Below are 109,013 nucleotides of genomic sequence, written 5' to 3'. Positions count from 1 at the left end.
CGCTGCCAGACGATCTGGCCCGTGCGCAGGTCGGCACCCGCCACAAAGCCCCAGGGCGGCGCCTGGCAGGGAATGCCCAGCGGCGAGACAAAGGGCTTGAGCCGCACCGCAAACGGTGCGCCGAAGTTTTCGTTGAGCGCGGGCAGGCCGTCCTTGGGCGGGCCGCCGTCCTGCACCAGCAGCGAGGTATCGTCCGCGCGCGGCACCAGGGTGGAGACGAAGGCCAGCCGCGTGGGCGTGGCAAACACCACCTGCCGGCGCGGGTCCACGGCCACGCCGCCCCAGTTGAAGACGCCGAAATTGCCCGGATAGATCAGCGAGCCCTGCTCCGAGGGCGGCGTGAAGCGCCCCTCGTAGCGCAGGCGGCGAAAGGCCAGCCGGCACCACAGTTGCTCGAAGGGGCTGGCGCCCCACATGTCGCGCTCGGTCAGGGCCGGGGGGTTGAAGCTCAGCTGCGAATGCGGCTGCGTGGGCGCCGTGCGGTCGCCGCGTGCCGCGCCCTGCGGCGCAGCCACCTCGGTGACGGGCAGCAGCGGCTGGCCCGTGCGCCGGTCCAGCACGAACAGCTCGCCCTGCTTGGTGGGCTGCACCAGGGCGGGAACGCTGTGGCCGCCGATCTCCAGGTCGATCAGGCTGGGCTGCGAGGGCACGTCGTAGTCCCAGAGATCGTGGTGCACGGTCTGGAACACCCAGCGCACGGCGCCCGTGGCAATGTCCAGCGCCACCACCGAGGACGAATACTGCTCGGCCTCGGCGCTGCGCCGCCCGCCCCACTGGTCGGGCGGTGCATTGCCCATGGGCACGAAGACGAGGCCCAGCGTCTCGTCCACGCTGGAGATGGACCAGCTGTTGGGCGAGCTGGGCACATAGGTCTGCCCCGGGGGCAGCGGCGTGCTGTTGCCCGGCCGCCCCGGGTCCCAGGCCCACAGCAGCGCACCCGAGCGGATGTCGAACGCACGGATCACGCCCGAAGGCTCGCGCGTGGAATGGTTGTCCAGCACCGTGCCGCCCACGATGATGCGGTCGCGCGCCACCACCACCGGCGAGGTCGAGTAGTACGAGCCCGGCTTGCGCTCGGGCATGCCCTGCCAGAGGTCGATCTGGCCCTGCCCGCCCGCCACATTGCTGCAGGTCTGGCCATCTGCGGGATTGAGCGCGACCACCTTGCCGTCGGCCGTGGCCATGAACAGCTTGGCGGTGCAGCGGCCGTCATCGCCAGGGGCTGCAGAAGCAGAAGCCGAAGCCGTGGATGCGGCGGTGGGTGCAGGCATGGCCTGCGCACCGGACTTCCTTGCAGCCGGCGCCACCGCCGAATGCGTCTGCCCTGCCGCCGCATCGAACTGCGCGGCCGCCTGCGCCGAATGGTAGGACAGGCCCCGGCAGGTCAGATGCTGCAGCGCCAGCCCCTTGGGCATGGGCAGGTCGCGCCGCCACAGCTGCTTGCCCGTGGTGGCATCGAGTGCAATCACCGACTGGTGGGGCGTGCACAGGAACAGGCGCTCGCCGATCTTCAGCGGCGTGACCTCGAACGTGGTTTCTTCGGGATCGCCGGGTTTGCCGCGCACATCGCCCGTGCGGAACTCCCAGGCCAATTGCAGCAGCCTCACGTTGTGCGGGCCGATCTGGCGCAGCGGCGAATAGCGCTGGCCCGCTCCGGTGCGGCCATAGGCGTGCCATTCGCCATCGGGCACGGCATCGGTGGCATCGCCCTGCAGCACCGGCGGGCTGCGCAGGCCACCCGCATCGGAGGCCACCATGGACATGTTCTGCACGGCCGTGACCTGGCCGTCGGCCGGCAGGTCCGACGCGGCGGCGGCCGCGCCCGCAAACTGGCCCTGGGTTTCATGGGCATCGCGCTGCCGCCCGAATGACAGGCCCGCAAGAATGGCCGTGCCCAGCACCACCAGAGCCAGCGCCGCATGGGCCGGTGCCAGGCCCCGGTTCTGGCCCATGTCGGGCTCATGGCGCAGCGCACGCACCGACCAGGGCAGCACCAGCAGCAGGCCCATCAACCAGGGAACGCCCAGGCGACCCGCCAGCGGCCACCAGTCCAGCCCTATCTCCCAGACCGCCCACAGCGCGGTGCCCAGCAGCCACAGCGCAAACAGCCACAGCGCCATGGCCGAACGGCGCGCCACGCCCAGCCCCACGGCCAACAGCAGCACACCTGCCACCACGTAGTAGCCGCTGCCCCCGGCCCACAGCAGCTGGGCGCCTCCCCAGGCCAGCCAGGCACCGGCGGCCCACAGCCACAGCACCGTCAACCATCGCCATGCCGTCATGCATGCTCCCTTCTCGCGGCGGCCCGGCACCTGTGGCTGCAGCGCACACCAGCAGCCAGGCCCTGAGGGCCCGGGAAAATCCGTGGCCGGGAATGTAGTGACAGCCTAGACCGCCGCAATGGCAGCGCTTGCAGGACGAATCCGATTCACGCGCACCGGGCCTGCGGCAGGCCGTTCGCGCCAGACAGTAAAGACAGGGGGCAAGGGCCGCTCAGCGGCCCGTGGTAGCCGCAGCGGCGGCGGCCGCGCTCCACAGCGCACGCAGCGGCACGAGCTCGGCATCGAAGCGCTGGTTGATGCGGCTTTTTTCCTGCTCCTGCTGCTGGATGAAGCGCTGCTGCTCTTCCTGGCTGCTGCGGTTTTCATCGAGCTGGCGGCGCAGGGAAGCGGGGGCCTTGGACGGGTCCTTGCGGTAGAACTCCATCTCGCCATCGATCTTGACGCGCTGGGCCTGCAGCTCCTGTATGCGCTGGCGCGCCAGGTTGGCGACCTGGTCGGTCTGCGACAGGGCCTCGGCGCGTTCGGCGTCGTGCGTGGCCTGGTTGGGATAGCGCGCAACCAGCGCGCGCTCGCGCGAGCGCTCCTCGCGCACACGGCGCTGTTCGGCCTGCTCGCGGCGGCGCTGGGCATCGAGCTCGGCGCGCTCGTTGTCGGTCAGCGTGGGGCCGACGCGGCGAAGCTCCACTCCGGAGCTGCCTAGCACACGCTGGTCGCGGTCCACGCATTCGGCAATCGGGCGGTCTGCCGTCAGGCGCCGGCCCTTGGCGTCGGTGCATGCATAGATGCCGGCCGGCACGCCGGCATCCAGGGCGCAGGCAGGGCCAGCCGTGGCAACAGCCAGGGCGCACCACAGGAACCGTGCATGCAACGCCTTGTTCATCAAGCCCTTATTCCTTGTCGTTGACTCCGTAACGCTGGCGGTAGGCCAGCACGCGCTCATGGTGGCCGCTGCCCGCGCTGCCACCTTGAATCTCAAGATAAAGCAATAAGTCTGCCAGCTTCGCAATGGTGCAGACCTGCATGCCGAGCTGATTGCGTACGTACTGCACGGCGCTGTGGGGCACGTCCTGTCCATTCTCGGTGGCCATTTCCTGGCGGTCCAGCGCGATCGCCACGGCATGCGGCGTGGCGCCTGCGGCGCGGATGATGGCGATGGACTCGCGCGCTGCCGTGCCGGCGCTCATCACGTCGTCCACGATCAGCACGCGGCCCTTGAGGGGCGCGCCCACCAGGGTGCCGCCCTCGCCGTGGTCCTTGGCTTCCTTGCGGTTGTACGCAAAGGGCTTGTTCAGGCCCATGCGGGCCAGCTCCACGGCCACGGTGGCGGCCAGCGGGATGCCCTTGTAGGCGGGGCCGAAGATCATGTCGAACTCGATGCCGCTGGCTGCGATGGCTTTTGCATAGAATTCGGCGAGACGGCCCATCTTGCCGCCGTCATCGAACAGGCCGGCATTGAAGAAGTACGGGCTCATGCGCCCGGCCTTGGTCTTGAACTCGCCGAAACGCAGCACCCCTGCGTCAACGGCGAATTGCACAAATTCCTGCGCCAGACGGCCTGTGTCATCGGCCTGCAGATTACTCACCACCATGGATTCATCCTTGTTCAAATTGACCAGCCTCAACCTCAACGGCATCCGCTCGGCCTCGACCAAGGGCGTCGAAGCCTGGATCGAGGCCACTGCGCCGGATTGTATTTGCGTGCAGGAAATCAAGGCCCAGGCCGCCGACATGACTGGACGCTTCGAGCTGCTGGCCGGCCTGCGCGGCCACTTCCACTACGCCGAGAAGAAGGGCTACTCGGGCGTGGGCGTCTACAGCCGCCACGAGCCCAGCGATGTCGTGGTCGGCTTCGGCTCGCACGAGTTCGACGCCGAGGGCCGCTACGTGGAGGCGCGCTTCGACACGCCCGCGCGCAAGCTGTCCATCATCAGCGCCTACTTTCCCAGCGGCAGCTCGGGCGAACTGCGCCAGACGGCCAAGTTCCGCTTCCTGGCCGAAATGCACGAGCACCTGATGCGCATGAAGGGCGAGCGCGAGTTCATCCTGTGCGGCGACATCAACATCGCCCACCAGCAGATCGACCTCAAGAACTGGCGCAGCAACCAGAAAAACAGCGGTTTCACGCCCGAAGAGCGCGAGTGGATGACAAAGTTGTTACACAAAACTGATCCCACGGGCGGTCTTGTGGACGTTTATCGCCTGCTCCAGCCCGACACCACGGATGCCTGCTACACATGGTGGAGCAACCGCGGCCAGGCCTATGCCAACAACGTGGGATGGCGCCTGGACTACCACCTGGCCACCCCGGCCACCGCCGCACTGGCGCGCACCGAGCACATCTACAAGGATGTGAAGTTCTCGGACCATGCGCCGGTCACCATCGGCTATGACATGAAGGTGTGAGACGTTCAAGCAGGGCCTTGGGTCGCGGCGGTTTGACTCGTCGCGCTCTCATACAGACACTGTGCGCATGATCTTTATCTGAGGGTTCCGAGATGAAATCCATTGCTGTCTCCAGCGCCAAGCGGCCAATCCATCTCACGATCAATGCAGATCTGGTGACGCAGGCCAAGGCCTATACCGACAATCTCTCGGCCACCATGGAATCCCTGCTGGCCGAATACGTTGCCAGGCAGGAGGGCGCACAGCGTGAGCGCCAACGGCTTGCCGACGCCTGCGCCAGCGACTGGAACGCGGTCAACATCGCGGTGGGTTCGTTCGCAGACGAGCACTCGACGCTCTAGTGGCGCAATTCGACGTTCATCGCAACAAGGGAGCCTTGCGCGACTCGATTCCCTACGTCGTCGTGGTCCAGTCCTCGCTGTTTGACCGCTACCGCCGTCGCGTCGTGGTTCCACTGGTTCGGCAGAATCTGCTGCCGCGCGGCACTCCAACCGTGGGTGCGAGGATGAATCCTGTGTTTGTCATTGAAGGCGTGCCGGTCGTCCTGCATGCCCTGGACATGGTTTCAGTCGCCCTGGATCAATTGGGTGAAGTGGTGGCCTCACTGGAGCATGAAGGCCAAGCCATCGCCGATGCGCTGGACGAATTGCTGACCCGGTCCGGGGGCTGACCCAAGATCGTTTTCAAGGAGGCCAGGGCTTGGGCCCTGCCCTCCTCGGACTTCAGCCCGGGCGCACGCCTCACTCCAGCGCCTTGCCCATGTCCTCCACCACCTTCTTGGCGTCGCCGAAGACCATCATGGTCTTGTCCATGTAGAACAGCTCGTTGTCCAGGCCCGCATAGCCGGCCGCCATGGAGCGCTTGTTGACGATCACCGTCTTGGCCTTGTAGGCCTCCAGGATGGGCATGCCGTAGATGGGGCTGCCCTTGACGTGTGCGGCGGGGTTCACCACGTCGTTGGCGCCCAGGATGATGGCCACGTCGGCCTGGCCGAACTCGCTGTTGATGTCCTCCATCTCGAAGACCTGGTCGTAGGGGACCTCGGCCTCGGCCAGCAGCACGTTCATGTGGCCGGGCATGCGGCCGGCCACCGGGTGGATGGCGTACTTCACGGTCACGCCCCGTTCGGTGAGCTTGTCGGCCAGCTCCTTGACCGCGTGCTGGGCACGCGCCACGGCCAGGCCGTAGCCGGGCACGATGACCACGGTCTCGGCATTGCCCAGGACGAAGGCCGCATCGTCGGCGCTGCCGCTTTTCACGTTGCGCTGCTGCTGGGAGCCTGCCGCCGCGCTGGTGGCCTCGCCGCCGAAGCCGCCCAGGATCACGCTGAAGAACGAGCGGTTCATGGCCTTGCACATGATGTAGCTCAGGATGGCGCCCGAGCTGCCCACCAGCGAACCCGCAATGATCAGCATGCTGTTGTTCAGCGAGAAGCCGATGCCCGCCGCCGCCCAGCCCGAGTAGCTGTTGAGCATGGACACGACCACCGGCATGTCCGCGCCACCGATCGGAATGATCAGCAGCACGCCCAGCAGCAGTCCCAGGGCGATGACCAGCACGATGTCCATCCAGCTTTGGCTGTGCCAGAAGCCGAAGACGAAGAAGGCCGCTGCCAGCCCCAGCACGGCGTTGAGCGCATGCTGGCCCTTGAACTGCACGGGCGCGCCCTGGAACAGGCGGAACTTGTACTTGCCGCTGAGCTTGCCGAAGGCGATCACCGAGCCCGTGAAGGTCACGGCGCCGATGAAGGCGCCCAGCGCCAGCTCCACGCGGTTGCCGCCCGGGATGGCGCCGCCCTTGGCCGTGATGGCAAAGGCCCAGGGCTCGGCCACGGCGGCCACGGCGATGAACACCGCCGCCAGGCCGATCATGCTGTGCATGAAGGCCACCAGCTCGGGCATCTTGGTCATCTCCACGCGCTGGGCCATGACGGCGCCGGCCGTGCCGCCGACCAGCAGGCCCAGCAGCACCCAGCCCAGGCCCAGGGCGTTGCCGCCGGCCAGCTGCACGATGAGCGCCGCCGTGGTCAGCACGGCGATCACCATGCCGGCCATGCCGAACAGGTTGCCGCGTATGGAGGTGGTGGGATGCGACAGCCCCTTGAGCGCCTGGATGAAGCAGACGCTGGCCACCAGGTAGAGCAATGTGACGAGGTTCATGCTCATGACCGGCCCTCCGCCTTGGCGTCCTTGCCGTCCTTGGCCGGAGCGCTCTTGCGCTCCTTCTTGCGGAACATCTCCAGCATGCGCCGCGTGACCAGGAAGCCGCCGAAGACGTTGACCGCGGCCAGCGCCACGGCCAGCACGCCCATGGTCTTGCCCAGGCCCGTTTCCGTGAGCGCCGCCGCCAGCATGGCGCCGACGATGACGATGGCCGAGATGGCATTGGTCACCGCCATCAGCGGCGTGTGCAGCGCGGGCGTGACGGTCCACACCACGTGGTAGCCCACGTAGATGGCCAGCACGAAGATGATGAGATGGATGATGGTGGGGGATACGGCTTCCATGTCATTTCCTCCGCAGCTGGCCTTCATGGGCCATCAGGCACGCGGCCACGATGTCGTCCTCCATGTCCACATGCAGGGCGCCATCCTTGTTGATGATGAGCTTGAGAAAATCGAGCACATTGCGTGCATACAGCGCCGAGGCATCGGCCGCCACCAGGGCGGCCAGGTTGGTCAGTCCCACGATGGTCACGCCATGCGTGACCACGGTCATGCCGGCCTGGGTCAGCGGGCAGTTGCCGCCGCGCTCTGCCGCCAGGTCCACGATGACGGCGCCGGGCTTCATGGCCTGCACCATCTCGGCCGTGACCAGCACGGGCGCGGGCCGGCCCGGGATCAGCGCCGTGGTGATGACCACGTCGGCCTGGGCCACGCGCTTGGCCACCTCGGCCTTCTGGCGGTCCAGCCAGCCTTGCGGCATGGGGCGGGCGTAGCCGCCCACGCCTTCGGCGGCCTCCTTTTCCTCGGCGGTCTCGTAGGGCACGTCGATGAACTTGCCGCCCAGGGATTCGACCTGCTCGCGCACGCTGGGCCGCACATCGCTGGCCTCGATCACGGCGCCCAGGCGCTTGGCCGTGGCAATGGCCTGCAGGCCGGCCACGCCCACGCCCAGCACCACGACGCGCGCGGCCTTCACCGTGCCCGCCGCCGTCATCAGCATGGGAAAGAAGCGCTGGTACTGGTTGGCCGCGATCATCACGGCCTTGTAGCCGGCGATATTGGCCTGGCTGGACAGCACGTCCATGCTCTGCGCACGCGTGGTGCGCGGAGCCGCCTCCAGCGCATAGGCCGTGATGCCCGCATCGGCCAGGCGCTGCAGGCCTGCGGGCTGGAACGGGTCCAGCATGCCGACCAGCGTTGCGCCCTTGCGGATGCCGGGCAGCTCGTCCTCCGAAGGAATGCGGACCTTGAGCACCAGGTCGGCGCCCAGGGCGCCTGCCGCATCGACGATCTCGGCGCCCGCTGCCTCGTACAAGGCATCGGGCACGCTGGCCGCCACTCCCGCCCCCGCCTGCACGCGCAGCACATGGCCTTGCGCACGCAGCTTCTTGACGGTCTCGGGGGTCGCAGCCACCCGGGTTTCTCCTGCCATGGTCTCGGCAGGCACGCCAATCAACATACCGGTTCTCCCTCGCGTGATGCCGGTACCCGCCCTGCATTGCGCAGGTGGCGGCCCGGCCCATCCTCGAAAAAATCCTTGCGTGCCTGCATCGGGGGCAGGCTGGCTTGGCGGCACGGCTAGCTTGTAACACGGCGGCGTTGCCGCAGCCACGGGGTCTGCCCGCGAGGCTGTCTCCTGTCCGTCACAGGACCCTGCATTGCCAGGAGATGACAGCCACATTAAATGATCGCCATCCACGGCTCGGCGCACCGCTGCCGTGTCCCAATGCACCTTTGGATGACTGCAGCGGCGCAGCCGCGCAGTGCGAAGGAACGCACCATGGGACTCTTGCAAAGACTGTTCGGAAATCATTCGCGCGGCGGCCACCACGGCGGCGGCGCATACCGTGCCGCAGCCGTGGCGGCGGTCTGCCCCGGCTGCCGTGCATCCATTGCCGCCAGCTCGCGCTTTTGCCCGCAGTGCGGGGGCGCAGTGCTGCCGCAGGCCTGCAGGCGCTGCAACGCCAGCCATCCGGCCGGCGCGCGGTTCTGCGGTCAATGCGGCCAGCCGACCACCTGAGGGCGCAAGCGGTGCGGCCCTGCGCAGCCGGCAGCGCAAGGACCGGGAATAATGGGCGCTTTCGCCAGAAGAACCCCACGCCGCCCATGCTCCAGTACCACACCATCCCCGTCACCGCCTTCCAGCAGAACTGCTCGCTGGTCTGGTGCGACCAGACCATGGAAGCCGCCGTCATCGACCCGGGCGGCGACCTGGAGCAGATCGGCTGGGAGATCGAGCGCCTGGGCCTGGCGCTCAAGGCCATCTGGCTCACGCACGCCCACATAGACCACGCGGGCGGCACGCGCGAGCTGGCCGATGCACAGCAGCTGCCCATCATCGGCCCCCATCCCGGCGACCAGTTCTGGATCGATGCGCTGCCCCAGCAGGGCGCCATGTTCGGCTTCCCGCATTCGGACCCCTTCACGCCCACGCGCTGGCTGCACGATGGCGACACGGTGAGCATCGGCAAGGAAACGCTGCAGGTGCGCCACTGCCCCGGCCATACGCCCGGCCACGTGGTGTTCCATGCGCCGCAGATCGACCGCGCCTTCGTGGGCGACGTGCTGTTCGCGGGCAGCATAGGCCGCACCGACTTTCCCCAGGGCAACCACCAGCAGCTGATCGACAGCATCGTCCAGCGCCTGTGGCCCATGGGCGACCAGACCGTGTTCATCCCGGGCCACGGCCCCGAAAGCAGCTTCGGCCGCGAGCGCAAGAGCAACCCCTACGTGGGCGGGACCTGAGCCTGCAGCTGTCTCAGCCCAGCACCTCGATCCACCGATAGCCCAGACGCACGCTGCCGCCCGCCTGCAGCTTGCGCAGCTCCTCGTTCACGCGCTGGCGCGAGGCGCCCACCACATGCGACAGATCGCCCTGCGATATGCGCAGCAGGGTGCGGCCGCCGGGCAGGGGCTGGCCGTTCTCTGCCGCCAGAACCTGCAATGTGGCCCAGACCCGGGCATGCAGCGTGTCCTCCGAACTGATGAAGATGGTGTCCAGCAGCCCGTTCACGCGCAGGCTCAGCAGGCGCGCCACAGCCAGGCATGCCGCGGCATCGCGCTCCAGGAAGTCCAGCAGCGGCTGGCGCGGCAGCACCAGCACCTCGACATCGCCCACCAGGTCCACGGGCACGGGCGCATTGCCCAGCACCGAGCTGATGCCGGTGATCTCCCCGGCCTCCAGCCAGCGCGTCATGCGCTCGGTGCCGCCCACGGTGAAGGCCACGACACGAAAGCGCCCTGACAGCAGCACCAGCGCATGGTCGGCCGCATCGCCGCGCTTTTGCACGAACTGTCCATCGCGGTAGCGGCGCCTGGAGCCTATGGCCCGCAGCCCGCGTGCCGATGCGGCAGGCAATTCGGCCAGCAGGTCCACGCGATAGCGCTCGCTGCGCGCCTGCGCCAAAGAGGTGTTGGGGGAACCGAGCTTGGTGTTCACCCGCCCATTGTCCCTTTCGCGGCAATTGGCGCATAGCACCGTCCTTGTAATCGGCCCCATACCCACACGTATGGAGCCCGCCCCATGATCCGCACCACGCTCGCCCTGGTATCCGCCTTCGTGATCGCCCTGCTCTCGACCCAGGCAGCCCTGGCACAGACGCCCACGCTGCGTATCCAGGACTACCCCGGCATCGGCAATTTCCTGGTGCGCGTGGCCAACGCGCGGGCACTGTGCGAGAAGCACGGCATACGCTGCGAACTGCGCCCCATCCCGCAGGCGCCGCTGGCGCTGCAGACCTTGCTGGCCGGTGACCTCGAAGTGGCGTTTACGCCCCCCGAGGTGCTGCTTCAGGCGGTCAACAAGGGCGCCGACCTCAAGGTGATCGGCAGCGGCGCCAGCGCGCCGACGTTCTTCCTCATGGCCTCGTCGGCCCTGCCCACGCCGCATGCCGGCCAGGGCTATCCCGCCGTGATGCAGGACTTCAAGGGCCGGCGCATCGGCGTGACGGCGCGCGGCAGCGCGGCCGAATTCCAGCTCGTGAGCCTGCTCCAGGGTGCAGGCATGAAGGCGGACGATGTGACCATCGTCGCCGTGGGCTCGCCCAACACAGCCTTTCCGGCGATTGCGCAAAAGCAGGTCGATGGCCTGATGCTGTTCTCGCCCATGGACGGCTTTTGCGAGGTCAGCCAGGCCTGCCGCATCGTCGTCGATCCGCGCAGGGGCCAGGGTCCCGCCGATGTGGTGGACACCAACGGCGCCGGCGTGCTGCAGGTGGTGCGCGCAGACTTCCTGCGCAAGAACGCCCAGGCCGTGGAAGGCCTGCGGCGCGCCCTGAACGAGGCGGCCGACTATGCCCGCGAACCGGCCCATTTCGATGCCTTGCTCAAGGTCGCGCAGGACAGCTTCAGGATCAACACGCCCGGCGGCGACCGGATCCTGGAGGTGGCGCTGCGCAATGCCATTCCTTCCATGCAGTTCGCAGTGGACCCCAAGGCCCTGCAGCATGCCGCGCGCTACCTGCAGCGCACGGGGCAGATCGGCCGGCTGATCGACACCGCGCCCCTGCTGGCGCAGTGAAGGGGGAGTGCACCATGACTCCCAATGGATCGCAGCTGCCGCCGCCGCAGGCCATTGCCGCCGACGGCCTGCACCTGAGCTTCGACGGCCGCACGCAGGTGCTGGACAACATTGCGCTGCAGGTGGCCGAGGGCGAATTCGTCTCGCTGGTCGGGCCCAGCGGCTGCGGCAAGACCAGCCTGCTCAACCTCTGCGCAGGCCTGGTGGCCCACACGGGCGCCGGCACGCTGCGCGTGCTGGGCGAGGCACCGCGCCTGGGCAGTTCCCGCGTGGGCTACATGCTGGCGCGCGACAGCCTGCTGCCCTGGTGCACGGCGCTGGAGAACGCCGCCTTCGGCGCGCGCGTGCGCGGCGTCGGCACGGCCGACAGCACGGAGCGCGCACTGCGCATGCTGCAGGAGGTGGGCCTGGCCGACCATGCGCAGGCCCTGCCCAAGGCCTTGTCCCACGGCATGCGCCAGCGCACGGCGCTTGCGCGCACCTTTGCGCTGGACGCGCAGCTGCTGCTGATGGACGAGCCCTTCGGCGCCCTGGACGCGCAGACCAAGCTGCAGCTGCAGGACCTGCTGCTGCGCCTGTGCCAGCAGCACCGCCACAGCGTGCTGTTCGTGACCCACGACCTGGCCGAGGCCGTGGCCGTCTCCGACCGCGTGGTGGTGATGTCCTCGCGCCCGGGCCGCATCATCGCCGACCTGCCCATAGACCTGCCGCGCCCGCGCTCCATCCGCGACCTGCAGAAGTCGCCGCGTTTCCATGAACTCTATGCGGCCCTGTGGTCGCAGCTCGAATCGGGATGGGTGCACCATGAAGGCTGATCGTCTGCAATGGCTGGCGCTGCATGCGCTGTTCATCTGTCTCGTGCTGGGACTGGCCGAATGGGCCGCCGCGCGCCGCTGGCTGGACCCCACCTTCTTCGGCCAGCCCAGCGGCGTGGCCGCCTATCTCTGGAACCATGCGGGCACGGCCCGGTTCTGGTCCGACCTGGGCTGGACGCTGGCGGCCGTGGCCTGCTCCTTCGTGCTGGGCAGCGTGGCCGCCTTCGCCACGGGGCTGGCCTTCGTGCGCTGGCCGGCCATCGAACGCTTTGCAGAGCCCTACTTCAACGCGCTGAACGTGATGCCGCGCATCGCGCTGGCGCCGCTGTTCATCCTGTGGTTCGGGCTGGGGCTGGGCAGCAAGATCGCCGTGGGCTGCTCGCTGACCTTCTTCATCGTGCTGTCGGCCACGGTGGCAGGCATGCGGGGCGTCAGCCAGGACCATGTGACGCTGTGCCGCACCCTGGGCGCCAGCGCCGCCACCACCTTCTTCGAGGTCACGCTGCCCGGCGCCGTCCCGGTGATCTTCTCGGGCCTGCGCCTGGGATTGATCTATGCCCTGCTGGGCGTGGTGGGCACCGAGATCATCGCCAGCGAAAAGGGCCTGGGCCAGACCCTGGCCTACCTGGGCTCCACCTTCGACATCAATGGCGTCATGGCGCTGCTGCTGGTGCTGGCCCTGCTGGGCGTGGGCATGGTGCGCTTCATGTCCTGGGCCGAGAGGAGGCTGCTGCACTGGCAGTGAGCCCGCCAGCCCTCTCTCCCCACCTTCCTCCCCTCCCATCCGTTCCTTCAAGGAGTACCCCATGGCCAATGCCGCCCCCATGCAGCTGATCGACATCGACGCCCGCTACCACCACATCCGCCCCGTGCCGCGCATGCCCAACTTCGCGGCCTGGATCGAGGGCGTGGACCTGACCCGGCCCCTGTCCCCCGAGGTGCAGGCAGAACTGCGACAGGCCCTGTACGACTTCGAGGTCATCTTCTTCCGGCCCCAGGCCATCACGGCCGAGCAGCATGTGGCGCTGGCGCAGGTGTTCGGCCCGCTGTCCAAGGGCTCGTACTTCGAGCGCAAGAGCGGCATGCCCGACGTGGAGATGATCATCTCCGACAAGGACCGCCCGCCCGCCATAGACAACTGGCACACCGACATCAGCTGGAAGCAGCAGCCGCCGCTGGGCACCGTGATCCAGATCGTGACCACGCCGCCGGCCGGCGGCAACACCTGCTGGACCAGCACCAGCAAGGCCTATGACTGGCTCTCGCCCGGCATGCAGCAGTACCTGGAAGGCCTGCAGGCGGTCCATACCTGGGAGGAATCGGGCTTCCGGGAGTACCTGGGCCGCAAGGGCGAGGAGGCGCTGTTCGAGGCGCTGCGCCAGTTCAAGCCGGTGACCCATCCCGTGGTGCGCACCAACCCCGATTCAGGCCGCAAGTGCATCTTCGTCAATGCCGATTTCACGCGCCACATCACGGGCGTGGACCGGCACGAGGCGCGCGGCGTGCTCGCCTTCCTGCTGGACTGGCTGAAGAAGCCGGAGTTCATGGTGCATCATCAATGGGACGCGGGCGGCATCGCCATCTGGGACAACCGCAGCACGCAGCACTATGCTGTGGCCGACTACTGGCCCCACTACCGCGTGAACCAGCGCGTCACCTTCGACACCCCTTCCACCCAATGACAACGAGACACGGAGACAGCTTCATGAGCACGCAAGAGCACCTGCAGTTCTATATCGACGGCCAATGGGTTCCCCCGGCCGTGCCGCGCACGCTGGATGTGATCAATCCGTCCACCGAGGAGGTGGCGGCCCGCATCAGCATGGGCTCGGCCGCCGATGTCGATGCAGCCGTGGCCGCCGCACGCCGCGCGTTCGACGGCTTCTCGCAGACCACGCGCGACGAGCGGCTGGCCCTGCTGGACAAGGTGCTGGCGGTCTACATGCGCCGCATCGACGAGGTGGCGCAGACCATCTCGCTGGAGATGGGCGCGCCGCTGTGGCTGTCGCGCGCGGCCCAGGCCACGGTAGGCGCGGGGCACCTGAAGCAGACCCTGCAGGTGCTCAGGGAATTCGAGTTCGAGAGCGTGCGCGGCACCACCGGCATCGTGCATGAGCCCGTGGGCGTGGTGGGCATGATCACGCCCTGGAACTGGCCCATCAACCAGATCATGTGCAAGGTGGCACCGGCCCTGGCGGCGGGCTGCACCATGGTGCTCAAGCCCTCGGAGATCGCGCCGCTCAACGCCATCCTGGTGGCCGAGATCCTGCACGAAGCGGGCGTGCCGGCCGGCGTGTTCAACCTGGTCAACGGCGACGGCCCCTCGGTGGGCGAGGCCATGTCCGTGCACCCCGGCATCGACATGATGACCTTCACGGGCTCCACGCGCGCGGGCATCGCCGTGGCCAAGGCCTCGGCCGATACCGTCAAGCGCGTGACGCAGGAGCTGGGCGGCAAGTCGGCCAACATCGTGCTGGACGATGCCGACATCGAAAAGGCCGTGGCTCAGGGCGTGAACGCCTGCTTCACCAACTCCGGCCAGAGCTGCAACGCACCCACGCGCATGTTCGTGCCGCGCGCCCTGCATGCGCGCGCCGTGGCCGCCGCCAAGGCCGCTGCCGAGGGCATGAAGGTGGGCGATGCACTGGCCGACACCGGCGCCATGCACATGGGCCCTGTGGTCAGCGAGGCGCAGTTCCGCAAGATCCAGGGCCTGATCGAGGCCGGCATCGCCGAGGGCGCCACCCTGGTGGCCGGCGGCACGGGCCGCCCCGAGGGCCTTGCGCGCGGCTACTTCGTGCGGCCCACGGTGTTCGCCGATGTGCGCAACGACATGACCATTGCGCGCGAGGAGATCTTCGGCCCCGTGCTGGCCATCCTGCCCTACGACACGGAGGAGGAGGCCATCGCCCAGGCCAATGACACGCCCTACGGCCTGTCCGGCTACGTGCAGTCCGGCAGCCTGGAGCGCGCACGCCGTGTGGCCTCGCGCCTGCGCACCGGCATGGTCCACCTCAACGGCGCGGGGCCGGACTTCGGCGCGCCGTTCGGCGGCTACAAGCAGTCGGGCACGGGCCGGGAATGGGGCGAGCACGGCTTCAAGGAGTACCTTGAAGTCAAGGCCGTCATGGGCTACCAACCCAAGCAAAAAATCACCACCCCCTGAGTCGCTACGCGCCTTCCCCCCCGTGGCACGTCGCCTCTCTACTCGCTACGCGAGGGAGGGGGACGACACCCTCGGTGCGGGGCGGCGCGGCCGGCTTAGGCCCTTCCTCGGTGTCCCTGATCTTTGGCCGCGCCAGTTTCAAACACTGCACCCAAAAAGCTGCCCGGGTCTTAGCTTGCTGGCACGCCTACCCGCGCCGTGCGGCCTCGTAGAGGCCTTCCACGCGCGGGATGTTGCGCTCCAGTTCGCGGATGCGCTCGGGCCCTGCGGGGTGGGTGGACAGGAATTCCAGGCCACCACGGTCGCCCGTGGCCTGGCCCATCTTGCGCCACAGCGAGACCGAGGCCTGGGGGTTGTAGCCGGCGCGCGCGGCCAGTTCCAGGCCCACCAGATCGGCCTCGCTTTCGTCGCCCCGGCTGAATTTCAGCGACAGCAACTGGCCACCCAGGCGGGCCGCCGCATTGCCCAGGTCGCCCAGGCCCAGCAATTGGGCGCCCAGCGAGATGCCGATGCTGGTGGCCTGGTTCTTGGCCAGCTGTTCACGCGAGTGCTCGCGCAGCGCATGGGCCATTTCGTGACCCATGATCATGGCGATCTCGTCGTCGGTGAGCTGCAGCTGGTCGATGATGCCGGTGTAGAAGGCGATCTTGCCGCCCGGCATGCAAAAGGCATTGATCTCCTTGCTGCCGATCAGGTTGACCTCCCAGCGCCAGGAATTGGCGCGGGGATTCCATTGCGCGGTGTACGGGATCAGCCTCCTGGCGATGGAGCGCAACCGCTGCAGCTGCGGGTTGCTGTCGCCGGCCAGTGCGCCCTGGGCGCGGGCCTTGGCCAGCAGTTGCTGGTACTGGTCGGTGGCGGCGCCTTCCAGCGTCTCGGCCGGCACCAGCTTGCGCAGGCCCGAGGCACCGCCCACCTGCACCTGTGCCGCCACCGGTGCCGTGGCCAGGCCCATGGCCGCCGCGCTGCCGGCCAGCAAGAAACCGCGACGCGCGCGCCAGGGCGCGCAGGCACAGCCCCAGGCGGACGGGGCACAGGGCTCGGAAGAGAGATGGGATGGCTGCTGCATGCCGCCAAGTCTAGCGGCCATGCATGCCTGAAACATGCGGAGAACAGCGCATCGTGAAGAGCGGCGCCGGCCTACAAAGAGTCACGCCATCTGCGCGGCCATCACGGCCCGCTGCGCCCGCATCTCGGCGCCGATCACCAGCATCAGCCCGGCCAGCACGGCCAGCAGCCCCAGCCACGATTGCAGCGGCTGCCGCTCGCCCACGACCCACACCGCCAGCACGAAGGCCGCCACGGGCTCGATCAGGCTCAGCGTCACGCCCGTGGGTCCCGAGATGCTGCGCAGCCCGATGGAAAACAGCATGTGCGCCAGGCCCGACACCACCACGCCCAGGTAGACCACCACCAGCACGGCCGCCAGGCTCCACTGCGGCAGGCCGCTTTGCACCAGCGCAATCGGCACCGCCATGCAGGCCGCCCCGGTGAAGACATAGAAATTCACCACGCGCGGCGACATGTGGGTGACCAGGCGCTTGTTGATCAGCGCATAGCCCGCGTACGACAGCCCCGCCAGCAGGCACAGGGCCAGGCCGCTCCAGGACAGCGTGGCGCCGCCCCGTGCCATCACCATGGCCGCGCCTCCCGCCACGCTCACCAGCGTGCCGGCCCACCACAGGGCCGACAGGGGCGCGCGCAGCACCAGCGCCTGCATCAGCCCGGCCCAGATGGGGCCGCTGCCAATGGCCACGGCCGTGCCCACGGCCACGCCCGTGAGCGTCACGCCCTCGTAGAAAAAGATGCTGTAGCCGCCGATTCCCATGGAAGCCAGCACGAACCAGGCCGGACGCAGTCCCAGGTGCACCGGGTTGGGCAGCAGCGGCTGGACGGGTGCCCCGCCCTGCCCGGCCCGCCCGCGCAGCCTCCAATGGGAGACCGCCAGCAGCACGCCCAGAAACAGGCTGGAAACCGCCAGTTGCGCGGCGCCCACCCAGAACGGCGACAGCCCGCCTGCGCCCAGGCTTTGCGCCGTGCCCGTCGTGCCCCAGAGCACGGCGGCCACCGAAACGAAGGCGATGCCGACGGCGGAGGAAGAAGCGGAAGAATTGCGAACCATGGCGCCATGTTGCGCCTGGCGCGGCCGGGCATTTGTCGAGAAACGCTCGTAGTCCGGAGGACTGTGAACGGGCTAGCCGCGCAGTTGCCGCGCCGTCACGCCCCGGTCGCGCCGCAGCGCATAGGCCAGGGCGCTGGCCGAGGCATAGCCGCAGCGCAGCGCCGTGGCCTCCAGGGGCAGGCCCCGCGCCAGCCCGCGCTCGGCCGCATCCAGGCGCAGGCCGCGCAGCCAGGCCTGGGGCGGCTGGCCCGCCAGCTCCACGAAGCGCGCGTGAAAGCGCTGGGCGCTCATATGGCACAGGGCGGCCAGCCGGGCCGTGGGCCAGTCCTCGTGCAATGCGGCCTGTACGCTCGTGGTCAGTTGCTGCAGGTCCAGCCCCCGGCGCGCCAGCAGGCCGGGCGCCTGCAGCACCTGGGCCAGTTGCTCTGTGGCCGGGCCTTCCGACTCCCGGCCGCGCAGGGCGGGCGGCACGGAAAAGCGCCGCATCCGGTCCAGCCCCGGGCCGCTGGGCGCATCGATGACGAACACGCGCGAGCGCGGCGCCGCCAGGTAGCCGTGGCCCACGCCGGCGGGGATGAGCATGCCGCTGACGGCGTCCACAAAGGCGCTGCGCCCGCCCACCTCCAGCTCCATGCGGCCCTGCAGCGCATAGAGGATCTGCGCATGGCCGTGGGCATGGGCCTGGTGCTCGCCGCTGTAGCTGCGCACCGAGCTGTGCGGCGCGAAGGCGGTATCGGTGGCATCGGCCGCGCCGTCTTGCGCGGCGGCATCGCTGTGGAGGGAAGAGAGGGTGTAGGCCATGGCGGCATCCTGTGCCCGCGATGGTAGCGCGCGCCAGTCCGCGCCACCATGGGCCCGATAATGGCCGCAGCCTGCCGCAGCCCAACATGACCGAGCCGTCCACCACCACCTCCTCCGCCCCCTCCACCGCCACCGAAGCGCCCCGCCGCAGCTGGGCCCAGACCCTGCGCGTCTATGCCGAGCCGGCCAGCCTGCGCATGCTGGCCCTGGGTTTTTCGGCAGGCCTGCCGCTGCTGCTGGTGCTGGGCACGCTGTCGTTCTGGCTGCGCGAGGCCGGCGTGGACCGCACCACCATCGGCTACCTGAGCTGGGTGGGCCTGGCCTATGCCTTCAAGTGGGTCTGGTCGCCGCTGGTGGACCGCATGCCGCTGCCGCTGCTCACGCGCTGGCTGGGGCGGCGGCGCGGCTGGCTGCTGTTCGCGCAGATGCTCATCGTCGCCGGGCTGTGCGGCATGGCGTTCAACGATCCGCGTGTCTCGCTCACGCCGCTGGTGTGGTGCGCGCTGGCCGTGGCCTTCGGCTCGGCCACGCAGGACATTGCGCTGGATGCCTACCGCATCGAATCGGCCGACACCGAGCGCCAGGCCGCGCTGGCCGCCACCTACCAGACGGGCTACCGGCTGGCCATGATCTGGGCCGGCGCCGGCGTGCTGTGGCTGGCCGCTCGCGCCGAAGTCGCTGGCACGGCGGGCTACCAGAGCGGCGCCTGGCAGGTGGCCTACCTGGCCATGGCCGCCTCCATGGCCGTGGGCATGCTGACCGTGCTGCTCTCGCCGGAACCGGTGCCGCGCCCGCTGGCGCCTGCCCGCAACGCGGCAGAGTGGCTGCACAGCGCGCTGGTCGAGCCCTTTGCCGACTTCCTGGGCCGCTACCGCTGGCAGGCCCTGCTGGTGCTGGGCCTGATCGCCATCTACCGCATCAGCGACGTGGTCATGGGCATCATGGCCAACCCCTTCTACGTGGACATGGGCTTCACCAAGGACGAGGTGGCCGCCGTGACCAAGGTCTACGGCGTGATCATGACGCTGGCGGGCGCCTTCCTGGGCGGGGCGCTGGCCATGCGCTGGGGCGTGATGCGCGTGCTGATGCTGGGCGCCGCGCTGTCGGCCGCCACCAACTTGCTGTTCGCCTGGCTGGCCACGCGCGGCCATGACGTGAATGCGCTGGTCTGGGTGGTGAGCGCGGACAACCTGGCCGGCGGCATCGCCTCGGCGGCCTTCATCGCCTACCTGTCGGGGCTGACCAATGTGCAGTACTCGGCCACGCAGTACGCGCTGTTCAGCTCCATGATGCTGCTGGCGCCCAAATGGCTGGCCGGCTTCTCGGGCGCCTTTGTCGATGCGCATGGCTACGTGAGCTTCTTCCAGGCCACGGCCCTGCTGGGCCTGCCCGTGCTGGTGCTGATCGCGCTGGCCTCGCGCGTGCATGCGGTACGGCCCGCGCAACGCGGCAGTTGAGTGGCGGGCCGCAGGCTGCGCTGTTTTACCGAACTTTACGCAAGCGACAAGCACGGCTGACGGGGCGCTGCGAGCATCGTCGCAATACGACGCCAGGCCCCAGCATGAATACACTGCCCTCCATGAGTACGCACCATCTTCTGATGATCGAAGACGACACCCGCCTCGCGCAGATGGTGGGTGACTACCTGGGCAACAACGGCCTGCAGGTCACGCATATGGGCGACGCCCGCAGCGGCCTGGAGCAGCTGCAGCCCGCCGACGGCGTGGCCGGCGCCGACCTGCCCGACCTCGTCATCCTCGACCTCATGCTGCCCGACATGGACGGCCTGGAGGTCTGCCGGCGCATCCGCGCCCTGCCGGGCCCGGCAGCCCAGGTGCCGGTGCTGATGCTCACGGCCAAGGGCGACCCCATGGACCGCATCATCGGCCTGGAGATCGGCGCCGACGACTACCTGCCCAAGCCCTTCGAGCCGCGCGAGCTGCTGGCGCGCATCCGCGCCATCCTGCGCCGGCGCGGCGGCGGCGAGGGCACGGCCGCCAGCCAGCCGGCCACGGCGCTGCGCTTCGGCAGCCTGGAGATCGACCGCGACGCGCGCAGCGTCACCGTGGCGGGCCAGCCCTGCGAGCTGACCTCCTACCAGTTCGACCTGCTGGTCACGCTGGCCGAGCGCGCAGGCCGCGTGCTCACGCGCGACCAGATCATGGAGGCCGTGCGCGGCCGCGAGCTGGAGGCCTTCGACCGCTCCATCGACGTGCACATGGGCCGCATCCGCGCCGCCATCGAGGCCGACCCCAAGGCGCCAAAGCGCATCCTCACCGTCCGCGGCGTAGGCTACGTGTTCGCAAAACAGCAAGACTGACCGCTGCATGAAGCTGCTGTCCCTCTTCTCCCAGCGCCTGTACCTGCGCATCTGGCTGGCCGTGGTGGGCGGCGTGGCCGTGCTCACGCTGACGGTGGCCTGGGCCTGGCAGATCGCGGCCGAGCAGAACGCGCAGAGCGTGCAAAGCGCCAGCTCGCCGCCCTCGCGCGACGTCGCCATGCGCGATGCGGACGGCAAGGTCATCGCCCAGGGCCGCGCCCGGCGCCTGCCCGGACCGCCCGAGGAGGGGCTGCGCTTCGAGATCGAAGGCACGGATGGCCAGACCTACATGCTGCATATGGCGCCGCGCCCGCCACGCGGCGACCGTCCCCCGCACGACGGCGCCGCCGCCTTCTGGCTGCGCCCACCCTTCGGCTTTCTGTGGCTGCTGGGCCTGGTGGGCGTGGCCGTGGCCGTGGGCGTGTTCCCCATCATCCGCCGCCTGCTCAAGCGGCTGGAGAACCTGCAGCGCGGCGTCAAGCGCTTTGGCGAGGGCGACCTGTCGGTGCGCGTGCCCGAGCACGGCAGCGACGAGGTGGCCGACCTGGCCCACCAGTTCAACGCCGCCGCCGCGCGCATCGAGACCCTGGTGACCTCGCACAAATCGCTGCTGGCCAATGCCTCGCACGAGCTGCGCTCGCCGCTGACGCGCATCCGCATGGGCCTGGAATTCATGGGCGACGACCCGGCCAGCGCCCGCGCGCGCGCCGAGATCCAGCGCAACATCAGCGAGCTGGACCAGCTGGTGGACGAGATCCTGCTGGCCAGCCGGCTGGAGACCTATGAAGGCGACGTGGGCACGGTCGAGCCCGTGGACCTGATCGGCCTGGCCGCCGAGGAATGCGCACGCGTGGATGCCGACCTGGACCTGCGGTCCACCGACGCACTGGAAGTGCCCGGCATCTCCAAGCTGCTGCGCCGCGCCGTGCGCAACCTGCTGGAGAACGCGCGTCGCTACAGCCAGGGCGCCATCACGCTGGAGCTTTCGCGCCAGGACGCCATGGCCGAGATCCGCGTCTGCGACCACGGCCCCGGCGTGGCGCCGGCCCACCGCGAGCGCATCTTCGAGAAGTTCTTTCGCCTGCCCGGCGCCAGCGAGCGCTCGGGCGGCGTGGGCCTGGGCCTGGCCCTGGTGCGCTCCATCGCCCAGCGCCACGGCGGCAGCGTGCACTGCGAGGGCCGCGCCGACGGCCAGCCGGGCGCCTGCTTCGTGCTGCGGCTGCCGCTGGCCTGAACTGCCGCCTGCGGCTCAGCCCCGCAGGTAGCGGTCGGCGATGCTGCCGGGCACGTAGAGGCCGCGCTCCAGGTAGAAGTCCAGCTTCTTGCGGTCGGGGGCGCGCAGCTTGATCAGCGGCACGGGCGCCTGTTCGGCGCGCGAGAACATCAGGCGGACCTTGAGCGGGGTGCGGCCCCAGCGGCCAAGTACGTGCAGGAAGAAGGGGCCGTCCTCGGCCTTGGCCAGCCGCAGCCGATAGCTGCCACCGGCGCGCAGCACGCGCTGCATGGCCAGGTGCATGCTCAGGTAGGCGGGCATGTCTATGCCCTGGCGCAGCTGCTCGTACTCGCCGGCCTGCTGGAGCTGGGCGATGTAGGCCTCGCCCGTCTGCGGCAGGACCTGCTCCACATATTCCTTGTGCAGGGCCGCGATGAAGGCGCTGCCCGGGGGCGCGGCCATGAGCCAGTTCTCGACCACGGGCACCTGCGGGTCGCGGGTGTAGCGCTCCAGGTAGTAGGCGACCAGGTCGGCGCCGCTGCGCTGCTGCTGCTCCAGCAGCCAGTCCAGCGGCTCGGTGAGGATGGTGCTGGCGTCCAGCCAGATGCCGCCATGGCGGTGCAGCAGTTCCAGGCGCAGCCAGTCCGAACGCTTGGCCACGGGCAGCTGCTGCAGGTTGCCGGGCAGTTGCGGCACGTATTGCGGCAGCTGCGCGTCGTTGAGGATGCGCAGGCTGTAGCCGGGGTTCAGGCGGGCCCAGTTGTCGAAGCAGCGCTGTATGAGCAGGGGCACCGAGTCGCCATTCCAGTAGGCCCAGATGATGCGGGGAATGGGCGTGGAGACCGGCACGGGCGCTGCAGGCCCGATGTCATGGCTGCGGAAGTCGGGCGCGGGGCCCTGCTCCAGGCGGCGTGCGAAGGTGGCGTAGAAGCGGCGCATGCCGGCCGCCAGCCACAGCTCGCCACGGGTCTTCAGTTTCAGGCCGCTCATGCGTGGGCTCCCGGTGTTCCCAGCTGCTGCGCACGGCGCTCCCAGCTGCGCAGCTTCCATGCGCGCAGCCACCAGCCACGCCGCAGATAGGCCTGGCGCAGGGCCGGCAGGGACAGCGGGGAGATGCGGCCGAAGTCCGCCAGGAACTGCTGCGCCAGCGCCTGCCGCTGAGCTGGCGGCATGCCCTGCTGCCTGTCCAGAAAGCGCAGGGCGCCGATGAGGTTGCGCGCGGCCTGGTGCGCGAAGGCGAAGTGCAGGCGCCCGTCGTTGCGCAGCGCGTCGTCCTGCAGGCCTTGCACGGCCTGCGCCAGGGGCCACAGGGCCGCCGACTGGTCCGCCGCCTTGGCCGGCGTCATGGACGAGAGGATGGAGTCGGCACGCTGCCGGTAGGCCACCCAGGGCTGGGGGCAGTAATAGAAGCTGGCACAGCGCAGCGCCATCTGCGGCATGGTCATCATGTCTTCGAAGTAGCGGCCTGCGGGAAAGCGCAGGCCCGCATCCCACAGGCCGCGCCGCGAGATCTTGGACCAGGCATGCAGCTGGCCCGTGCGCAGCAGGCCCGCCAGCAGGGCGCCCCGGTCCTGCGAGCGCTGCAGCGTGGGGCCCTGGAAGCTGTGCCGGTGCGCCTCGCCACGCAGGCGGTGCTTGAGGCGCGGGGCCTCGCGCCAGACGGAGAAGTCGCAGAGCACGGTATCGGGCGCATGTTGTTCCACGATGGCCGACAGCCCGGCAATGGCGCCGGGCAGCAGCTTGTCGTCGGAGTCCAGAAACCACAGGTAGTCGCCCGTGGCCGCATCGATCATGGTGTTGCGCGCCGCGCTCAGGCCGGCGTTGCGCTCATGCTGCATGAGCTGCAGGCGGCCGGGCCAGCGCTGGTCCAGCTGCTGCATCAGGGCCCAGGAGCCATCGGTGGAGCAGTCGTCCAGCACCAGCACCTGCACGCCGGCATCGGCCTGGTCCATGACGGACTGCAGGCATTCCTCCAGGTAGGGCAGCACGTTGTAGACGGGCACCAGGATGCTGAGCCAGGTCACGGATGCTCCCCCTGCAGCAGGCGGGCGAACAGGTCTTCGTACTGGCCGGTCATGCGCTGCAGGCTGTAGTGCGACAGGGCTTCCTGCCGCGCGGTGGCGGCCATGCGCACGGCGGCCTCGTCATCCTGCAGCGCCTGCTGCAGGGCGTCGGCCAGCGATTCAGGGTCGGCGTGCGCGGCCAGCAGGCCGTTGTCGCCGGGCCGCACCACTTCCTGCACGCCCACCACGCGGCTGCCCACCACCACGCAGCCCGCCGCCATGCCTTCCAGCAGGGACAGGGGCATGCCCTCGTAGTGGGTGGACAGCACGCAGACGCGGTGCGCGCGCAGCAGGCCGGGCACGTCGTTGCACATGCCGATGAATTGCACCTGGTCCTGCAGGCCCAGTTCGGCGCTGAGGCGCTGCGCCGCCTGCTGGGCGCGCGCCTTGCCGCCGCCGGCCAGGGTCAGCGTGGGCTTGAGGCCGCGCTGTCGCAGCACGGCCAGCGCGCGCAGCAAGGTGGCATGGTCCTTTTGCCGCGCAAAGCGCGCGGCCATGACGATGTCCGGCCGGCGCTGCAGCAAGGGGGGTGGCTCCTGCAGATAGGGCTCGGGCCGGATGCCGTTGCTGATGGCCATGAGCTTGGCCGTAGGAAAGCCGCGGTTCTGCAGGCTCTGGCGCACGCCTTCGGAGCAGCCGACGATGGCGGCCGTGCGCTCGGTCAGCCACAGGGCCTGCGCCAGCCGCCAGCGCGTGTAGCGCTCGCGCGAGTTGTGTTCCACATGCACCAGGCAGGGCACGCCGGCCCACAGCGCGGCAAAGCGGCCCCAGAGGTGGTCGCTGAAACCATGGGCGACGACGATGTCCGGCCGGAAGTCCAGGCAGATGCGGCGCAGCTGCCAGACCGTGGCGGCATGGGACCAGCCGGCCACCACATCGACATCGATGCCGCCGTCGCGCAGTTTTTGCACGCGTTCATCGGAGGTATTGCGCTTGCGCCGCAGCACCAGCCGGGCGTCGAAGCGACCCGACGTGCGGTGCGCGGACACCAGGTCCACCGCCACCTGGGTGGCACCCGAGAAGCCGCCCGTCACGAAGTGCAGCACCCGGGGCCGGGCCGTGGTGGCGCGCTCCGTCACCGCACGGCTCCGCTGGCCCTCTCCAGGCCGTGCAGCGATGACCACAGGGCCACCACGAGGAAGACGAAGAAGACGATGCCGCTGTTGTGCACGAAAAACTGCTGTGACATGCCGAACGCCAGGTACATGGCTGGCATCAGGCTGCCCAGGATACGCAGCAGCAGGGCCTCGCGCCAGGGGGTGCTGTCCGCAGGCCACAGCGCCATGCGCCGCCGCGAGGGCCAGAACAGCCACAGCAGCGAGATGAACAGCGCCGCCTGCAGCAGCACGCCCGGCACGCCGAGCTTGACCCAGATGTCCAGGAAGTCGTTGTGGATGAAGTTGTATTCGCGGATGGACTGTCCATAGTCACCGGCGTCCACGCGCCGGTGCATCTCGTTCACATAGCCCTGCATGCCCCAGCCCAGCAGGGGCTTTTCGCCGATCATCTGCACGGCCAGCCGGTACTGCTCCAGCCGGGTGCCCAGCGAGGTGTTGGAGTTGCCGGACTGGAAGTAGGTGCTCACGTCCAGATAAACCTCATCCACGCGCTCGCTGACGCGCGGGATGAAGGCCATCACGGTAGCCAGCGCAACCAGCAATGCGGCGCAGCCCAGCAACAGCCGCCCGAAGTACTGCGGACGGTACATGCGCACCAGCACCATCAGCATGAAGAACATCGGCAACAGCGCCAGCCACCCGCCGCGCGAGCCCGACAACAGCGAAGCCAGCGCCCCCAGCGCGGCGGCCGCCAGCACCAGCAAACGCCAGAACACGGATCGCTGGTGCCAGAAGGACATGGCATAGATGCAGGAGAAGCAGCCCAGCAGCAAGGCCATGTTGCCCCACTGGATGGCATTGGTGTAGCCTGTGGCCCGCTCCATGCCCAGCACGCAGACCTGCCACAGGGCCATGAAGCCCGCCCCCGCGCTGCCCAGCGGGATACCCCACAGGAAGATCCGCGCCGTGGGCGGATAGCACATGGCGAACAGCAGGCTGACCGCGCCCAGGATGAATTTCACGGGCCGGTCGAACTGCCCGGTGCCCCCGTCCAGCACGGACAGGAAGTACCACATCACCGCCATGCCCAGGAACAGCGCGACCAGCAGCCAGGTGCCGGCGGACTGCCGGTACCTGACCCAGCGGGGCAGAAAACACAGGGCGCCCAGGACCATGAGGCCGGCGCCATAGGAATAGCCCGAGCGCAGCCACAAGGCCAGCCCGGGCACCAAAATGGCAGCCAGGGTCGTGAGGAGCCCTGGCAGCTTCGACTTGTCAAATCTCATCAAGACCGCAACTTTCTGCCCCAAAATGCGGGCATTCCGCTTTCCATCCGCTCATGAAAAAAATTCCTGCGGTCTTATTCAGGCTGCTCCATCGCTGGGCGGCGCCTTCCAAAATCGGCGCAGATTACACCATGCCTGCGCCCTTGCAACTGCCGCCATCGCCCCCGGCAGCCGATGGTCTTGCAGCGGAAATCCCGAAGACGATCTGGACGTACTGGAATCACCCGGAGCCCGATGCCTTCGTGCTGTCCTGCATCCAGAGCTGGCGTGTGAACTGCCCCGGATATGCAGTCCATCTGGTACATCCGGGGAACCGGGGTCAGCACGTTCCAGAAGAGGCGCTGCCCGAAAATTTCGCGCGATTATCCCCCACCAAGCAAGCTGACTGGATCCGCTTGTATCTGGTTGCACGCCATGGAGGCTTCTGGCTGGACGCCAGCATTTTGCTGACCCGCTCGCTGGACTGGATGCTGCCTGCCCGAGGCCCGGCCGAGTTCGTTGGCTTTTATCTGGAAGGCTTCACCCAGGACCCTGAATACCCAGTGATTGAAAACTGGCTGTTTGGCGCGCCAGCAGGTTCGTCCTTCGTGACAGCCTGGCAGCAGGAGTTCCACCAAGCGCTGGTCATTGAGGGCACGCAGAAGTACCTGGAACGTGCCCAGGCAGACCCGAGTTGGGAAGCCACTCGACAGGGGATCCCCGACCCAGACTACTTGCTGTGCCATATCGCGGCCCAGCAGGTGCTGCGCCGTCAGACCCATGGCCAACTGGTGCTGTACAAGGCCGAAGACACGGCCTTCATCTACCACCGAGCCCTCCGCTGGAAATGGTATTTGCTCTACCCGCAACTGTGCCTGGTGCCAGCGGCTGCCAGCGTTGCCCCTCTGGTCAAGCTGCGTGGAGGCGAACGCCGCCACTTTGCCGAGATGCAGGCACTGCACGGCGGTGCCGTTCCGGGCAGTCTTTGGGACCAGGCTTTGCAATTGCGGCCGGCAGCATCCTGAAACAAAAAAGGCGGGCCGAGGCCCGCTTTGTTCAATGCCCGCCTGCGAAGACTTCGCCGGCTTTCAGGCGGTACAGCGTGCCGCAGTAGGGGCACTTGGCTTCGCCGGTGTGGGCCACGTCCAGGTAGACCTTGGGATGGCTATTCCACAGCTTCATGTCGGCCTTGGGGCTGGGGCAGAACACGCCGCCCTGGGCGTTGAGGTCCTTGGCCGCCAGTTCGACGGTGGCATTCGTTGTCATGCTTGCTTATCTCTTTCGTGGGTCTCTAGGGATGTTCAGACCCGAGTCAGCCAATGGGCGTACTTGGGGTTGCGGCCGTTGACGATGTCAAAGAAGGCCTGCTGGATCTTCTCGGTGAGGGGGCCGCGGCTGCCCGCGCCGATCTCGATGCGGTCCACCTCGCGGATGGGCGTGACTTCGGCGGCCGTGCCGGTGAAGAAGACTTCATCGGCGATGTACAGCTCGTCGCGCGTGATGCGCTTTTGCACCACTTCCAGGCCCAGGTCCTTGCAGATGTGCATCACGGTGTTGCGCGTGATGCCGTTGAGCGCGCCGGCCGACAGGTCGGGCGTGTAGACCACGCCGTCCTTGATGACGAAGATGTTCTCGCCCGAGCCTTCGGAGACGAAGCCCGAGGCGTCCAGCAGGATGGCCTCGTCATAGCCGTCGTCCAGCGCCTCGGTGTTGGCCAGGATGGAGTTGGTGTAGTTGCTCACCGCCTTGGCCTGGCTCATGGTGATGTTCACATGGTGGCGCGTGAAGCTGGAGATCTTCACGCGGATGCCGCGCTGCATGCCTTCCTCGCCCAGGTAGGCGCCCCAGGCCCAGGCCGCCACCATCAGGTGGATGGTGTTGCCCTTGGGGGAGACGCCCAGCTTGCGGTCGCCGATCCAGGTCAGCGGGCGCAGGTAGCAGGACTCCAGCTGGTTGGCGCGCACGACCTCGACCTGGGCCTGGTTCACCGCTTCCTGGGTGAACGGGATCTGCATGCGCAGGATCTTGGCGCTGTTGAACAGGCGCTTGGTGTGGTCTTCCAGGCGGAAGATGGCCGTGCCCTGTTCGGACTTGTAGGCCCGGACGCCCTCGAATGCGCCACAGCCGTAGTGCAGCGTGTGGGTCAGCACATGGATCTTGGCATCGCGCCAGTCCACCAGCTGGCCATCCATCCAGATCTTGCCGTCACGGTCGGCCATCGAGGGAACAACGGGGCTCATAGGAACATCCTTGGGGTATTGAACAGAACACCAACCCGGCATTTTAGGGCGCAGGCGCTGCCTCGGGGGCCGCAGGTGCCGGCTCGGGCTCAGGCGTGGGGCGCACCAGGCTCCACTTCACGAGCCGGCCATGCATGAACTCGCAGGTCACGTGGGATTGCGTGCCGTCGGTCCAGCGGTAGATCTCGGGGTGCTGGCCTTCTTCGGACAGGCGCTCGCCCAGGGAGCGCGTCATGGCCACCACGTGCATCAGCGAGACCTTGGGCTTGAGCTTGACGTTGAGCATGACGGCGCTGCCCACATAGCCCATGGGCCGGCTGGAGGCCTTTTTCATGATGGACATCAGCCGCGTGAAATGCAGCAGCAGCCACATCATGATGCCGCCGCCCACGGCGACCACACCCATCCAGCCATAGGATTGGTGCGCAGCCACCAGCAGTACGAGCAGGCCCAGGGGAATCAGGATATTGCGCAAATTCATGGCGCCGATTGTCTTATGGAGGCGCCGCAGGGCCGCTGCGGACAGTGCGTATGCCCCCGCAATGCGCTCGGCAAGAGCGTCAGCCCATCCCTCGGACGATATTCATGGCCTCGTCCACGCGTTCGACGGCATGAACGGTCAGACCCGGGATGGCCTTCTTGGGCGCATTGGCCTTGGGTACCACGGCCATGGTGAAGCCCAGCTTGGCGGCTTCCTTCAGGCGCTCCTGGCCGCGCGGCGCGGGGCGCACTTCGCCGGCCAGGCCCACTTCGCCAAAGGCGAGGAATCCCTTGGGCAGGGCGCGGCCACGCAGGCTGGAGGTGATGGACAGCATGACGGCCAGGTCGGCCGCAGGCTCGCTGATGCGCACGCCGCCCACGGCGTTGACGAACACATCCTGGTCCGCGCAGGCCACGCCCGCGTGGCGGCTGAGCACGGCCAGCAGCATGGCCAGCCGGTCGCGGTCCAGGCCCACGGACAGGCGACGCGGCGCGGGGCCGCCCTGGTCGACCAGGGCCTGTATCTCCACCAGCATGGGGCGCGTGCCCTCCAGCGTGACCAGCACGCAGGAGCCGGGCACGGGCTCGCTGTGCTGGGACAGGAAGATGGCGCTGGGGTTGGTCACGCCCTTGAGGCCCTTCTCCGTCATGGCGAAGACGCCGATCTCGTTGACGGCGCCAAAGCGGTTCTTGATGGCGCGCACCAGGCGGAAGTTGCTGTGCGTGTCGCCCTCGAAGTAGAGCACCGTGTCCACCATGTGCTCGAGCACGCGCGGGCCGGCCAGTGCACCCTCCTTGGTCACGTGGCCGACCAGGATCACGGTGATGCCCGTGGTCTTGGCCGCGCGCGTGAGGTGGGCCGCGCATTCGCGCACCTGGGCCACCGAGCCCGGCGCCGAGGACAGCTGGTCCGAGTACACGGTCTGTATGGAGTCGATGACGACCACGGCCGGCTGGGTGGCCTCCATGGTGGCGAGGATCTTCTCCAGCTGGATCTCGGCCAGCACGTTGACCTGGCTGGCCTCCAGCCCCAGGCGGCGCGAGCGCAGCGCGACCTGGGCGCCGCTTTCCTCGCCCGTGACATACAGCGTGGGCAGGCCGACGCGGTGCAGCGCGTCCATGGCCTGCAGCAGCAGGGTGGACTTGCCGATGCCGGGATCGCCACCAATCAGCACCACGCCGCCTTCGACAATGCCGCCGCCCAGCACGCGGTCCAGCTCCTCGATGCCGCTGGGCGTGCGCGCCACGTCCTGGGCCTCGATGGCCGACAGCGGCATCACGGCCTGGACATTGGCCAGGCCCGCATAGCCCTGGGGCTGGCTGAGCCGGTTCTTGCCCGCGCTCGCAGGCTCGGCAACGGCCTCGATCAGCGAGTTCCAGGCCCCGCAGGCCGGGCATTTGCCCAGCCAGCGCGGGCTGGTGCCTCCGCAGGCATTGCAGATGAACGTGGTTTTGTCTTTGGCCATGGGGTGAGCACTATACCGAGCGGTGGCTGCCGCCCTGGCACGCATGTTTCGCGCCTATCGCAGTTGCGTGACGGAAAGATATCGGTTATAGTTCACTTCTTCGCTGCAGAAAATGCAGTGAAAACGAAATTACTGCGGATTACCGCGCGATGGAGCAGTCTGGTAGCTCGTTGGGCTCATAACCCAAAGGTCGGAGGTTCAAATCCTTCTCGCGCAACCACCACGAAAAAAAGCCCACTTCGGTGGGCTTTTTTTCGTCTGTGCTATCCGTTCTTTTCTCAAGGCAGGTCAGCTGGGATCGTTCAGGTCTTCATGGTGGTCGGCCGTGCCCTGCTTCCAGTAGGAAGCCACGCGCATGCGCTTGGGCGATGCGCCCTTGGCCAGCAGCAGGCGACGCAGCTCGGCCATGGCGCTGTGCTCGCCCGCCGCCCAGATATAGCCGTCGTCCTGGGGCAGCTCCAGCGCCTGCACGGCATCGGCCAGCGATTCGACCCAGTCGCAGTCCAGCCGGGCCGTGCTGCTCCACTGGCGGCGGTCGGCCGGGTTGCGCAGCTGCACGCGCACCACGGCACGGCTGCCGGCGGGCAGCTCGGCCAGGCGCCGCTCGATGGCGGGCATGGCGGTCTCGTCGCCGAACAGCCAATGCCATGGCAGGTTGGCCGAGATCACCAGGCTGCCGCGCGGCCCGGCCAGGCCCACCCACTGGCCCAGCGGTGCGGTCAGCGCCCATTCGGTGGCGGGGCCGGCATCGTGCAGCGCGAAATCCATGATGAGGTTCTGGCGCGCGGCGTCGTAGCGCAGCGGCGTGTAGTCGCGCAAGGTGGGGCGCTCGTCCTCCACGAAGGTCGGGCGGCCATCGAGCAGCACGGGAAGCGCGGGCAGTTCGCGCCCGGCCTGCGGCAGGATGAGCTTGACATGGTCATCGAAGCCGGCGCTCACGAAGTCCTCCAGATCGGGGCCGCCCAGGGTCAGGCGGACAAAGCCGGGGCTGGGCTGCTCGCGCGAGAGCAATTGCACATGGCGGGCGCGGAAGGGATGGCGGACACGCTGGACGACGGGGGCAGGTGTCAAGGCAGAGGTGGCTGGATTGGGCAAGTTCATTGGCGAAACGGCCTGTGACGGCCTAGAATGTTGATTTAGTCCACCAATTCTCTGCAATCCGTTGACTTTGTCAACGTATTTCCACACGACCCCAGCCATGAATGCCTCCCTGCCCGCCGATATCTTCGAGGCCATGCACGAGCTGCTGCACCTGTTCCGCTCGCGCATGCGCGAGGACATGGAGTCCATGGAGCCCGGGCTGACGCCCAACGAGGTGCGCGTGCTGATGTACGTGGGCCGGCACCCGGGCCGCACGCAAAGGGATCTGGTCGACCACAGCCACATGGACAAGGCCCAGCTTGCGCGCATGCTGGCGCAGCTGCAGGAGCAGGGATGGCTGGACCGCGAACCGGACGCCCGCGACCGCCGCGTGCGCTGCCTGAGCCTCAGCCCCCAGGGTCAGGCCCTGTTCGACCGGCTGCGCCAATCGCGCCAGGCGCTGGCGGCGCGGTTGCTCAAGGATTGGGAGCCCGCCGCGCAACGGCAGTTGATGGCGCTGCTGGAGCGGGCCAGGGACAGCGTGGAAGCCGCGCCCTGATCAATCGACGGTCTTGTTCACGCGCGGCGCGACGGCGCACATGAGTTCATAGCCCAGCGTGCCTGCGGCCTCGGCCACCTCGTCGATGGGCAGCACGGCGCCGTTGCCGGCGCGGCCCCACAGCGTGACCTCGCTGCCCATGCCGGCATCGGGCACGGGTGTCAGGTCCACGGCCAGCATGTCCATGCTCACGCGGCCCAGGGTGCGGGTGCGCACGCCGTTCACCAGCACGGGCGTGCCCGTGCCGCAGTGGCGTGGATAGCCGTCGGCATAGCCGCAGGCCACGGTGCCCAGGCGCAGGGGGCCGTCGGCCGTGAAGCGCGATCCATAGCCCACGCTCTGCCCCTCGGCCAGCTGCTGCACGCCGATGATGCGCGAGCTCAGCGTCTGCGTGGGCTGCAGGCCCCAGTGGGCCGCCGTGTGCTGCGGATAGTCGGGCGAGCTGCCGTACAGCACGATGCCGGGCCGCACCCAGTCGCAGCGCACCTGGGCATCGACGCCCTGGCGCAGCGTGGCGGCACTGTTGCCCACGCTGCGTTCGCCGGGCAGGTCGCGCGTGGCGTCGTGAAACCGCTGCAGTTGCGCGGAGATTCCCGTCTGACCAGCGCCTGCGTCGGCATCGCTGAAATGGGTCATGAACGAGATTTCCTCCACCTGGGGCAAGGCGTTCAGCCGGGCCCAGGCCGCGCGAAAACGCTCGGGCGTGAAGCCCAGGCGGTTCATGCCGGAGTTCATCTTGAGGAAGACGCGGTGGCCGTTCTGCGTCTTGTGCGCGGCCAGCCAGTCGATCTGGGCGTCGCAATGCACGGCGTGCCAGATGGACAGGCGCGAGCACAGCTCCAGGTCGCGCGGCTCGAACACGCCCTCCAGCAGCAGGATGGGGCCGCGCCAGCCCAGCTGGCGCACGCGCTCGGCCTCGGCCAGGTCCAGCATGGCGAAGCCGTCGGCGCCGCGCAGGGCCTCGAACACGTTTCCGATACCGTGGCCATAGGCGTTGGCTTTGACCACGGCCCACAATTTGGCATCGGGGACCGCCTGCCGCACCCGCTCCAGGTTGTGGCGAAGCGCGGCGGAATGGATGGTGGCAAGAATGGGACGCGGCATGGTTTTCACTCAGTCAGAAGCTTGGGATTCTGGCACTGCCGGCCGAAGGCCGCGTGATATAACCGCCAGTCACTTGCCACGGGGTCCTTATTTAACCGGTCAGCAGCCCTGCAGCTGGCCCCATCTGCCTATCCATGAAGCGCGGTTTCTACACCATCATGTCAGCGCAGTTCTTCAGCTCGCTGGCAGACAACGCCCTGTTCGTGACCGCCGTGGAACTGCTGCGCACCAATGGCGCCCCCGAGTGGCAGCGCGCCGCCCTGGTGCCCATGTTTGCGCTGTTCTACGTGATCCTGGCCCCCTTCGTCGGCGCCTTTGCCGACGCCCTGCCCAAGGGGCGGGTGATGTTCATCAGCAATGCGATCAAGATCGTGGGCTGCCTGATGATGCTGTTCGGCAACCACCCGCTGCTGGCCTACGCCGTGGTGGGCCTGGGCGCTGCCGCGTACTCGCCGGCCAAGTACGGCATCCTCACCGAGTTGCTGCCCGCCTCCCAGCTGGTCAAGGCCAATGGCTGGATCGAGGGGCTGACCATCACCTCCATCATCCTGGGCGTGCTCGTGGGCGGGCAGTTGCTGAGCCCGGGCATCTCGGCCCATCTGCTGGACTTTGACCTGCCCCTGCTGGACACGGGCGTGGACACGGCCGCCGAAGCGGCGATCGCCGTGCTGGTCGGCGTCTATGCACTGGCCGCCTGGTTCAACCTGCGCATTCCGCTGACCGACACCGTCCTGCGCCCGCTGCGCCAGGACCCCAGCAAGAGCCTGCTGGCCAATACCCTGGCCCTGCTGCCCGACTTCTGGACCTGCAGCCAGCGGCTGTGGGGGGACAAGCTGGGCCAGATCTCGCTGTCCACGACCACGCTGTTCTGGGGCGTATCGGGCAACCTGCGCTACATCGTGCTGGCCTGGGGCGCAGCGGCCCTGGGCTACGGCACCTCCCAGGCATCGGCCCTGGTGGGCGTGGTGGCCATCGGCACGGCGGCGGGGGCCATCCTCGCGTCCATGCGCATGCGGCTGGACAACGCCACGCGCGTGATTCCGCTGGGCATCACCATGGGCCTGCTGGTGATCGCCATGATCTTCATCAAGAGCGTGTGGGTGGCCATTCCCTTCCTGATCCTGCTGGGCGGACTGGGCGGCTTCCTGGTCGTGCCCATGAATGCGCTGCTGCAGCACCGCGGCCACAACCTCATGGGCGCGGGCCGCTCGATTGCCGTGCAGAACTTCAACGAGCAGGCCTGTATCCTGGCGCTGGGCGCCTTCTATGCGCTGTCCACCAAGTTCGGGCTGTCGGCTTTCGGCGCCATCACGGTGTTCGGTCTGGTGGTGGCCGGCATCATGTGGCTGATCGGCCGCTGGCACGTCAGCAATGTGCGCAACCATCCCGAGGAAGTCGAGCGCCTGCTGGCGATTGCTCGCAAGGATTGTCATTGAGACTGCCCCCTGAGGCGTTTCGCGCCTTCCCCCAGGGGGGGCGACACCCTCGCGGCGGGGCGGCGCGGCCGGCTCGGGCCCTGGCTCGGTGTCTCTCGCTTTGGGCCGTGCCAGTTTCATAGGGCGCTATCGATTGATAGGCCTGGTCCAAATGGTCTTCTCGTATTGTGTTCGGTGCGGGCTTTGCCTGGCCGGGCGCTTTTTCGTGGTTTTATGCATAGCCCCCTGCCCGTTCTCGCCCTGCTGTTCAACACCCTGGTCTGGGGCCTGGCCTGGTGGCCGTTCCGCGCCATGCACGATGCCGGCCTGCATCCGCTGTGGGCCACGGCGCTGATGTATGCCCTGGTGCTGGCAGGGCTGGTGGCGCTGCGCCCGGCCAGCCTGCGCCAGGCGCTGCAGTACCCGGCGCTGATCCTGCTGGGCGCCTGCGCGGGCAGCAACAACATCGCCTTCAACTGGGCCGTGACCATCGGCGATGTAGTGCGCGTGGTGCTGCTGTTCTATCTGATGCCGGCGTGGTCCGTGCTGCTGGCCTGGAAGATCCTGGGCGAGCGGCCCACGCCGGCCGCGCTGACGCGGCTGCTGCTGGCCTTTGGCGGGGTGGCGCTGGTGCTGGTGCCCGAGGGCACATTCAGCGGCGGCTCGCCCGGGCTGCTGCACGGTCTGTCGCTGGCCGATGGCCTGGCACTGTTTGGCGGCTTCACCTTTGCACTGACCAATGTGCTGCTGCGCCGCCTGCAGGCCGTGCCGGCGCAGGCGCGCATGCTGGCCATGTTCAGCGGCTGCATGGCCATGGGGCTGGCCAGCGCCTTCGCGGGCAGCAGCGTGGGGCTGGTGCCACCCATGCCTGCGCCGCAGGCCGGCTGGATGCTGATTGCCGTCGGACTGGCCGTGCTGCTGATGCTGGGCAACTGGGCGCTGCAGTTCGGCGCCGCGCGCCTGCCCGCCGGCGTGACCGCCGTGGTCATGCTGGCCGAGGTGGTGTTCGCCAGCGTCTCCTCGGTGTTGATTGCAGGCGAGGTGCTGACGCCGCGCACGCTGCTGGGCGGCGCCTGCATCATCGCGGCAGCGCTGCTGTCTGCACTGGCGCATGCACGGCGGCGTGGGGCTTGACGCCCTTCCCGTACTCACGCTGCGCAATCAGCCCGTGAGCTGCCCCGCCAGCAGCAGATAGCCCGGCAGCCAGCCCGTGAGCACGCCCTGCACAATGCACAGCGCGCCCGTCACGCGGCCGATGTTGCGGCCCAGGGCCAGCAGCACGAAGAACATGGCCCACAGCACGGCCCAGGCCGCCCAGTTGGCCGCCATCCACCAGTCGATGGCGGTGCGCGCGCCCAGCAGGGTGTCGATGGCCACGGGCACGGCCGTGATGGCCACGAACAGGCTGAACCAGCCCAGGCCCCGGCCATCGGCGCCCGTGAAGCGGTTGATGGCCACCCACAGGTAGGTGAAGGCGAACAGCAGGGTCAGCGCGCCGGTCTTGACCGAAGCCGCATCGGGCTCGGGCCCGAAGGCGGAGGCCAGGCCGATGATCAGCGAGACCAGGCCCGCGAACACGTTGATGACCCAGATCTCCCGGTCGGCAATGCGACCCAGCATCCACAGGCCGTTCAGGCACAGCACGGCGCCCACGTAGAACAACGACAAACCCAGCCACATCGCAAGTCTCCTTTTGCTTTTTGCTTTGAAGTGCCTTGCGCGCCGTGTTCATTTCCCGGAACGAGCGCGCACGGCAAGGCGCCGCCGCCCCGTGGCCGGGTGCGGCGGCGTCCGTGAAACAGTTCATCCCCGGGCCCGCCCCTGGTGGGCATCTGCGTGCTGGCGGAAGGGTCCGCTGCAGAGATGCCGCCTGTGATCCAGGGCAGGTGCACCGGCGCGGCCCTTGCCGGGCACGCGGCGGTGGAGTGTGCCGGCAGGCGGTGCTGCCGGTCTTTGGTGCCTCAGGCCGCCTGCGTCTGCAGGCGGCGGCGGGCGCGTTCCAGCTGCTGCGCCACCTGGCGCGGGTTCATGCCGTACATGTCGGCAAAGCCGGCTTCGGTGGTCTGGCCGCTGGCCTCGAAGGCGCGCAGCAGCGCCTCGTCGCGTGCGGTGCGCGCATCGGCCTCGGCCAGTGCCTCGGCCACCAGGGTGTTGGTGGCCTCGTCACGGCCTTGCACGCGCGCCGCGTAGTCGTCGCGCGACAGGCCCGATGCCTCGTAGGCCGCGATGATGCGGTTGCGCAGCTTGGGCGCCAGGTCTTCGGGCGAGCGGTGCTGCCGGCGACGGAAGACTTCGATCAGCGCATGGTGCACATGCTCGGGCGCCATGGCCTCGACCGACTGGCCCTGCAGGTCATGCCGGGCCTGGCCGCTGGCCACCACGGTGAGGTAGCGGCTCGAGCGCGTGTGCTGGGACAGGGCCAGCTTGAGCTGGTCGCGGTCAATGGCTTCAGGATGGGCGGCCAGCAGGTCTTCGAAGATGCCGCGCTTGAGCGGCAGCGGCTGCTCGCCGAACAGGTTCGGATGCCATTCGGCCAGTTGCGCCAGCAGCGGGTGCTGGGTGCGCCCGGGCCTGGAAGCGTTTGCCTCTGCGCTGGCGGCCGTGCCGGATGCGGCGTCGGCGGCAGGCCCGGTGGCCTTGCCCTTGTTGCGGCCACGTCCGCCACGGCGCGAGCGCTTGCGGCCCTGGCCATCGGCGCTGGCTGCAGCCTGCGGCTCGGTGCCGGCAGCGGCGTCCGCCGGCAGCGCGGCGCTCTGTTCTTGCGGTTCAGACACGGATTCAGTCATGGCGGAGCACGTGGGCTTGGAGAAAACGAAACCCCGCATCATGCCAGCATTGCAAAGGCTTGCGCGGGCATAGGCCCCACGGCGTCGCGCTGGAGGCACAGATGCGCAGTTGGCATGCGGGCGGACTCAGGCCAGCAGGGCCTCGTCCAGCACCTCGATCCAGTGGCGCACGGGCAGGTCCGTGCCGTTTTGCAGGTGGACGATGCAGCCCATGTTGGCCGAGAGGATGGCTGCGGGCCGCCGGGCATCGAAGCCTTCGGTCAGCGCACCGATCTTGCGGTCGCGCAACTGGTGCGAGAGTTCGGGCTGCAGCACCGAGTAGGTTCCCGCCGAGCCGCAGCACAGGTGCGACTCGGTGCGCGCCACGCGCAGCTCGAAGCCCAGCCTGGCCAGATGGGTTTCCACGCCGCCGCGCAGCTTTTGCCCGTGCTGCAGCGTGCAGGGCGGGTGGTAGGCCATGGGTGCGGCCGGCGCGCGCACCCTGCCCTGCAGGCGCTCGGCCAGCTCGGGCAGAAGCTCAGGCAGCAGCTCGCTCAGGTCGCGCGTGAGGGCGCTGATGCGGGCAGCCTTGTCCGCGTACTGCGCATCGTCCTTGAGCAGATGGCCGTATTCCTTGACGGTGACGCCGCAGCCCGAGGCATTCATGACAATGGCCTCCACCGCGCCGCTGTCCACCTGCGGCCACCAGGCGTCGATATTGGCGCGCATCTGCGCCTTGCCGCCTTCCTGGTCGTTGAGGTGGAATTTCACGGCGCCACAGCAACCGGCCTTGGGCGCGACCACGGTCTGTATGCCGGCCGCATCCAGCACGCGCGCGGTGGCGAAGTTGATGCGCGGCATCATGGCCGGCTGCACGCAACCGGCCAGCAGCAGCACCTTGCGCGCATGCTCGCGCACGGGCCAGGCGCCCGCATCCTGGGGCTGGGGCACTTTCTCGGCCAGGACTTCGGGCAGCAGGCCGCGCACGGCCTGCCCCAGCTTCAGGGCCGGGGCGAACAGCGGCGAGTCCAGCCCCTCCTTGAGCGCCCAGCGCTTGGCGCGCTCGCCGAAGGGGCGCGGCACCTGTTCCTCGACGATCTTGCGGCCTATGTCCACCAGGTGGCCGTACTGCACGCCGCTGGGGCAGGTGCTTTCGCAGTTGCGGCAGGTCAGGCAGCGGTCCAGGTGCTGCTGGGTGGCGCGCGTGGGCGTCTCGCCCTCCAGCACCTGCTTGATCAGGTAGATGCGGCCACGCGGCCCGTCCAGTTCATCGCCCAGCAATTGGTAGGTCGGGCAGGTGGCCGTGCAAAAGCCGCAGTGCACGCACTTGCGCAGAATGGCTTCGGCCTCCTGGCCCTCGGGCGTGGCGCGGTACTGGGGTGCGAGTTGGGTCTGCATGGTGGGGCTCTTGTTGTATGGGTATCGAGAAACGGTCAGGCACGGCAGCCGGACACGGCGGTCATGCGCGAGGCGCGGCTCGCCGGCCCAGCAGCAGCGGCAGCCGCGCACGGTCGGCCCACAGCGGCGGCAAGGACAGCAGGCACAACACCACGGCCAGCGGCACGACGAACACAAAGCCCAGGTGCCGGAAACCCAGCGCACCCGCAATGCCGCCCAGCAGGAACATGGACAGCAGCCCTGCGAACAACCGCAGCCGCACATGGTTGGCGTGGACGCGATGCTCGGGCGGGCTGCCATGGCGGTTCCAGTAGAGGGCTCGGCCCAGCTCCATGCCCAGGTCGGTGATCACGCCCGTCATGTGCGTGGTGCGGATCTGCGAGGACGACATCTTGGTCACGGTGGCGTTCTGCAATCCCATGATGAAGGACAGCAGCAGCACGGCCAGCGGCACGGCAAACGGCGTGGGCCAGGCCAGCATGGCCGCGCCCAGCAGGCCGAAGAGCAGCATCAGCGCGGCTTCCAGCAGCAGCGGCAGCGCATAGCTGCTGCGCAGCCGGTGGTGGCGCGCCCAGTTGACCAGCAGCGATGTCGCGGCCGCGCCGCACAGAAAGGCCAGCAGCGCGCCGCAGGCACTGAGCACCAGCGCCGTATTGCCCAGCACGAGGTTGTCGGCCAGCAGCGAGACAAATCCCGTCATGTGCGAGGTATAGGAGTGCACCAGCAAAAAGCCGCCCGCATTCACCGCCCCCGCGTTGAAGGCCAGCAGCAGGCCCAGCGTGCGGTTGCTGGCCACCGTGCGGTGCCGGTCCGTGAGCAGGTGCAGGTGGTGGCGCATGCGCATGGGCGGAGCCAGGCGTTGGCCCGGCCTACCAGGCGGCGGCCAGCCGGCCGCGGTTGAAGATGCCCGCAGGATCGAAGGCCTGCTTGAGCCGCGCATGCAGCGCGGCCGTGGCATCGGCCGCCTGGGCCTCGAAATCGGGCTCGGCGCCGGGCTGGCCTGCGGCCTCGGAGCGGAACACGGTGGCTGATCCGCCCGCTGCTTTTGCCAGCGCGCGCAGCGCATGGCCCAGCGCACGCGGCGCCTGTACCCAGCGCAGTGCGCCGTGCCATTCGATCAGCGGCCCCGTGCAGCCGTCTGGCAGCGCCAGGGCCGGAGCCGTCTGCGGCACGGACAGGCGCCACAGCGCATGGCCCGGTGCGCGTGCGGTGAACCAGGGCAGCTGCTGCTCGCGGCAGGCCTGCCAGTCGGCAGCAGCATGCACATGGTCCATGCGCTGCACACGCTCGCCACCCAGGCGCTCGCAGGCCGCCTGCACGGCGGCACGCGCACCGCGCAGGCGCAGGTACAGCACGCCCTGGGCTGCGCCCTCTTCCTGCAGCCAGCAACTGGCATTGAGCGGCAGCGGCTGCCCGCCCCAGGCATTGAGCCAGTCCAGCGCCTGCTGCTGGCTGCACGCGAAGCGCAGCGTGGCCTCGGCTGGCGCCACGGGCAGCACCTTGAGGCTGATTTCGGTGATCAGGCCCAGCGTGCCCCAGGAGCCCGCCATCAGCCGCGAGACGTCGTAACCCGCCACGTTCTTCATGACCTGCCCGCCGTAGCGCAGCAGCTCGCCCTGGCCGTTGATCATCTCCAGCCCCAGCACGAAGTCGCGCACGGCCCCCACGCTGGCGCGCGCCGGCCCGGACAGGCCGCAGGCCACCATGCCGCCCACGGTGGCATTGCGGCTGTCTCCATCGAAATGCGGAGGCTCGAAGGCCAGGCACTGGCCCTGTGCTGCGAGCAGGGCCTCGACCTCGGCCAGCGGCGTGCCGGCACGCACGGTCACGACCAGCTCGCTGGGCTCATAGCTGACCACGCCGGCCAGCGCCCGCGTGTCCAGCAGTTCGCCCTGCAGGGCCAGGCCGTGAAAATCCTTGGTGCCGCCGCCGCGTATGCGCAGCGGCGTGGCGTCGGCCGCCGCGGTGCGCACGCGCTCGGCGATCTGGATGAGTTGGCTTTGGGCTGAATCCATGGCCTGCATGGTAGCGGCTGGACCCTTTTTCGCCTCGGTGCACACCCGTGAATTTTTTGAACGCTGCGCTTGAAGTTCTGCGGGCGGTGCAAAACAGCAGGGACGAAAAGGCAAAGGCGCCATCTCTGCAGCGGCTCCAAAGCAAAAAAGGCCCCGGTGCAAGCACCGAGGCCAATCCGCAATGGAAATCCCTGGACACCGGTCAGCGGTAGTACGCCACCTCGCCGTGCGTGGTGATGTCCAGGCCCTGGCGTTCGGACTCTTCGCTGACGCGCAGGCCGACGACCAGGTCGCAGATCTTGTAGGAGATGCCAGCCACCACGCCGGACCAGACGATGGTCAGCAGCACGCTCTTGACCTGGACCCACACTTGATGGCCCATGTTGAAGTCTGCGGGCTCGATGCCGCCCAGGCTGGAGGCGCAGAACACGCCGGTCAGGATGGCACCCAGGATGCCGCCTACGCCGTGCACGCCGAACACGTCGCAGACGTCATCGACCTTGAGCAGCTTCTTGAGGCCGGACACACCCCACAGGCAGACGGGACCGGCGATCAGGCCCATGACGATGGCACCCATGGGGCCGACGAAGCCGGCCGCCGGGGTGATGACCACCAGGCCGCCCACGGCACCCGAGGCGGCACCCAGCATCGAGGCCTTGCCCTTGTGCAGGGCTTCGGCGGCCAGCCAGGAGATGGTGGCGGCGCCCGTGGCGACGATGGTGTTGATGAAGGCCAGGCCGGCAATGCCGTTGGCGGCACCTGCCGAGCCGGCATTGAAGCCGAACCAGCCCACCCACAGCAGCGAGGCACCGACCATGGTCAGCGTCAGGCTGTGCGGGGGCAGTGCTTCGCGGCCGAAGCCGATGCGCTTGCCCAGCATGTAGGAGCCCACCAGGCCGGCGATACCGGCGTTGATGTGCACCACGGTGCCGCCGGCGAAGTCCAGCGCGCCGTCCTTGCCCAGCAGGCCGCCACCCCAGACCATGTGGGCCATGGGGATGTAGCTGAAGGTGAACCACAGCACCGAGAACAGGATCACGGCCGAGAACTTGATGCGCTCGGCGAAGGCGCCGACGATCAGGGCCACGGTGATGGCGGCGAACGTGGACTGGAAGGCCACGAACACGTACTCGGGAATGGTCGGCAGCGCGCCGGACAGCGTGTCGGGAGCAATGCCCTTGAGGAAGATCTTGCCGAAGCCGCCGAAGAAGTTGCCTTCGCCCGCAAAGGTCAGCGAGTAGCCGTACACGGCCCACAGCAGCGTGATCAGCGAGAAGATCACGAACACCTGGCAGAGCACGGACAGCATGTTCTTCGTGCGCACCAGGCCGCCGTAGAACAGTGCCAGGCCCGGGATCACCATCAGGATCACCAGCATGGTCGAGGTCAGCATCCAGGCCGTGTCACCGGCGCTGAGTGCGGGGGCCGGTGCCTCGGCTGCGGCCGCGGCGGCGGGAGCTGCTGCAGCGGCCGCATCGGCAACGGCTGCAGCGGCGGCGGGCTCCTGTGCCAGGGCAGCGGCGCCTGCGGCCAGCAGGCCCAGCCCCAGGCCCATGGAAAGAAGTCGTTTGGTCATGGCAGTCTTTCGGGAAACGAGGGGTTGAAACTCACAGTGCGCTGTCGCCGGTCTCGCCGGTACGGATGCGGACGGCCTGCTCGATGGGCAGCACGAAGATCTTGCCGTCACCGATCTTGCCGGTGCGCGCAGCGGCCTCGATGGCATCGATCACCTGGTCCACCAGCGCGTCGGGCACGGCGGCCTCCAGGCGCAGCTTGGGCAGGAAATCGACCACGTATTCCGCGCCGCGATACAGCTCGGTATGGCCCTTTTGTCGGCCGAAGCCCTTGACTTCGGTCACGGTGATGCCCTGCACGCCGATGTCGGAGAGCGCCTCGCGCACCTCGTCGAGCTTGAAGGGCTTGATGATGGCGGTCACCAGTTTCATGATGCTTTGCTCCTCAGGTCCGGTTACAGGGTCTTGGTCAGCGTCACGATCAGGCGCGCCTTGTTGACGTCGCCAAAGTACGACTTCTTGTTAGCACCCGTCACGGCCGCGCCCAGCGACACGCCGTCGCCGAAATCGTAGGCGCCGCCCACGCTGTAGTCCATGTAGTTGGGCACGCCCAGGCCCTTGATGTCGCTGGCAAAGCGGGTGAAGCCCAGCGATGCCTTGACCGTCACCTTGGGCATCACTTCCTGGGTGAAGCCCAGCCACAGGTAGCCGGTGTTGCGACCCGACAGTCCCGAGCCGGCCTTCTCGCCGGCCCAGCCGAAGTAGTCCTTGGACACGGTGTGCGAGTACTTGGCCGTGAACGGTCCATAGGTGGCCGCGCCATACAGCTCGGTGGTGTTGCCGCTGGAATTGCCCGAGTACAGGTACTGCAGCGCGCCGAAGTCCAGGTCCACCTCGCCGGCCTTGAACTTGTAGCCGCCGTAGAAATCGGTTTCCAGCGAATTGCGGGGGAGCCAGTCCACGCTGGAGTTCCAGTTGCCGATGTACCAGCCGCTGTCGCCGAAGGTGTAGTCGAAACCGCCTTGCAGGGCAGGCTTGACAGCCTTGTTGCGTCCCGTGTCCTGGTCCTGTCCGCGGAACTTGTAGTTCGTCGTCAGGGACACATTGGCTGTGAGCTGGGCGTGGGCCCAGAGCGGAGCGATGGCGACACAGGCGATGGCGAGCGACTTGAGGCTGGCACGGGACATGGGATCCTCCGGTTTGAAAAATTTCGTGACAACCGGGTTAAGCACGGACCGTGCCAGTCTTTTGATGCCGGGGCGTGCGCCTTTCCGGCTCCCCAATGCGGCGCTGCAACACACAGCGATGCACCGGCTTTGTGCAAAAAATGTGCACCGATGCGGCGATAGCGGGCACTCACATGGCGCATCATCAAAAATGCACCAATATAGTGCATGTCACATTGCAATCCTGCTTGCTCTGCCCTAAGAGGCCCGGCATTGCTAGAACGCACTGTAAGCAGGGACTCTCAAAACGCCTGCATCGGGGTATTCCGATATCGATGATTTTCCAAATAAACACCACCTTGCATCCCAGATAAGGCAATTGCTTACATATCCAGGATATTTCCGACCCCTCATTTGATTGCCCTATGGCCATCGGCTTGTCTATGATCCCCGCTCACCAAGAGCAGGGAGGCCGCCCCAGGGCGGCGCGCACTATGACACGCAGAGTCACCATACACACGCCATTGGGCGAGCAGCTGCATTTCCGTGAATTGCGCGGCCAGGAAAACATCAGCCAGCTCTTCAGCCTCGATGTGGAAATGCTCAGCGAAAGCGAAAGCATCGATCCCAAGGCCCTATTGGGAAAAAAACGCCACCATAGAAATAGAAACCCAGGGCGGTGGCAGGCGCTACATCGACGGCATCGTCACCCGCTTCGGCATGCAGGGCCAGGACCATCGCCACTACGCCTACAAGGCCCGCCTGAGCCCCTGGCTGTGGCTGGCCACGCGCAGGAGCGACTTTCGCATCTTCCAGAACCAGACCGTGCCCGACATCATCGAGCAGGTATTGGGCGTCTATGGCCATCCCCTGCAAAAGAAACTCACGCGTGCGTATCGCAGCTGGGATTACTGCGTGCAATACAACGAAAGCGATTGCGACTTTGTCTCGCGATTGATGGAGCACGAAGGCATCTACTATTTCTTCGAGCACGCATCGGGCCAGCACACCCTGGTGCTGTGCGACGACATCATTGCTTCGCACAGCGCATTGCCCGGTGGCGAATCCATTCCCTTCTATCCCCCGGAAAAATCCGCCGCAGGCGATCAGGAAAACATCCACGCCTGGCAGCTGGAGCAGGAAATCAAATCGGGCCGCCATTACAGCGACGACTACGACTTCAAGAAACCCCGGGCCGACCTCACCCACCTGCGGCGCGACCCACCGGGCCACGCCCATGATGGCCACGAAATCTACGAATGGCCGGGCGGCTACACCCAGCTGAGCGACGGCGAGGACTACATCCGCGTGCGCCTGAAGGAAAGCCTCACGGGCCAAAGCCGGGTGCGGGGCCAGTCCTGCCACCGGGCGCTGGCCACGGGCTACACATTCAGCCTCTACAACTACCCGCGCGGGCGACGTGCTGCTGCACAAGGTCGCCACCGACTTCCTGATCAGCGGAGCGGCACGGCCCGTATCAGCTGGGGCCAGTAGCTGGGCAGCAGAAGTCACCATCAAGAGCCATGGCGCAACCCGCAAGCAAACCATGTTTCTGCATGGCGAGCGGCATTGGCAGTGGAGCATGCTCAAAGGCTGGCACCTGAGTGCACGGCCAAAGCGGCCCCGCGCAAATAAAAGGGCATCCATGGCTGACAAACACATAGCCAATCGCGAGTCCCAATGGGTTGCCATCAACAGCGAGCCCGACTGGTGCGAAGTGGGAGACGACGTCATCCCCTTCGACATCAGCCGTACGCTCGACCACGAACTGGCTCTCTACGCCAAGACAGTCTTTGCCAGGGGGGAGCCGATACTGATGCTGGACAGCATCGTTCAAGGCGTGGAGGGCGATGCTGGCAGCGGCGTGAGCTCCAGTGTTTCCGAAGGCGCGGGACATGTCTGGGCGAAGGAAGGCAGCCCCACGGTGTTTGCGGAAGGGCGTCCCGTCTCGCGGCATCTGGACCGGGTGTTCATGAACTGCAAGCGGTGAGGGGCGGACATGGACAAAGAAAAGCCCTCCGAACAGGTTTTGGCATCACCAACCCTGAATCCCAACTCAGGCAAGCCCACAGCCAGCCCGCGCGAGACAACCGCAGTGAGCCTGACCCCGAATGTGACCAACGCGCGGGTCTATACGCTGTACGTGCCTGGCACCTCGGCAAGGATCAGGGTTGCTGGAGATGAAGTAGCCGCACTGCTTCAAAAGCCCAAAGGGCATGTGAGTAAAGAAGAAATCACGGGACAGTTGGAAAAGCTGTCGCGCATGGATGCAGGAGGCAAGTCCCTACAAGGAGCGGAGTTCCTGAACAGGCAGAGTCTGTTCATGGCGGTTTTGACTCGGGGCGTGTCCGAAGGGTTGCTCACGCCGCAGGAAGTGACTTCGTATCGCGTGCTCAATCAGGCCGCCGTTGAGGCTATGGCGATGAGTGGAGGTGGGGCGCGAACTGGCGCAGTCGGCCTCGGCAAGGCGCAACAATTGCCAGCCACAACATCTCGTCATATCCCTCGCTCAGGGATTGCAGTGATGCGTCGCTCCAAGTGGAGTGTTCCAGAAAATGTAAGAGATAGAATCCCAAAATCATGGGGCGATAGCAAGCCTAACAAGAAAGGTGTTGGGGAGCGTTGGCAGGATCCAAATGATAAAGGCAATGGGGTGAGAGTGGATCAAGGAAATCCAATGAACTCGCAACCGGTGCAGCAAGTAGATCATGTGCTAGTCAGGAGCGGGGGAAAGGTTATAGGTCGAGATGGGAATCCGATAGTTGGATCAATCGAAAGTAATTTTGAAAAAGCGCATATACCATTGACTGACTATGTAAAGTAGAAAAAATGGAACTCTCCTAATTGAAATATCCAAACATGAGAGATGATTTATTGAATTATCTGTGCTCTCTTTCGGATAGAGAATATCAAATCAATTCCTGGGTCAATAAGATCCATCCGTCAGGAATTGAGTATGACTGCCTTGATTCTTCAATTCATTTCATATTCGATGACACCGATTTTGGCGACGCGCCAGAAAACTCAATAGGAGATATTATTTTAAATAAAGAAGAGGCTGATTCCATTGCCAAATTGGTTGTTTCAATAAATTATGTTTTTGAAAAATATGTAACCAATATGACGGATGATTTCTACATAGGAACACCAGAATGGGATGATGTCTTATCTTCTGCCAGCACTGCCTACAAATTGATAAATATTAACAACGGGATATACTGACCGATGCAATGAAGCAGCAGGGATTTGTTGTGGCCGATTTCAGGGGATTAAAAACATAGACACCAAGAGATGCACATACTGGATATCAACTGCAGTGGTGAATTGGTGATTAATTATATTGGTGCTGGTTGCCAGCGGTTGAATTAGGCGGCGGCTTCTTGAACATTGGAATGTCATCGACCGTCCCCGGTGGAAATAAGACCCATTGTGAAACTGGGTTAATCAAGTTACGGAGAATTCAGCTAAAAAAACACGTGATCATCTATACTCGCCCGCGAATGCGCATAATAGTATCCAGCCAAACATTTATTGAGCCTGAATATTTCATCCATGGATAGAGTTTAGGCCTCTATAGTGTGTTTTTGCATGCAATGAAGGTCTTGTTGATTTCTGAATTGTTTTGCCAATGGATAAATTCATTGTTATGGATCGGGTAGTGATTGAGTGCAATATTATCCACCTCTGGGATGCATTGCATTGATGATGCATAAATAAATAGCGAATTCATGAATAGCCGAATCCTTGACTTACCAATATCTCTCACCGAGCAGCTTGGCACCCAGAGTCGCCTGGAATGGCTGCTCCTCTTGCCTGAGCTGGAAAATGCTTCTTCAGACGCTATTTTCAAGCGAATGAACGAAGGAATTTATCATTTCAGTTCTGCAGCAAATGGATTGACACTTGCGCTGCAATGTCTGAATCCATCAGCTGCTGAAGATGATTTGAAATGGGGGGTGCAGAGTTTTACTTTGGATGCATATTCCTGGCAAGGCCCTTGGTTTCAAAACACCACGCCTAGAGACATTGAACCAGAGAGCTTGATGCAGTTGTTGAGTCCTTCTTCCGACGAAGTGATGCATATGCACCCCATGCTGTGTTTCCCCGTCAAAGGAAAGGGAGGGCAGACATGGGGCGTCGTGGCCACCTTCGATCAACAAAACAGACTGAGCACATTCAGCCTGGTGCATTCTGGAGACTGGCGCGAAGCGGCGCCTATTCCACAACCTGAGCAAGCCAGTGCAGTACCCGTTGAAACACCTGCGCGCAGATCATTGACTTGCCGTTCTGGAGCAAGAACACCCGAATCCGGTATCTGGGAAGGGCGGCTACCGGCTGGCCATCCCCAGGCTCAAATGCTGGCAGCGGCACCGCACAGGTTCATATTTAAACGTGCTGGTGATGAAATGGGTATCTTGGGTCTTGCCCCGTTTGATGAGGCAACTGTGGTTTGGACTTGGCTGAGAGACTAGTAACACTGATAACAGCGCAGCCAGGACCCGCTGCACAGCCGTTGCCACCTCGATCCCCTGCGGCACCGGCATGTCTTCAAAGCTAGACCCCTGGGGCAGGGTGCTGCAGGAGTACTACCCGCAAGGCATTCACCGGGCGATCCGGCTGCCGGGGCAGTACCATGACAGGGAAACGGGGCTGTATTACAACCTGCATCGGTATTACGATCCGGTGGATTGCTAGGCGAAGACAGTAACGGAGTAATGCTTTTTGATGAAGGCAACAACGACTTTCACAGTTACAACACGAGGAATTCTTGTAAAAAGAGTACAAGTGGCCGCACTCTTAAAAACGTACCCGAAGGACTAATGCGTTATCCAGCTCCAGGTGCAAAAGGGGAGACCATACAAAACGGCCGGCGCAGTTTCGCAATTCCTGTTGGCTCAATGAGCAATGTAGTTAATTCAGATCGTACAATGGTCGTTAACGTTACGGAAAATTCGCACCTACCCTACCCAGGAATAGTACGCCGTTGGGTCTCGGAAAGTGCAGCTGAGGTGACAGTGCATACGTTCGGGGAAGGTGTTGGCCCTATGGATGGGATAAACAGTGCACTTGCAGACACACTTTGGGGCCAAGTTGATAAAAATTTCTTCGAATATGCGAAAAGCTGCAAATGATTAAGTTAATACAGCCAAGCATCGTTTCATCTGTAGTCATTGGATTTCTCTTTACGAAATTAATGACGGATAAAGACTATGAATCGATTTATTTTTATTTCTTCTTATTCGTCTTTTTAACTTCATTGCCTATTAATATTTTGTTTCAATTATTTCTTGTGCATTTAAAAAACAAATACGGTATATTTTTCTACTTCTGTATCTCCGCAACTATTGGGGCACTTGCAGCCATCACAATTAAGAAATTATTTTTCAATTTATCTCTAGAAATTGATCTTCTTGATTTTTATTATCTTATATTTGGTTTTTTCGCCGGCATCATTTCGTCCATGATTTTTGTCATATTTGAAATAAGAAATAAACCAATTTGATGTGCCAGATGGAGCGATCCTATGCTCAGCGCCATCCACCACTACCACTGCGACCACCTGGCACGTCCCTGGTGCTAGCAACAGTCAATGTCGCCGGCAACCCACCAACATTGAAAGAAGCGCGATGTCTCTATAGATTGTTCTGCCATTGCACATGACCAGCCCGTTTTGCTGCCGCCTCGTGCCAGGATTTTGATAGATGTGTAATGCAGTGATAAACTTTAATTATAGAAAAATAAAAACCACATTTCATTTTCGATATGTGGTTTTGTTGACGGTATTTTTTATTTTTGGATGTACTGAATCAGCTGAAGGTGATTTGAAGATCAGTCATATTCATGAACACTCCATTGTTGATATCAATGACGGAAAAGTCTATATCCCAGATTTTTGTAAGCTGAGTTACTTGAACTACGACGATGATTTGGGCTTTGCAACGGTTATTTGTACCCGGGAATCAGCAGATCACCCAAGCGATTTAACTCTTCTTGATTTGAGAAGAAATAAAGAGAAAGAATCGATTGTCAAGCAGACCATGGGGCAGAGAAAAATGATAGACGCCCATGAATGTGGATATATTCTTTATCCAAATATGTCCTGCTATTTTAATGAGATGGGAATCTTGGCAAGTTCAGATGATATTGTTGTTTTGGAGCACTTTGTTAAATACCAAGCGGTAGCTGAAAGATTGAGGCGAGAAGCCAAAAAGTAGAATGATCGAATAAACAACGGAGCTTACGAAAATGATTGGCGCATTAATAGAAGGGTCCTCGATGAATCTTTTGAGAAATTGAGATCCGCTTGGGTAAAGACAGAGTAGAACAAGTGCTGGTTTCACCCAATTCAGAAATGTTGCTCTGGATTTTTTTAAGGCACATGGAAAAAAACGCCAAGTGCCACTCTTGAGGTTGTCGTCATCTGGGGAAATAAGCTTGTATGAAGAAATATACATATGCACTTGTGACGGTGTTTTTGTCAATCTATGCAGGTTATTGGCTTGGCATCTATAAAAACAATCAGTACACCATGGAGTATATGAACTCTTTGAATAATCAATATATTGCCATCAGGGCGGCCAATGGAATTCATGGGATCTCAAATATGAAAAAACACATGACAGATGAAAGTCTGTTAATTTGCGACATGAAGAACGAGGTTTTGCGACTTTCGGAAGATTGGACGAACTGTAAATCTGATAAGGCTTGCTCAATTGAGGTGGATGGTGGGTTCTTTTTAAAGATTGACGGAATCATATCTGATTTTAAAAATGAGACATGTGAGGCAGTGCAATCTGAAGTTCTCAATTAATCATTAGATGTTTTTGCGTTCCTGATAATTGACTGGTTATGGGGAACATTTTTTGCAATACAGGATGAAATACATATTCTGTGTATTTTCCATATTGATGGGCCTTTCTGCTTCGCATGCCAAAGAGGACTCAGCCGAAAAGCCAGAGTGTCTGGCTGGTGTAGACTCGGGGAAATTCTTCTAAAAGGCAGCGGAACTATTTATATCAACGCCAAAGACAGGTTGGTTAGAAGAGAAATTTCCGAGAATTTGGAAAATATCCAGATTCATCTGCTGTTGACTCAAAAAGAAATAGTCCTCTACTCCAGAAGCTTGCAGGGGAAAGATGTTCTTTTTGCGAACCAACCCACGCATGCCAGGGTGACCATGCGCACTCCGTATGAATCGCAGTCGTACAGTTGCCTTGCGGAAATTTATTATCAGCAACATGTTCAATGAATTTCTGAATAGCCGGCCCTGCGAAATTCCATCTGCCGCGCTGGTGATCCCGGCGGCGCGCATCTGGGGACGCGCAGCTGCTGATTCGAGGGCCATCGCAAGCACTGCCAGGAGCCAGATCAGGCGCAAGTAAAGCCTTTGAGGCCCATGCGCGCCATGGCACGCAGCAGGCACCGGAAGTTGAAGCGCGCTGCGCACAGCACCGCTTGCAGCGCATCGCCCGTCTGCCCCTTGGGCCAGCACCGGACCTTCCCGATGGCAGGCTCGGCTTGCCTGCGCTTGAGCCAGCGTCGCTGCTGATCGGTCAGGCTCTTGAACCTGCCCCGATGGATCATCTGGATGCCCGGATTGGCCGCATCCACGCCCAGGAACCCCAGCTCCACCACCGCCTGCTTCGGGCTGCCACCGGTGTCCTCGGTCGCCTCGATCTGTGCCCAGGGCAGCCGGCTGGCCAGCACCGCCAGCGGATGGCGCAGATCGATCATCTCGGCCAGGCGTGGGCGAAAGAAATCGACAGTGTCGGCAGGCTCGGGCATCAACAGAACTCCCGGAAATCAGCGTCTGATACAACGATTCTCGGGGGATCGCCAGCCTATGCGAACCAGCGAAAAACCAGTGTTCATGCGGGTTGCCGGAAATTTGCAGGGCCGACTTATTGCAACCGGCATCGGCATTACGATCCGATGGGGGGAGTTATGTGAATCAGGATACTATTGGTATCAGAGGGGGTGGCAATTGGTATGTTTATCCAGAGCCCAATGATTGGAACTGATCCGCTCGGGTTGGAGTATGTGGATGGCCCCTTGGGGATGGCAGATAGAGTCGCCAGCATCCCTTCTGGGGGATTATCAAGCACTGCCAATATGGCAGTCGGTGCGGGTGGAGGCTTTCAGGCACCTTTCGGATTTGGCATGGGTGCCGATTCCAGTATAGTGGTCGATTTCAGGTTAAATTCATGCTGGCATTCCGATATCTGCCATGCCCGTGGATTCGGATTATCCGGGCCAATCACGCACATTTTCAACTATATGCGCAAGGAATTAATTGTGAGAAAAATATACAACAATGAATACGGAATGTTATTCATGATAATAGGACTTTTAATGGCAATCGTCGGTGGGGTTTTGGCTTTTTTATGGTTGCCGCGTGGTGGTGCATTTATGGTAATAATTGGGTGGATCATAGGGGCAGCCGGATTGGTTGTTCATTTCGCGACTAATGCAAATGATATATTTGGTGGAAAATAGGCAAAGCGTGCAATCAATGGATCTCTAGAAATCCGTGACCTTCCAATCTTTGCATCTTAATTTATTGATTTATATGAATCCAATATTTCAAAGCAACAATTTTTGACGATGCCTTGAAGTTTGGTCTACCAAGAGCAATGGGGCATGTGGTTTCCAGCGATGATAATCATCGCCCGACCCACCCGACCTCAACGATAAAAACAGGGCTTTCTTCGCTCTACCTGATCTGATTAATCAGCACCAGCCACAGCGTGAACGTCATACTCTGAATGAGAGTCAACCGCTTCCGCTACCCCTACCCGCAGAAAGCCTCTATCACCTGCGACAGCTCCATCCGTATCGAAGACACGCCCACTGGCGCCACACCGACGTCAACCTCATTGGGGTATGGATGTGGACCCATCAAGGAAACAGCTGTCAGAAGTATGTTCACTCCCCGGCAGAACACTGCTCTGGATGTATTGCAAGGAACGACTGCTGCGCAAAGTATGATGAACTCCGGGGCGTCCATTTGCAAAAGATAGAAATCCATGAAAATAGATCATAAATCATCTTTAGTGCATTTTGAAAAAAATTCAGATATATACGCCGGACTTGCATCTATCCTGATGAATTTAATGCTGGTTATTAATTTATTCGAGAATGGTGTAAGTTTGTTATTTGGTTTTCTGTTTTATATTTTCTGTGGACTATATATATTTGGCGCGGGCTCAAAGGAACTAAGAAAGAAGAATAATAGAGGTTATTTTATTTTCTTTTCATCCTATCTTATTCCATATGTCTCCTCTGGTGTCTTTTTCTTATATTTTGCATTATTTAACAATACTTAAAACCCGCGAAGAATTCAAAATATAAATAAGCACGCAATGATAATTCTATTCAAGTAGTAGCAAAATATGCCTGCACCGCACGCTGGACGGTAGCTGCCGACACCTTGGCCCTGCTGTGGCTAGCAGCCCCAATGCGCCACGCATATGCATGCAATATATGCAGGTGCAGCTGCAGAGGAAAGGAAAATAACAGCAATAGCGCATCGCCATCCACCACTGCGGACACCTTGGCACGCCAATGCCCTGCCGAACCAGACCGGTCAGGTGGCCTGGGCCGCAAAGCTGGATCCCTGGCGCAATATGCTGCAGGAGTACAACCCGCAGGGCATCCACCAGGGGATCCGGCTGCCGGGGCAGCACCATGACAGGGAAATGGGGCTGTACCACAACCGGCATCGGTATTACGATCCGGTGGTGGGGACATGTCTTCAAAAGACTTGAATCTGCTTTCCGAAATTCTCCAAGGATCGCAAACACTTCAATACGGTTCAGAGGCCGAAAATGAGAATGATTGCAATTATATTTTACATGGCTTTATCAATGTTTGTTGCTTACAATTTATGCAGCCAGAAATACAAGATCATTGGCAATATATTTCAAATTGCAATGGTCCTGTCATTTACTTATGAGCATGGGTACAAGATATTCTTCAAGAACAACGAGAAAATGATATTTTATACGGCATATCTACTCCCATTGATAACAATTATTCTCCTGCAAATACATACCGCATTTGATTTGAAAAATATTCTCAATTAATCATAAATTACTTCAATAATCAATTGAAATGAGAATTACATCGAACCATTAGATTTCGAAGAGCGACATGATCACCCAAGCCTTGACGGGCATCCTGCCCGCCACCCTGTCTCTCTCCGCAGCCACTGCCACCTGCGCCGCACAGTGCCCGCTGATTCCCGATGGCAATGCCACTCTGGAAGAGTCCGAGAGGGTCGCACTGCTCAGCGAGTTCAAGTTCGAGGCCCTGGACAAGGAACTGGCCCGGAGGCACAAGAAGAATCTTTCCTCCGCAGGCGGGGACCAGTTGACCATGCGGGATCTGCTGGGACGGCAGCAACTGAGCCAGCAGGAGGAGAATGTGATGCATCAGAAAACAAGGCAGGCCCCAAGGCCTGCCTTGTTTTCTCGCCCGCAAACTGCGGGCACACAAAACCTCAAAACGTCGCCGAAGGCAGATCCTGCCGGCTGAACACCAGCGACACCTTGGCTTCTTCCGGGATGGGCGGCAATGACGCATCCCATTGCTGCCAGGCCGCGCGCAGTTCAGCCAGGCGCTGAGGCTCGCGGTCACGCAGGTTGGCGCGTTCGCGCGGGTCCTGGGCCACGTTGAAAAGGTATTCCACGCCTTCGATCTGCAGGTACTTCCAGTCGCCGCGCACCAGGGCGCGCTGGGCGCGGTGCTTCATGCGCCAGCACAGGTCGCGCTCGGGGTTCCAGGCGCCATCGTCCATGAGGGGCAGCAGGCTGATGCCGTCCAGCGGGTAGTCGGCGTGGCCGTCCACGCCGGCGGCGGCCAGGAAGGTGGCCGACCAGTCCATGGTGAGGTTGGGCGTGTCGCTGACGGCGCCTGCCGGCATGCGTCCAGGCCAGCGCGCCACCAGGGGCACGCGGATGCCGCCTTCGAGCAGGTCCATCTTCTGGCCGATGAAGGGCCAGTTGTTGGAGAAGCGTTCGCCGCCGTTGTCGCTGGTGAAGACGATGAGCGTGTTCTCGGCCATGCCCTTTTTTTCGAGCGCGTCCAGCACCCAGCCGATGCCTTCGTCCATGTGGTGGATCATGCGCTGGTAGGTCTCGATGGTGCCGCCGTCGGTGTGCTTGCCGAAGCCGCCGATGCGCCGCGACTCCTCCAGGTCGTCGCGCGTGAGCCAGGGCCAGTGGGGGGCGCTGTAGTGCAGGGACAGGTAGAAGGGTTTGTCGGCGCTCTGGCGCTCGACAAAGTCCACGGCGCGGCGGCTCAGCAGGTCGGTGAGGTAGCCCTCTTCCTCGTGCGGCTCCTCGTTGATCCAGAAATCGGGGCGGCCGCGCGGGTCGCAGTGGGCAAAGTAGTCGGCACCGCCTGCATGGAAGCCGTAGAACTCCTCGTAGCCCGACATGCGCGGGCCGAAATGCGGCGGGTAGCCCAGGTGCCATTTGCCGACCAGGGCGGTGGCGTAGCCGGCATCGCGCAGCAGCGAGGCCACGGTGGGATGGTCGGGCGGCAGGCCCAGCACCTTGTCGCCGTGGACGCTGGCGATCGGCTCCTCGGCCGCGCCGCGCAGGCGGTACTGCCAGCGGCCCGTGGCCAGGGCAAAGCGCGTGGGCGAACACACGGCCGAGTTGGAATAGCCACGCGTGAAGCGCATGCCCTGCGCGGCCATGGCGTCCAGGCGGGGCGAGACGTCGGTGGCGCGGCTGTGCGCGTCGCGCGCACCCGTGCAGCCGAGGTCGGCATAGCCGAGGTCATCGGCCAGGATGAAGATCAGATTGGGGCGCTGGGTTGCCATGGGAGCCAGGAGACAGTGGATGCGTTGGACAGGGAGTATCGCCAAAACGGCGATGCCTTCGGGGCTGATTCAGTCATTGGTCAGGTGGATGCGCTTGACCAGGGCGGCCCACTGCGCGGACTGTCCCTTGGCGCGCGCCTGGGCCTCGGCCACGGTGGAGCCGACCATCTCGATGTCCAGGGCCTTGGCGCGTTCCTTTTGCTCGGGCGCTCGGATGGCCTCGTTCATGGCATCCACAAAGCGCTTTTGCACCGCCGGCGGCACGCCCTTGGGTGCGGCCAGCAGGATCCAGAAGGTGCCGTCGAACTCGGGGAAGCCCGATTCGGCAATGGTGGGCAGCTCGGGCGCCAGCGCCGAGCGCGTCTTGCCCGAGGTGGCCAGGGCGACCAGCTTGCCGCTCTGGACCTGCGGCAAGACCGTGGGGCCGGCCAGGAAGCCGCAGTCCACCTGGCCGCCCAGCAGATCCTGCATGGCCGGCGCCGGTCCCTTGTAGGGCACATGGACCATCTTGGCGCCCGAGGTGGCCAGCAGCGATTCCATGACCAGGTGGCCCGGCGAGCCCGCGCCGCCCGAGGCATAGGTCAGCTCGCGCGTCTTGCTGGCGGCCACCATGTCCTTGACGGACTTGAAGCCCGTGCCCGGGCCGCAGACCAGGGTCTGCGAGAAGCGCGCGGCCACGACCAGGGTTTCCAGCGCATCGGCCTTGTAGCCCATGTTCTTGTAGACATGGGGGTTGACGGTGAGCACGGGGTCCATGGCCCACAGCCAGGTGTAGCCATCGGCGGCGGAGCGTGCGACCTCGGCCGCGCCGATGTTGCCGTTGGCGCCGGGCTTGTTGTCCACGACCACGGCCTGGCCCAGCGCGGCCTGCATGGCGGCGGCCACTGGGCGCAGAGAGATGTCGGAGGGGCCGGCCGGCGGATTGGGCACGACGATGCGCAGGGGCCTGGCCTTGGGCCATTCCTGGGCCAGGGCGGGCGCCGCGCACAGGCCGGCGGCGACCAAACTCAGGGCGGCACGTGCCAGGGCTGCGAGGGGGCTGGGCATACTTGTCTCCTTGTCGTTGTCTTGCGGCCAATGTACGCAGGCCGCAGACAATGCATCTAATCCATCATCCCTAGCGTAAACCCGAAACCGGCCCGCGAGTCCATGACCGACCTCCACCGCTGGCGCCACCCCGCCGTGCTCGACGACATGTTCCTCTACCACCTGGCGCGGCTGCAGGCGGCGGCCGGCAGCCGCGTGGTACGCCTGTGCGAGGGCGGCTACGGCATTACGCGGCGCGAGTGGCGCATGCTCTGCCTGCTGGCCGAGGCCGGGCAGCTGCAGCCCTCGCAGCTGGCCGAGCAGGCGCAGCTGGACCGCACGCGCACCTCGCGCGCGGTCACGGCGCTGCTGGCCAAGGGGCTGTTGTGGAAAGAAAGCCAGGTGGGCGATGCGCGCCGCGCGCTGCTGCGCCTGAGCGACACGGGCCGCGCCCTGCATGCCGAGCTGTTCCCGCAGGTGCAGGCCATCAACCGCGAGCTCATGGACGCCGTGCCCGAGTCCGAGCTGCAGGCCATGGCCAGCGCCTTTGCGCGCATCCGTACCCGGGCGCGGGAGCTGGAGGCCAGCAGCCCGCCGCCCAAGGCGCCGCGCAACCGCAGGAAGCCGGCTGTGCCCTGACGCCACGGTCCAGGAGGCCCCTCAACCCTGCAGATACACCACGTGCGTGTGCGTGTACTCGTACAGGCCGTGCTTGCCGTCGGCCCCGCCCACGCCGAACTTGCGCACGCCCGCATGGAAGCCCTGCATGGCCTCGAAGTTCTCGCGGTTGATGTAGGTCTCGCCGAAGTCGATCTCGCGCATGGCCTGCATGGCCTTGGACAGGTCGCGCGTGTACAGCGACGAGGTCAGCCCGTATTCGCAGTCGTTGGAGCGGGGAGTTTTTTCATGACTTTCCTTGCAGGCAATGAGAGGCCATCACGCCCGGTCGTCCGGAGCGCTGAAGGCGTGCTTTGGTGAAGGTGCGAGAGCGGCCGCGGCGTTGGTGCCGGCCGCGTCAGCGCGTCATGAAACAGGCGATGGGCTGTGCATGTCTTGTCTCCTGGATTGGGTCTGTTTTTTCTTGTCGCAGGGCCAATGTACGGCGCATGATCGATGCTCAACAAATCGAATTTCGGTCACATCCGATACCTTGCGCTTATGCCTGACAAGCCGCCCGAATCCGCCCCGCCCGTGCTGCACCGCAGCCTGCTCAACCGTCTGCGCTACAAGCACCTGAACATCTAAGTGCTCCGAGAGCATCTGCCTCCCCGCAGCAGTATCCGGCACACCCAGCCGCTTCATCTTTTGTAGCAACAAAAGGCTGCCAACTATTCGACCTCAAGACCTATCGCCTCAAAAAATTGCAGGAATTGATCGCTCATAGATTTACCTACCTGCAGAGTTCCATGAATTGAATAAATTGTTTGCTCAGCATCAAAATCAATAACCTCTGCATCATAGTCCCCTGTTTCCCAGCAGGTAATTCTCGAGACTGTTCCCTCCATATCTATATCAATGCGCGCTGACGGATTTTCAGTGGTTGCACTTTCCGTCAGTTTTATCTCCCTCATTTCTTTTGTTTTTCTGATTTTTATATGACGTGCCCAATCTATAAATATCATCAACGTCGACATGCAATCCCCGTCTTTAAGAAAGTTTAGTTGCGGAGTACGTGACATCTATTGCCAAATGCATTTTGGAGCCCTCCTCACGACAGTATGCCGAATCACTTGCTCACAAAATGCACACGAATAATAACTTCCCCGTCTGCAGCAGCCGCCGGAGAGTTCGAAACAAGCACGTTTGCATCCCCATGTTCATTATTGACAGTCTGAAGCGTCAAGAAGCAAAACTCGGTTGCTTATAGAATACTGGGCCATCAAAAAGTCATGAAAAATCCATAGCCTATCGACTGCAGAATGTCCCCCAAGGAATCCAATCTCTCTTATCCCAAACTGAGAAAGTACCGTCCAAACGTCCGTTCTGCATTACACGATTGATAAATCTCAGAATTTCCATTTCAGAACCGCCCATACTAGCACTTGAATAGCAGCTGAAGTCATTGTTTACCTCAACTGATTTAGTTCACAGCAAAAATAGGCCCCAACCACTAAACATTGAAACCTTTTTAATTAAGTAAGATATAATTCGATTAGTACTGCAACCAATAATAATCATTAAACATTTTGCAATAATCATCCCACAAACAACTAGTAACTCTCGTTCCAACAATTAAATTTTCCCAATAACTTTGCAAGACCCCCTCAACTGTTAACGGAGCAGCATCAAGTTCAGCCGATTTACTCACAACCAAATCATTGATACTTCTCCACAGATCGATCTTTTCATCAATATCCAAGTCAAAATCATTTTTCAATCCGTAAATCGCGTTGAATGGAAAAACTCTCAGAGAGCGTGATAGTCTGCTTTCCTCTAAAGCCAGAGACAAATCGGAATTCGCAGCCGCCACCATACTCCGCATATGAGCAGCAATGGCAGAATTTTTATTCTCTTTCAAAACTTCCTCAAAAGACTGAGAACCAACCGGCATGAGCACTGCGAAACGATACGCATCCCATACCGCTGCTTCCAGACGGCGACTTCCCTTTATGACTTTCGCAAAAATTCTGGCTGCTGCAGCATAATCCGCTATAGGAGGCATAAGTAGCACTATTCCACACAAGAGGCTTTCTGCTTCAGTGGTCTCTCCTGCGATTACTCTTGGTTCAAGAACTCTAACAATCTCCTGGCCATCGCGAGCGGAAATTGCTTTGCGCAGCTCATCGCAAGTCAATGACATATTGATCCGCCCGTTCCGAAGTGCCTTTAAATAAATTCATTGACTGCATCTCCCCTGTTCGTTGCCATCGACCGAGCCACACGCTGGGTGTTCATGTGCATCTACCCGGATCAAAGCGAGGACAGCAGCGTGGACTTCCTGAGCCGCCTGGAGCGGGCCGCACCCATGAAAATCGTCAGGCTACTCACGGATAACGGCAGCCAGTTCACGGATCGATTCAGGAACAAGAAACGACAGGCCGGCGGACTTCACAAGTTCGATGTGCGATGCAAAGCGCTGGGCATTGAGCATCGCCTATGCCCACCACGTCACCCGCAAACTAATGGCATGGTCGAGCGTTTCAACGGCAGGATCAGCGAAGTGCTTCATCAGCCGCGTTTTGCCTCGGCAGCCCAGTTGAAAGCCACGTTAATGAACTATGCGAAGACGTACAATCATCAGATCCCACGGCGGGCGCTCAATCACATCTCGCCTGTCCAGGCCTTGAAAGATTGGTACGTAAAAAGCCAGCATTATTCAAGAATCAGGTTTATAACCAGCCGGGACTTGACACTAACATAGCGAATTATTGCAATTCAGACTTGGGGCCCCTACCCATATTCCTTGATTAACGCCTGCAAGAATCTTTTCCCGAAACCCTTCACCAAACTTTTATCTCTATCCGTTTTCATCTCAAGCCATGAAGCAATATCTTGGCAGCTGAAAAAATCATCGTCACAAACATTTACCGATCCATTAATAGCCAAAACCCCCATATCAACAGGACGACTCTGATAAGCAACCCAACGGTGAAGACTGTCCAATAAGATTATCCCACCATACTCCCCAGAATCACGCAAAGCTTTTCCAATACCAGATATTTCACCCCCCCATTCTATTTCTTTTTCTACAATACCCAACAACCTCCAATTTGCACTAGAAAAAACTTTGACACTCATATCCCCACCAAATTCAGCAAATATCAGACCCATAATAGCATTCAGCATTTCTTTAGAAGAGCCAATATCAGCGTCAAAGAACATATAGCTTCCAAATTTTTCAAGAAATATCTGTTCGGGAAGCTGTTTTCCTTCGACGAATACACTCATCAATTCTGATTCCTGGCTCTTCGTGGGCAATTTATTCTCCAACGAAACGTAATTTCGTAACAATGTTGTCATTAATCGACACCGATGCAGAAGGCACTCCTGATTTCGCTCCGGCAACTCCTCCCCCCGTTGACTGAGGATAGAATCTGTAGGTTTTATCTCCTGATATCATAATAGTTACGGTGCCATCTTTTGACATCGTCTTAGCATATCCGTTTGAAGCAAGATTCTCAATTGCTTGAGCCTGAGTTGAGCCAACATTCAACTGATGAGCACTATTTCTTGTGGCTTTTGCTTCGATAGAAATTTCTGTAAATGCGCCTGATCGCTTCGCAGCTAGCTCCCCTCCTTCTCGAAGGGACTTAATCCCCAACCCCGCAACACCGGGGATTCCAGGCAAAGCCGTTAAGATAACGTCGGCGGCAACACCAAGACCATCCACGGTTGCCGCAAGCCGATTTCCCGCATTGAAATTTTGGCGAAAGCTATCGATCCCTATGGCCAAGCTTAGAGCTTCCACAGCAGCCTCAGCATACCCCCCGTCAGGATCCTTGTATTTGACCGGATTGTTGTTCCCGTAGGCGAACCGATTGAAGCTGTGCAGATTTCCTTCCTGGAAATCCACGGGATCCACCCCCAGAAAACGCCCTACCTCGGGGTCGTAGTAGCGGGCGCCGAAGTACTGCAGGCCCGTTCCCGCGTCCTGCTCCTTGCCATGGAACCACTGCGTCTGCTGGCCAGTACCAGACTGCTGCAGCCAGCGTTCACCATAGGCCCGGTAGCTTTCCTTCCAGACCACGGCGCCATTGCTGTCCGTGGCCGCCAGCGGGCTGCCGCTGACATCGGTATGGATGTAGGTGACCGTTTCGGTGGCCGCACTGGCAGCGCTTGTCGCCCCCAACAGCGCACAGCCGAGCATCAGCGGCAGCGCGATCCGAAGCCAAAGGCCCCTGGCTCTGGACCGAAGCGCGCCAGGCCATTGCGACAGCGCCATCAGCGTCACGCTGAGCCATGCGTGCCACAGACCCTGTTTATCGTTTGAGTACATATTGCCTCCGAATAGCCTGGATGGCGCGGCACAGCACTGCGGTCGATACAACCGCCGCACCTGTGCAGCAACGGTGGATAGCGCAGCATTTGCCCATGCCGGCCTAAAGACGTGATTGCTATGGGAGCAGGCGCCTTGGGAATCGATCGCCCAGGCCCCGGCTCCGCCCAGATCAGGCGCGCTTGCGCGACATGCACATGCTGGCCGCCCCTACCAAGGTGGCCAGCAGGACCAGCCCCCCTTGCGACAGTGTCGGTATGCCGACTGGCTCGCCCGCAGCTTGCGCACGAACAAGAACGTCCCCACCGGTGGCAGCCGTCGGCAAGTTCGGAACAAGCATGTTTGCGCGTCCATACTCACCGGATGCGATGGCCACGGCCGTCGGGGGAACGCGCGCCGATGCCGCTCTCTCCAGGAGCGCCAATGGCTGCATGCCGCCATGCTCGAATCCACCTGATCGGCCATGAGGAGTGGCAGAGGGTTGGACCTCAAATGTGGAAGCTGGCCCCTTTCTCAGGGGAGCGCAGCCATGATTGCCATGGGCACTTGCCTTTTCGTTGGGGGCCATGCTCGGTCGGGGCCCGGGCAACTGTGCAGCTGCGTCCACCTGGCAGCCGCGACCAGAGAGGGTGCGGGACACGGGCTTGGCCGCCTGCGGTTTGATAGCCTGCAGCAGGGGCGCAGCCTCCAGCTTTTGCTCCGGCATCGGCCGGCTATGCGGCTCTGTGCCATCTTGCGGCGCGGCGGCCAGGGAGGCCAAGGGGCTCAAGGCCAGCAGCAGCCCCAGCCGGGGCAACCAGTTGACAGGCCGGCTACCGCGCGATGAATGGATATGCGTTGATGTCATGGCGTTTCTCCTCCTGTGCCCTCAGTCCACCACACGTCGCTGCGCCACTTGGCGACGACCCAGATAGATGTGTTCCTTGCGCTCCACGCCAGGTACCAGCGTCTGCAGCAACAGGCCTTGCTGGCCATGCAGGTACTGCGTCGTTCCCGCGGCATCGCTTGTCTGCACGCGCATGTTGTCCCCGTCGTAGGTGTGCGCAGTGGGCACGGCGGCCGTGCAGGCGATGCAGCGCAGGTTGTTGGCCCGGTCATGGCCAAATGTCAAGACTCCATCGTCCTTGACGTTACCGGCAGAGTCGTACTGGTATGCACGGCTTAGACCGCCGCCTGAAACACCTGTGAGCAGCCCCGAGGTTGCGGCATAGGAGTAGGTACGCAGCGATCCCGGTTGGGCCACATGGGTGATGTTCCCAAACCCGTCGTAGAAATACTCCCGGTATCCGCCTACGTCGTTGTCCAGTGTGAGTCGGTTGAGCTTGTCGTACTCGAAGTAGCGCGAATATGCGGAGTCCGCCGAATCGTTGATGCCGGTGAGATTGCCCACCGGGTCATACGCATAGGTACTGTCAATGAAACTGCTTCCGGCACGCGCCATCTTGAGGCCGGCAGGCCACTGGCGATCATTGACGCTCATGGTGGACACAACGCCGTTGGCATAGTGAAGCTCACTGGGCATGCCGTTGGGATGGTAGTGAACCTGGTTCACATAGGGCAGCACGGCACGGGCCCTGCCAAACGCATCCGGGCTGTACTGCACTTTGTGCCCCGAGGGATAGGTGATGCTGGCCAGTGCTTCGCTGGAGTTGTAGGTGTATGAGACCTGCTGGGTGGCGCCCCCCATCGCCAGCTCTTCTGCAATCAGATTGTCTCCGTCGTCGTAGTCGAATCCGCGCACGACACCGCCACCGCTGATGCCTGTCACAAGGTCGTTGCCGTTGTATGTGCGCGTGACACCAGATGCATTGGGAACGCCGGGCTGCTCGGAACTCGGGTACGTGATGCCTGTCAGGCGATTTCGGCCATCGTAGGCATAGGTTGTTGCGGGCTGGGTGCCTATGCTCTTGCTGGTCATGTTGCCCAGCGCGTCGCGTCCGAGCACCGTCGTGCCAGTTTCAGGATCAGCGCGTGGAACCAGGTAGTAGCGACTGTCGTAGCCGTAGGTTCGTGCCTTGCCTCCCATCGTGGCCGTCGTCATCTGCCCCAGCAGGTCACGGGTCATGGCCACGTCGTAGTCCACATACATGCCCTGGGCGGATATTTCCCCGGCAAGCGAGCGCACGGCGTGCTGCTCCTGCGGGTTGCCAAAAGCGCGGAACCACACGAGCGATGCCCGGTTCGTGGTGTCGTAGCGAAGCACCTGCAGGCTGTCGTAGAAGGTCTCCTCAATGACATTGGCGGAGTTGGTGCCCACGGGGTTGCCGTGCAGCGTCTGTACCACCCGCCCCAGTGTGTCATAGCGAAACCCCGTTCCCTTGGAGCTGTTCGGATAGGACTGGTAGAGGCGCCGCCCCAGCATGTCATAGCTGAAGTCGACCCAGATGGGCGTCTCCCCTGCCGCACTGACCTCGCGGCGCAGCTGGCGACCCAGCCCATCAAACGTGGCTTTGTCCGTCATCCCCCCTCGCTGCACCTGGCGGGTCGTAGCGCCCCAGGTGATCGAGATGGGGGTGCCGATGGGCTTTGTGATGGACGTCGGACGATTCAGCCCATCGTAGGTGTACGTTGTCGTTTTGCCGCGCCCGTTGGTGATCGATGTGACATTGCCCGCAGCATCGACGTTTCGTGAAATAGCCACGCCTTCTGGCTGCGACTCGCTGCGGGGGATGCCTCGCAGGTAGCTGTTGTACGTTGTCACCTGCCCCTTGGCATTGGTGGTGGTGTGTACGTCACCTGTGCTGTGATAGGTGAAGGAGGTCGGCACGCCGGCAACCGTTTGCGACTGCAGATTGCCGTTGCCATCGAACTGCCGCGTGGTGGCATGGGTCTGAGCCCCTACCGTCACCAACGCATTGCTCACCTGGCGCAACAACCACTTGCTTGTGTTGACGTTGTGGGTCAACTCGGTCTGCCGGGTGTAGGTCCGGTCATTGTTCGTTCCGGTTTCATCGATGAAGGAAGGATTTCCCCACTCGTCATGGCCGGACCTCGAGATCACAAACGTCTCGCCTGGCCGGAAGCGGTACTGTTCACGGACGATCGCCGCAGCAGGATAAAAGTAGCTGTTCGAGAAATAGTTGGCCACCACGTCCTGCTGCTCGGAGATCGGCACGGATGCGTAGCCGAAAAGCGTGTTTTCCGACTCGCTGACGCTGCCCATCAGCAGGCCCACGTCCGTCGGGACCACGCGCACGGAATGCACGCCCAAGTGGAAGTGCTCCGTCGCTTTGCCCAGCGGATCCGTCACGGTCGTCACATTCACCTGTGAGCGCACATCGGGCGGTACCCCATAGGTATAGGTGTATTGCGATCCATTGACCGTATAGGGCAGCTCGTCGGTCGCCACTTCATACGTCCAGTTCCATGTGCCGGACTTGCCATCTGGCGTATTGGTACTGGCGGTTTTGCTGGAGACAACGGTGCTGTTTCCGCTGCGTGTTGTTCCTGCCCTGAAATCCACATGGCTGTAGACATAGTCGATGGTGGCCCCGCCGGGGTACCCGATACGGCTCATCGAACCTGTGCCGGGCGTCCCTGTCCGGTAGGCGTACGTCCACGAAAGGCCATCGGGCCGCTGCACGCGATTCAGTTGCACATGCCCCGCCGATCCTGCACCCACCGTGTACTGCCATACCTGGTTGGACAAGGTGTCCGTGATGCTGGCCAAGGTCGATCCGCTGTATGCAAACGAGACGGAGCGTCCATCGCTGGTGGTGATCTGGCTCAGTGCATAGACGCCAATCGGCAAAAAGTTGTAGCTCAGGTTGAACCAGTTGCCATTGCGATCAACGATCCGCCCCGCATAGAACGTTCGCTGCAGGCTGCCCGGCTCGCCGAAAGAATGCCCCATCGCTGTCATTTCGTACGTGGTGCCATCGGGAGACTGCACATGCAAAAATCCACTGTGGCACTTGGCACGCCAGAAGTCCTTGGTAAGCCAGGTGGGCGTACTGGCACCGGCCTCGTAGTACTCATACAGGATCTGCCGGCTCCCGTCGGGCAACTCCAGCACGGGATTGGCCGCAGCCGAGGCCCAGGATGCAGAGCAGATGGCTTTGTTGGCCCCCCGGATCACCCTCCCCATATGCATGGTCCAGCCCAATCCAATGGGGCTGTACTCATAGCTTGCCCAGTTAGCGGGCGTCGCCAGAGGATCGTCAATGCTGTTGTAGCTTCTCCGAATGGCCAGATCCATACCGCCATTTCCAGGAAGGAGCAAGTCAGTGAAGTGGTACTGGAGCTTTCCTGTGAAGGTATTGATCAGCTCATTGGTGGACTGGGCTTCCACGCCCTGTGCGCGAGGCAGTCCCTTTTGTTGGAAAAAATCGGGAATGCTGGGAAGGCTGGTGTCATTGGACCCTTGCGCAAACGCACCTGACATACAGAAAAAAGGTGGCACAGCCAAGGAGCATGGCGGACTTGATCAACCGCCGTGTCTCCAAGACACGCCGATGGAGTGCAGCTACACCCTCAAAACGCCCGAAAACTCTCATTCGATTCAACATCTTTCCTCCCTGCGAAAGCATCAATGGCCTGCCAAGACAACATGGAATCGCACTGCGCCTTCTACAAAGACGTGAAGTATTGGCATGGGAATTAATTACATTCAAAGACAACACCACATCCAATTCGACATTCAAAGATCGAATTGGATGGCATGCGAATCAATGATGGAGTCTCCATAAACGATGGAGGTGCTGAGGACATGACTGTTTTTTTTGAATCTGGCCATGCGCCAAAGCATTGTTCCTCTTAAACCTGTACCAGCACGAATAACCACGACTCGAAGTCAGGAATTAAAACCAATGCGCCGGAAGATAGAGACGATAAATTGATAGCAACCGAATCCCTCGAGCCATTCATCTCCACGCATTGGCATGTCGCAAGTGATGTCTATCAAGAATTACGCTGGCACACCACTCTTTTCTTTGCAAATGAGATCATCTCTTCCTGGTAAGGAATGACAACGGATACGCCTTCTATTCCCGCTCTCGAAAGCGAATGATGAAGGCGAGTGATTGACTGGTCAGAAAACAAGTGTTTTCACAGAGGAGGCCGGTACCCGCACGATGCGGCAGTCGAGCAAGACTCATCCAGGAAAGATCAGGCTGTTCTGATTTTTGCGGCGCGGGCATCGGACTATTCTGAGATTGCCGCGATAGCGCCCCCACCCCACCGCACCCTGGCCATACTGGCCCACCGAGGCCGCAGCACCGCTGGCGGCCTCTTCCTTTGTGTCTGGCTTTGTGTCTGTCGTTTCTGCGAGGTGCCCATGGGTCTGGCCCTGGTTCAAAGTCGTGCGCTGCTGGGGCTGGCCGCCCCACGTGTCACCGTGGAAGTGCATCTGGCCAACGGCCTGCCGTCGTTCACGCTGGTGGGTCTGGCCGATGTCGAGGTCAAGGAAGCGCGTGAACGCGTGCGCTCGGCGCTGCTGAATTCCGGGCTGGAGTTCCCTAGCAACAAACGCATCATCGTCAACCTGGCACCCGCCGACCTGCCCAAGGATTCGGGGCGCTTCGACCTGCCGATTGCGCTGGGCATTCTTGCGGCCAGCGGGCAGATCAATGGCGATGCGCTGGCCGACTACGAATTCGCGGGCGAGCTGTCGCTGTCGGGCGCGCTGCGGCCCGTGCGCGGCGCGCTGGCCACGGCCCTGGCCCTGCACCGCCAGCAGGACGGCGCCCGCCTGGTCCTGCCACCGGGCAGCGCGCAGGAGGCGGCCTTCGTGCCATCGGCCCAGGTGTTCTGCGCGCACCACCTGCTGGACGTGGTGCGCCGCTTCATCACACGCTCGGCCAATGCCCTGGTGCAGGCGGAGCAGGAAACGGACGGTGCCGACGACACTGGCAACGGCGAGGATGCCGATGGCGCCCATGACATCGACAGCACCGACAGCACCGACGATCTGCCGGCAGCCAGCGATGCCCGGCCCTGCCCCGGCCCGGGCTGGCATGCGGTGCAGCCGCAGCCCGCCGTCGCCGTGCGCAGCAGCCTGGACCTGGCCGAGGTGCGCGGCCAGGCACAGGCGCGGCGCGCGCTGGAAATCGCTGCGGCCGGAGGCCACGGCCTGCTGCTGGTGGGGCCGCCGGGCTCGGGCAAGTCCATGCTGGCCCAGCGCTTTGCCGACCTGCTTCCGCCCATGAGCGATGACGAGGCGCTGGAGGCCGCCGCCATCGCCAGCCTGGCCGGCCGCTTCACGCCCGAGCGCTGGCGCCAGCGTCCCACGGCCAGCCCGCATCACACGGCCAGTGCCGTGGCCCTGGTCGGAGGAGGCTCGCCACCGCGCCCCGGCGAGATTTCGCAGTCCCACCACGGCGTACTCTTCCTCGATGAATTCCCCGAGTTCGCACGCAGCGCGCTGGAGGCGCTGCGCGAGCCGCTGGAGACCGGCCAGATCACCATCGCCAGAGCCGCCCAGCGCTGCGAATTCCCCGCGCGCTTTCAGCTCGTCGCGGCCATGAATCCCTGCCCCTGCGGCCATTGGGGGTCGACGGTGCAGCGCTGCCGCTGCACGCCCGACAAGGTGGCGCGCTACCAGGCGCGCATCAGCGGCCCGCTGCTGGACCGCATCGACCTGCATGTGGAAGTCGGCGCCCTGCCCCCGCAGGAGCTGCTGGCCGCGCGCTCGGGCGAAACCAGCGAGGCCGTGCGCGAGCGCGTGGTCCAGGCCCGCACGCTGGCCCTGCAGCGCCAGGGCAGCGCCAACCACCAGCTCCAGGGCCAGGCCCTGGACGACCACCTGGGCCTGTCGCCCGAGGCCCTGGCCTTCGCCCACAAGGCCGCCGCACGCCTGGGCTGGTCGGCCCGCAGCACCCACCGCGCGCTCAAGGTGGCGCGCACCATTGCCGACTTGGCCGGCAGCGCGGCAGTGGAGACCGGGCATGTGGCGGAGGCCATGCAGTATCGGAGGGTGTTGCGGTTGCCGTCATGAGCCGGCAGGCACCAGGCCTTGCGCATCGACAGCCGCAACCTCCTGGTCGATCCCCAGCACCTCCACGCACGCACGCAGCGCAGGCGACCAGCCCTGGCGCGCGGGCACGACGAACCAGGTTTCCACGCGGGCGACTTCCTGGGCGAGTGCGCCGGGCAGGGCCGTGATGTGCACGCCGAAGCGGTGCTGCTGGGCCTGGACCACGCTGCGCGGCAGCAGGCCGTAGCCCATGCCGGCGGCCACGCAGCCGAGGATGGCGTCCAGCGATCCCATTTCCATGATGCGTGCGGCCACGCCGCGCGCGGCCAGCAGCAGCTCGATGCGCTGGCGGTAGCTGCAGCCCTGGCGGAAGGCCAGGAAGGGCACGGCGCTGAGCTGGGCGGCATCGGGAAAGCGCGGCAGCGCGAAGGCGGTGACCAGGACCAGTTCCTCCTCGAAGACGCGCCAGCCCTGCAGGCGGGACTGGGGCGGCATGCCCGAGACGAAGGCGCAGTCCAGCCGCCCGGCAAGCGGGTCGGCCAGCAGCTCGGCCGTGGTGGCCGTGCGCAGCTCCAGGTCCAGGCCGGGCTGGGCCTGGTGCAGGCGCGCCAGCAGCGGCGGCAGGCGCAGCGCGGCCGTGGTTTCCATGGAGCCTATGCGCAGCGCGCCTGCGGCCCGGGCGCTGCCCTGCAGCAGGGCCAGCGCCTCGTCATGGTCGGCCAGCATGCGCCGCGCGTATTGCTCCAGCAGGCGGCCGGCAGGCGTGGCGTGCACGGGCGCGCTGCGCTCCAGCAGTTGCACGCCGGCCTCGTCCTCGAGCTTTTTCACATGGGCCGTCACGTTGGACTGCACGGTGTGCAGTTGCTGCGCGGCGGCGCCGAAGCTGCCGCTGTCGCAGACGGCCAGGAACATGCGCAGGGACTTCAGTTGCATCGCGGCTCCAGTGACATCCATCTTCAATCGAGATCGACGCCATCATTTTGAATCATTGGACATGATGGGCGGCAGCGCCTAATGTATGCCCATCCTCCCCGCATGGCGCCCACTCCCGTGATCCAACGCAACGAAACTTCCCTGCTGCTGACCGGCTTCATGGCCACGCTCAGCGGCGTCGGCCTGGCGCGCTTTGCCTACACGGCGCTGATGCCGCAGATGGTGCATGCCGGCTGGTTCAGCGGCGAGCAGGTGGCCTACCTGGGCGCGGCCAACCTGCTCGGCTATCTGATCGGGGCGCTGGCCGCCGCGCCGCTGGCCGAACGCCTGGGCGCGCTGCGCGTGCTGCTGTGGTGCTGGGTGGCCCTGGCGCTGAGCTTTGCGGCCTGCGCCTGGCCGCTGCCCATGCCCTGGTTTTTTGCCTGGCGCTGCATCTCGGGCATTGGCGGCGCCATCCTGATGGTGCTGGGCCCCTCGGTGGCCCTGGCGGCCACGCCCGTGCAGCGGCGCGCGGCGCTGGGGCCGCTGATGTTCTGCGGCATAGGTGCCGGCGCCCTGCTGTCGGCCACGCTGATACCGCTGCTGGCGCGCCAGAGCCTGGGCGCCGTCTGGTGGGCGCTGGCGGCGGTCTGCGCCTGGGCCGGCTGGCTGGGCTGGCGCCATGTGCGGCGGCTGCCGGTGCCTGCGCCCATCGCCATCACGCCCCATGCCCCACCTGCCCGTGCCGCCCCCCTGTGGACGCTGCCCGTGGTGCTGGTGATGCTGGCCTATATGACGGACGCCTTCGGCTTTGTGCCGCACACGGTGTTCTGGGTGGACTACCTGGCGCGCGAGCTGCAGTTGGGCGATGCCTACGCCTCCACGCAGTGGGCCGTGTTCGGCCTGGGCGCCATTGCCGGGCCGCTGGTGGCCTCGCTGTGCGCCACGCGCTTTGGCTGGTGGGGCACGACCACGGGCGCCTATGCGGTCAAGACCCTGGCCATTGCCATGCCGCTGTTCTGGGTGGGATTTGCGGGTCATGCGACCTCGTCCTTTCTGGTGGGCGCGCTGTCGCCGGGCATGGCGGCCATTACCTCGGGCTACCTGATGCAGCTGATCGGCCCCGTGCAGCACAAGCGCATGTGGGGCTATGCCACGGCGGCCTTTGCGCTGATGCAGGCCGTGTCGGGATATTTCATGGCCTGGAGCTATGCGGGCCTGGGCTCGTACCAGCGCCTGTTCGTCATCGGCAGCGTGTCGCTGCTGCTGGGCACGCTCATGATCGCCGCCAGCCGCGCCAGCGCGCGCCGGCAGGCCGCCGCATGAGTGCGTGGATTCGAGACAGGAAACAAGGAGTCGTATGAGCACCGCAAAGACCGCGTGGATGGCCCGACTGGGCATGCGCCATCCCATCATCCAGGCCCCCATGGCCGGCACATCCACGCCCGCGCTGGCGGCTGCCGTCACCGATGCGGGCGGCCTGGGCTCGCTGGGCATTGGCGCCAGCGGCACGGAGCAGGCGCGCCAGCAGATCGTGCAGACGCGCGCGCTGACCTCGGGCGCCTTCAACGTGAACCTGTTCTGCCACCGGCCGGCCCGGGCCGATGCGCAGCGCGAGGCCGCCTGGCTGACCCATCTGGCGCCCGAGTTCGCGCGCTTCGGCGCCAAGCCGCCCGCCACGCTCAACGAGATCTACGCCACCGCCGTCGGCAACGCGGCGCTGCAGGCCATGCTGCTGCAGGAGCGGCCTGCCGTGGTGAGCTTTCATTTCGGGCTGCCTGAGCAGGGCTTCATCGACGCGCTGCGCGCGGCCGGCATCGTGACCCTGGCCAGCGCCACGTCGCTGGACGAGGCGCGCCAGGTGGAGCAGGCCGGCGTCGATGCCATCGTGGCCCAGGGCGTGGAGGCCGGGGGGCACCGCGGCACGTTCGATCCCGCGCAGGACCGCATGATGGGCACCTTCGCCCTGGTGCGCGTGCTGGCGCGCAACACGACCCTGCCGGTGATCGCGGCCGGCGGCATCATGGACGGCGAAGGCATTGCGGCCGCGCTGGGCCTGGGCGCCTGTGCGGCGCAGCTGGGCACGGCCTTCATCCTCTGCCCTGAATCGTCCGCCAGCCCGGCCTACCGTGCCGAGCTGCGCAGCGAACGCGCCCACCACACAGGCATCACCGCCGCCATCTCGGGCCGGCCGGCGCGCGGCATGGTCAACCGGCTGCATGCGCTGGGCGCCAGCCATGGCCAGGCCCTGCCCGACTACCCGCGCGTCTACGACGCAGGCAAGGCCCTGCACCAGGCGGCCTCGGCCCAGGGCAGCTCCGACTACGCAGCCCACTGGGCCGGCCAGGGTGCGCCGCTGGCGCGCGAGATGCCGGCCGCCGCGCTGGTGCAGACGCTGGCCGGCGAACTGGCGCGCGCTCAGAGGGCCTGATCGCTCAGGCAGGCATGTCGAGCGCCGCCAGCCCCTGCTCCAGGTCGGCAATGAGGTCGCGCGGCGACTCCAGGCCGATGTGCAGGCGCACCACGGGCCCGCGCGCACTCCAGTCGGTGACGCTGCGCGCCTGCGCCATGTGCGCGGCCGTCGCCAGGCTCTCGTAGCCGCCCCAGGAGGCGCCGATGCCGAAGAGGCGCAGGCCGTCGATGAAGCGGTCCACGGCGGCCTCGGCGGTGCCGGGCTGCAGCTCCAGCGACACCAGGCCGTTGGTGCCCTGGCAGTCGCGCAGCCACAGCGCATGGCCGGGATGCGTGGGCAGCGCGGGGCAGAACACGGTGGCCACGGCCGGGTGCTGCTGCAGCCAGTGCGCCACCTCCAGCGCATGCGCCTCGTGCATCTGCAGCCGCGCGGCCAGCGAGCGCATGCCGCGCAGCACCAGCCAGGCATCGTCGGGGCTGACCGCCATGCCGAAGGCGTCGCAGCGCGCGGCCAGCGGCTCCCAGGCGGCCTCGGTGGTGGCCACGGTGCCCATCATCACGTCGGAGTGGCCCGACAGGTACTTGGTGGCCGCCATCACCGAGACATCGGCCCCCAGCGCCAGCGGCCGGTACTGGCAGCCCGACCCCCAGGTGTTGTCGGCCACGACCAGGGCGCCGCGCGCATGGGCCATGGCCGCCAGCGCGGGCAGGTCGCACATCTCGTAGACCAGGGAGCCCGGGCATTCGGCATAGACCATGCGGGTGTTGGGGCGCATGCGCGCCTGGGCGTCGCTGCCATCGGCCGCGAAGAAGTCGTACTCGATGCCGTAGGGCCGCAGCCATTGCACGGCCAGGTGGCGCACGGGCTGGTAGGCGCTGTCGGTCAGCAGCACATGGTCGCCGGGGCGCAGGTAGCTGAGCAGGGCCATGCCGATGGCCGCCAGGCCCGTGGGCAGCAGCCGCGTGCGGTGGGCGCCTTCCAGCTCGCTGACGGCGTCTTCCAGCGCAAAGCCGGTGGGCGTGCCGCGCGCGCCGTAGCTGAAGATGCGCTCGCCAGCGCGGCGCTCGCGCATCTCGCGCTGCTGTGCCGTGCTCTCGAACAGCACGGTGCTGGCGCGCACCAGGGGCGGGTTGACGGCCGTGCCGCCCGCATAGGCCGGGCGCTTGCCCGCATGCAGCAGCCGGGTCTGCAGGTCCAGCGCGGGGGCGCCAGAGGCCGATGATCCAGGCACGGGGGCGTGTTCGGCAGCCATCAGTCGATCTTCGCGCCCGAGAGCTTGACCACGCGCGACCAGCGCTCCATGTCCTGGCGCAGCTGGGCGGCAAAGGCCTCGGGCGTATTGGCCACGACTTCGCTGCCGCCATCGACGACCAGCTTGGTCACTTCCGGCAGTTGCAGGGTGCGCACGATGGCGTCGTGCAGATAGGCCACGCGCTCAGGCGGCGTGCCGGCGGGGGCGAAGAAGCCGTACCAGTCCTCGAAGCGCGCATTGCGCAGGCCCAGTTCCTCCAGCGTGGGCACCTTGCCGAACACGCCGATGCGGCGCGGGCTGGTGACGGCCAGTGCGCGCACCTGGCCCGCCTGGATCATGCCGGCCACGGACGAGGTGGAGGTGATCAGCACATCGACCTGCTGGCCCAGCAGATCGTTGATGGCCGGCCCCGCGCCCTTGTAGGGCACATGGGTCATGGGCACGCCGTTTTCCTTGGACAGCACCACGCCCACAAGGTGCGACAGCGTGCCGTTGCCGGGCGTGGCATAGGTGACGCGGCCCGGCTCGCCCTTGCTGCGCGCCACCAGGTCGGCAAAGCTCTTGAGGGGCGAGGCCGAGGCCACCACGATGGCCAGCGGCGCCGCGTTGATCTGCGTGATGGGCACGAAGTTCTTGAGCGGATCGAAGCCCGGCGCGCTGTAGAGCGCGGGGTTCACCGCCATCAGCGAGACCTGGCCCGTGAGCACGGTGTAGCCATCGGGCTTGGCCTCGGCCACGGCCTTGGCGCCGATGTTGCCGCCCGCACCGCCCCGGTTTTCCACCACGGAGGGCTGGCCCGTGGCCTCGGTCAGCCGCGTGGTGACCCAGCGTGTGCTGGCGTCGTTGCCGCCGCCCGGCGGGAAGGGCGAGATGAAGCGGATCGGCTGGGCCGGATAGCCGTTGCGCGCAGCCAGCGGCTCGGCCGTGGCCTGCGAGAGCATGGCCAGGGCCGCGAGGCCGGCGGCCAGCATCCTGGCCAGGGTGGGGATTGCGAACATGTCTTGTCTCCTGTCGGTATGTGATCTGATTTATGTCGCTCTACGACAAGTCAGCGATATATGGCGCTGCCTTTGCAACTGACGTGACTTTGGCCAGGGGCACCAAGCAAGGGCCGCCCCCGCAGCGAGGGTGCCGTCCCCCTCCCGCGCAGCGAGAGAGGGGGAAGCGGCGAAGCCGCTCAGGGGGAGCTTCATGCACTCGGCAGGCGGAAGGCGGCCAGTTCCTGCGCGTCCAGTTGGGGCACCAGGCCCGTCTCCCAGGCCAGGTAGCGGCGTGCCGCTTCCTTGTTGCCGTCGTGGCGGTCGTGCACGAAGAACAGGTAGTCGATGCACTCGACATCGGTGGGGCTGTCGGGCGTTGCCTCGACGGGCAGGCCGGCCTGCTGCCATGCGGCCAGGCCGCCTTCCAGCAGCAGCGGCGCGGCGCCTTGCAGCTCCAGTGCGGCCCATTGCGCCATGCCGGGCTCGTCGGCCACCAGCACGATCTGGCGCGTCTCGCCGGCAAGGTCTCTGGCAAGGCACGGGCGAATGGACCAGCGGGCCCCGGCGATGTGGCCTGCGCGGTACTTCATGCCCGCGCGCAGATCGACCACGGCCACCTCGCCCTGGCGCATGCGCTCGTGCAGGGCCTGCGCCGTGATGCCTGCCAGTGCGGGGACCTGGGGCGGCTGGGCCGGCGACAGGTCCAGGCCGCTTTGCAGGCCGCCCCGCAGCACGCAGGCGTCATGGCCGAGCTGGCGCAGCCAGCTGGCCACCACGGGGGCGCGCACGCCATCGCTGTCGAACAGCACCAGGCGCGCACCGCGCACGCCCACGTACTGGTCGCCGGCCTGCATGAGCTGGCCGCCGGGCGTGTGCTGGGCGCCGGGCAGCGAGCCGGCCTTGAATTCCTCGGGCGTGCGCACATCGCACAGGAACAGCGTGCGCTCCGCGTCACGGCTCCAGGCGCGCACGGTGTCGGCATCGACCTCGGGCACATCGAAGCGTTCGGCCAGGGCGCGGGCCTGGGCTTGCAGCGCGCTGCTGGCCGAGTCGTCGCCATAGCGGTGCGTGCCGCCGTGCTCCAGCGGCAGGTCGGCCAGGTACCAGCCCTGGGTGCCGTTCTCCAGCGCGTAGACGGGGTTGGGAATACCCAGGTTGATCAGCGTCTGCGCGCCGATGATGGAGCGCGTGCGGCCCGCGCAATTGACCACGATGGGCGTGGCCGCATCGGGCACCAGGCGGCTCACGCGCAGCGCCAGCTCGCCATTGGGGCAGCAGATGGCGCCGGGGATGTTCATCTTGTGGAACTCGGAGACGGGCCGGCCGTCCAGCACCACCAGGGGCAGGCCCGCCGCCTGGCGCGCCGCCAGCTGCTGGGCCGTGATGCGCGGCGTGCCATAGGCGTGTTCGGCCAGTTCGCCAAAGGTCTTGGAGGGCAGGTTCACGCCGGCGAACAGCGTGTAGCCCGCAGCGCTCCAGGCCTTGGCACCGCCTTCGAGCACGGCGACCTGGGTATAGCCCAGGGCTTGGAGGCGGCGCGCGGCACGCTCGGCCACGCCCGCGCTGGCATCGCCCTCGCCACCGTCGTAGGTGACGACGCGCACCTGCCTGCGCGGCACCAGGCGGGGCACATCCAGCTCCAGCCGGCTGTAGGGCAGGGGCGTGGCGTAGAACAGGTGCGACTCGCCGTACTGGCCGTGCTCGCGCACGTCGAGCAGCGCGATCTCCTGGCCGTCGTGCAGCCAGGATTTGAGGGTGTGGGCGTCAATGGATGCGGTCATTGCATGCGGTCCGGGAAAAAGATCGGCAAGGAATTTCGGGCAAAGCCGTGCCACGCGCGCCCCGTGGGGCGCGCTGCGGCATGGACAGTGAAAAGGCAGGAAGCGAAAGGCAGCGGCCGGAAGGCCGGGGCTCAGCGGCGCGTCTGCACGCCGATGGCCATGGTGTGGCAGGTGCCGGTGGCCAGGTCGTAGCTGGTGCGCTCGTTGAGCGTCTCCAGCGCGCGGCCGTACATGTGCAGGTGGCGGATGACCTGCTCGCCCTGGATCTCCACGGAGTGGATGTCCTCGGGCATGAGGGCGATGCCCTGGCCTGGTGCGACCACCACGAGTTCCGTCTCGCGCAGCGTGCCCTTGCCGGGGACGGAGCCGTCGTCGGTGCGCTCGTAGACGCGGTTGTGCTCCGTGCCTTCCACGGCGGCAATGCAGGCCCAGGTCGTGTGGTTGTGCGGCACGATGCGCTTGCCCGGGCGCATGACGTTGAGGTACAGCGCATAGCTCTGGTCGGCGTCCTCGGCGATCAGGTAGCGCGCCTGGTGCTCGCCCTGCTCGGGTGCAGCGTAGTCGGCCTGCTGCCAGAAGTCGCGGCGCGCGGCCAGGCCCAGCAGTTGCTGGAGCACGGCGTCCAGGCTGGCGCGCGTGGCCGCGTCCTCGCCAATGGCCTGCTTCATGTGGTCGATGGCCGCTGTCACGGCGGCGCTGCGCTGTTCGGTGATGGTGTTGGTGATGGTGTCCAAAGGGGGCTCCTTGTCGTCGTCGAAGTCCACTGTAGTGAGGCGCCCGGCCCGCAACAATCCACGCATGCCCAATAAATACTTCAATAAAATTGAAGTATGGAGACGCTTGACCTGGACCTGCTGCGCACCCTGGCCGCAATTGCCAGCCACGACAGCTTTGCCGCCGCCGCCGTGCAGATGGGGCGCACGCAATCGGCCATCACCCAGCAGATGCAGCGGCTGGAGGAGAAGATCGGCCACGCGCTGTTCGAGAAGCAGGGCCGGCAAAAACGCCTCACCGATCATGGCCAGCGCCTGCTGGGCTATGCGCGCCACATGCTGGCCATCCACGACGAGGCCCTGCGCAACCTGCAGCACCGCCAGGTGCAGGGCCTGGTGCGCATCGGCGCACCCCACGACGCGGCCGACAACATGCTTCCGCCCGTGCTGCAGGAGATCGCGCTGAACTTTCCCGGCATGCAGATCGACATCCATGTGGGGCGCAGCCCGTTCCTGATGGAGTCGCTCAGGCAGGGCGAGCTGGACCTGGCCATCTCCAACCGGGAGGATGAGGGCTTCGAGGGCTTTGCGCTGCGCTCCACGCCCACGGTGTGGCTGTGTGGCGCGGGCTACGCCCATGACCCGGGCAAGCCCGTGCCCCTGGTCATGGCCGACGGGCCCAGCATCTTCCGCCGCCTGGGCTGCGACGCGCTGGATGCGGCCGGCATCGCCTGGACGCCGCGCCACACCTGCACCAGCCTGGTGGGCATACGCGCGGCGCTGCGCGCCGGCCTGGGCGTGACGGCGCGCGGCGTGGAGCAGCTCGACCCGGGCCTGCGCGTGCTGGGCGCGGGCGACGGCATGCCGCCATTGCCGGACCTGGTCTATCGCCTGTACATCCGCAGCCACGTGATCAGCCCCGTCACGCGCCAGATCTTCGAGAACCTGCAGGCACGCATGCGGCTGCCGGCCGGCTGAGGGACGGCTGATGGACGGCTGGGGACGGCAGGCGTGCGGCTTGCCAGCGCTGCTTGTAATGGGACTTATTCTCAAATAACATCCGCGCCACCGCCGCCCCCTCTGTCGGCGTTTTTCGAGCCTTTCCAGGCCCCGTGCCATGCCATCTCCCACTCTTGCCCGCACCCATGACTGGTTCCGTGACTGGTTCCGTGACTACTGGCCGCTGATCTCCCGCATCCTCGCCGCGCTGTTTGGCGGCTACGCCGTGGCGGCGCTGGCCAGCGTGGCCGTGCTGGCCCTGCCCGCAGACCGCACGCAGGCGGCGATCTCGGGCACCTTGCTGAGCTTTGCCGTCTATGCGGGCGCGGTGATCTGGGTGTTTGCCGTGCGCAGCGCCTGGCGCGCCTGGGCCGGCCTGCTGGTCGCCGCCCTGGTGCTGGCGCCCGTCGCATGGTGGACCTGGGGCAAGGGGCTGGGCGCATGAACACGAACACCACGAACACCACGGACACCACGAACACGGCCGGCAAGCCCGCCAAGGCCGCGAAAGCCGCCAAGGCGCCCGGCATACGCCAGACCATGTCCGACCTGCACACCTGGGTCGGCCTGCTGCTGGGCTGGTTCCTCTACGCCATGTTCCTCACGGGCACGGTGAGCTATTTCAGGAACGAGATCACGCAGTGGATGCAGCCCGAGCAGCCGCACCAGAGCCAGGCGAGCGAGCCCGCGCTCGTGGCCCAGCGGATCGGCGACGCCATGGCGCATGTGGCGCCGCAAAGCCCGCAATGGCTGATCAACCTGCCCGATGCGCGCAGCACGGTGGCCACGGTGTTCTGGAGCCCGCCGCAGACCGAAAAGGGCGCCAGGCGCCGCTTCGAGAACGGCCGCTTCGACCCGGCCACCGGCACGCGCCTCGAAGGCCCGGTGCGCGAGACGCGCGGCGGCGAGTTCTTCTACCGCTTCCACTTCCAGTTCCACTACATGCCCGTGCTCTGGGGCCGCTATCTGGCGGGGCTGTGCGCCATGTTCATGCTGGTGGCCATCGTCAGCGGGGTGATCACGCACAAGAAGATCTTTGCCGACTTCTTCACCTTCCGCTGGGGCAAGGGCCAGCGCTCCTGGCTGGACGCGCACAACGCGCTGTCCGTGCTGGGCCTGCCCTTTCACCTGATGATCACGTACACCGGGCTGGTGACGCTGGCCTTGATGTACATGCCCTGGGCCAGCCTGGCTACCACCATGACGCCGGAGCAGCGCGTGGTGGCCGGCCAGCAGCTCAGTGCCTTTGTTCCCGCAGGCAAGCCCTCGGGCCAGGCCGCGCCCCTGGCACCGCTGGCCGACATGGTTCGCCAGGCCGAGCAGCGCTGGGGCGCGGGCCAGGTGGAACGCCTGAACGTCAACCTGCCCGGCGATGCCAATGCGCGCGTGACCGCCATCCGCGGCGAGAACGGCCGCGTCTCCATCAGCCCGCAGTTCATGATGTTCGACGGCGTCAGCGGCCAGCTGCTGCAGGCACAGGACAGCGTGGGCGCCGCCGCCGAGACGCGCGGCGTGCTCTATGCGCTGCACATGGGCCGCTTCGGCGACCTGCCCACGCGCTGGCTGTACTTCATCGTCAGCCTTGCGGGCACGGCCATGGTGGGAACGGGGCTGGTGCTGTGGAACGTGAAGCGGCGCAGCAAGCTGCCCGATCCGGAAAGGCCGCATTTCGGCTTCCGGCTCGTGGAACGGCTGAACATCGCCACCATCGCCGGCCTGTCCATCGGCATGGCCGGCATGCTCTGGGCCAACCGCCTGCTGCCGGTGGAGATGGCCCAGCGCGCCGAGTGGGAGGTGCACACCATGTTCATCGCCTGGGGCGCCACCCTGTTCTGGGCGCTGGGCCGGCCCGCCAAGCGGGCCTGGATCGAGTTGCTGTGGGCCGGCGCCGCCGCCCTGGCCCTGCTGCCCGTGCTCAACGCGCTGACCACGGATCGCGGCCTCTTGGCCAGCCTGCGCGCGGGCGACTGGGTGTTCGCCGGCATGGACCTCATGCTGCTGGCCCTGGCCGCACTGCATGCCCATCTGGCCCTGCGCACCCAGCGCCACCAGCCCAAGGCCAAACCGGTGCGCGCCGCCCGGCCCGCGCCCAAGGCAGCCGCCACTGCAGCAGCCGCCACGGCAGCGGCCGCCGCAGCGGAGACCAGCGCATGAGCATGGCCCACCTGTTCTGTCAGCTGCTGGCCCTGGGCGCCTTCGCCTGCCTGGCCCTGGCCATGGACCGCCACCAGAGCGACCTGTTCGGCAAGGAACTGCCACCCGCCCGCACCCGGCGCCTGCGCGCGGCCGGCTGGGTGCTGCTGGCGCTGTCGCTGTGGGCGGCGCTGCAGGTGGAGCCCTGGTCGCTGGGGCTGGTGTCCTGGTTCGGCCACATCGCGGCCGCAGCGGCCATCGTGCTGCTGTCCATGGTGGCGCGCGAGCGCCTGCGCTGACGACCCTCCCGGCGCCTTCAGAGGAACATGCCGCCCGAGGCCTCGATGCGCTGGCCCTGCACCCAGCCCATGCCGGGCTGCAGCAGGGCGGCCATCACGGGGCCGATGTCGTCGGGCTGGCCCACGCGGCCCAGTGCCGTCTGGCTGGCCAGGGCGGCGCCGACCTGTGCATCGTCGCGCACGCGGCCGCCGCCGAAGTCCGTGGCGATCGCGCCCGGCGCCACCGTGTTGACGCGGATGCCGCGCGCCCCCAGCTCGCGCGCCAGGTAGCGCGTCAGCACCTCCACCCCGCCCTTCATGGATGCATAGGCCGCATAGCCGGGCTGGGTGAAGCGCGTGAGGCCGCTGGACAGGTGGATGATGCTGCCGCCGTCGCGCAGCAGGGGCAGCAGGTGCTGGCTCAGGAAGAAAGGCGCCTTCAGGTGGATGGCGACCAGCTCGTCGAACTGCGCCTCGGTGGTGGTGGCGAATGGCGCGTTGATGCCGATGCCGGCGTTGTGCACCAGCGCATCGAGGCGGTCGGCCTGCCAGGTATCGGCCAGCGCCTGGCGCACGCGGGCCGCAAAGTCCGCAAAGCCCGCGCTGCGCGCCACGTCCAGCTGCAGCGCGGCGGCACGGCCGCCCAGCGCCTCGATGGCGGCCACGGCGGCCTGGGCCTCGTCGGCACGCTCGCGGTAGGTCAGCACCACGTCCAAGCCCTGGCGCGCCAGGTGCTCGGCCGTGTTGCGGCCCAGGCCGCGGCTGCCGCCCGTGACGAGGACGATGCGGCGGGCGGCAGGGGAAGAAGCGGTCGAAGGAGAAGCTGTCATGGCGGACCTCGTTAGGTGGTTTGCAATGACGGCGACTGTATTGAAGGTGGATTTTTGGATAAATTGGCTGCTTCTGATTTATTTGTTCACCCGATGCAAACAATCAAGCTTCTGGAGCAGATGCAGATCTTCAGCCGCGTGGCCGAGATGGCCAGCTTCACGCGCGCGGCCGACAGCATGGGCCTGCCCAAGGCCAGCGTCTCCCAGGCCGTGCAGCAGCTGGAGGCGCGGCTGGGCACGCGGCTGCTGCACCGGACCACGCGGCGCGTGCAGCTCACCCAGGACGGCCAGGCCTGCTACGAGCGCTGCCAGGACCTGCTGGCCGACGTGGACGAGTTCCAGGGCCAGTTCCAGCAGGCCGGCGATGCGCCGCTGCAGGGCAAGGTCCGGCTGGACATGACCACGGGCCTGGCGCGCCATGTGGTCATGCCGCTGCTGCCCCGATTGCTGCAAAGTCATCCCGCACTGCAGCTGGAACTGAGCTGCACCGAGCGCCGCGTGGACCTGGTGCGCGAAGGCTTCGACTGCGTGCTGCGCCTGGGCCCCGTGGACGAGCCCGGCCTGGTGGCACGCCCGCTGGGCCTGCTGGCGCTGGCCACCTGCGCCAGCCCCGGCTATGTGCAGGCCCACGGGCTGCCCGCCACGCTGCAGGATCTGGGCGGTCACCGGCTGGTGCACTACCAGCGCACGCTGGGCACGCGGCCGCTGGGCTTCGAATACGAGGAGGATGACCAGCCCCGGTACCTGACGATGGCGGGCGCGCTCACCGTGAACAATGCCGAGGCCTATCTCGCGGCCTGCCAGGCCGGCCTGGGGCTGATCCAGGTTCCGCGCCTGGCCGTGCAGCCGCTGCTGGAGACGGGTGCGCTGATCGAGGTGCTGCCCCGCCACCCGCCGCCGCCCATGCCGCTGTACCTGATCTACGCCCAGCGCCGCCAATTGCCGCGCCGCGTGCGCGTGCTCATGGATTGGCTGGCCGAAGCGGTCCTGCCCTGGACGCTTGGCGCTGGCCCGGCCGCAAAGCCCTAGCGAGAGCTGCAGGGATTCAGCCAGCTTCATTTTGCTTATCACTAATCCGTATCAAGACAAAGGTTCGTGCCTGCCCCTTTTGACGCCATTTACCGGACAATAGCGAGCTTGCCCCGGTCACCGGCCGCCACGAAGCAGCGGCAACGCGCCCAGCGCGTCTGCCCCCTGTGCTTCCCGCCACCGCGTGCCTGCATGGCACTGACCTCTCATTGCAACGTCCCGGCGGGCACTGCCTGCCCCGAATTCACCGTATTGCCAACATGAGTGCTTTTCTTGAAGAACGCGTGCTGTCCGTCCACCACTGGACCGACCGCCTTTTCTCCTTCACCACCACCCGTGATACCGCGCTGCGCTTTTCCAACGGCCATTTCACGATGATCGGGCTGAAGGTCGATGGCAAGAACCTGCTGCGTGCCTACTCCATCGCCAGCCCCAACTACGAGGAGCACCTCGAGTTCCTGTCGATCAAGGTGCCCGACGGTCCGCTGACCTCGCGCCTGCAGAACATCCAGGTCGGCGACACCATCCTCGTCGGCAAGAAGCCCACGGGCACGCTGCTGATCGACTACCTGCTGCCCGGCAAGAACCTGTACCTGATCGGCACCGGCACGGGCCTGGCCCCCTGGCTGGCCGTGGCCCGCGATCCCGAGACCTACGAGCGCTACGAGAAGGTCGTCGTCGTGCATGGCGTGCGCCATGCCAGCGAGCTGGCCTACCAGGAGCTGTTCGAGAAGGAACTGCCCGAGCATGAATTCCTCGGCGAGATCGTCAAGGACAAGCTGGTCTACTACCCCACCGTGACGCGCGAGCCCTTCCGCAACCAGGGCCGCATCTCCAACCAGATCACGGACGGCACCTTCCCGCAGAACATCGGCCTGCCCGAGCTCAATCCCGAGACCGATCGCGTCATGCTGTGCGGCAGCCCCGCCATGCTGAACGAACTCAAGGAGCTGCTGGAGCACCGAGGCTTCAAGGAAGGCAACACCACCACGCCCGGCGACTTCGTGGTCGAGCGCGCCTTCGTCGAGAAGTAAAGCCCACGACACCCCGTGGCGGGGCGGCTGCCGATAATCGGCGCATGCCGCCCTCCCGCACCCCGCCGCCCCAGCCCGGCGACGATGACCGCAACTTCATCGTCGCCCTGGCGCGCGGCCTTGATGTCCTGTCCTGCTTTCGCTCCGGCGAAAAGCTGCTGGGCAACCAGGACATCGCCAGGCGCTGCGCACTGCCCAGGTCCACGGTCTCGCGCCTCACGCACACGCTGACCACGCTGGGCTACCTCATCCATGTGCCCGAAGAGGGCAAATACCGCCTGGGCACAGCCACGCTGGCCCTGGGCAGCGCCATGCTCTCGCGCCTGGACGTGCGCCAGATCGCGCGCCCGCTGATGCAAAAGCTGGCCGCCACCACCGATGCCGAGGTGGCCCTGGCTGCACGCGACCGGCACAACATGGTCTATATCGAGCACTGCCCCAGCGCGCGCTTCATGCACCGCGACCTGGACATGGGCTCGCGCATCCCCCTGGCAACCACGGCCGTGGGCCGTGCCTGGCTGGCCGCCAGTCCCGCATCCGAGCGTCAGCGCGCGCTGGACTACCTGCAATCGCACGCCCCGGAGCAATGGGCCGCCGCCCAGGCCCAGCTGCCGCTGTGGCCGGAGGCAGGCAGCCAGCCCCAGCCCTGGCTGTCGTGCTCGTTCGGCGACTGGCAGCCCGAGGTCAACGCCATTGCGCTGGCCTTCTCGCCGGGGCGCGGCCTGCCGCTGATGGCCGTCAGCCTGGGCGGACCCTCGCGCTTCGTCACGGCCGATGCGCTGCGCCAGGACGGTGTGCCCGCGCTGCAGCGCATGGTGCGGCGGCTGCAGCAGGACATAGACAGGGCCTGAACGCCTGTCCCGCAGGTGCCCGCGCGGTACCGCGCAGTAGCCAAGACGACAGCGTGCACGGTGCAGGCGCCCTAGCATGCAGGTGTTGCTCAACCACCAAAGACCCAAGCCAGGAGACACACAGCATGAGCGTGAAAGCATTGTTCGACCTCACGGGCAAGACCGCCCTGATCACCGGAGGCTCGCGCGGCCTGGGCCTGCAGATGGCCGAGGCGCTGGGCGAGATGGGCGCCCGCCTCGCCATCACGGCGCGCAAGTCCGACGAGCTTGCCGAGGCCAAGGCCCACCTGCAGGGCCTGGGCTACCAGGTCGAGACCTTCGCCAACGACCTGCAGAAGTTCGACACCATCCCCGCCCTGGTCGATGACGTGCTGGCGCGCTGCGGCGACATCGACATCCTCGTCAACAACGCCGGCGCCACCTGGGGCGCCAAGGCCGAGGAATACCCGGACGAGGCCTGGAACAAGGTCATGAACCTCAACGTCTCCGCACCCTTCTTCCTCACCCGCGAAGTGGCCAGGCGCGTGATGATCCCCAAGGGCCGGGGCAACGTGATCATCACCGCCTCGGTCGCGGCCTTCAAGGGCACGCCGCCCGGCATGAACACCGTGGCCTACAACACCTCCAAGGCGGCCGCCGTGCACCTGGCGCGCACCCTGGCCTCGGAATGGGGCCACTACGGCATCCGCGTCAACTCCATCTGCCCGGGCTTTTTCCCCAGCAAGCTGGCCAACGGCCTCATCGACAAGCTCGGCGACCAGCTCATCGCCCGCGCCCCGCTGCGCCGCATCGGCGGCGAGGAGGACCTCAAGGGCGCCGTGGTCTACCTGGCGTCCGATGCGTCTCGGCACATGACGGGGCAGGCGTTGGTGCTGGATGGTGGAGCGAGCTTGTTGTAAACAACGCAGCCCTGCAATGAGAAAGGCCCCTGTACCGCGGTGCAGGGGCCTTTCTTACTTGAGCCGCTGCGCAGCGACTCAGCATGTCTTCTTCAAGCCTGCAGGGCAAAGGGCTCGATGGACTCCAGGTCGTCGCCTATGGCCTCGCGCGCGATATCGGCGTCGTACTGGCTTTGCAGATTCATCCAGAACTCCACGGACGTGCCAAAGAAGCGCGCCAGGCGCAGCGCCGTATCCGCGGTGATGGAGCGGCCGTTCTTGACGATGGCCGCGATGCGTGTCTGCGGGACATGGATGGCCTGGGCCAGGCGGTATTGCGTCAAGCCCATGGGCTCCAGGAATTCAGTGGCCAGGATTTCGCCTGGCGTGGGGAGGTTCAAAGGTTTGTTCATGGTCAGCACTCCTGCGCCAGATCCAGGATCAACGCTTTCGCTTCAGTGGTAATCGACGATCTCCAGCTCACTCGGGCCTTCATGGGTCCACACAAAGCACACGCGCCACTGATCATTGATGCGGATGCTGTGCTGCCCCTTGCGATCTCCGTGCAGCGCCTCCAGCCGGTTTCCGGGCGGGACCCTCAAGTCCTGAAGCACATGAGCGGCATGCAGCATCCGAAGCTTGCGCAGCGCGACCACTTCAATGCTGCTCCACCGACGCACCCGCCTCTGCTGGAACAGTTGCTCGGTGTCGGGGCACTTGAATGACCGGATCGTCATGGAGGCAAATAATAACGCGTCGCGTCAGTAACGTCAAACGTGAGTACCAGGCAACTGAGTCCACAAGAAAGCGCCTGGGCCAGATCAAGCTGGCACCAGGCGCTTTCGGTCGAAAAACTGAGCGGCGCTCTACTTGTTCGCCACCGTCATCACCGCCTCAATCTTGCCGTCGCGCACAGCGGCGCCGCGTTCCGTGGTCAACGTGCCGCCGCGCTCATCCACCCCCTTGACGCCGCCGGGGTTCACGTCGGGGCGCAGGGATTTGTAGGCTTCGTCCAGCTTGGCGTGGATGGCCTTGGTGTCCGAGGCCGAGCCGGCCAGCTGCATGGCCTTGACGGTGGCGTGCACGGCCGTGTAGTTCCACTGCGCCTCCGAGCCCGGGATGCGGCCCGGGTAGACCTTGCCGAAGCGTTCGACGAAGGCCTTGTTCTCGGGCTTGGTGTCCTCGGAGACGGGCATGACGCCGATGGCGCCTTCCAGCGGCGCATAGCCGCCGACCACGCGCGCCATTTCGTCGAGCTTGGCCTGGTCCATGACCACGAAGCCGCCCTTGAAGCCCAGCTCGCGCGCCTGCTTGACGACCAGTGCCGTGGGCTCGGAGGCACCGCCCACGAAGAGCACGTCGGGCTTCTCGGCCAGGGCCTTGCTCACGCCGCTGTAGAAATCGGTGGCGCGGTTGTAGCTCATGGCGTTCTCGGCCACCACGGTGCCGCCCAGCTTTTCCCAGCCGGGCTTGAAGGCGGCGACCCAGGCCTTGGCGTAGTCGTGGTCGGCGCCCACCAGGGCCACCTTCTTGCCGAAGCGGCCCATCACGTACTTGGAGAACGGGTCGATGTACGAGGTGAACTCGGGCGGGATGCGCAGGGTCAGCTTGTTGCCCCGGTTGGTGATCTGCGGCACCGAGCTGTAGGCCAGCACGATGAAGTTGCTGCGCTCGTTGGTGGTCTGCAGCGCGAAGATGCCGCCCGAATGCGGCACCAGGATGGCCGCCGTCTTGTGCTGCTGCACCAGGCGCTGGGCGTTGATCGCGGTCTCGGACGGGTTGTACTTGTCGTCCAGCGGAACGATCTCGATCCTGACCTTCTTGCCGCCGATCTCGGGCGCTGCGGCATTGATCTCGGAAACGGCCATCTGCATGCCGTCGAGCACGTTCTTGCCGTACTGGGCAGCGCCGCCCGACAGCGGGCCGGAGTAGCCGATCTTGACCACCTCCTGCGCCAGCGCAGGGCCGGCGGCGGCCACGGCGGCGCAGGCCAGGGCCAGCGTGCCCACCCTGCGGCGGGTCAATGGTGCGAATGCTGTCATGTCTGTCTCCTTGGATAGTGAAGAACGAATCGCTGCTGACGCAACGCATAAATCCGGCGCAGCCCAGACCAGGGACGCCGAGCAAGGGCCGCCCCGCAGCGAGGGCGTCGTCCCCCTCCCTCGCGAAGCGAGAGAGAGGGGGAAGCCGCGCAGCGGCTCAGGGGGTGCAGTGTCATGTCATGCACCGATGTAGGCTTTTCGGATGGAGTCGTCGGCCAGCAGCTCGGCCGGCCTGCCCTCGCGCACGATGCGGCCGCTTTCCATCACATAGGCGCGGTGCGCGATCTTCAGCGCCGCATAGGCGTTCTGCTCGGCCAGCAGCACGGTGGTGCCAGCGGCGTTGATGCGCTGTATGGCCTCGAACATCTGCTTGATGACCAGGGGCGCCAGGCCCAGCGAGGGCTCGTCCAGCAGCAGGGCCTGGGGCCGGCCCATCATGGCGCGGCCGATGGCCACCATCTGCTGCTGGCCGCCCGACAGCGAGCCGGCCGGGTCGTGCTGCTTCTCGCGCAGGATGGGAAACAGCTCCATCACCTCCTGCAGCGTCTTCTGGCTGGGGCCGGGGTCGCGGCGGTGCACGTAGGCGCCCAGCTGCAGGTTGCGCAGCACCGACATCTGGGGGAACAGCTTGCGCCCTTCGGGGCACTGCACCACGCCGGACTGCACGATGGCCGAGGGCTTGCTGCCGGCCAGCTCCCTGCCATTCCAGACGATGGAGCCGCCAGCGGCCTTGTGGATGCCGCTGGCCGTGAGGAACAGCGAACTCTTGCCCGCGCCGTTGGCGCCCAGCAGCACCACCAGCTCGCCGCGGTCGGCATGCAGGCTGACCCCGTCCAGCGCCAGGAAGCTGCCGTAGCGCAGCGACACGTTCTCAAACTTCAGCATGCTCGCTCCCCAGGTAGGCATCGATGACGGCGGGGTTGCGGCGTATTTCCTCGGGCGTGCCCTCGGCGATCTTCTCGCCGTAGCTGAGCACCAGGATCTTGTCGGCCAGACTCATGATCATGCCCATCTTGTGCTCGATCAGCGCCACCGTGATGCCGTGGCGCACCAGCTTGCGGATCAGCTCGGCCAGGCCCTCGGTCTCCTCGGGGTTGACGCCGCCGGCAGGCTCGTCGAGCAGCATGAGCTTGGGGTCGGTGGCCAGGGCCAGCGCGAAGGCCACGCGCTTGCGCTCCTCCTGCGTGATGTCGCCAGCAATGCGGCCGGCCACATGCGACAGGCCCACGAAGTCCAGCGCATCACGCGCCTTTTCGCGGCACACGCGCTCTTCCTCGCGCAGGCGGCTGGAGCCGCGCAGCACGTCCCATAGCCCTGAGCGCGTGCGCAGCCGGTGGCCCACGATGAGGTTGTCCAGCACCGTGGCGCGGTCGAACAGCGCCGTGGTCTGGAAGGTGCGCGCCACGCCCAGCTTCGCCACCTGGTCCGTGCGCAGCGAGGTCACGTCCTGGCCGTTGAAGGTGATGGTGCCCGAGGTGGGCTTGTGCACGCAGCTGATCAGGTTGAAGAACGTGGTCTTGCCCGCGCCGTTGGGACCGATGATGGCGTTGATGCGGCCTTCCTCGATCACGGTGCTGACATCGTTGACGGCGGCCAGCCCGCCGAACGTCTTGGTCAGGTGGTCAATCTTGAGCATGCGGCTTGCCCTCCTTGGCATTGCGGCGCGCGCGCCATGCAGTGAAGCTGCCCACCACGCCGTAGGGCATGAAGATCACCAGCATCACGAGAATCGGGCCGAAGACGATGAAGCGGTACTCCTGCAGGAACTGCAGGTACTGCGTGATCCAGGGCATGCCGATGGCGCCCAGCAGCGGCCCCAGCACCGTGCCCATGCCGCCGACCATGGCGAAGATCATCATGTCGAAGGTATGGTGCACGCCGGCCATGTCGGGACCGATGAAGCGCACGAAGCCTGCGTACAGGCCGCCGGCCACGCCCGCGTAGACCACGCTCAGCATGAAGGCCAGCACCTTGTTGCGCATGAGGTTGATGCCCAGGGCCTCGGCCAGCTCGTCGCTGTTGCGGATGGCCATGAAGGTGCGGCCCAGCAGCGACCGGACGATGCGCCGCATCACCCAGGCCGAGGCCACGAGGAAGGCCAGTACCAGGTAGTACAGCGCCAGCGGCGACTCGAAGCTCAGCGTGCCCAGGGCCTCGGGCGCGGGGATGCCCATGATGCCCACCGTGCCGTGGGTCAGGCCCTCCCACTTCTCGATCACGAGGAACATGATGTAGCCCACGCACAGCGTGAAGATCGAGAAGTAGTGCCCCTTCAGGCGCAGCGAGACGATGCCGATCAGGTAGCCCAGCACCGCGCACACCACGCCCGACATCACCAGCCCGCCCCAGAACGGCCAGCCATGGTCCACCGTGAGGATGCCCACGGTATAGGCGCCCGCGGCCATGAAGCCTGCGTGCGCGAGGTTGAGCTGGCCCGTGTAGCCCGTGATCAGGTTCAGGCCCAGCGTGGCGATGGCGAAGATGTAGGCCGTGCTCATCACCGTGAGGTGGTAGTCGTTGCCCGCCAGCCAGGGGAAGGCGATGCCGGCGGCCAGCAGCAGGCCCCAGGCAACGCGGGAGTCGATGAATCCGTTCATTCAATGACTCCTCTTGGCGAACAGGCCCTGCGGGCGCAGCGACAGGATCACCACCAGCAGCACGAAGGCGATGATGTCCTTGTAGTCGGTGGAGATGTAGTAGGCGCCGAAGCTCTCGGCAAAGCCGATGATCAGCCCGCCCAGCACGGCGCCCGGGATGCTGCCCATGCCGCCCAGGATGATGATCACGAAGGCCTTGGTGATGACCAGGTGGCCCATGGCCGGATAGACCAGGTTGATGGGCGCGTACAGCGTGGCCGCCACGGCCGCGAGCACGCCCGAGATGGCAAAGGTCAGCATGGATACGCGGTTGGCGTCGATGCCCACCATCGATGCGCCTTCGCGGTTCTGCGCCATGGCGATGATGGTCGCGCCCGTGATGGTGCGCGTCAGGAACAGGTGCAGGGCCACCATCAGCGCAAAGGCCGCGACTATGATCAGCAGGCGCTGCGCGGGCGCCGTGATGCCGCCCATCTCCACGATGGAGGTGTAGGGCGTGGGCATGCGCTGGAAGTCCGCGCCCCACAGCGCCTGGGCGCCCGCTTCCAGGAACAGCAGCAGCCCGATGGAGGCGATCTTGGGATGCAGGGGCGAGGCCTTGCGCAGCGGATGGAAGATCAGCCGCTCGCTGACGATGCCCAGCACCGCCACCGCGATGGCTGCGGTCAGCATGGCCGCCCAGTAGCCCCAGCTCCAGGCCACCATGGCCTGGAAGGCCACGAAGGCGCCGATCATGTAGAAGCCGCCGTGCGCGAAATTGGGCACGTGCAGGATGCCGTAGACCAGGGTCAGGCCCAGGGCCACCAGGCCGTAGATGCCGCCCAGGGTCAGGCCGTTGAGCACTTGCTGCAGAAAAACGTCCATTCAACGCCTCCTGCGGAAAGGCGCGGCTCGGCGCCCGGCCAGGGTCTGTGCTTGCATTGTCTTGTCTCCTTTGCATGGCCGGCCGGCGCGGCGCGACAACGCATGCGGCAGACAGGCAAGGCCAGCTTAGGAGGGGGGCGGCGCCACGATCAACCCGAAGATTCCGCACAGCGGAATTCACCTGGGAAACCCCGAGACCCTCAGGGCCCCGCCAGTAACCTAGATGACAGCCGCGCTCAGATTGACAGGGCCGGCAAGTTGGCGGGCAGGCCCTGCATGGAGCGCTGCGTGTGCTCGGCCACGAAGTCCAGGAAGCTGCGCACGCGCGCCGGCATGAACTTGCGCGTGGGCAAGGTGGCGTAGAGCGTGAAATGGCCCGTGGTCCATTCGGGCAGCACATGGCGCAGCCGGCCCGAACGCAGGTGGCGCGCGATCAGGTCCAGCGGCTGGGTGCTGATGCCCGCGCCGTCCAGCGTGGCACGCAGCAGCGTGCCGGTGTGGTTGGCCACCAGCACGGGCTGCACGGACACCTCGGCCTCGCCCGCGTTGCCATCGAGCCGGCGCAGGCGCAGCACGTCGGAGCGGCCCTGGGCGCGGCGGCGCAGCAGGCACTGGTGGCTCGCCAGATCCCCGGGCACGGCGGGCACGCCATGGGCGTCCAGGTACTCGGGCGAGGCGCAGGCCAGGCCGCAGGTGGTGACGATGGGGCGGGCCACCACGTTGCCGTCATAGCCCTCCTCGGCGTTGAGGAAGGTGATGTCGTACTCGCCCACGGCGGCCTCGCTGGCCGACTCCACGAAAACCTCGATGCAGATGCGCGGATGCAGGCGGTGGAAGTCCGCCACCAGCGGCGCCAGCACATGCTCGGCAAACACGGGCGGCGTGAGCACGCGCACGGCGCCCGACAGCTCCAGCGTGTGCGCCTGCGCCAGGCTGAAGGCATCCTCCACATCGGCCAGGATGCCGCGCACGCGCTCCAGATAGGCCTCGCCGGCCTCGGTCAGCGACACGCTGCGCGTGGTGCGCTGCAGCAGCCGCGTGCCCAGGTGCTGCTCCAGGTCGGCCACCAGGCGCGTGACCGTGGGCACGGACATGTCCAGGCGCCGCGCCGCCGCCGAAAACCCGGCCTCGTCGGCCACGGTCTGGAATACCCGCATGGTCTGCAATCTGTCCATCTCGTCCTTGGCCCCCGGCCTTGGTGCCAGGGGACTTTGCTGCATTGTTCCATTGCCCAAACGCCTGCGCCGCGGCTTTGCAGGCCGCGGCGCAGGCGTTCATCTTCGTCGAAATGCAGTAACTCAGCCCTTGCCGCCCGGAGTGTCCCCGGTGCCGGCCGCATCGGCGGGCGGCGCCCAGCGGATGGGGTGGGTGAAGCGCACCTCGGCGTCGCTGAAGGCCTTGGCCGTGGCGGCCGACAGCAGCAGGATGGCCGACGAGAAATAGATCCACATCAACAGCACCACCAGCGAACCCGCCGCGCCATAGGCCGAGACCACGGCCGCCGTGGACAGGTACCAGGCCAGGGCCTGCTTGCCCAGCGTGAACAGCAGGGCACCGACGATGGCGCCGAAGATGAGATAGCGCAGCCGGGGCTTGGGGCCGCTGCCGATGCGCATCAGCCCCACGAAGAGCAGCACGGCAATGCCGAAGGACACGCATTCGTTGATCAGGCTGATCAGCGGCCCCAGCGGCTGCATCTGCAGCTTGGTGCCGGCCCAGTTGGTGATCAGCTGGATGGCCGTGGACAGGGCCATGGACACCAGCAGCAAGAAGCCCAGCGCCAGCACATAGGTCAGGCCGCGCAGCCGCAGCGCGGCCATGCGCCACCACACGGCCTTGGGCGGCGGTGGCTCGCCGTTCGAGGTCCAGAGCTTTTCCAGCGCGGACTGCAGCTCCACGAACACACCCGTGGCGCCCGACATCAGCAGGATGAAGCCGAACAGCGAGGCCAGCCGCCCCTCGTCGGGCCGCTGGGCGCTTTCCAGCGCGCCGCGCACCACCTGGGCACCGCGCTCGCCGATCACGTCCTGCACCTGGTCGATCAACTGGTGCTCCACATAGCTGCGGTCCACCCACCAGCCCAGCAGGCCGACCAGCAGCAGCAGCAGCGGCGCCAGGCTCAGGATGCCGTAGAAGGACATGGCGGCGCTCATGCGCAGGCCATCGGCGTCCAGCCACAGCTGCACGGCATTCCACATGGCGCGCAGCGGGTTCAGTTCCATCAGGCGCTGCAGGCGTGCGGACCAGGACGAGGCGGGGGGAGTTTCCGGGGTATCTGAGGGCATGGCCCCCATTGTGCGCAGCGGCGCACCAGCGCCCTGTCAGCCTGTGCCGACAGGGGCCTGTGCGCGTGGCTCAGGTCACGGGCGCCGGATTGAACAGCACCAGGGCGTTGTGCAGCTTCCACTGCTCGGCCCAGGTCTTCCTGCGGCCGCTGGCCACGTCCAGCATCAGGCGGAACATCTCCCAGCCCACGTCCTCGATGCTGGCCTGGCCTTCGGCGATGCGGCCCGCGTTCACGTCCATCAGGTCATGCCAGCGCCGCGCCAGGTCGCTGCGCGTGGCCACCTTGATCACGGGCACCTGGGCCAGGCCGTAGGGCGTGCCCCGGCCCGTGGTGAACACATGCAGGTTCATGCCAGCGGCCAGCTGCAGCGTGCCGCAGATGAAGTCGCTGGCCGGCGTGGCCGCATAGACCAGGCCGCTTTGGATGCCCCGGTCGGCCAGACGCTGGCCCGGCGACAGCACGCCGGTGATGGGCGCCGTGCCGCTCTTGATGATGGAGCCCATGGCCTTCTCGACAATGTTGGACAGGCCGCCCTTCTTGTTGCCCGGCGTGGTGTTGGCGCTGCGGTCCACGCGGCCCTTGTCCAGGTAGGCGTCGTACCAGGCCATCTCCTCGATCATGGCCTGGGCCACCTCGGGGCTGGAGGCGCGCGAGGTGAGCTGGTCGATGCCGTCGCGCACCTCGGTCACCTCGCTGAACATTACGGTGGCGCCTGCGCGCACCAGCAAATCGGTGCAAAAGCCGACGGCCGGATTGGCCGTGACGCCGCTGAACGCATCGCTGCCGCCGCACTGCACGCCCACCACCAGGGCGCTGGCCGGCACGGTCTCGCGCCGGCGCGCGTTCAGCCGCTCCAGATGCACCGTGGCACTGCCCATGATGGAGTCCACCATGGACATGAAGCCCAAATGCGCCTCGTCCTGCAGGCAGACCACGTCCAATGCAGGCTCGCGCTCATCGACGATGGGGAAGGACCCCGGCGGCAGCAGCCGCTCGGGCTGCAGCTTCTCGCAGCCCAGGCTCACCACCATCACCTCGCCGCCAAAATTCGGGTTGCGGCTGATGTTGCGCAGCGTGCGCTGCGGAATCTCGGCGCCCACGGCATCGATGGCCACGCCGCAGCCATAGCTGTGCTCCAGGCCCACCACATCGTCCACGTTCGGATAGCGCGGCAGCAGCTCGGCCTTGATGCGGCCCACCGCGAAATCCAGCACCCCGGCCACGCACTGCACCGTGGTGGTGATGGCCAAGATATTGCGCGTGCCCACCGTGCCATCGGCATTGCGGTAGCCCTCGAAGGTGTAGCCCGTCAGCGGCGGCAGCTCGGGCGGCTGCACCGTGGCGATCGGCAGCCCCTCAAGAGACAGCGCCCCCGGCATGCGCAGCAGCCGCTCATGCACCCAGCTGCCCGCGGCGATGGCCTGCAGCGCATAGCCGATCACCACGTTGTAGCGGCGCACCTCTCCGCCCTCGGCAATGTCCACCAGCGCCACCTTGTGCGCCTGCGGCACCTTGTCGACCAGCACCAGCCCCCCGGGCATCACCGTGCCCGCAGGCAACCCCCCATCATTGGCCACGATGGCCACGTTGTCGGCCGGATGCATGCGGATGGAAAGAGGAAGTGGGGTACTCATGGCAATGTCTCAATTTTCTAGTGGCCTGTCGCAATCGGAGTGCCGCCCTCGCAACCGTCACGTCCCAACTCAGGAACGCCGAGCAAGAGCCGCCTCGCGGCGGGGGCGCCCAGCCGAAGGCGTTGTCCCCCTCCGCGAAGCGAGAAGGGGGAAGGCGCGAAGCGCCTCAGGGGGTCATTCCACCTTTATTCCAGCAGCCTTGATCACCTTCCCCCACTTGACCACCTCGGCCTTCTGGTACTCGCCCAGCTCGGCCGGCGTCATCTGCGAGGGCAGCATGCCGAAGTTCTTCAGGCGCGCCTGCACCTCGGGCGTGGCGACGATCTTCATGATCTCCGCATGCAGCCGGTCCACGATGGGCCCCGGCGTGCCCGCGGGCGCGAACACGGCCTGCCACGATCCCATGTCGAAGCCCTTCTCGCCGGCCTCGGCGATGGTGGGCACATCGGGCAGCGATTCAAGGCGCCGCGAGCTGGTCACGGCGATGGGACGCAGCTTGCCGGCCTGCACATGGGGGCCGACGACCAGGGCGGTGTCGAACATCATGTCCACCTGGCCGCCGATCACGTCCTGCACGGCCGGGCCGCTGCCCTTGTAGGGCACGTGGGTGAACTTCACGCCCGTCTGGTAGCCCAGCAGCTCCAGCGCCATGTGGTTGGAGGTGCCGCTGCCCGGCGAGGCCGAGGTCAGTCCGCCCGCCGCTGCCTTGGCCTTGCTGGCGGCCAGCACGTCGGCCAGCGTCTTGTAGGGGCTGGAGGCCGGCACCACCAGCACCAGCGGGCCCGAGCCCAGCATGGCCACCGGCGTGAAGGACTTGACCGGGTCGTAATCCAGCTTGGCGTACAGGCTCACATTGATGGCGTGCGAGCTGATGGTGCCGCCCAGGATGGTGTAGCCATCGGCCGGTGCGCGCGCCGCAATGGCCGAGCCCACGCTGCCGCCCGCGCCGCCCTTGTTCTCGATCACCACGGGTGTGCCCAGGGCCTTGCTCAGCGGCTGGGCGATCACACGCGCCAGCGTATCGGTATTGCCGCCAGGCGGGAACGGCACCAGGTAGGTGATGGGCTTGCCCGTGGGCCAGTTGCCCTGCGCGGCGGCGGGCATGGCGGCCAGGGCCGTGCCCAGCAGCAGGGCGCTGGCGAGGGAATGTTGGATGAGTGTGCGGCGTTGCATGGTGCTTGTCTCCGGGAAGGGCTTGTCGTTGGAATGGTGTGAAAGCGGGTTCAGAAGCGGGGCTGGTGGCCGGTGAACGCGGGGTCGTACTTGCGCATCTGCCCCAGGTCGTCGCGGTTGCGGATGCCGCAGTACAGGTAGTTGTCGTGCAGGCGGGCCAGGGCCTCGCGGTCCAGCCGCACACCCAGGCCGGGCGCCGTGGGCACGCGCAGGCTGCCCTGCTCGAACTGCAGCCGGCCACCCTCGACGACTTCCTCGTCCTGCCAGGGGTAATGCGTGTCACAGGCATAGGTCAGCAGGGGCACGCTGGCGCACAGGTGCGTCATGGCCACCAGGCTGATGCCCAGGTGCGAGTTGCTGTGCATGGACAGGCCCAGGTCGAAGGTGCGGCACAGCGTGGACAGGCGCTGTGTGGCGCGCAGCCCGCCCCAGTAGTGGTGGTCGCTGAGCACGATCTTCACGGGGCAGCCCATGTCGGCATTGCGGCGGAACTCGGCAAAGTCCGTGACCACCATGTTGGTGGCCAGCGGCACATCGCCCTCGCGTGCCATTTCTCGCGCCACGGCCGCCATGCCGTCCAGGCCGGGCGCCGGGTCCTCGTAATACTCGAGCACGCCCTGCAGCTGCTGCACGATCTTCAGGCTGGTCTCCACCGTCCAGTTGCCATTGGGATCGATGCGCAGCGGCATGCCCGGAAAGGCATCGGCCAGCGCCAGGATGCCGGCCGCCTCCTGCTCGGGCGGCAGCGCGCCGGCCTTGAGCTTGATGCTCTGGAAGCCGTACTGCGCAATCATGCGCCGCGCCTGCTCCACCAACTGCTGCGGCGCCAGGGCCTCGCCCCAGGCGTCGGGCGAAGAATCTGGTCCATAGGGCCTGTCGATGTGCTCGGCGTACTTGTAGAACAGGTAGGCAGAGAACGGCACGCTGTCGCGCGCGGCGCCGCCCAGCAGGTCCACGATGGGGGCGCCCGCCATCTGGCCCTGCAGGTCCAGCATGGCGACCTCGAAGGCGCTGACCACCTTGGCCACGGTCTTGGACACATGCGTGCCCGGCGCCAGCGACACCTGCTGGCCCAGGAACTCCGACGCCGTCAGCGCAGGCGGCGCCACCAGGGCCGCGACGCGGACCTCCATCTCGTTGAGCGCCCAGGGCGACAGCCCCACCAGCGCGGGCGCGGCCTTGGCCAGCGCATCGAGCATGGGCTGGTCCCCGTAGCTTTCGTTGATGCCGACCAGGCCCGAGGCCGTCTCGATCTCGATGATGGAACGCAGCGCCCAGGGTTCGTGGATGCCGGCCGCATTGAGCAGCGGCGGATCGCGGAAGGCAATGGGCGTGATGCGTATATGGCGGATCGCGTGGATCGCGTGGGTGGTGCTCATCTGGAATGCGGGTTCAGGAGGATCAAAAAAACTCGATGGCGCGGACGTCTTGTGATACGTTGTCGTACAACTTGAAGCGATTATGATCAGCACCATGGAAAGTTCGGCAAAGGGATTTCCCGCATCACCCCCAACGATCGAGCTTCCCCTGCGAGGAAAGTCCGGTCGCAGCGGCCGCAACCTGGCCGCCCTGCTGTTCGACGAGTTCGCGAGCAAGATCCGCAACGGCCTGCTGGCCGAAGGCGAGAAGCTGCCCACGGAGTCGTCGCTGGTGCAGACCTACGAAGTCAGCCGCACCGTGGTGCGCGAGGCGCTGTCGCGCCTGCAGGCCTCGGGCCTGGTGGAGACGCGCCACGGCATAGGCACCTTCGTGCGCGCCGCCCAGCCCGCATCCACGCTGATGCTCAATGCCGACGAGCTGACGGCCGCCGTGGACGTGATGGCCGTGCTGGAGCTGCGCATCAGCCTGGAGACCGAAAGCGCCGGCCTGGCCGCGCTGCGCCGCAGCCCCGAGCAACTGCAGGGCATACGCATGGCGCTGCAGGCCTTCGAGATCGCCTTTGCGCGCGGCGAGGACACGGTGACCCATGACCTGGCCTTCCACACCCAGATCGCCGAGGCCACAGGCAACCGCTACTTCGGCGACATCCTGCGCCACTTCGGCGCCCAGCTGATTCCGCGCACGCGCATCGCCTCCATCCACCAGCCCCAGCGCGACCCCGACTACCTGCGCCGCGTCAACCGCGAGCATGAGGAAATCCTCGCCGCCATCGAGCGCCAGGATGCCGACTCGGCCCGCGCGGCCATGCGCATCCACCTGACCAACAGCCGCGAGCGCCTGCGCCTGGCGCAAAAGACCAGCGCCTCCTGAATACTCCCATGGGCCTTTCGGGGCCAATGGCCTTGCCACGGGAATTCAGACAACCAAGGGAAAACCCTTTATCACTGCTTGCAGATCTCGGTTGAAAATCGGCTTCAGTTGTACGACAACTGACAACATAAAACCCGGAGACAAGAGCATGACCCTGAGCCGAAAGCAGTTCCTGCGCGCCGCTGGCGCCACCGCCCTCGTGGCCACCGGCGCCGGTGCGCTGGCCCAGAACAACTGGCCCACGCGCCCGCTGCGCCTGGTGGTGCCCTACCCGCCGGGTGGCAGCTCGGACATCATTGCGCGCGCCATCGGCCCGCTGCTGTCGGCAGAACTCAAGCAGCCCGTGGTCATCGAGAACAAGCCCGGCGCCAACGGCAACCTGGGCGCCGACATGGTGGCCAAGGCCCAGCCCGACGGCCACACGCTGATGCTGTGCGACCTGGGTGCGCTGGCCATCTCGCCCTCGCTCTACACCAAGCTGTCCTTCGACCTGTCCCGGGACCTGCGCGGCACGGCCATGCTGGCCTACTCGCCCCACCTGCTGGTGGTCCATCCCTCGGTGCCGGCCAACAACCTGCAGGAGCTGGTGGCCCTGTCCAAGAAGGAAGACCTGAGCTTTGCCGTCACCGCCACGGGCAGCGCCCCGCACCTGGCCGGCGTGGAACTGGCGCGCGCCACGGGCGCCCGCTGGGAATACGTGCCCTACAAGGGCGGCGTGCAGTCCATCCAGGACACGGTGGCAGGCCAGACCCAGGTGCTGATGAACGGCATGCTGGCCACCTACCCCCATGTGCAAAGCGGCAAGCTCAAGCTGCTGGGCCTGTCCAAGGGCACGCGCATGCCGCTGGCCGCCAACGTGCCCACCATCGCCGAGCAGGGCGTGCCCGGCTTCGAGACCGGCACCTGGCAAGGCGTGGTCGTTCCGGCCAAGACGCCCGAGGCCGTGGTCCAGCGCCTGCATGAGGCCCTGATCACCGCCATCCGCTCGCCCGAGGTGCGCGCCCGCCTCACGGGCCAGGGCGCCGAGGTCGTGACCATGAACCCCGCCGAGACCGCGCGCTTCCTGACCACCGAGCGCCAGCGCTGGCAAAAAGTGGTTCAGACAGCCGGTTTGAAGCTCGACTGATTCCACCCTTTTTTCTTTCTTCCCCACCCTTGTTCCCGAGAGCACCATGACCCCCCAAGACCTCAAAGACGTGATGAGTTCCGGCCTGCTGTCCTTCCCCGTGACGGACTTCGACAGCAACGGCAACTTCAATGCCAAGGGCTATGCGGCCCGCCTCGAATGGCTGGCCCCCTACGGCGCCAGCGCGCTGTTCGCGGCAGGCGGCACGGGCGAGTACTTCTCGCTGTACGGCGAGGAATACGGCCAGATCATCAAGACCGCCGTGGACACCTGCCGCGGCAAGGTGCCCATCGTCGCGGGCGCCGGTGGTCCCACGCGCACGGCCATTGCCCATGCCCAGGAGGCGGAGCGCCTGGGTGCCCACGGCGTCCTGCTGCTGCCCCACTACCTGACCGAAGCCGGCCAGGAAGGCCTGATCGCCCATGTGGAGCAGGTCTGCAAGAGCGTGAAGTTCGGCGTCATCGTCTACAACCGCGACCGCACCCGCTTCACGCCAGAATCGCTGGCCATCCTGGCCGAGCGCTGCCCCAACCTGGTGGGCTTCAAGGACGGCATGGGCAACATCGAGACCATGTCCGCCATCTTCATGAAGATGGGCGACCGCTTCGCCTACCTGGGCGGCCTGCCCACGGCCGAGGTCTATGCGGCCGCCTACAAGGCCCTGGGCACGCCGGTGTACTCCTCGGCCGTCTTCAACTTCATCCCCAGGACGGCGATGGCGTTCTACGATGCCGTGCGCACCGACGACATGGCCACGCAGCACAAGCTGCTCAAGGAATTCTTCATGCCCTACCTGAAGATCCGCAACCGCGTCGAAGGCTACGGCGTGAGCATCATCAAGGCCGGCGCCAAGCTGGTCGGCCACGACGCAGGCCCCGTGCGCGCCCCGCTGACGGACCTCAAGCCCTCCGAGCTGGAAGAGCTCAAGGCCCTGATCGACAAGCTCGGCCCGCAATAAGCCACAAGACCGGACGCAGGGGCCAGTCCGGCCCTTGCGCCCCCCAGGAGACAAGAACATGAAGAAGATTCTGATCACGCTGGGTGCCGCACTGGCCCTCACGGCGCAGGCGGCCGGCAGCTTTCCGGACAAGGCCGTCAACATCATCGTGCCCTTCCCGGCCGGAGGCTCCACCGACACCGTGGCGCGCGCCATGGCCCTGAGCATGGGCGAGCAGCTGGGCAAGCCCTTCGTGGTGGAAAACCGCCCGGGCGCCACGGGCACCATCGGCGCAGGCGCCGTCAAGCGCGCACCGGCCGATGGCTACACGCTGCTGGTGGCCTCGCTGGGCCCTTTCGTGGTCACGCCGCACCTGGTCAAGAACGTGCCCTATGACGCAGGCAAGGACTTCGACTACATCACCATCCCCGTGCAGGCGCCCAACGTGCTCGTGGCCAGCCCCGCGCAGAAGGCCCGCACCGTGGCCGAGGTCATCGCCGCGCTCAAGGCCAACCCCGGCAAGATCAGTTTCGCGAGTTCGGGCAACGGCTCCTCGGACCATCTGTCGGCCGAGCTGTTCTGGCAGCAAAGCGGCACCGAAGGCATGCACGTTCCCTACAAGGGCGGCGCCCCGGCCATCACGGACCTGATCGGCGGCCAGGTGGACTTCTCGTTCCAGAACGTCAACGCCGTGCTGCCCCATCTGCGCAGCGGCAAGCTGCATGCGATCGCCGTGACCGGCAGCCAGCGCTCGCCCGTGCTGCCTGATGTGCCCACGCTGGCCGAGGCCGGCGTCAAGGGCGCCGAGGTCTACTCCTGGCAAGGCCTGGCCGCGCCCAAGGGACTGCCCGCCGATGTGAAGGCCAAGCTTGCCAAGGCCGCCATCGCCTCCGTGCAGCAGCCCGACATCCGCAAGCGCTTCGTGGAGCAGGGCCTGGAGATCGTGGGCAACACGCCCGAGGAATTCACGCGCTACCAGGCCCAGGAGTCGGAGCGCTGGAAGCAGCTGATCCAGACCCGAAAAATCACCGCTGATTGAAATGAGGCACCCCCTGAGTCGCTTCGCGCCTTCCCCCCGTGGCACGGCGCCTCTCTACTTGCTTCGCAAGGGAGGGGGACGACGCCCTCGGCTGGGCGCCCCCGCCGCGAGGCGGCTCTTGCTCGGCGTCCCTGATGTTGGAGTGCGCCAGTTTTGAACAGATCTTTCTACATTGAGCACAGGGGATAGCTGAGATAAATCCGGGTTGGCCTCTGGTCATCTCCGCAGGCCTGCCACCACGCAGGCCCTTTTCACCGGGGCTTCCAGCCCCTGCAAGTTCCAAGGATTCCAAGGCATGGCGACCTCCCGTCCACGCGTTCTCCAGTTCGGCAAGATGCCACTGCCCCAGCTCGATGCCGAGCTGGCTCAGGCCTATGAGGTAACGCTGCTGTCCGAGCAGCCTAATCGCGAGCGCTTTCTCGCCGAGCACGGCGCGCAGTTCGAATACCTGGTCACCTCGGCAGCCATGGGCGTGCCCGCGAGCGTGGTGCAGGCCCTGCCCAGGCTGCGCTTCGTGAGCAGCTTCGGCGTGGGCTTCGACGCGCTGGACCGCGAGTCCCTGCTGCGCCAGGGCGCCCGCGTGGGCTACACGCCCGGCGTGCTGGACGACTGCGTGGCCGACATGGCCTTCGCCCTGCTGCTGGATGCGGCGCGTGGCCTGAGCGAGTCCGACCGCTTCGTGCGCCGGGGCGACTGGAGCCGAGGCCGCTTCGGCATCCGCACGCGCGCCAGCGGCAAGCGCCTGGGCATCTTCGGCATGGGCCGCATCGGCTCCACCGTGGCGCGCCGCGCGGCCGGCTTCGACATGGAGGTGGCCTATCACAACCGCCGCCCGGTCGAGGGATCGCCCCACCTCTACCAGCCCTCGCTGCTCGAACTCGCACGCTGGAGCGACTTCCTCGTCATCACCGCCGCAGGCGGCGACGGCACGCAGCACCTGGTCAACGCCGAGGTGCTGGACGCGCTGGGCCCGCAGGGCTTTCTGATCAACGTGGCACGCGGCAGCGTGGTCGACGAGGCCGCACTGGTCCAGGCCCTGCAGCAGGGCCGCATCGCGGGCGCGGGCCTGGATGTGTTCGAGGACGAGCCACGCCCCCATGCCGAGCTGCTGTCGCAGGACAACGTGGTGCTTGCGCCCCACATCGCCAGCGGCACGCATGAAACCCGCCGCGCCATGGCCGACCTCGTGCTGCGCAACCTGGCGCAGTTCATCGCCACGGGCCGGCCCGAGGCCGAGGTGCCGTGGTCCGCCGCGCAGCAGGCGGCCACCGCCGCCGCATAGCCGTTTTTTCCCAGAGACCGATCCAAACGATCCAAGAGCACGCCATGTCCTCCACCCCGACCATCACCGAGATCGAAGTCATTCCCGTCGCCGGCCGCGACGGCATGCTCATGAACCTCAGCGGCGCGCATGCGCCCTACTTCACGCGCAACATCGTGCTCGTGCACGACAGCTCGGGCCACACCGGTGTGGGCGAGGTGCCTGGCGGCGAAGGCATACGCCAGGCGCTGGAGGACAGCAAGGCGCTGCTCATCGGCCAGTCCGTGGGCAACCACCTGAAGCTGCTGCAGAACCTGCAGCAGGCCCTGGCCGGGCGCGACACGGGCGGGCGCGGCCTGCAGACCTTCGATCTGCGCATTGCCGTGCATGCCGTCACCGCCGTGGAATCGGCCCTGCTGGACCTGCTGGGCCAGCACCTGGGCGTGCCCGTGGCGGCCCTGCTGGGCGAAGGCCAGCAGCGCGACCGCGTGGAGATGCTGGGCTACCTGTTCTTCACCGGCCCCACCGACAAGACCGACCTGCCCTACGTCCAGCCCGGCGAAGACCAAAGCGGCAGCGACGACTGGACGCAGGTGCGCCACATGACCGCCATGGACCCGGCCGCCATCGTGCGCCAGGCCGAGGCGGCGCATGCGCGCTACGGCTTCAACGACTTCAAGCTCAAGGGCGGCGTGCTGGCCGGCGAGCAGGAGGTGGAGGCCGTCACCGCGCTGGCCAGGCGCTTCCCGCAGGCGCGCGTCACGCTGGACCCCAACGGCGGCTGGCTGCTCAAGGACGCCATCCGCCTCATGCGCGACATGCACGGCGTGCTCGCCTATGCCGAAGACCCCTGCGGCGCCGAGAACGGTTTCTCGGGCCGCGAAGTCATGGCCGAATTCCGCCGCGCCACGGGCCTGCCCACGGCCACCAACATGATCGCCACCGACTGGCGCCAGATGGTGCACGCGCTGTCGCTGCAGTCCGTGGACATCCCGCTGGCCGACCCGCATTTCTGGACCATGGCCGGCTCCGTGCGCGTGGGCCAGACCTGCCGCGACTGGGGCCTGACCTGGGGATCGCACTCCAACAACCACTTCGACATCTCGCTGGCCATGTTCACCCACGTGGCCGCCGCCGTGCCCGGCAAGGTCACGGCCATCGACACGCACTGGATCTGGCAGGACGGCCAGTACCTCACCCAGAACCCGCTGCAGATCAAGGGCGGCTTCGTCGAGGTGCCCAAGACCCCGGGCCTGGGCGTCACCGTGGACCGCGCCGCGCTGCAGCGCGCCAACGCCCTGTACCTGGAGCACGGCCTGGGAGCGCGCAATGACGCCATGGCCATGCAATACCTGATCCCGGGCTGGACCTTCGACAACAAGCGCCCCTGCATGGTCCGCTGACCCCTTCCTTCCGTTACCCCTTTCCCGGAGCACCTCATGTCCCGCTACGACAACCTCATCAACGGCCAATGGAAGGCCGCCGACGGCTACAGCGCCAACACCAACCCCAGCGACCTGTCCGATGTGATCGGCGAGTACGCCCAGGGCAATGCCGCCGATGTGGAAGCCGCCATCGCCGCGGCGGCCGCGGCCTTTCCCGCCTGGAGCACCTCGGGCATCCAGGCCCGCCACGACGCCCTGGACAGGATCGGCAACGAAATCCTGGCCCGCAAGGAAGAGCTGGGCGACCTGCTGGCGCGCGAGGAAGGCAAGACCCGCCCCGAAGCCATTGGCGAAGTCGGCCGCGCAGGCCAGATCTTCAAGTTCTTCGCGGGTGAATGCCTGCGCCTGGCCGGCGAGACCCTGCCCTCCGTGCGCCCCGGCATCGGCGTGGAAATCACGCGCGAGCCCGTCGGCGTGGTGGGCCTGATCACGCCGTGGAACTTCCCCATCGCCATTCCCGCCTGGAAGATCGCCCCGGCCCTGGCCTTCGGCAACTGCGTGGTCCTGAAGCCCGCCGACCTCGTGCCCGGCAGCGCCTGGGCGCTGGCCGACATCATTCACCGCTCGGGCATTCCGGCCGGCGTCTTCAACCTCGTCATGGGCCCGGGCCGCGTCATCGGTGATGCCCTGGTGCGCCACAGCGACGTGGCCGCCATCAGCTTCACCGGCTCCGTCGGCGTGGGCAGCGGCATTGCCCGCGCCTGCGTGGAAAGCGGCAAGAAGGTGCAGCTGGAGATGGGCGGCAAGAACCCGCAGATCGTGCTGGACGACGCCGACCTCACCCAGGCCGTGGAGCTGTCCGCGCAAAGCGGCTTCTACTCCACGGGCCAGCGCTGCACGGCATCGAGCCGCCTCATCGTCACCGACAGGATCTACCCCGCCTTCATCGAGGCCCTGCAGGCCCGCATGGCCAGGATCAAGGTGGGCGACGCCCGCGCCGCAGGCACCGACATGGGCCCCGTGGTCAGCCAGGCCCAGCTGGAGCAGGACCTGAGCTACGTGGAAATCGCCAAGGCCGAAGGCGCCGTGCTGGCTGCGGGCGGCGCAGCCGCCGCCTGCCACACCGGCAGCGGCAACAAGGGCTACTACATGGCGCCCACCCTGTTCGTGGACACCCAGGCCGCCATGCGCATCAACCGCGAGGAAGTCTTCGGCCCCGTGGCCAGCGTCATCCGCGTCAAGGACTACGAAGAAGCCCTGGCCGTGGCCAACGACACGCCCTTCGGCCTGGCCGCAGGCATTGCCACCACCAGCCTCAAGCACGCCACCCACTTCAAGCGCCACAGCCAGGCCGGCATGGTCATGGTCAACCTGCCCACGGCCGGCGTGGACTACCACGTGCCGTTTGGCGGCCGCAAGGGCAGCAGCTACGGCCCGCGCGAGCAGGGCCGCTATGCGCAGGAGTTCTATACGACGGTGAAGACGGCGTATACGCTGGCCTGAAAAAGAGAGCAGGCCGAACCAAGCGAAGGCCCGCGACAATTGCCCGGATGAACGCACCCGCCGCGAAGCGGAGGGACTCGGGCATTCGGGCCGCCTTCTTCCGGACTCGAAAAACAGGCACCCGGCAGGATCAAAAACAAACCATCAGAAAAACAGCAGCTTCACCCAAGGCGCCAGCAAGACATTCAGAGCCCCCGCGATCATCATCACCAACGAGGCAACAACCGTCTGCACCTGCCCGAACTGCCGCGCCTTCGCCACGCCGCTTCCATGCGCCGCACCGCCCAGGATGGCCCCTGCGGCCAGCTTGCTGCGCACGCGCGGCAGCAGCCGCAGGATGGTCTCGCCCATGAGCATGCCGCTGACCCCGGTCAGCAGGACGAACAGGGCCGCCAGGTCGGTGGGGCCGCCCAGCACGCGTTCGGCCTCGATGGCGAAAGGCGTGGTCACCGAGCGCACGGCCAGGCCCTTTTGCAGGTCCACGGGCAGTCCGAAGGCCTGTGCGAACCAGATGGTGGTGGCAATGGACACGCCACTGGCCACGAGCACGCCGGTGGCGATCGACATCCAGTGCTTGCGCAGCAAGTGGCGGTTTTCGTGCAGGGGCAGCGCAAAGGCCACCGTGGTGGGGCCCAGCAGCCAGACCAGCCAGTGCGTCTGGGCGATGTACTGCGGGTAGCGCACATGGGTCAGCAGCGCCAGCGCGATCAGCACCATGGGCGTGGCGACGATGGGCATGAGCAGCGGATGGGGATGGCGGCGGTACACGCGCTTGTTGGCCGCATAGCAGGCCAGCGTGGCCAGCAGCGACAGCAGGCCTACGGCTTGGTCGGACATGGCGTTCACTCCTGCTCCCTGCGCAGCCCGGCGCGCGTGGAGCGGCGCCGGGCCAGCCACAGCTCCAGCCGGTAGACGCGGTCCACGGCCAGCGCCGTGGCGGCCATCACGCAGGCCGTGCTGGCCACGATGACGCCCAGGATGCGCAGGCCCTGGTGCTGGATCAGGTCGGTGTATTCGGTGACCACCAGCATGGCGGGCACGAAGAACAGCAGCATCTCGGCCAGCAGCCAGTGGGTGCCGCCCTGCAGCCAGCGCGCCTTGACCAGCCCGCTGAACAGGCCCGTGGCCAGCAGCGCGAAGCCGATCAGCCCGGCCGGCATGCCCCAGCCGAAATGCGCGCGAACGGCCTCCATGGACACCCAGATGGCGCTGAGCAGGCCCACCTGCAGCACGCCGCGCAGCAGCGGCCAGCCGCGTTGCAGCAGCGCCTGCGGACGCAGGGTGGGCAGGACGGAAATCTTTGACATGGCGCAATCCTAGGGTTTGCACCAAGATTCGTAAAATGAATAATCTTCATTTTTCCCATGCACAGAAGGAATTCCCATGGACCTGCGCGCACTGCGGTACTTCGTCGAGGTCGTGCGCTGCAATGGCTTCACGCGCGCGGCCGAGGCCTTGCACGTGACCCAGCCCACCATCAGCAAGATGGTGCGGGCGCTGGAGGATGAACTGGGCGGCCCGCTGCTGCTGCGCGAGGGGCGCGGCGTGCAGCTGACCGACGCGGGCCAGGTGGTCTATGCGCGCGGCCTGCAGGTGCTGGAGCAGTCGCGCCAGCTGCTGCAGGAGGTGGCCGAGGTCGATGGCATCGCGCGCGGCAGCCTCAGCGTGGGCATCATGCCCACGGCCGGGCACTACATGGCGCCCGTGATCGCGCGGTTCCAGCAACGGCACCCGGGCGTCCATCTGCATGTGCAGGAGCAGGGCGCGCGTGCCCAGCGCCAGCTGCTGCTGGACGGCCGGCTGGACATGGCGCTGGGCCTGCACGGCACGGGGCAGGAGGGCGGCGACCCCTCGGGCGATCCGGCCAGCGAAGGGCTGGAGTACTGCACCATCGCCCACCAGCGCACGCGCGTGGCCTTTGCCGCGCACGAGGTGCCCGACCCCGAGGCCCCGGTGCGCTGGAGCGAACTGGCGCAGCGGCCCTTCGTCTTCTACACCTCGGACTTCGCGCTGCACCAGGCCGTGCTGCAGCGCTGCGCGGCAGCCGGCTTCAGCCCCCAGGTGCGGTTGGAGACGCGCTACTGGGACTTCATCGGCGACCTGGTGGCCGAAGGCGTGGGCGTGGCCGTGATGTTCGAGCATGTGATCGCGCGCTTCGACCCGCAGCGCGTGTCCAGCCGCCCGCTGATGGGGCCTGAACTGCGCTGGGACGTGGTGCAGCTGTGGCGCAGCGGCTACCTGTCGCGTGCGGCGCGGGCCTGGCTGGAGTGCGTGCGGGCGGTCTATCCCCAGCCTCCGGCCTGAAGGCCCGACAATCCCCTGGTCCATGCAACCCAGAAAACGCCCCCCCTTGCGCGCGGCTGCCGGCCCTGCCCTGCGACCCCGCCCGGCCTTCGCCGACAGGCCCGACACCGGCCCCTCGCGCCTGCTGTGCTTCAACAAGCCTTACGGCGTGCTGAGCCAGTTCACGCCCGAGGGGCGCTGGCGCGGGCTCAAGGAGTTCATCGACGTCCCCGGCGTGCATGCGGCAGGCCGTCTCGACGCCGACAGCGAAGGACTGCTGCTGCTGACCAATGACGGGCCGCTGCAGGCGCGCATCGCCGATCCGCGCTTCAAGATGGAAAAGACCTACTGGGTACAGGTCGAGGGACTGCCCGACGAGGCCGCGCTGCAGGCGCTGCGCCAGGGCGTGCAGCTCAACGACGGCATGACGCTGCCCGCGCAGGCGCGCCGGCTGGAGCCACCGCCCGTGCTGTGGCAGCGCGACCCGCCCATCCGCGTGCGCCAGAACATTCCCGACTGCTGGATCGAACTGGTCATCCGCGAAGGCCGCAACCGCCAGGTGCGCCGCATGACGGCGGCCATTGGCCACCCCACGCTGCGGCTGGTGCGCGCAGCCATCGGGCCTTACACGCTGGACGGCCTGGAGCCCGGCCAGTGGAAGGACGTGGAGCCCGCCTAAGGCTCCGGATTTTCGGAAGGTGCCACAGCCTTCCAGCCCTGCAGGCCGAGCCACGGATGAAAGCGCCGCGCCTCGCCCACCTCCACGCGCTCGACGCTGCCGGCCAGCAGCGGCCACAGACGCTGCAATTGCGCCGAGCGCTGCTGCGCGCAGCGCCGCGCGCGGGCCAGCAGCTCGCTGCCCTGGCCCAGCAGGCGCGACAGTTCGCGCAGGCGTGGCGGCGGCAGGCATTGGGCGCTGGCCAGCATCAGCCAGGAAGGCGTCTGGCCCGCCTGGGCCGGGCCGCTGGCGGCGAACTGCTCCAGCAAAGCGACATGGGCACTGAGCAGGGGCGCGGGTGGCTTCTCGGCCAGCATGATCTCCAGCAGCCTGCCATCGAAGCGATAGCGGGCGGGCACCACGGAGTGCTCTACCGAGTTGCCGAAGCGCGTGGACTGGCGATGGCGGACGGCACGGCTGCCCTGCTCCAGCAAGGGCTGCAGCAGTTCGGCCAGGGCCTGCTCGCGCTGCGCCGTGGGCGCTTCGGCCAGCACGATGCGCAGCGGCACGGCCTCGTAGCCGCGCAGCTGGTCGCGCCAGGCCATCCAGCCCGCCGTGTCGGGGCCGCCCAGCAGCAGGGCGAGGAAGGCGCCCAGGCCGGCCAGGGCCGATCCGGTCCACCATGACACCGGCACAGGCTGCCGCCCGGCGATCAGCCAGCCCGTCAGCCAGACCAGCGCCCCCGCGCAGGTGGCCGCCAGCAGGCCCATGCCGAAGGCGAGGAAGGGCGCGCCATCGAGCCGGTCGGGCAGCAGCACCAGCATGGCCACGCAGGCCGCGCCGGCACACAGCGCAACGGCCCACCAGCCCGCCACGGGCAGGGTGCGCGCGGTGCGGCCCGTGTGGCCTGTGCGTGCCGTACGGCCAGCCAGGGCCAGCAGCAGCAGGGCCACCACCGCGCCCGCGGTCAGCGCAATGAACAGGGGCGCAAACACCCACAGCGCCAGCAGTCCGAGGACCGCCGATACCGCAAGCGACAGCGCCAGCATGCTCAGGCCTTCTTGAGGAACTCCGACTTGAGCAGCATGGAGCCCAGTTCGGTCTTGCAGTCCACGTTGTGGCCGTCGGCACCATCGACCAGGCGGATGCCCTTGATCTTGCTGCCCTTCTTGAGCACGGTGGACGAGCCCTTTACCTTGAGGTCCTTGACCAGGATCACCGCATCGCCATCGGCCAGCGCATTGCCGTTGGCGTCGCGCACGATGCCGTCGCCCGCGGCGGCTTCGCTGACCTCTTCATCGGCCTGCATGGGCCATTCGAAGGCGCAGTCGGGGCAGATGTAGCTGGCGGCGTCGGGATAGGTGTTTTCAAGGCCGCACTGGGGGCAGGCGGGAGTGGTCTGGGGCATGGGATTGAACAGATTCGGTGAAGACAAAGGGGCGCGGCGGGCGCGCCGTACCTGGCGATTGTCGCCCCTGCCCCCGCAGGCATGCCCCGGCAAACCCGAGCGGCCTGCTACGCTGCGCGCCACTCTTTGCTTTTTCCCATGGATACGCTGACCCCCTTGCGCGCCTTCCGGCGCATCGTAGAACTGGGCTCCATCGCCAAGGCGGCCGACGCTCTGGACCTGTCCTCGGCCGCGCTGAGCAAGCAGCTGCGCGCGCTCGAAGCCCATCTGGGCGCCGTGCTGCTGCAGCGCACCACGCGCCGCATGAGCCTGACCGACACGGGCCAGGCCTACTACGCAGAGTGCTGCAGGCTGCTCGATGAATTCGATGCGCTGGAGCAGTCGG

Annotated in this window: 106 protein-coding genes, 1 tRNA gene and 5 pseudogenes (2 of these 112 only partly in view); 52 read left to right on the top strand and 60 right to left on the bottom strand. The window is 65.6% G+C overall.

Annotated features, from left to right (window positions below; genetic code table 11):
• From ACFPFG_RS20195 to pyrE, 3 genes are all read right to left on the bottom strand, one after another.
• A protein-coding gene (locus ACFPFG_RS20195) for a membrane-bound PQQ-dependent dehydrogenase, glucose/quinate/shikimate family (RefSeq protein WP_380107993.1) crosses the window boundary here: on the bottom strand, nt 1-2,282 show its 5' portion. Its footprint begins 331 nt before the window's first position; 2,282 of the gene's 2,613 nt are visible here — the first part of the coding sequence; its start codon is at nt 2,280-2,282; its stop codon lies beyond the left edge, outside the window.
• A gap of 211 nt (nt 2,283-2,493) precedes the next feature.
• On the bottom strand, nt 2,494-3,162 hold the full coding sequence (locus ACFPFG_RS20190; RefSeq protein ID WP_380107991.1) for a DUF4124 domain-containing protein: 669 nt from the start codon (nt 3,160-3,162) through the stop codon (nt 2,494-2,496).
• A gap of 7 nt (nt 3,163-3,169) precedes the next feature.
• A complete protein-coding gene (gene pyrE / locus ACFPFG_RS20185; protein WP_183019254.1) occupies nt 3,170-3,871 on the bottom strand; it encodes an orotate phosphoribosyltransferase in 702 nt (233 codons plus the stop codon).
• Between the two features lie 10 nt (nt 3,872-3,881).
• On the opposite strand from pyrE, the gene ACFPFG_RS20180 reads away from it, so the two are divergent.
• The 3 genes from ACFPFG_RS20180 (at nt 3,882) to ACFPFG_RS20170 (ending at nt 5,355) form a co-directional block, all read left to right on the top strand.
• On the top strand, nt 3,882-4,685 hold the full coding sequence (locus ACFPFG_RS20180) for an exodeoxyribonuclease III (protein WP_183019253.1): 804 nt from the start codon (nt 3,882-3,884) through the stop codon (nt 4,683-4,685).
• Between the two features lie 92 nt (nt 4,686-4,777).
• Entirely contained in the window at nt 4,778-5,026 is a 249-nt protein-coding gene (locus tag ACFPFG_RS20175) for a type II toxin-antitoxin system CcdA family antitoxin (protein WP_043791083.1), read from the top strand.
• Nucleotides 5,026-5,355 (top strand): CcdB family protein, encoded by a 330-nt coding sequence (locus tag ACFPFG_RS20170; RefSeq protein ID WP_043791081.1) that lies wholly within the window; start codon nt 5,026-5,028, stop codon nt 5,353-5,355. Before ACFPFG_RS20175 ends, ACFPFG_RS20170 begins: the two co-directional genes overlap by 1 nt.
• Before the next feature lie 70 nt (nt 5,356-5,425).
• Here ACFPFG_RS20170 and ACFPFG_RS20165 read toward each other — a convergent pair whose 3' ends face one another.
• Genes ACFPFG_RS20165 through ACFPFG_RS20155 form a run of 3 tightly spaced genes read right to left on the bottom strand, consistent with a single transcriptional unit; the run spans nt 5,426 to nt 8,308 of the window.
• Nucleotides 5,426-6,850 (bottom strand): NAD(P)(+) transhydrogenase (Re/Si-specific) subunit beta, encoded by a 1,425-nt coding sequence (locus tag ACFPFG_RS20165; protein ID WP_012202277.1) that lies wholly within the window; start codon nt 6,848-6,850, stop codon nt 5,426-5,428.
• The gene (locus ACFPFG_RS20160) at nt 6,847-7,191 is read right to left on the bottom strand and encodes an NAD(P) transhydrogenase subunit alpha part 2 (protein ID WP_183018330.1); all 345 of its coding nucleotides are present in this window, start codon (nt 7,189-7,191) and stop codon (nt 6,847-6,849) included. The genes ACFPFG_RS20165 and ACFPFG_RS20160 overlap by 4 nt, the downstream gene beginning before the upstream one ends.
• Before the next feature lies 1 nt (nt 7,192).
• Nucleotides 7,193-8,308, bottom strand: a complete 1,116-nt coding sequence (locus ACFPFG_RS20155) for a Re/Si-specific NAD(P)(+) transhydrogenase subunit alpha (RefSeq protein WP_183018331.1) — start codon at nt 8,306-8,308, stop codon at nt 7,193-7,195.
• A gap of 321 nt (nt 8,309-8,629) precedes the next feature.
• Here ACFPFG_RS20155 and ACFPFG_RS20150 point away from each other — a divergent pair, with 321 nt between their 5' ends.
• Together ACFPFG_RS20150 and ACFPFG_RS20145 are read left to right on the top strand one after the other, a co-directional pair.
• Nucleotides 8,630-8,869: a zinc ribbon domain-containing protein gene (locus ACFPFG_RS20150; protein ID WP_084027452.1), complete on the top strand. Its 240-nt coding sequence runs from the start codon at nt 8,630-8,632 to the stop codon at nt 8,867-8,869.
• An 86-nt stretch (nt 8,870-8,955) separates the two neighbouring features.
• Entirely contained in the window at nt 8,956-9,594 is a 639-nt protein-coding gene (locus ACFPFG_RS20145; RefSeq protein ID WP_183021302.1) for an MBL fold metallo-hydrolase, read from the top strand.
• 13 nt (nt 9,595-9,607) lie between these two features.
• Here the strand turns inward: ACFPFG_RS20145 and ACFPFG_RS20140 are convergent, their stop codons facing one another.
• Nucleotides 9,608-10,288 carry a Crp/Fnr family transcriptional regulator gene (locus tag ACFPFG_RS20140; protein ID WP_380107987.1) on the bottom strand — a complete coding sequence of 227 codons (681 nt, stop codon included), beginning with the start codon at nt 10,286-10,288 and terminating at the stop codon, nt 9,608-9,610.
• 84 nt (nt 10,289-10,372) lie between these two features.
• Here ACFPFG_RS20140 and ACFPFG_RS20135 point away from each other — a divergent pair, with 84 nt between their 5' ends.
• The 5 genes from ACFPFG_RS20135 to ACFPFG_RS20115 all read left to right on the top strand — a co-directional run bounded on the left by ACFPFG_RS20135 (nt 10,373) and on the right by ACFPFG_RS20115 (nt 15,349).
• Nucleotides 10,373-11,368 carry an ABC transporter substrate-binding protein gene (locus ACFPFG_RS20135; RefSeq protein ID WP_380107985.1) on the top strand — a complete coding sequence of 332 codons (996 nt, stop codon included), beginning with the start codon at nt 10,373-10,375 and terminating at the stop codon, nt 11,366-11,368.
• Between the two features lie 14 nt (nt 11,369-11,382).
• Entirely contained in the window at nt 11,383-12,183 is an 801-nt protein-coding gene (locus ACFPFG_RS20130) for an ABC transporter ATP-binding protein (protein ID WP_183021299.1), read from the top strand.
• On the top strand, nt 12,173-12,928 hold the full coding sequence (locus ACFPFG_RS20125) for an ABC transporter permease (protein WP_013800204.1): 756 nt from the start codon (nt 12,173-12,175) through the stop codon (nt 12,926-12,928). Before ACFPFG_RS20130 ends, ACFPFG_RS20125 begins: the two co-directional genes overlap by 11 nt.
• A gap of 61 nt (nt 12,929-12,989) precedes the next feature.
• Nucleotides 12,990-13,865 (top strand): TauD/TfdA dioxygenase family protein, encoded by an 876-nt coding sequence (locus ACFPFG_RS20120; RefSeq protein ID WP_016448570.1) that lies wholly within the window; start codon nt 12,990-12,992, stop codon nt 13,863-13,865.
• Nucleotides 13,866-13,888: 23 nt separating this feature from the next.
• On the top strand, nt 13,889-15,349 hold the full coding sequence (locus tag ACFPFG_RS20115) for an aldehyde dehydrogenase family protein (protein WP_380107982.1): 1,461 nt from the start codon (nt 13,889-13,891) through the stop codon (nt 15,347-15,349).
• Nucleotides 15,350-15,536: 187 nt separating this feature from the next.
• Here the strand turns inward: ACFPFG_RS20115 and ACFPFG_RS20110 are convergent, their stop codons facing one another.
• From ACFPFG_RS20110 to ACFPFG_RS20100, 3 genes are all read right to left on the bottom strand, one after another.
• The gene (locus ACFPFG_RS20110; RefSeq protein WP_380107980.1) at nt 15,537-16,439 is read right to left on the bottom strand and encodes a M48 family metallopeptidase; all 903 of its coding nucleotides are present in this window, start codon (nt 16,437-16,439) and stop codon (nt 15,537-15,539) included.
• 60 nt (nt 16,440-16,499) lie between these two features.
• Complete coding sequence (locus ACFPFG_RS20105) at nt 16,500-17,471, bottom strand: DMT family transporter (protein WP_380107978.1); 972 nt, start codon at nt 17,469-17,471, stop codon at nt 16,500-16,502.
• Nucleotides 17,472-17,543: 72 nt separating this feature from the next.
• Nucleotides 17,544-18,272, bottom strand: coding sequence for a helix-turn-helix domain-containing protein (locus ACFPFG_RS20100; RefSeq protein WP_183021294.1), 729 nt, complete (start codon nt 18,270-18,272; stop codon nt 17,544-17,546).
• A gap of 86 nt (nt 18,273-18,358) precedes the next feature.
• Between ACFPFG_RS20100 and ACFPFG_RS20095 the strand changes: the two genes are divergently transcribed.
• From ACFPFG_RS20095 to ACFPFG_RS20085, 3 genes are all read left to right on the top strand, one after another.
• Nucleotides 18,359-19,729, top strand: coding sequence for an AmpG family muropeptide MFS transporter (locus ACFPFG_RS20095; protein WP_380107975.1), 1,371 nt, complete (start codon nt 18,359-18,361; stop codon nt 19,727-19,729).
• A gap of 104 nt (nt 19,730-19,833) precedes the next feature.
• Complete coding sequence (locus ACFPFG_RS20090; protein ID WP_380107973.1) at nt 19,834-20,592, top strand: response regulator; 759 nt, start codon at nt 19,834-19,836, stop codon at nt 20,590-20,592.
• 7 nt (nt 20,593-20,599) lie between these two features.
• A complete protein-coding gene (locus tag ACFPFG_RS20085; RefSeq protein WP_183021293.1) occupies nt 20,600-21,826 on the top strand; it encodes an ATP-binding protein in 1,227 nt (408 codons plus the stop codon).
• A gap of 15 nt (nt 21,827-21,841) precedes the next feature.
• Here ACFPFG_RS20085 and ACFPFG_RS20080 read toward each other — a convergent pair whose 3' ends face one another.
• Genes ACFPFG_RS20080 through ACFPFG_RS20065 form a run of 4 tightly spaced genes read right to left on the bottom strand, consistent with a single transcriptional unit; the run spans nt 21,842 to nt 26,212 of the window.
• Nucleotides 21,842-22,795 carry a glycosyltransferase family 32 protein gene (locus ACFPFG_RS20080; RefSeq protein WP_183021292.1) on the bottom strand — a complete coding sequence of 318 codons (954 nt, stop codon included), beginning with the start codon at nt 22,793-22,795 and terminating at the stop codon, nt 21,842-21,844.
• Nucleotides 22,792-23,829 (bottom strand): glycosyltransferase family 2 protein, encoded by a 1,038-nt coding sequence (locus ACFPFG_RS20075; RefSeq protein WP_380107970.1) that lies wholly within the window; start codon nt 23,827-23,829, stop codon nt 22,792-22,794. Before ACFPFG_RS20075 ends, ACFPFG_RS20080 begins: the two co-directional genes overlap by 4 nt.
• Nucleotides 23,826-24,947, bottom strand: coding sequence for a glycosyltransferase (locus ACFPFG_RS20070; RefSeq protein WP_380107968.1), 1,122 nt, complete (start codon nt 24,945-24,947; stop codon nt 23,826-23,828). The genes ACFPFG_RS20075 and ACFPFG_RS20070 overlap by 4 nt, the downstream gene beginning before the upstream one ends.
• Nucleotides 24,944-26,212 (bottom strand): O-antigen ligase family protein, encoded by a 1,269-nt coding sequence (locus tag ACFPFG_RS20065; RefSeq protein WP_183021289.1) that lies wholly within the window; start codon nt 26,210-26,212, stop codon nt 24,944-24,946. The genes ACFPFG_RS20070 and ACFPFG_RS20065 overlap by 4 nt, the downstream gene beginning before the upstream one ends.
• A 131-nt stretch (nt 26,213-26,343) precedes the next feature.
• Here ACFPFG_RS20065 and ACFPFG_RS20060 point away from each other — a divergent pair, with 131 nt between their 5' ends.
• Nucleotides 26,344-27,216: a glycosyltransferase family 32 protein gene (locus tag ACFPFG_RS20060; protein WP_099735005.1), complete on the top strand. Its 873-nt coding sequence runs from the start codon at nt 26,344-26,346 to the stop codon at nt 27,214-27,216.
• Between the two features lie 31 nt (nt 27,217-27,247).
• Here ACFPFG_RS20060 and ACFPFG_RS20055 read toward each other — a convergent pair whose 3' ends face one another.
• The 4 genes from ACFPFG_RS20055 to radA all read right to left on the bottom strand — a co-directional run bounded on the left by ACFPFG_RS20055 (nt 27,248) and on the right by radA (nt 30,377).
• Nucleotides 27,248-27,457 carry a zinc-finger domain-containing protein gene (locus ACFPFG_RS20055; RefSeq protein ID WP_012202256.1) on the bottom strand — a complete coding sequence of 70 codons (210 nt, stop codon included), beginning with the start codon at nt 27,455-27,457 and terminating at the stop codon, nt 27,248-27,250.
• Between the two features lie 35 nt (nt 27,458-27,492).
• On the bottom strand, nt 27,493-28,431 hold the full coding sequence (locus tag ACFPFG_RS20050; RefSeq protein WP_034397818.1) for a branched-chain amino acid transaminase: 939 nt from the start codon (nt 28,429-28,431) through the stop codon (nt 27,493-27,495).
• Nucleotides 28,432-28,474: 43 nt separating this feature from the next.
• A complete protein-coding gene (locus tag ACFPFG_RS20045; RefSeq protein WP_183021288.1) occupies nt 28,475-28,912 on the bottom strand; it encodes a glycerate kinase in 438 nt (145 codons plus the stop codon).
• Between the two features lie 79 nt (nt 28,913-28,991).
• Nucleotides 28,992-30,377 (bottom strand): DNA repair protein RadA, encoded by a 1,386-nt coding sequence (radA, locus tag ACFPFG_RS20040; RefSeq protein WP_043821911.1) that lies wholly within the window; start codon nt 30,375-30,377, stop codon nt 28,992-28,994.
• Between the two features lie 143 nt (nt 30,378-30,520).
• On the opposite strand from radA, the gene ACFPFG_RS20035 reads away from it, so the two are divergent.
• Nucleotides 30,521-30,597: transfer RNA gene (locus ACFPFG_RS20035), tRNA-Met, on the top strand.
• Between the two features lie 68 nt (nt 30,598-30,665).
• Here the strand turns inward: ACFPFG_RS20035 and ACFPFG_RS20030 are convergent.
• Nucleotides 30,666-31,478, bottom strand: a complete 813-nt coding sequence (locus ACFPFG_RS20030; RefSeq protein WP_380107966.1) for a siderophore-interacting protein — start codon at nt 31,476-31,478, stop codon at nt 30,666-30,668.
• Nucleotides 31,479-31,575: 97 nt separating this feature from the next.
• On the opposite strand from ACFPFG_RS20030, the gene ACFPFG_RS20025 reads away from it, so the two are divergent.
• Nucleotides 31,576-32,016: a MarR family winged helix-turn-helix transcriptional regulator gene (locus tag ACFPFG_RS20025; protein ID WP_183021285.1), complete on the top strand. Its 441-nt coding sequence runs from the start codon at nt 31,576-31,578 to the stop codon at nt 32,014-32,016.
• Here ACFPFG_RS20025 and alr read toward each other — a convergent pair whose 3' ends face one another.
• Nucleotides 32,017-33,120 (bottom strand): alanine racemase, encoded by a 1,104-nt coding sequence (alr, locus tag ACFPFG_RS20020; protein ID WP_380107964.1) that lies wholly within the window; start codon nt 33,118-33,120, stop codon nt 32,017-32,019.
• A 134-nt stretch (nt 33,121-33,254) separates the two neighbouring features.
• Between alr and lplT the strand changes: the two genes are divergently transcribed.
• Complete coding sequence (gene lplT / locus ACFPFG_RS20015; RefSeq protein ID WP_183021283.1) at nt 33,255-34,556, top strand: lysophospholipid transporter LplT; 1,302 nt, start codon at nt 33,255-33,257, stop codon at nt 34,554-34,556.
• A 213-nt stretch (nt 34,557-34,769) separates the two neighbouring features.
• The gene (locus tag ACFPFG_RS20010; protein WP_197954546.1) at nt 34,770-35,669 is read left to right on the top strand and encodes a DMT family transporter; all 900 of its coding nucleotides are present in this window, start codon (nt 34,770-34,772) and stop codon (nt 35,667-35,669) included.
• A gap of 27 nt (nt 35,670-35,696) precedes the next feature.
• Here the strand turns inward: ACFPFG_RS20010 and ACFPFG_RS20005 are convergent, their stop codons facing one another.
• From ACFPFG_RS20005 to ACFPFG_RS19970, 8 genes are all read right to left on the bottom strand, one after another.
• Nucleotides 35,697-36,215: an AmiS/UreI family transporter gene (locus ACFPFG_RS20005; protein WP_197954545.1), complete on the bottom strand. Its 519-nt coding sequence runs from the start codon at nt 36,213-36,215 to the stop codon at nt 35,697-35,699.
• Nucleotides 36,216-36,496: 281 nt separating this feature from the next.
• Complete coding sequence (locus ACFPFG_RS20000) at nt 36,497-37,363, bottom strand: ProQ/FinO family protein (protein WP_380107962.1); 867 nt, start codon at nt 37,361-37,363, stop codon at nt 36,497-36,499.
• Between the two features lie 84 nt (nt 37,364-37,447).
• Nucleotides 37,448-38,698, bottom strand: a complete 1,251-nt coding sequence (gene glcF, locus ACFPFG_RS19995) for a glycolate oxidase subunit GlcF (RefSeq protein WP_312373718.1) — start codon at nt 38,696-38,698, stop codon at nt 37,448-37,450.
• Nucleotides 38,699-38,759: 61 nt separating this feature from the next.
• Nucleotides 38,760-39,542 carry a YoaK family protein gene (locus tag ACFPFG_RS19990; RefSeq protein ID WP_016448596.1) on the bottom strand — a complete coding sequence of 261 codons (783 nt, stop codon included), beginning with the start codon at nt 39,540-39,542 and terminating at the stop codon, nt 38,760-38,762.
• 25 nt (nt 39,543-39,567) lie between these two features.
• A complete protein-coding gene (gene glcE, locus ACFPFG_RS19985) occupies nt 39,568-40,722 on the bottom strand; it encodes a glycolate oxidase subunit GlcE (protein WP_380107959.1) in 1,155 nt (384 codons plus the stop codon).
• A gap of 193 nt (nt 40,723-40,915) precedes the next feature.
• Nucleotides 40,916-42,289 carry an ammonium transporter gene (amt, locus tag ACFPFG_RS19980; protein ID WP_197954532.1) on the bottom strand — a complete coding sequence of 458 codons (1,374 nt, stop codon included), beginning with the start codon at nt 42,287-42,289 and terminating at the stop codon, nt 40,916-40,918.
• A gap of 31 nt (nt 42,290-42,320) precedes the next feature.
• Nucleotides 42,321-42,659, bottom strand: coding sequence for a P-II family nitrogen regulator (locus ACFPFG_RS19975; protein ID WP_012202241.1), 339 nt, complete (start codon nt 42,657-42,659; stop codon nt 42,321-42,323).
• Nucleotides 42,660-42,682: 23 nt separating this feature from the next.
• Nucleotides 42,683-43,414, bottom strand: a complete 732-nt coding sequence (locus ACFPFG_RS19970) for a TorF family putative porin (RefSeq protein WP_013800176.1) — start codon at nt 43,412-43,414, stop codon at nt 42,683-42,685.
• A gap of 473 nt (nt 43,415-43,887) precedes the next feature.
• On the opposite strand from ACFPFG_RS19970, the pseudogene ACFPFG_RS19965 reads away from it, so the two are divergent.
• The 8 genes and pseudogenes from ACFPFG_RS19965 to ACFPFG_RS19930 form a co-directional block, all read left to right on the top strand.
• Nucleotides 43,888-44,809, top strand: a pseudogene (locus ACFPFG_RS19965) (type VI secretion system Vgr family protein); the annotation flags it as partial.
• A gap of 4 nt (nt 44,810-44,813) precedes the next feature.
• A complete protein-coding gene (locus tag ACFPFG_RS19960; RefSeq protein ID WP_380107957.1) occupies nt 44,814-45,383 on the top strand; it encodes a PAAR-like domain-containing protein in 570 nt (189 codons plus the stop codon).
• A gap of 9 nt (nt 45,384-45,392) precedes the next feature.
• The gene (locus tag ACFPFG_RS19955; RefSeq protein ID WP_380107955.1) at nt 45,393-46,217 is read left to right on the top strand and encodes a hypothetical protein; all 825 of its coding nucleotides are present in this window, start codon (nt 45,393-45,395) and stop codon (nt 46,215-46,217) included.
• 20 nt (nt 46,218-46,237) lie between these two features.
• Nucleotides 46,238-46,615: an SCO4402 family protein gene (locus tag ACFPFG_RS19950; protein WP_417323507.1), complete on the top strand. Its 378-nt coding sequence runs from the start codon at nt 46,238-46,240 to the stop codon at nt 46,613-46,615.
• A 506-nt stretch (nt 46,616-47,121) separates the two neighbouring features.
• Complete coding sequence (locus ACFPFG_RS19945; RefSeq protein ID WP_380107951.1) at nt 47,122-47,865, top strand: hypothetical protein; 744 nt, start codon at nt 47,122-47,124, stop codon at nt 47,863-47,865.
• A gap of 73 nt (nt 47,866-47,938) precedes the next feature.
• A pseudogene (locus ACFPFG_RS19940) lies at nt 47,939-48,079 on the top strand (RHS repeat-associated core domain-containing protein); the annotation flags it as partial.
• A 1,016-nt stretch (nt 48,080-49,095) separates the two neighbouring features.
• Complete coding sequence (locus ACFPFG_RS19935; protein WP_380107949.1) at nt 49,096-49,608, top strand: hypothetical protein; 513 nt, start codon at nt 49,096-49,098, stop codon at nt 49,606-49,608.
• A 224-nt stretch (nt 49,609-49,832) separates the two neighbouring features.
• Nucleotides 49,833-50,204, top strand: coding sequence for a hypothetical protein (locus ACFPFG_RS19930; protein WP_380107947.1), 372 nt, complete (start codon nt 49,833-49,835; stop codon nt 50,202-50,204).
• A 537-nt stretch (nt 50,205-50,741) separates the two neighbouring features.
• Here the strand turns inward: ACFPFG_RS19930 and ACFPFG_RS19925 are convergent.
• Nucleotides 50,742-51,097: pseudogene (locus ACFPFG_RS19925) on the bottom strand (IS5/IS1182 family transposase); the annotation flags it as partial.
• Nucleotides 51,098-51,382: 285 nt separating this feature from the next.
• On the opposite strand from ACFPFG_RS19925, the gene ACFPFG_RS19920 reads away from it, so the two are divergent.
• From ACFPFG_RS19920 to ACFPFG_RS19910, 3 genes and pseudogenes are all read left to right on the top strand, one after another.
• A complete protein-coding gene (locus ACFPFG_RS19920; RefSeq protein WP_380107945.1) occupies nt 51,383-51,889 on the top strand; it encodes a hypothetical protein in 507 nt (168 codons plus the stop codon).
• A gap of 1,029 nt (nt 51,890-52,918) precedes the next feature.
• A pseudogene (locus ACFPFG_RS19915) lies at nt 52,919-53,142 on the top strand (RHS domain-containing protein); the annotation flags it as partial.
• Nucleotides 53,143-53,545: 403 nt separating this feature from the next.
• On the top strand, nt 53,546-53,929 hold the full coding sequence (locus ACFPFG_RS19910) for a hypothetical protein (RefSeq protein WP_380107943.1): 384 nt from the start codon (nt 53,546-53,548) through the stop codon (nt 53,927-53,929).
• On the opposite strand, the gene ACFPFG_RS19905 is transcribed toward ACFPFG_RS19910, so the two are convergent.
• Nucleotides 53,895-55,223 carry a sulfatase family protein gene (locus ACFPFG_RS19905; protein WP_183021272.1) on the bottom strand — a complete coding sequence of 443 codons (1,329 nt, stop codon included), beginning with the start codon at nt 55,221-55,223 and terminating at the stop codon, nt 53,895-53,897. The two genes, ACFPFG_RS19910 and ACFPFG_RS19905, sit on opposite strands and share 35 nt — an antisense overlap.
• Before the next feature lie 69 nt (nt 55,224-55,292).
• The gene (locus tag ACFPFG_RS19900) at nt 55,293-56,270 is read right to left on the bottom strand and encodes a Bug family tripartite tricarboxylate transporter substrate binding protein (protein WP_197954521.1); all 978 of its coding nucleotides are present in this window, start codon (nt 56,268-56,270) and stop codon (nt 55,293-55,295) included.
• 102 nt (nt 56,271-56,372) lie between these two features.
• Here ACFPFG_RS19900 and ACFPFG_RS19895 point away from each other — a divergent pair, with 102 nt between their 5' ends.
• A complete protein-coding gene (locus ACFPFG_RS19895) occupies nt 56,373-56,888 on the top strand; it encodes a MarR family winged helix-turn-helix transcriptional regulator (RefSeq protein WP_312373694.1) in 516 nt (171 codons plus the stop codon).
• Between the two features lie 21 nt (nt 56,889-56,909).
• Here ACFPFG_RS19895 and ACFPFG_RS19890 read toward each other — a convergent pair whose 3' ends face one another.
• The 3 genes from ACFPFG_RS19890 to ACFPFG_RS19880 all read right to left on the bottom strand — a co-directional run bounded on the left by ACFPFG_RS19890 (nt 56,910) and on the right by ACFPFG_RS19880 (nt 59,049).
• Nucleotides 56,910-57,176, bottom strand: coding sequence for an aldehyde dehydrogenase family protein (locus tag ACFPFG_RS19890; protein ID WP_380110306.1), 267 nt, complete (start codon nt 57,174-57,176; stop codon nt 56,910-56,912).
• A gap of 401 nt (nt 57,177-57,577) precedes the next feature.
• Complete coding sequence (locus ACFPFG_RS19885; protein WP_380107940.1) at nt 57,578-57,883, bottom strand: immunity protein TriTu family protein; 306 nt, start codon at nt 57,881-57,883, stop codon at nt 57,578-57,580.
• A 518-nt stretch (nt 57,884-58,401) separates the two neighbouring features.
• Nucleotides 58,402-59,049 (bottom strand): hypothetical protein, encoded by a 648-nt coding sequence (locus ACFPFG_RS19880; protein WP_380107938.1) that lies wholly within the window; start codon nt 59,047-59,049, stop codon nt 58,402-58,404.
• 54 nt (nt 59,050-59,103) lie between these two features.
• On the opposite strand from ACFPFG_RS19880, the pseudogene ACFPFG_RS19875 reads away from it, so the two are divergent.
• Nucleotides 59,104-59,660 (top strand): annotated as a pseudogene (locus ACFPFG_RS19875) (integrase core domain-containing protein); the annotation flags it as partial.
• Here the strand turns inward: ACFPFG_RS19875 and ACFPFG_RS19870 are convergent.
• The 4 genes from ACFPFG_RS19870 to ACFPFG_RS19855 all read right to left on the bottom strand — a co-directional run bounded on the left by ACFPFG_RS19870 (nt 59,640) and on the right by ACFPFG_RS19855 (nt 65,476).
• The gene (locus tag ACFPFG_RS19870) at nt 59,640-60,137 is read right to left on the bottom strand and encodes a hypothetical protein (RefSeq protein WP_312373690.1); all 498 of its coding nucleotides are present in this window, start codon (nt 60,135-60,137) and stop codon (nt 59,640-59,642) included. The pseudogene ACFPFG_RS19875 and the gene ACFPFG_RS19870 overlap by 21 nt on opposite strands.
• 31 nt (nt 60,138-60,168) lie before the next feature.
• Nucleotides 60,169-61,185 carry an RHS repeat domain-containing protein gene (locus ACFPFG_RS19865; protein ID WP_312373688.1) on the bottom strand — a complete coding sequence of 339 codons (1,017 nt, stop codon included), beginning with the start codon at nt 61,183-61,185 and terminating at the stop codon, nt 60,169-60,171.
• A gap of 172 nt (nt 61,186-61,357) precedes the next feature.
• Nucleotides 61,358-61,525 carry an IPTL-CTERM sorting domain-containing protein gene (locus ACFPFG_RS19860; RefSeq protein ID WP_380110304.1) on the bottom strand — a complete coding sequence of 56 codons (168 nt, stop codon included), beginning with the start codon at nt 61,523-61,525 and terminating at the stop codon, nt 61,358-61,360.
• Nucleotides 61,526-62,053: 528 nt separating this feature from the next.
• Nucleotides 62,054-65,476 (bottom strand): hypothetical protein, encoded by a 3,423-nt coding sequence (locus tag ACFPFG_RS19855; RefSeq protein WP_380107936.1) that lies wholly within the window; start codon nt 65,474-65,476, stop codon nt 62,054-62,056.
• Between the two features lie 984 nt (nt 65,477-66,460).
• Here ACFPFG_RS19855 and ACFPFG_RS19850 point away from each other — a divergent pair.
• On the top strand, nt 66,461-68,119 hold the full coding sequence (locus ACFPFG_RS19850) for a YifB family Mg chelatase-like AAA ATPase (RefSeq protein WP_312373685.1): 1,659 nt from the start codon (nt 66,461-66,463) through the stop codon (nt 68,117-68,119).
• On the opposite strand, the gene ACFPFG_RS19845 is transcribed toward ACFPFG_RS19850, so the two are convergent.
• Nucleotides 68,114-69,031 (bottom strand): LysR family transcriptional regulator, encoded by a 918-nt coding sequence (locus tag ACFPFG_RS19845; RefSeq protein ID WP_380107934.1) that lies wholly within the window; start codon nt 69,029-69,031, stop codon nt 68,114-68,116. The genes ACFPFG_RS19850 and ACFPFG_RS19845 overlap by 6 nt on opposite strands.
• Nucleotides 69,032-69,133: 102 nt before the next feature.
• On the opposite strand from ACFPFG_RS19845, the gene ACFPFG_RS19840 reads away from it, so the two are divergent.
• Together ACFPFG_RS19840 and ACFPFG_RS19835 are read left to right on the top strand one after the other, a co-directional pair.
• Nucleotides 69,134-70,336, top strand: coding sequence for a YbfB/YjiJ family MFS transporter (locus ACFPFG_RS19840; protein WP_183021261.1), 1,203 nt, complete (start codon nt 69,134-69,136; stop codon nt 70,334-70,336).
• A gap of 34 nt (nt 70,337-70,370) precedes the next feature.
• Entirely contained in the window at nt 70,371-71,441 is a 1,071-nt protein-coding gene (locus ACFPFG_RS19835; protein ID WP_380107932.1) for an NAD(P)H-dependent flavin oxidoreductase, read from the top strand.
• 4 nt (nt 71,442-71,445) lie between these two features.
• Here ACFPFG_RS19835 and metC read toward each other — a convergent pair whose 3' ends face one another.
• The 4 genes from metC to ACFPFG_RS19815 form a co-directional block, all read right to left on the bottom strand.
• The gene (gene metC, locus ACFPFG_RS19830; RefSeq protein WP_312373677.1) at nt 71,446-72,675 is read right to left on the bottom strand and encodes a cystathionine beta-lyase; all 1,230 of its coding nucleotides are present in this window, start codon (nt 72,673-72,675) and stop codon (nt 71,446-71,448) included.
• Entirely contained in the window at nt 72,675-73,673 is a 999-nt protein-coding gene (locus ACFPFG_RS19825) for a Bug family tripartite tricarboxylate transporter substrate binding protein (protein WP_063327748.1), read from the bottom strand. Before ACFPFG_RS19825 ends, metC begins: the two co-directional genes overlap by 1 nt.
• A gap of 191 nt (nt 73,674-73,864) precedes the next feature.
• Entirely contained in the window at nt 73,865-75,436 is a 1,572-nt protein-coding gene (locus ACFPFG_RS19820) for a rhodanese-like domain-containing protein (protein WP_380107930.1), read from the bottom strand.
• A 131-nt stretch (nt 75,437-75,567) separates the two neighbouring features.
• Entirely contained in the window at nt 75,568-76,104 is a 537-nt protein-coding gene (locus ACFPFG_RS19815; protein WP_380110302.1) for a cysteine dioxygenase family protein, read from the bottom strand.
• A 162-nt stretch (nt 76,105-76,266) separates the two neighbouring features.
• Between ACFPFG_RS19815 and ACFPFG_RS19810 the strand changes: the two genes are divergently transcribed.
• From ACFPFG_RS19810 to ACFPFG_RS19795, 4 genes are all read left to right on the top strand, one after another.
• Nucleotides 76,267-77,127 carry a LysR substrate-binding domain-containing protein gene (locus ACFPFG_RS19810; protein WP_183021256.1) on the top strand — a complete coding sequence of 287 codons (861 nt, stop codon included), beginning with the start codon at nt 76,267-76,269 and terminating at the stop codon, nt 77,125-77,127.
• A 139-nt stretch (nt 77,128-77,266) separates the two neighbouring features.
• The gene (locus ACFPFG_RS19805; RefSeq protein ID WP_183021255.1) at nt 77,267-77,593 is read left to right on the top strand and encodes a DUF3649 domain-containing protein; all 327 of its coding nucleotides are present in this window, start codon (nt 77,267-77,269) and stop codon (nt 77,591-77,593) included.
• Complete coding sequence (locus ACFPFG_RS19800; protein ID WP_380107928.1) at nt 77,590-79,302, top strand: PepSY-associated TM helix domain-containing protein; 1,713 nt, start codon at nt 77,590-77,592, stop codon at nt 79,300-79,302. The genes ACFPFG_RS19805 and ACFPFG_RS19800 overlap by 4 nt, the downstream gene beginning before the upstream one ends.
• Complete coding sequence (locus ACFPFG_RS19795; protein ID WP_183021253.1) at nt 79,299-79,580, top strand: DUF3325 domain-containing protein; 282 nt, start codon at nt 79,299-79,301, stop codon at nt 79,578-79,580. Before ACFPFG_RS19800 ends, ACFPFG_RS19795 begins: the two co-directional genes overlap by 4 nt.
• A 17-nt stretch (nt 79,581-79,597) precedes the next feature.
• Here ACFPFG_RS19795 and ACFPFG_RS19790 read toward each other — a convergent pair whose 3' ends face one another.
• Entirely contained in the window at nt 79,598-80,389 is a 792-nt protein-coding gene (locus ACFPFG_RS19790) for an SDR family NAD(P)-dependent oxidoreductase (RefSeq protein WP_034397753.1), read from the bottom strand.
• Between the two features lie 93 nt (nt 80,390-80,482).
• On the opposite strand from ACFPFG_RS19790, the gene ACFPFG_RS19785 reads away from it, so the two are divergent.
• The 4 genes from ACFPFG_RS19785 (at nt 80,483) to ACFPFG_RS19770 (ending at nt 84,202) form a co-directional block, all read left to right on the top strand.
• Nucleotides 80,483-81,418: a LysR family transcriptional regulator gene (locus tag ACFPFG_RS19785; RefSeq protein WP_380107925.1), complete on the top strand. Its 936-nt coding sequence runs from the start codon at nt 80,483-80,485 to the stop codon at nt 81,416-81,418.
• A gap of 260 nt (nt 81,419-81,678) precedes the next feature.
• On the top strand, nt 81,679-82,452 hold the full coding sequence (locus ACFPFG_RS19780) for a ferredoxin--NADP reductase (RefSeq protein WP_183021251.1): 774 nt from the start codon (nt 81,679-81,681) through the stop codon (nt 82,450-82,452).
• Nucleotides 82,453-82,496: 44 nt separating this feature from the next.
• Nucleotides 82,497-83,303 carry an IclR family transcriptional regulator gene (locus tag ACFPFG_RS19775; protein WP_197954473.1) on the top strand — a complete coding sequence of 269 codons (807 nt, stop codon included), beginning with the start codon at nt 82,497-82,499 and terminating at the stop codon, nt 83,301-83,303.
• Nucleotides 83,304-83,428: 125 nt separating this feature from the next.
• Entirely contained in the window at nt 83,429-84,202 is a 774-nt protein-coding gene (locus ACFPFG_RS19770) for an SDR family oxidoreductase (RefSeq protein ID WP_183021249.1), read from the top strand.
• 92 nt (nt 84,203-84,294) lie between these two features.
• On the opposite strand, the gene ACFPFG_RS19765 is transcribed toward ACFPFG_RS19770, so the two are convergent.
• From ACFPFG_RS19765 to ACFPFG_RS19710, 12 genes are all read right to left on the bottom strand, one after another.
• Nucleotides 84,295-84,594, bottom strand: a complete 300-nt coding sequence (locus ACFPFG_RS19765) for a HigA family addiction module antitoxin (RefSeq protein WP_013800141.1) — start codon at nt 84,592-84,594, stop codon at nt 84,295-84,297.
• A 42-nt stretch (nt 84,595-84,636) separates the two neighbouring features.
• A complete protein-coding gene (locus tag ACFPFG_RS19760) occupies nt 84,637-84,918 on the bottom strand; it encodes a type II toxin-antitoxin system RelE/ParE family toxin (protein WP_197954472.1) in 282 nt (93 codons plus the stop codon).
• Nucleotides 84,919-85,047: 129 nt separating this feature from the next.
• Nucleotides 85,048-86,223, bottom strand: coding sequence for an ABC transporter substrate-binding protein (locus ACFPFG_RS19755; protein WP_183021248.1), 1,176 nt, complete (start codon nt 86,221-86,223; stop codon nt 85,048-85,050).
• A 177-nt stretch (nt 86,224-86,400) separates the two neighbouring features.
• Nucleotides 86,401-87,108 (bottom strand): ABC transporter ATP-binding protein, encoded by a 708-nt coding sequence (locus ACFPFG_RS19750; RefSeq protein WP_183021247.1) that lies wholly within the window; start codon nt 87,106-87,108, stop codon nt 86,401-86,403.
• On the bottom strand, nt 87,095-87,859 hold the full coding sequence (locus tag ACFPFG_RS19745) for an ABC transporter ATP-binding protein (RefSeq protein ID WP_013800137.1): 765 nt from the start codon (nt 87,857-87,859) through the stop codon (nt 87,095-87,097). The genes ACFPFG_RS19750 and ACFPFG_RS19745 overlap by 14 nt, the downstream gene beginning before the upstream one ends.
• A complete protein-coding gene (locus ACFPFG_RS19740; protein ID WP_380107920.1) occupies nt 87,846-88,820 on the bottom strand; it encodes a branched-chain amino acid ABC transporter permease in 975 nt (324 codons plus the stop codon). Before ACFPFG_RS19740 ends, ACFPFG_RS19745 begins: the two co-directional genes overlap by 14 nt.
• A complete protein-coding gene (locus tag ACFPFG_RS19735) occupies nt 88,821-89,684 on the bottom strand; it encodes a branched-chain amino acid ABC transporter permease (RefSeq protein ID WP_183021245.1) in 864 nt (287 codons plus the stop codon).
• Between the two features lie 236 nt (nt 89,685-89,920).
• The gene (locus ACFPFG_RS19730) at nt 89,921-90,859 is read right to left on the bottom strand and encodes a LysR family transcriptional regulator (RefSeq protein WP_183021244.1); all 939 of its coding nucleotides are present in this window, start codon (nt 90,857-90,859) and stop codon (nt 89,921-89,923) included.
• Nucleotides 90,860-90,982: 123 nt separating this feature from the next.
• Nucleotides 90,983-91,969 (bottom strand): YihY/virulence factor BrkB family protein, encoded by a 987-nt coding sequence (locus tag ACFPFG_RS19725; RefSeq protein WP_197954470.1) that lies wholly within the window; start codon nt 91,967-91,969, stop codon nt 90,983-90,985.
• A 70-nt stretch (nt 91,970-92,039) separates the two neighbouring features.
• Nucleotides 92,040-93,605: a galactarate dehydratase gene (gene garD, locus ACFPFG_RS19720; protein WP_380107918.1), complete on the bottom strand. Its 1,566-nt coding sequence runs from the start codon at nt 93,603-93,605 to the stop codon at nt 92,040-92,042.
• 174 nt (nt 93,606-93,779) lie between these two features.
• A complete protein-coding gene (locus ACFPFG_RS19715) occupies nt 93,780-94,778 on the bottom strand; it encodes a Bug family tripartite tricarboxylate transporter substrate binding protein (protein ID WP_197954468.1) in 999 nt (332 codons plus the stop codon).
• 50 nt (nt 94,779-94,828) lie between these two features.
• Entirely contained in the window at nt 94,829-96,157 is a 1,329-nt protein-coding gene (locus ACFPFG_RS19710; protein WP_380107916.1) for a glucarate dehydratase family protein, read from the bottom strand.
• Nucleotides 96,158-96,239: 82 nt separating this feature from the next.
• On the opposite strand from ACFPFG_RS19710, the gene ACFPFG_RS19705 reads away from it, so the two are divergent.
• The 7 genes from ACFPFG_RS19705 (at nt 96,240) to ACFPFG_RS19675 (ending at nt 104,279) form a co-directional block, all read left to right on the top strand.
• The gene (locus tag ACFPFG_RS19705) at nt 96,240-97,028 is read left to right on the top strand and encodes a FadR/GntR family transcriptional regulator (RefSeq protein WP_380107914.1); all 789 of its coding nucleotides are present in this window, start codon (nt 96,240-96,242) and stop codon (nt 97,026-97,028) included.
• A 148-nt stretch (nt 97,029-97,176) separates the two neighbouring features.
• Entirely contained in the window at nt 97,177-98,154 is a 978-nt protein-coding gene (locus ACFPFG_RS19700; protein ID WP_183021241.1) for a Bug family tripartite tricarboxylate transporter substrate binding protein, read from the top strand.
• 46 nt (nt 98,155-98,200) lie between these two features.
• On the top strand, nt 98,201-99,112 hold the full coding sequence (gene kdgD / locus ACFPFG_RS19695) for a 5-dehydro-4-deoxyglucarate dehydratase (RefSeq protein WP_380107912.1): 912 nt from the start codon (nt 98,201-98,203) through the stop codon (nt 99,110-99,112).
• 58 nt (nt 99,113-99,170) lie between these two features.
• Nucleotides 99,171-100,130: a Bug family tripartite tricarboxylate transporter substrate binding protein gene (locus tag ACFPFG_RS19690; protein ID WP_012202189.1), complete on the top strand. Its 960-nt coding sequence runs from the start codon at nt 99,171-99,173 to the stop codon at nt 100,128-100,130.
• Between the two features lie 295 nt (nt 100,131-100,425).
• Nucleotides 100,426-101,412: a 2-hydroxyacid dehydrogenase gene (locus ACFPFG_RS19685; RefSeq protein WP_197954457.1), complete on the top strand. Its 987-nt coding sequence runs from the start codon at nt 100,426-100,428 to the stop codon at nt 101,410-101,412.
• Between the two features lie 44 nt (nt 101,413-101,456).
• The gene (locus ACFPFG_RS19680; RefSeq protein WP_380107910.1) at nt 101,457-102,794 is read left to right on the top strand and encodes an enolase C-terminal domain-like protein; all 1,338 of its coding nucleotides are present in this window, start codon (nt 101,457-101,459) and stop codon (nt 102,792-102,794) included.
• Between the two features lie 36 nt (nt 102,795-102,830).
• The gene (locus tag ACFPFG_RS19675) at nt 102,831-104,279 is read left to right on the top strand and encodes an aldehyde dehydrogenase family protein (protein ID WP_312373634.1); all 1,449 of its coding nucleotides are present in this window, start codon (nt 102,831-102,833) and stop codon (nt 104,277-104,279) included.
• A 144-nt stretch (nt 104,280-104,423) separates the two neighbouring features.
• On the opposite strand, the gene ACFPFG_RS19670 is transcribed toward ACFPFG_RS19675, so the two are convergent.
• A complete protein-coding gene (locus ACFPFG_RS19670) occupies nt 104,424-105,116 on the bottom strand; it encodes an LrgB family protein (protein WP_183021237.1) in 693 nt (230 codons plus the stop codon).
• 5 nt (nt 105,117-105,121) lie between these two features.
• Complete coding sequence (locus ACFPFG_RS19665; protein WP_380107907.1) at nt 105,122-105,586, bottom strand: CidA/LrgA family protein; 465 nt, start codon at nt 105,584-105,586, stop codon at nt 105,122-105,124.
• A 76-nt stretch (nt 105,587-105,662) separates the two neighbouring features.
• Between ACFPFG_RS19665 and ACFPFG_RS19660 the strand changes: the two genes are divergently transcribed.
• Together ACFPFG_RS19660 and ACFPFG_RS19655 are read left to right on the top strand one after the other, a co-directional pair.
• Complete coding sequence (locus ACFPFG_RS19660; protein WP_380107905.1) at nt 105,663-106,583, top strand: LysR family transcriptional regulator; 921 nt, start codon at nt 105,663-105,665, stop codon at nt 106,581-106,583.
• A gap of 22 nt (nt 106,584-106,605) precedes the next feature.
• Nucleotides 106,606-107,241 carry a pseudouridine synthase gene (locus tag ACFPFG_RS19655; protein WP_312373631.1) on the top strand — a complete coding sequence of 212 codons (636 nt, stop codon included), beginning with the start codon at nt 106,606-106,608 and terminating at the stop codon, nt 107,239-107,241.
• On the opposite strand, the gene ACFPFG_RS19650 is transcribed toward ACFPFG_RS19655, so the two are convergent.
• A complete protein-coding gene (locus tag ACFPFG_RS19650) occupies nt 107,238-108,269 on the bottom strand; it encodes a hypothetical protein (RefSeq protein WP_380107903.1) in 1,032 nt (343 codons plus the stop codon). The genes ACFPFG_RS19655 and ACFPFG_RS19650 overlap by 4 nt on opposite strands.
• 2 nt (nt 108,270-108,271) lie before the next feature.
• Nucleotides 108,272-108,628 (bottom strand): zinc ribbon domain-containing protein YjdM, encoded by a 357-nt coding sequence (locus ACFPFG_RS19645; protein ID WP_380107901.1) that lies wholly within the window; start codon nt 108,626-108,628, stop codon nt 108,272-108,274.
• 138 nt (nt 108,629-108,766) lie between these two features.
• Here ACFPFG_RS19645 and ACFPFG_RS19640 point away from each other — a divergent pair, with 138 nt between their 5' ends.
• Nucleotides 108,767-109,013, top strand: the 5' portion of a protein-coding gene (locus tag ACFPFG_RS19640) for a LysR family transcriptional regulator (protein ID WP_046984421.1). It continues 647 nt past the right edge of the window; only the first 247 of its 894 coding nucleotides appear in the window; its start codon is at nt 108,767-108,769; the stop codon falls past the right edge of the window.

The sequence above is a fragment of the Delftia deserti genome, from assembly GCF_042653485.1.
In the GTDB taxonomy this organism is placed as follows: Bacteria; Pseudomonadota; Gammaproteobacteria; order Burkholderiales; family Burkholderiaceae_C; genus Comamonas; species Comamonas acidovorans.
This window is presented reverse-complemented; position numbering and strand designations above follow the sequence as displayed.

What these genes read in the sequence shown, in the direction of transcription:
- ACFPFG_RS19945 (WP_380107951.1), top strand. Translation starts at nt 47,122, where the DNA reads ATGAATAGCCGAATCCTTGACTTACCAATATCTCTCACCGAGCAGCTT.
- ACFPFG_RS20055 (WP_012202256.1), bottom strand. Translation starts at nt 27,457, where the DNA reads ATGACAACGAATGCCACCGTCGAACTGGCGGCCAAGGACCTCAACGCC.
- ACFPFG_RS19750 (WP_183021247.1), bottom strand. Translation starts at nt 87,108, where the DNA reads ATGCTGAAGTTTGAGAACGTGTCGCTGCGCTACGGCAGCTTCCTGGCG.
- ACFPFG_RS20160 (WP_183018330.1), bottom strand. Translation starts at nt 7,191, where the DNA reads ATGGAAGCCGTATCCCCCACCATCATCCATCTCATCATCTTCGTGCTG.
- glcF (WP_312373718.1), bottom strand. Translation starts at nt 38,698, where the DNA reads ATGCAGACCCAACTCGCACCCCAGTACCGCGCCACGCCCGAGGGCCAG.
- ACFPFG_RS19665 (WP_380107907.1), bottom strand. Translation starts at nt 105,586, where the DNA reads ATGTCAAAGATTTCCGTCCTGCCCACCCTGCGTCCGCAGGCGCTGCTG.
- ACFPFG_RS19760 (WP_197954472.1), bottom strand. Translation starts at nt 84,918, where the DNA reads ATGACGATCCGGTCATTCAAGTGCCCCGACACCGAGCAACTGTTCCAG.
- garD (WP_380107918.1), bottom strand. Translation starts at nt 93,605, where the DNA reads ATGAGTACCCCACTTCCTCTTTCCATCCGCATGCATCCGGCCGACAAC.
- glcE (WP_380107959.1), bottom strand. Translation starts at nt 40,722, where the DNA reads ATGCAGGCCATGGATTCAGCCCAAAGCCAACTCATCCAGATCGCCGAG.
- ACFPFG_RS19800 (WP_380107928.1), top strand. Translation starts at nt 77,590, where the DNA reads ATGAACACGAACACCACGAACACCACGGACACCACGAACACGGCCGGC.
- ACFPFG_RS19920 (WP_380107945.1), top strand. Translation starts at nt 51,383, where the DNA reads ATGTTTATCCAGAGCCCAATGATTGGAACTGATCCGCTCGGGTTGGAG.
- ACFPFG_RS19835 (WP_380107932.1), top strand. Translation starts at nt 70,371, where the DNA reads ATGAGCACCGCAAAGACCGCGTGGATGGCCCGACTGGGCATGCGCCAT.
- ACFPFG_RS20190 (WP_380107991.1), bottom strand. Translation starts at nt 3,162, where the DNA reads ATGAACAAGGCGTTGCATGCACGGTTCCTGTGGTGCGCCCTGGCTGTT.
- ACFPFG_RS19675 (WP_312373634.1), top strand. Translation starts at nt 102,831, where the DNA reads ATGTCCCGCTACGACAACCTCATCAACGGCCAATGGAAGGCCGCCGAC.
- kdgD (WP_380107912.1), top strand. Translation starts at nt 98,201, where the DNA reads ATGACCCCCCAAGACCTCAAAGACGTGATGAGTTCCGGCCTGCTGTCC.
- ACFPFG_RS19865 (WP_312373688.1), bottom strand. Translation starts at nt 61,185, where the DNA reads ATGTACTCAAACGATAAACAGGGTCTGTGGCACGCATGGCTCAGCGTG.
- ACFPFG_RS19895 (WP_312373694.1), top strand. Translation starts at nt 56,373, where the DNA reads ATGACCGACCTCCACCGCTGGCGCCACCCCGCCGTGCTCGACGACATG.
- ACFPFG_RS19955 (WP_380107955.1), top strand. Translation starts at nt 45,393, where the DNA reads ATGGACAAAGAAAAGCCCTCCGAACAGGTTTTGGCATCACCAACCCTG.
- ACFPFG_RS20065 (WP_183021289.1), bottom strand. Translation starts at nt 26,212, where the DNA reads ATGAGATTTGACAAGTCGAAGCTGCCAGGGCTCCTCACGACCCTGGCT.
- ACFPFG_RS20000 (WP_380107962.1), bottom strand. Translation starts at nt 37,363, where the DNA reads ATGATGCGGGGTTTCGTTTTCTCCAAGCCCACGTGCTCCGCCATGACT.
- ACFPFG_RS19845 (WP_380107934.1), bottom strand. Translation starts at nt 69,031, where the DNA reads ATGCAACTGAAGTCCCTGCGCATGTTCCTGGCCGTCTGCGACAGCGGC.
- ACFPFG_RS20080 (WP_183021292.1), bottom strand. Translation starts at nt 22,795, where the DNA reads ATGAGCGGCCTGAAACTGAAGACCCGTGGCGAGCTGTGGCTGGCGGCC.
- ACFPFG_RS19710 (WP_380107916.1), bottom strand. Translation starts at nt 96,157, where the DNA reads ATGAGCACCACCCACGCGATCCACGCGATCCGCCATATACGCATCACG.
- ACFPFG_RS19785 (WP_380107925.1), top strand. Translation starts at nt 80,483, where the DNA reads ATGCAAACAATCAAGCTTCTGGAGCAGATGCAGATCTTCAGCCGCGTG.
- ACFPFG_RS20110 (WP_380107980.1), bottom strand. Translation starts at nt 16,439, where the DNA reads ATGGCCGCTAGACTTGGCGGCATGCAGCAGCCATCCCATCTCTCTTCC.
- ACFPFG_RS19755 (WP_183021248.1), bottom strand. Translation starts at nt 86,223, where the DNA reads ATGACAGCATTCGCACCATTGACCCGCCGCAGGGTGGGCACGCTGGCC.
- ACFPFG_RS19705 (WP_380107914.1), top strand. Translation starts at nt 96,240, where the DNA reads ATGATCAGCACCATGGAAAGTTCGGCAAAGGGATTTCCCGCATCACCC.
- ACFPFG_RS19735 (WP_183021245.1), bottom strand. Translation starts at nt 89,684, where the DNA reads ATGGACGTTTTTCTGCAGCAAGTGCTCAACGGCCTGACCCTGGGCGGC.
- ACFPFG_RS19660 (WP_380107905.1), top strand. Translation starts at nt 105,663, where the DNA reads ATGGACCTGCGCGCACTGCGGTACTTCGTCGAGGTCGTGCGCTGCAAT.
- radA (WP_043821911.1), bottom strand. Translation starts at nt 30,377, where the DNA reads ATGGCCAAAGACAAAACCACGTTCATCTGCAATGCCTGCGGAGGCACC.
- amt (WP_197954532.1), bottom strand. Translation starts at nt 42,289, where the DNA reads ATGACCAAACGACTTCTTTCCATGGGCCTGGGGCTGGGCCTGCTGGCC.
- ACFPFG_RS19740 (WP_380107920.1), bottom strand. Translation starts at nt 88,820, where the DNA reads ATGAACGGATTCATCGACTCCCGCGTTGCCTGGGGCCTGCTGCTGGCC.
- ACFPFG_RS20010 (WP_197954546.1), top strand. Translation starts at nt 34,770, where the DNA reads ATGCATAGCCCCCTGCCCGTTCTCGCCCTGCTGTTCAACACCCTGGTC.
- ACFPFG_RS19905 (WP_183021272.1), bottom strand. Translation starts at nt 55,223, where the DNA reads ATGGCAACCCAGCGCCCCAATCTGATCTTCATCCTGGCCGATGACCTC.
- ACFPFG_RS19870 (WP_312373690.1), bottom strand. Translation starts at nt 60,137, where the DNA reads ATGAGTGTATTCGTCGAAGGAAAACAGCTTCCCGAACAGATATTTCTT.
- ACFPFG_RS19775 (WP_197954473.1), top strand. Translation starts at nt 82,497, where the DNA reads ATGCCGCCCTCCCGCACCCCGCCGCCCCAGCCCGGCGACGATGACCGC.
- ACFPFG_RS19975 (WP_012202241.1), bottom strand. Translation starts at nt 42,659, where the DNA reads ATGAAACTGGTGACCGCCATCATCAAGCCCTTCAAGCTCGACGAGGTG.
- ACFPFG_RS19680 (WP_380107910.1), top strand. Translation starts at nt 101,457, where the DNA reads ATGTCCTCCACCCCGACCATCACCGAGATCGAAGTCATTCCCGTCGCC.
- ACFPFG_RS19990 (WP_016448596.1), bottom strand. Translation starts at nt 39,542, where the DNA reads ATGCGCATGCGCCACCACCTGCACCTGCTCACGGACCGGCACCGCACG.
- ACFPFG_RS19805 (WP_183021255.1), top strand. Translation starts at nt 77,267, where the DNA reads ATGCCATCTCCCACTCTTGCCCGCACCCATGACTGGTTCCGTGACTGG.
- metC (WP_312373677.1), bottom strand. Translation starts at nt 72,675, where the DNA reads ATGGCTGCCGAACACGCCCCCGTGCCTGGATCATCGGCCTCTGGCGCC.
- lplT (WP_183021283.1), top strand. Translation starts at nt 33,255, where the DNA reads ATGAAGCGCGGTTTCTACACCATCATGTCAGCGCAGTTCTTCAGCTCG.
- ACFPFG_RS19860 (WP_380110304.1), bottom strand. Translation starts at nt 61,525, where the DNA reads ATGCTTGTTCCGAACTTGCCGACGGCTGCCACCGGTGGGGACGTTCTT.
- ACFPFG_RS19690 (WP_012202189.1), top strand. Translation starts at nt 99,171, where the DNA reads ATGAAGAAGATTCTGATCACGCTGGGTGCCGCACTGGCCCTCACGGCG.
- ACFPFG_RS20145 (WP_183021302.1), top strand. Translation starts at nt 8,956, where the DNA reads ATGCTCCAGTACCACACCATCCCCGTCACCGCCTTCCAGCAGAACTGC.
- ACFPFG_RS19655 (WP_312373631.1), top strand. Translation starts at nt 106,606, where the DNA reads ATGCAACCCAGAAAACGCCCCCCCTTGCGCGCGGCTGCCGGCCCTGCC.
- ACFPFG_RS20120 (WP_016448570.1), top strand. Translation starts at nt 12,990, where the DNA reads ATGGCCAATGCCGCCCCCATGCAGCTGATCGACATCGACGCCCGCTAC.
- alr (WP_380107964.1), bottom strand. Translation starts at nt 33,120, where the DNA reads ATGCCGCGTCCCATTCTTGCCACCATCCATTCCGCCGCGCTTCGCCAC.
- ACFPFG_RS20125 (WP_013800204.1), top strand. Translation starts at nt 12,173, where the DNA reads ATGAAGGCTGATCGTCTGCAATGGCTGGCGCTGCATGCGCTGTTCATC.
- ACFPFG_RS20115 (WP_380107982.1), top strand. Translation starts at nt 13,889, where the DNA reads ATGAGCACGCAAGAGCACCTGCAGTTCTATATCGACGGCCAATGGGTT.
- ACFPFG_RS19725 (WP_197954470.1), bottom strand. Translation starts at nt 91,969, where the DNA reads ATGCCCTCAGATACCCCGGAAACTCCCCCCGCCTCGTCCTGGTCCGCA.
- pyrE (WP_183019254.1), bottom strand. Translation starts at nt 3,871, where the DNA reads ATGGTGGTGAGTAATCTGCAGGCCGATGACACAGGCCGTCTGGCGCAG.
- ACFPFG_RS19825 (WP_063327748.1), bottom strand. Translation starts at nt 73,673, where the DNA reads ATGTTCGCAATCCCCACCCTGGCCAGGATGCTGGCCGCCGGCCTCGCG.
- ACFPFG_RS19850 (WP_312373685.1), top strand. Translation starts at nt 66,461, where the DNA reads ATGGGTCTGGCCCTGGTTCAAAGTCGTGCGCTGCTGGGGCTGGCCGCC.
- ACFPFG_RS19715 (WP_197954468.1), bottom strand. Translation starts at nt 94,778, where the DNA reads ATGCAACGCCGCACACTCATCCAACATTCCCTCGCCAGCGCCCTGCTG.
- ACFPFG_RS19730 (WP_183021244.1), bottom strand. Translation starts at nt 90,859, where the DNA reads ATGGACAGATTGCAGACCATGCGGGTATTCCAGACCGTGGCCGACGAG.
- ACFPFG_RS19770 (WP_183021249.1), top strand. Translation starts at nt 83,429, where the DNA reads ATGAGCGTGAAAGCATTGTTCGACCTCACGGGCAAGACCGCCCTGATC.
- ACFPFG_RS19880 (WP_380107938.1), bottom strand. Translation starts at nt 59,049, where the DNA reads ATGTCATTGACTTGCGATGAGCTGCGCAAAGCAATTTCCGCTCGCGAT.
- ACFPFG_RS19935 (WP_380107949.1), top strand. Translation starts at nt 49,096, where the DNA reads ATGTGTAATGCAGTGATAAACTTTAATTATAGAAAAATAAAAACCACA.
- ACFPFG_RS20155 (WP_183018331.1), bottom strand. Translation starts at nt 8,308, where the DNA reads ATGTTGATTGGCGTGCCTGCCGAGACCATGGCAGGAGAAACCCGGGTG.
- ACFPFG_RS19780 (WP_183021251.1), top strand. Translation starts at nt 81,679, where the DNA reads ATGAGTGCTTTTCTTGAAGAACGCGTGCTGTCCGTCCACCACTGGACC.
- ACFPFG_RS19820 (WP_380107930.1), bottom strand. Translation starts at nt 75,436, where the DNA reads ATGACCGCATCCATTGACGCCCACACCCTCAAATCCTGGCTGCACGAC.
- ACFPFG_RS19670 (WP_183021237.1), bottom strand. Translation starts at nt 105,116, where the DNA reads ATGTCCGACCAAGCCGTAGGCCTGCTGTCGCTGCTGGCCACGCTGGCC.
- ACFPFG_RS20105 (WP_380107978.1), bottom strand. Translation starts at nt 17,471, where the DNA reads ATGGTTCGCAATTCTTCCGCTTCTTCCTCCGCCGTCGGCATCGCCTTC.
- ACFPFG_RS20005 (WP_197954545.1), bottom strand. Translation starts at nt 36,215, where the DNA reads ATGTGGCTGGGTTTGTCGTTGTTCTACGTGGGCGCCGTGCTGTGCCTG.
- ACFPFG_RS19970 (WP_013800176.1), bottom strand. Translation starts at nt 43,414, where the DNA reads ATGTCCCGTGCCAGCCTCAAGTCGCTCGCCATCGCCTGTGTCGCCATC.
- ACFPFG_RS19790 (WP_034397753.1), bottom strand. Translation starts at nt 80,389, where the DNA reads ATGACAGCTTCTCCTTCGACCGCTTCTTCCCCTGCCGCCCGCCGCATC.
- ACFPFG_RS19900 (WP_197954521.1), bottom strand. Translation starts at nt 56,270, where the DNA reads ATGCCCAGCCCCCTCGCAGCCCTGGCACGTGCCGCCCTGAGTTTGGTC.
- ACFPFG_RS20130 (WP_183021299.1), top strand. Translation starts at nt 11,383, where the DNA reads ATGACTCCCAATGGATCGCAGCTGCCGCCGCCGCAGGCCATTGCCGCC.
- ACFPFG_RS20050 (WP_034397818.1), bottom strand. Translation starts at nt 28,431, where the DNA reads ATGAGCCCCGTTGTTCCCTCGATGGCCGACCGTGACGGCAAGATCTGG.
- ACFPFG_RS19810 (WP_183021256.1), top strand. Translation starts at nt 76,267, where the DNA reads ATGGAGACGCTTGACCTGGACCTGCTGCGCACCCTGGCCGCAATTGCC.
- ACFPFG_RS19795 (WP_183021253.1), top strand. Translation starts at nt 79,299, where the DNA reads ATGAGCATGGCCCACCTGTTCTGTCAGCTGCTGGCCCTGGGCGCCTTC.
- ACFPFG_RS19885 (WP_380107940.1), bottom strand. Translation starts at nt 57,883, where the DNA reads ATGTCGACGTTGATGATATTTATAGATTGGGCACGTCATATAAAAATC.
- ACFPFG_RS19685 (WP_197954457.1), top strand. Translation starts at nt 100,426, where the DNA reads ATGGCGACCTCCCGTCCACGCGTTCTCCAGTTCGGCAAGATGCCACTG.
- ACFPFG_RS19840 (WP_183021261.1), top strand. Translation starts at nt 69,134, where the DNA reads ATGGCGCCCACTCCCGTGATCCAACGCAACGAAACTTCCCTGCTGCTG.
- ACFPFG_RS20025 (WP_183021285.1), top strand. Translation starts at nt 31,576, where the DNA reads ATGAATGCCTCCCTGCCCGCCGATATCTTCGAGGCCATGCACGAGCTG.
- ACFPFG_RS19745 (WP_013800137.1), bottom strand. Translation starts at nt 87,859, where the DNA reads ATGCTCAAGATTGACCACCTGACCAAGACGTTCGGCGGGCTGGCCGCC.
- ACFPFG_RS20135 (WP_380107985.1), top strand. Translation starts at nt 10,373, where the DNA reads ATGATCCGCACCACGCTCGCCCTGGTATCCGCCTTCGTGATCGCCCTG.
- ACFPFG_RS20030 (WP_380107966.1), bottom strand. Translation starts at nt 31,478, where the DNA reads ATGAACTTGCCCAATCCAGCCACCTCTGCCTTGACACCTGCCCCCGTC.
- ACFPFG_RS19910 (WP_380107943.1), top strand. Translation starts at nt 53,546, where the DNA reads ATGATCACCCAAGCCTTGACGGGCATCCTGCCCGCCACCCTGTCTCTC.
- ACFPFG_RS20060 (WP_099735005.1), top strand. Translation starts at nt 26,344, where the DNA reads ATGCCTGCGCCCTTGCAACTGCCGCCATCGCCCCCGGCAGCCGATGGT.
- ACFPFG_RS20150 (WP_084027452.1), top strand. Translation starts at nt 8,630, where the DNA reads ATGGGACTCTTGCAAAGACTGTTCGGAAATCATTCGCGCGGCGGCCAC.
- ACFPFG_RS19700 (WP_183021241.1), top strand. Translation starts at nt 97,177, where the DNA reads ATGACCCTGAGCCGAAAGCAGTTCCTGCGCGCCGCTGGCGCCACCGCC.
- ACFPFG_RS19815 (WP_380110302.1), bottom strand. Translation starts at nt 76,104, where the DNA reads ATGAAGCAGGCCATTGGCGAGGACGCGGCCACGCGCGCCAGCCTGGAC.
- ACFPFG_RS19930 (WP_380107947.1), top strand. Translation starts at nt 49,833, where the DNA reads ATGAAGAAATATACATATGCACTTGTGACGGTGTTTTTGTCAATCTAT.
- ACFPFG_RS20165 (WP_012202277.1), bottom strand. Translation starts at nt 6,850, where the DNA reads ATGAGCATGAACCTCGTCACATTGCTCTACCTGGTGGCCAGCGTCTGC.
- ACFPFG_RS20085 (WP_183021293.1), top strand. Translation starts at nt 20,600, where the DNA reads ATGAAGCTGCTGTCCCTCTTCTCCCAGCGCCTGTACCTGCGCATCTGG.
- ACFPFG_RS20175 (WP_043791083.1), top strand. Translation starts at nt 4,778, where the DNA reads ATGAAATCCATTGCTGTCTCCAGCGCCAAGCGGCCAATCCATCTCACG.
- ACFPFG_RS20100 (WP_183021294.1), bottom strand. Translation starts at nt 18,272, where the DNA reads ATGGCCTACACCCTCTCTTCCCTCCACAGCGATGCCGCCGCGCAAGAC.
- ACFPFG_RS20045 (WP_183021288.1), bottom strand. Translation starts at nt 28,912, where the DNA reads ATGAATTTGCGCAATATCCTGATTCCCCTGGGCCTGCTCGTACTGCTG.
- ACFPFG_RS20095 (WP_380107975.1), top strand. Translation starts at nt 18,359, where the DNA reads ATGACCGAGCCGTCCACCACCACCTCCTCCGCCCCCTCCACCGCCACC.
- ACFPFG_RS19650 (WP_380107903.1), bottom strand. Translation starts at nt 108,269, where the DNA reads ATGCTGGCGCTGTCGCTTGCGGTATCGGCGGTCCTCGGACTGCTGGCG.
- ACFPFG_RS20090 (WP_380107973.1), top strand. Translation starts at nt 19,834, where the DNA reads ATGAATACACTGCCCTCCATGAGTACGCACCATCTTCTGATGATCGAA.
- ACFPFG_RS19645 (WP_380107901.1), bottom strand. Translation starts at nt 108,628, where the DNA reads ATGCCCCAGACCACTCCCGCCTGCCCCCAGTGCGGCCTTGAAAACACC.
- ACFPFG_RS19765 (WP_013800141.1), bottom strand. Translation starts at nt 84,594, where the DNA reads ATGAACAAACCTTTGAACCTCCCCACGCCAGGCGAAATCCTGGCCACT.